This is a genomic window from Lujinxingia litoralis (assembly GCF_003260125.1).
Taxonomy (GTDB): Bacteria; Myxococcota_A; Bradymonadia; order Bradymonadales; family Bradymonadaceae; genus Lujinxingia; species Lujinxingia litoralis.
Window position 1 is genome coordinate 57,672 of sequence record NZ_QHKO01000011.1, and the last position, 93,896, is coordinate 151,567.

A 93,896-nucleotide genomic window follows, 5' to 3' on the forward strand; every position below is an offset into this window, starting at 1 on the left:
TTGCCGACAGCCAGCGCGCCCGCAAAGAGGCCAACATCATCTCGATGGAGGACCTCAAAGAAAACCTTGTCGCCTACGGCTACGATATCGACAAGATCCCCTTTGTGATTCAGTACAACAAGCGCGACCTTCCCACGGCCATGCCGCTGGAAGAACTCCGCGCCGATCTGAACCCCGAGGGTAAGTACCCCGACTTTGAGGCCAGCGCGATCGCGCCCAATGGGCCCGGCGTGTTTGAGACGCTGAAGGCGGTAGTCAAACAGATTCTGGTGGAACTCAAAAAGACCAAATAAGGTCGACGAGGCACCGAGCTTGAGAAGGCGGTCCCCTGCAGAGGGGGCCGCTTTTTTTTGTGCGCGGCGCGCCGAGATTTGTCTGGTTGGCGCGGAATGGTTGTTGAAATGGTGTTGTTTTTCAATCAGTTACGACAAAAACGAAGAGCTGCACGCGGAGGTGTACGATGGGCCTGCTCTCGGAGCTAACCTACACGCATATGGAAGTCTTTACGGCGCTTGATGCCATGGAGCGAGCGCTATCTCGTGCGCGGCGCTCGCGCGAGGACAAGGCTGAAGTTGGCGCGATCTTGCGTGAGGTGGTGCCCCAGGCGCTCCTGTTACGCCAGCGCCTCAAGGCCAGTTTTGAGCGCGAGCGTGAGCATCTCTACCCCCGGGTGCGGCGCATCTTCGGCTCGGAGGTCGAGGAGATCGGCGGGCTCAAGCGCTACGCCGACCAGATTCTCGATCAGCTCGATCATTTCATCGACGAGCTTCCCTCAACGGGCGAGGATCGCCCCCACCCGGTGCGCCTGGCCTACCTGGCGTTGCTCTTTGATGAGCTGGCCGAACTCTACGAGATGCGCACCGAGATCGAGCGACGCTTCTACGAGTGTTACTCCACGATTGTGTTCCCCGGTGGCGCGACCACCGACTGAGCGTGGCCTCGGATGAGGTTGATCTGGCAAGTCCGGCGAGCCTGTCGCATAGTCACAGCCGTCTCGATGGAGGGCTGAACGATGCGCAGATGGAGTGAACAGGCCGCGGGCGGGCATGGCGAGGAGCCGGGAGGGGAGGCGCCTTTTGCCGATCCGGTTACGCTGGAGGTGATCGGGGCCCGGGCCTTTGTGGCGCGCCTTGCCCCCTACAGCGCTTCGGCCAGGGCTGGGTCGAGTCGCGTCCGGAGCTACGCCCCTGAGGAGCTCGAGGCCTGGCGGGCCGAGATCGAGGCGCTGCGCGCGTTGGATCGCTGGTATCACGACTGCCCACAGGCCCAGCGCCCGAGCGCCGATGCCCTGCGAGAGCTCCCCACGTTGGAGCGTGCGCTGCGTCGCCTGGAGCTCCACGAGGTGCTGCGAGACGCCGAACTCTTCGAGATTAAGCGATTTTTCTTTTACGGGCTCGCACTTCTGGAGGCGGTGGAGGGGGCCGATGGTCTGCCCTTGTCCGACGATCCCGATGCGGAGGCCCTGCGCCAGGCCATGGCCGGGATGCACCCGGAGGCCCGGCCCACCGCGCGCTTTCACCTAAGCGATCAGCTCGATCCGGAGCTGGCAGCGGCTCGTAAGGCCCAGCGTCAGGCAGCCCGTGAACTGCGGGGGCGACGCGAGGCGTTGGAGGCGGAGATCTGCGACAGCTACGGCGGTCGTTTCGATCTCCGAGGGCGCTATCGTCCTGAGGCGGGGACCACGCCAGACGATCCGCGTCTGGAGTGGCGGGCGGGCGCCTGGCATCTGATCGCGCCACCGGTGGCGGACGCCGCGCAGGCGCTCGACCGGGCGGAGGTTCTGGTGGCCGAGTGTGAGCAGGCGCTGCGGAAGCGGCTTTCCGAGAGGCTCGCGCCCCTTGCTCCCCGGATTCAGGCGCTGCACCAGGCGCTGGTGCGCTTTGATGAGCGCCTGGCGCGTGTGCGCCTCAAAGCCGAACTCGGGGCGTGCTGGCCCACGCTGGCGCCAGAGTCCGCGGGGGCATCCTCACCGGCGGTGATGCACCTGGCGCACGGGCGCGATCCGGGGCTTGTGGATCGTCTCGCGGATCAGGTGCAGCCCATTGATGTGACCCTCGAAGAGGCGCTGACCGTGGTCCTGGGGCCGAATATGGGGGGGAAATCCGCGCTCTTAAAACTCGTGGGGCTCTGCCACTTCTGTGCTCAGGCGGCGTTGCCGGTGCCGGCCCACTCCTTTGTGTTTTCGCCGTTTCATGCCCTGATTTACGTGGGCAGCGAGGAGCCTGGCGGCGCGTCGGACTCCGAGGGGCTCTCGTCGTTTGGGCGAGAGGTGCGTCGGCTGGTGAAACACTGGGAGGGGAGGAGCCCGCGCCTGTGGTTGCTCGATGAGCTCGGCAGGGGCACCCATCCTCAGGAGGGCGCGAAGTTTGCGCGCGCGGTGATGGAGGCCCGCGCCGCCGCCGGCGATCGCCTCGTGGTGGCGACGCACTTTCCCGAACTTGCCGCGCTCCAGGGGGTGGCCCGGCTGCGGATCCGGGGGTTGGAGGTCAGCGATGAAGCATTGCGCTCGGCGTTGGCCGGGGTCGATGAAGGTGAACTCGATCGGCTCACCGCCGGGTTGCGCGGCCTGATGGACTACCGACCCCGCGCCAGCCAGGCGACCGATGTGCCTCGCGACGCCTGGCGGGTCGCTCGGGCGCTGGGGCTGGAACTCGGCGAATTCAAGTGATTCAGGCTTCGGGAGGAGGTTAAAAACTTCCCTCCGTTCGCCATCCGGGCCACCATGGTCTTCTTGTGGACCTTGGCAACTCAAGCGATTCCCCGAATGGTTCTGTTCGCGGGCCGACCAGGGGAGCTCGGAGTTAAGGGTTGAAGTTTTTCTTTAAGTTTTTTGACCCGACCTCCGTCCTGGTGTTTGATGGGACACGATGTAGGTGCAGGTAGTCAGGCAAGGAAGCGAGCGACACCGGCATCTGGAGGTTCCCCTCGCGGGCCAACGGCGTTTTGGGCATGATTGTGGCGCACTTACGCGTTATGCCTGAAGAGCATCTTGACCGAGGATGCGAACAGGTACTGGCCACGGCCGGGTGCGTGTTCACAGTCAACGCCTCGTCAGGGCCGGCTCGGGTGAGAGGAGCGTCAATCCAAGAATGGGCGCGTTGTGCGTCGAAGATCACCCAATCATCACTCGCGGAAAGGAGTGGGCCCATGTTGACCCTTACCAGGAAGGTCGGGGAGTCGATTCGAATCGGGGAAGAGATCGAGATCGTCGTCAAAGAGATTCGACGAAATCAGGTGCGTATTGGTATTGTCGCACCACGTGATGTGCCGATTTATCGCGAAGAGGTATACGAGGCGATTCTCGAAGAAAGGGCCGACGACGAGGAGCCCTAGACCTATAGCACCGGGAGCGCGATGGGAGCGCAGCAGCAGCCGTACACGACGTATGGGATGTCTCAACGGGGAGAGACGCAGCTGGTGCTGCTCTGGCGCGACCCGGAGGTGGGCTACGTCTACTGGGAGGTGGATCCGGCTCTGAAAGAGGAGCTGTGGATTTGCCTGAGCAAGCGAGAAGGCTCCGAAGCCCGACGTCTGGAGGTTGAGCGCTGGCGGGTGGACGAAGCGCTCTCCGGGCGTTTTGTGCGGATCGAGGAGCCGGGCGCGCGCTACCAGGCCGAGCTCTGGCGGGGAGACGTCGTGGGGAGTGGGGAGCCGATCCTGTGCTCGGAGATGTCCCGAGCGCCCCGGCGTGCGCCGGGGAGTGGGGCAGAGCGTTTTGTGCGGGTCAGCTGGCAGGAGCGGGGGTTGGGATTTGAGCCGACGGAGCACCGGCATCCGGTGCGCGGGCGTTTTGCCGCCGGGACCGGGCCCCGGCTTAGCTCCATGGCTTTTATGCGGAGTGAAGACCTGCGCGGTGAAAAGGGGGATATGTGAAGACTTACCTGAGCGTGGTGCTTCACGCCCATCTGCCTTTTATTCGCCACCCCGAGGACGTCTACCACCTCGAAGAGATGTGGTTTTATGAGGCGATGCACGAGACGTACCTGCCGCTGCTGATGGCGCTGGATCGTCTGGAGCAGGATCAGGTGCCGGGCACGCTCACGCTGAGCCTGAGCGCCCCGCTGCTGGCGATGATGGCCGACGGACTGCTGGCCGAGCGCTTTGTGGCGCAGCTGGAACGCATGATCGCGTTGGCCCGCGCCGATCGCGAGACTCGGGGGGCGGAAGAACCCCGTCTGGCCGTGCTGGCTGATTTTTACGAGGCGCGCTTCGATGAGATGCGCACCTACTATCTGGACGAACTCCAACAGGATGTGCTTGCGCGCTTTGCTCACCACGCTCGCCGCGGGCGTCTGGAGCTGATGACCTGCGTGGGCACGCACCCGATCTTACCCTTTCTGGAGAGCGACGCCGGGCGTCGCGCGCAGATTCGGGCCGGACTCCAGGAGTTTGAGAGTCATTTTGGGTTCAAACCCCGGGGGGTATGGATCGCCGAGTGTGCTTTTGCTCCGGGCGTCGATCGCCTCCTGGCTGACGAGGGCATCGGCTTTGCCTGCCTGGAAGACGTGGGCATCCTCACCGCCGATGCCCCGCCGGTCTACGGCACCTACGCATCGCTGGTCTCGCCAGCGGGGGTCGCGTTTTTCGGGCGCGATCAGCTCGCCAGCGCGCAGGTCTGGAGTGCCAGCGAAGGGTATCCGGGCGACTATGACTATCGCGAGTTTTATCGTGACCTGGGTTACGACCTGCCGCTGGACGTGGTCCTTCCCTATATCCATCCCGATGGTATTCGGCATCATACCGGGCTGAAGTACCACCGGGTCACTGGCGAGGTGGGCCTGGGCGAAAAGGAGTATTATCGCCCGGATGTCGCTCGCAATCGCGCCCTGGATCACGCGCGCCATTTTGTGCACGCGCGCCGAGACCAGGGGAACGAGCTTTTTGACAAACTTGGCGAGCGACCGGCGCATCTGACCTGCTCTTACGACGCGGAACTCTTTGGTCACTGGTGGTTTGAGGGACCGCTTTTTCTGGAAGCGGTCTTTCGCGAGGCGGCCCATCACGACGATCTGGTGCTCTCGTCGCCGGCCTCGTACCTGAGCGAGGAGCCGGTGCAGCAGCAGGCCACGCCGGGGACCTCGACCTGGGGCGAAGACTCGTATTTTGGCGTGTGGCTCGATCCCTCAAATGCCTGGATTTATCGGCATCTGCGCAACGCCGAGCATCGGGTGGTGGAACTCTCGCGGGCGGCGCTCCATGGTGGGTTGCCCTCCGATCCGCTCACCTCCCGTGCGCTGGCGCAGCTCGGTCGTCAGCTCCTGTTGGCTCAGGCCAGTGATTGGGCCTTTATCATGAAGACCGGCACCACCGTGGAGTACGCTCAACGGCGCCAGTCCGGGCATCTGCGTCATATTGAAGAGCTGGCGGCGATGCTGGAGCAGGGGACGCTCGTGGAGGCCGAGTTAGCGGTCCTTGAAGATCGATATCCGATCTTCAAAGACCTGGATCCGAGCTGGTGGGCCGAGTCCGGTTGAGCCTCATCGCGCGGCGGCTCCCCGGGGTGTTTAGCTTCTTCAGTGCTACGCTCGTTCGTTGTCGCGCTGGAGGTGCTATGAGCGACCTGCGCAAGAGCAGCTTCTTGATGGGTCGAATCGTCGCCGGGTTCTTTTACCTGATTATGGGCCTGAACCATTTTGGGCAGTGGGGCTCATTGAGCGCCTATGCCGCCGAGAAGGGCGTGCCCTGGGCGTCGCTGGCGGTGGGCGTCAGCGGCGTGCTCCTGGTGATGGGAGGGATAAGCGTGGCGTTGGGGCTGCGCCCGGTGCTCGGGGTGCTCTGCGTGGTGTTGGCGCTCCTGCCCATCACGCTGATCATGCACAATTTCTGGGCCATTGACGACGCTGCCGCCCGGCAGATCGAGCTGACCAGCTTTCTGAAAAATGGGGGTCTTATCGGCTCGGCGCTCATCTTCACGGCGATTCGCCACCCCTGGCCGATGAGCCTGGATGAGTGGCTGGATACCTGGAGTTTCCGCCAGCGCCTGCGTCAGGCCGAGGAGCCGTGACGCAGGAATAGGCGCAGGTTGCCAAAGTGATCGAGCCGCCGAGACCGGCCGTTATTTGACGGCTTTTCGCACCGCTTCCAGCACGCCGGGCATCGAGGATTCCTGAGCGCGGCGGCGCATCCAGTCGGGGACCGAGCCTTCCGGGGCCGCGTGGACGGAGTATACCGCCAGGGTGCGCTCCCCGTTGTCGCCGTAGGGTTTGAGGCTCCAATAGCCATTATTGAAGCGGTAGTTCCCCTCGATCATCGACCACTGGCGGCGCCACTCGTTGGGACCCTCGGTGTGGGTGGCGGTGGTCGTGGAGCGCAGATCGCTCAGCGGGAAGGGCAGCCCTACCACCGTTTCGCAGACGAAGGTGGAGCCTTCTCGGCGGATTAACCGCGACTCTTCGATCCGTGGCATCGTCTTGCTGTAGTTGGCGCAGTCACTCACAACCGCCCAGACCCTTGATGGCGGTGCGTCGACCACGGCGGTGACCGTGATGCGCGGGATGTCGCTGCCGGACACGTCGGAGGTCTCCACCAGGATCTCCCCGGCGGCGAGTCGGGTGTCGTCGGCGGTGGCGACGCTGGCTCCCAGGGTGAGCGTGATCAGAAGGGCTGCGGCCAGTGTGTGTCGCATCGTGGGAGGTCCTTGGGGTCAGGGGCGTGGCGCTCACCGCCGGGAGTCGATCCCGGGGCCGGGCGGCGCTTGCCTATCGGTCAGAAAGCTCGCAGAGTATAGGCCCTGTCATCGCGCGAGGAAAGCATCCGTCTTTTGGGCCCGTGGTTTAAGGGACGCGGCGAATCCCCGATCATTCAATCGATACCTGGAGTTCGAACGTGAGCCAGAGCCTGACCATCCCCGAGAAGGGGCTCGATAAGAAAATGCTGCTTGAGCAGATGCGCGAGCTTCGCGATCAGGACGGCAACTGGCGCCAGGGGCGTACCTGGAGCCTGGTCTACTACGCCGATGAAGCGCATTACGAGTTTCTGAAGGAGGCCCATAACACGTTCTTTAGTGAGAATGGCCTCAACCCGATGGTCTTTCAGAGCCTCAAGCGCATGGAGTCCGAGGTGGTGCGCATGTCGGCGGCGATGTTGCACGGCGATGCGCAGGTCGTGGGGACGATGACCTCGGGAGGTACCGAGTCGATTCTGATGGCGGTGAAGGCCGCCCGAGAACGTTTTAAAAAGAAGCGTTTTATCTTCAACGGGCAGCCGGAGCTGGTCGCGCCAAAGTCCATCCACGTGGCCTTTGGTAAAGCGGCGCACTACTTCGGGATGAAGGTGCGCTACGTGGAGCTCGGCGAGGATTTTCGGGTCAACGTGGAAGCGCTCAAGCGGGCGGTCAACCGCAACACCGCGCTGATTGCGGCCTCGGCGCCGCAGTACGCTCACGGGGTGATCGATCCGATCGAGGCCATCGGGGCGTTTGCAAAGAAAGAAGACATTCCTTTTCACGTCGACGCCTGCTTCGGCGGTTTCTTTTTGCCCTGGATGGAGAAGCTCGGCTACGACCTGCCGCTCTTTGATTTCCGGGTGCCCGGGGTGACCTCGATCTCGGCCGATGTGCATAAGTACGGGTACGCGGCCAAGGGGGCCTCGGTGGTGCTCTACCGGGACATGAGCTACCTCAAGCACCAGTTCTACGTGTCGACCGATTGGCCCGGCGGGATCTATCCCTCACCGACCGTCGCCGGCACTCGTCCGGGCGGTCCGATCGCGGCGGCCTGGGCGGCGATGAAAGCCATCGGGGAGGAGGGTTATCTGGAGCTTACCCGCAAGACGATGGAGGCGGTGGAGGCTCTGCAGACCGGGGTGCGTCGCATCGAAGGGCTCAAGGTGCTTGGAAGCACCGATGGGCCGGTGGTCTGCGTGGCCTCGAAGAGCCCCGAGATCGATATCTACGCGGTCGTCGATCAGCTCAACGCGAAGGGCTGGAACCTGGATCGTCAGCAGAACCCCAACAGCTTTCACCTCTCGGTCACGGCCAATCACCTGCAGGCGGTGCCGGCCTTTTTGGAGGACCTGGAGGAGGCCGTGGCCCATGTGCGCGCCCACCCCGAGCTGAAGAGCGAGGGGCAGGCGGCGATGTACGGCATGATCGCCAAAATTCCCTTCCGCGGCGCGGTGAAATTCAGCGTACACAAGATCATGGAGGGCATGTACGGCCCCGAGGGCAAGGTCCCGGATCTGGGCGGCGAGGCCGGCGAAGACGATGATTTGATCCTGCAGCTGATGGATAAGTACGGCGACCGGGCCATGGAGGTGCTGGAGAAGTTTGAGTCATCCAAAGAGAAGCTCAAAGAGGCGCTCCCCTGGATGCGCTGAACTTTTGAACGGCAGTCGCCTCACACAAAAAAGCCCGGAATGATCCGGGCTTTTTTGCGTGGGGGGAGGCGGGGAGCAGGCCTCACTCTTCGGAGGGGACCTCCTCACAGAAATCCAGGTCGGGGAAGCCGCCGGGGGGAGTGCACTGGCCGGTAACCGCGCCGCAGATGTCGGTGCACATATCGGGCGTGCCCTCGGGCACCAGCTCCTCGGGCACCAGGCCGCCGGCCAGTGCGGCCTCGCCAGCCGGGATCGCCACCGCGTTGTTGGGGAAGACCACCTCGGAGTCGCCAAAGGTCAGCGTCCCGTCGAAGAAGTCGTTGCCCTCGTCGTCTTTGATGATCTCGGCGTAGAGCACCACGTCTTTGAGCTCGACGGTGGCCACGCCCAGCACCGGCACCGAGACGTTAAAACTCTCGGTGGTCAGAAAGCGGGTTCCCTGGTCATCTTCTACGACCGTGCCGCGGGCAAAGAGCGCCCAGCTCTGGTCGTCATCGGCGATGGTGATGACCTCCGGGTCCAGGCTGGTTTTGTCGGCCCGTTCGGTGTCGACGACTCCCTTAGCGCCGGCCAGGGCGAAGCGTCCGTCGGGTTTCACCCGCAGATCGCTGACCAGGGTGAGCACGGCGTTGAGTCCGCTGACGCTCAGGCTGCCGCCCAGGATGTAGACGCCGTTCTGGAAGGCGATGTTGGCGTCGGGGTTGCCGCCGGAGAGCCCGAACTGCACGTTGAAGAAGGTGCCCACGCCGGTATCAAAGCCCTCGGAGTCGCTTAAGCCTTCCACGACTTCCAGAATCAGCGAGGAGCCCGGCCGGGCAAATTCCGGGGCGATGGCCACCAGGGCCTCGGTGCCTTCCTCGTTGAAGGTCACGCTCATCGACTCGCACTCCCCGGCGGACACCATGCAGGTAGGCGCCAGGGGCTCGACGTCTGGGGAGGTCGGGACCCGGCGCAGTCCGCGCTCTCGCGGCCACAGGCGCAGGCCCACCGTCTCCACATCCACCGCTTTGGTAAAGGTCAGGTTCACCGGTTCGCCGGCGGCGGCGACGCGCTCGCCACCCAGGTCCAGCGCGACCTCGGGCGGGGCCACGTACTCCTGGCAGCCCGCCGTGAGCAGGGTGATCAGCGCCAGCACCGCCGGCGCGCTCCGAGTCATCCACCAGGTTTTTTTAGAAGAGCAGCTCAAAACGGTTCTCCACGAGGAAGGAGCGGACGGCGTCGCCATTGGCGTCCTGGAGCGCCGGCCCCGGGAAGAGCACGGCACTTTCGACGGTCCAGAAGAAGTTATCTCGGAATTTGTAGCCTACTTGAAGGTCGAGCTCGGTGCCATAAAAGCGGGCCGGGACGCCTCCGTGGAAGTTCAGCGCGCTGTCTTCGATGGGGCCGCCCACATCGTTGAGCGCGGTCTGCACCGCGTCGACCACGCCACCTTTGGTGGCCGACCAGGCGGCCAGCACGCCGGCGCGGGCAAAGAGGTTATGCTCGGCGGTCTTGAGCATATCGACGTAGATCTGGGGGAAGACGGCGATCGCGTTGCTGAAGCGTCCGTCGCTCTGGATCTCGGTGAGCGGGAAGCTCTCGGTGTCGGCCTCGGCCAGGTTCTCCAGGCCCACGCCCACCGAGCGCGCCGATTCAAAGGCCAGCACGTGTTCGAAGAGCAGGAGCCCCACGTTGAGATCGCGCGCGAAGCTAAACGAGGTCACCGGGTCGCCGGCGCGCGGGTTGGCGTCGCCGCTGGCGTAGTTGCCTTCCAACGAGAGGGTCACCGGTCCCAGGTGCACATCGATCACCGCCTGGGCGCCGGAGGCCTCCAGCTTCTGCATCTCGACGTTGGTGTTGGTCAGCGCGGCAAAGCCCTCGCTGATCTCGGTGGTCTCCCCGCGCTGGTGCGAGAACTGAAGGCGGAGGTCGACGTTGTTGACCCCGGTCTGAAAGGCCAGGGGGAAGCCGTAGATGCGGCTGTTGAAGCGCTCGTTGCGCAGGTGCACCACGGTGGCCGAGGCCTGGAAGCCTTTCCAGTCCAGGCCGAACCAGTCCGCTTCGGCTGCCAGAAACTGCAGGTTGGCGCCCATCTGACGCAGATCGTCGTCGGTGCGCGCGATGTTGTCCTGCTTATGGAAGTCGTAGAAAAGCCCCAGGATCACGCCGTCGTCCAGCGAGGTGTTGGGGACGTGGTCGGCGCCGTGGCGCAGGGTGTTGACGATCTCGTCGAGCTTGGTGCCAAAGAGGATGCGGTCGGCCGCGTCGGAGTACTGGCTGACCCCCCAGCGGTTGTGGCGTCCGCCGTCGTGGGCGTTGACCGTGGCGCCGTAGTTCAAGGGCTGACGCCCCACGCGCAAGAGGCCGATGGGCAACATGGCGTCGGCGTAGAGGTAGTTCACCTCCAGCAGGGGGGCCGAGGTCAGGACCGGGCCGTAGTCGGTGCGATCAAAGGGGTCGCCGCCGGGCAGCAGGCCGATTTCCCAGCGGGTGAGGTTGGGGCGCTTGGTCGCCAGCGAGACCCCGGAGTTGGAAGAGGGGTTGCCCAGGAAGCGTCCGTTGTCGCCAAAGAGCACCCCGTCGAGCGCATCGAGCTGCACGGTGATCGAGCCCACGCCCTTGAGGCCGGTGGTGGCGTTGAGGCGGAAGCGCTGCTCGGTCCAGCCGATGTCGCGCACCGCGGTGCCGTTGAGTTCCACCGGGGTGACCTGCAGCGAGCGCACCCGGTACTCACTGGTGACCTCGTGGGTGACCCGGTCTTCGTCGGGCTCTTGAGCGCGCGTGTCCACCACCCCCGGCGCGTCGAAGCCATCGGGGGGCAGGGTGGGGGGATCGGGCACATCGCGCTGCACCGGGGTGACCTCACCCGGGGCCTGGTCGGCGGCGACCTCACCCGGGGCCTGGTCGGCGGCGGGCTTCTCGGGCGCTTCGGGCGCCTCGGGCTTGGCCGGCGTCTCGGGCGCTTCGGGCGTCTCGTCTTTGGCGGGCACCGCCGGTGCCGCCGGCGCTTCGGGCTCTCCGGGGCCGGGGGGAAGCTCCCGGGTGTCGGCGGTGTCGGGGGGGGATTCTGGCGAGTCCTGAGCGGTGGCCGGGGCGCTCACCAGAAGCGCGGCGGCGATGAGGCTGATCAGGAGGCAGCGGGGGCGTGAGCGGGACGAAACGGACACAATAAACTCCAGCGAATTTGTTTTCACTTCACATAAGTTCGCAGAGCTTACGCGTTAAAAAGTGCGTATCGCAAGGGTGTTTAGGCAACTACTTCTGACGCGCTGCGCCATACCGCGCGGCGATCCTGACCTGCCGGTCACCCCTTCACCCGCCAAAAAGATCGGGGAACATCGCCAGGGCCACCACCGTGCCGATGGTGCTGCCCAGATTGGCCAGCACAAAGACCAGCGCCACCCGGGCCAGGCGGTTCTCCCACCAGCCTTTGAGACGAGCGATGTCGTCGCCCACCTGCTCCAGCTCCCGGATGCTGGGAGGGGCCACCAGCAGCTGCACCAGCCCGCCGACCATCCCGGCACCCACCGCCGGGTTGAGCGAGACGATCGGGGCGCTTAGCGCGCTGGCCACCACCGTCAGCGGATGCGCCAGCGCCACACAGGTGGCCAGCGCGGTGCAGATGGCGTTGATCACAAACCAGGTCAAGAGCGCGTCGCGCAGGGCCGCGGCGTCGCCCAGGGCAAACCCCAGCACAAAGACGCCGACGATGGCCGCGCTGAGCGCCCAGGGAAAGACCCGGGAGAGGACGCTCTTTGGGGGCACCGCGTCGCGGCAGCCGGCCGGGTCGCTGCCCCGGGCCAGGTGCCGGGCCACGCCGTCGGCGTGCGCGGTGCTGAGCAGGGCCACCACCTGCGGGGCGTCGATGGCCTCAATGGCACAGGCCATATGGGCGTCGCGCTCCTCGACGAAGGCCTGCTTGACCGCGGGCATCGAGCGCTCCAGGCGCCGAAAGCGGCGCTGCAGCCGGGCGCGCTGCGCCTCGGAGGGACGCGCTTTTTTGCGCCGCAGCGAGCCAAAGCTCAGGGCGAAGATCAGCGTCAGACGCATCCAGAAGGGGGTGCGCCGCCAGGCCCGCAGCCCGGTGATGGTCATGTCGCGATCGACCAGCGCCAGCGTGGCCCCCGAGCGCTGGGCCTCCTCCAGAGCGATGCGCATCTCGTCACCGGGCTCGGCGCCCTCAAAGGAGCCAAAGCGTTTTTGAAAGATGCGCAGGCTCAAATAGGCGTTGAGCAGCGTGCCCTTTTTGGCGCGGAGCACGTCGAGGAGGTTGAGCGTTTGCCAGCGCTCCGGGTCCCCGACCCACTCCCGGCGCTGGGCGTCGAGCTCCACGGCCAACGCCCCGGGGCGCTCGGCCTGGAGGGTGGCCCGCAGCGCGTGGAGCGAGGCCTCGTCCACCCGAGGGAGATCGAGAATCACGAAGCGGCGCCCCCCCCGCTCGACCACCTGGCGGTGCACCCCGGGCAGCCCCACGCTCAGCGCCTGACGCTCCTCGGGCGCCGGCGCCACCGCCGGCGCAGCCCCGGGGGAGGGCGTTGTCAACGCCGCGGGCGCTGGTGTAGCGTCGGCGCTCTTTGACGCCGAGAATGCCGCTGATCTGGGGAGCTCTGAGGACATGATGAACCCATTAACCTTTGCTGATATCCATTGCCACCCAACCTTCTACGCCTTTAACCGGCTGCGCAACTCTGCGCAGGAGCACGACCCGGCGCGCTTTCAGCCCTGGGTGGAGCTGGAGAGCCACCTGGAGCATCAGCGGGCCGGGGAGCGGGCCTCGGACTACGTGCAGTCGAACTTTGCACGCATGAAGGCCGGCAATGTCCGCCTGATCTTTGCGAGCTTTACCCCGATTGAGCGGGGCTTCTTTATCGGCAGCGGCTCCGGCGATGAGCGCCCCTTCCCCGAAGAACTCCGGGCCTGGCTACGCCTGGAGCGACCCGCCCAGGCCATCGCCGAGCTGCTCGCCGGCGACGTCGAGGGCGCGGCGAAAAAGGCCCTGGGCTTGCTGCGCAACGATGGCCCCCTGCGCCAGCTCGTGCAGCGGGTGGTCATGGGCTACGACGCGCCGCGCGTGGCCCACATGTCCAGCTCGGCCTACGACTACTGGGAGGAGTTGCTGCGGGAGTACGACTTCTTAATGCGCGGCGCAGGCACGCGCCAGCAGGTGGCCTTTGAAAGCGCCCGGGGCCCCCGTCAGATCGAGGGCTCCTACCGGGTGGTCACCGGCGAAGAGGACCTGCGCGCGGTCCTGGAGCGCGACGAAGACGACATGGCCGTGGTGCTCACCATCGAGGGGGCCCACGTCTTCTCGGTGGGCCGCGATCTGGGGCCGGTGAGCCTGGAGGTGATGCTCGAGCGCATCGAGGCGATGAAGGCCTGGGAGCATCCGGTGCTCTTTTTGACCCTGGCCCATCACTTCGACAACCACCTCTGCGGCCACGCCCACAGCCTGGTCGATGCCGCCGATCTGATCATGGATCAGGAGGCTCGCCTCAACCAGGATTTCGACCCGGAGCGCGGGCTTAAGGTGGTGCGGGAGCTTCTGGACCTCGACGAGGAGCTGCGCGATCGGGGCGGCCGACGCATCCCGCTGGATGTGCGCCACATGAGCGCCCGCGCCCGTCAGACCTACTACCGGGAGGTGGTCGAGCCCTACAACCGCTGGCACCAGGAGCAGCCGGCCGCCTACCGCGCCCGCTACCCCAAGATCCCGGTGGTCATGAGCCACTCGGGCTACGCCGGGGTGCCCTCCCTGGCGCAGATGATCGCCGACGAGGACCACGAGCACGACCGCTGGCATCGCGGGCCTTTTTACGCCTGGAGCATCAACTTAAGCGATGAAGACATGCGGGTGATCTTCGAGTCCGGGGGCCTGGCCGGCATCAACCTGGACCGGCGCATCCTGGGGATGAAGCCCGGCGATAAGCTCGAGGAGGCGCTGGTGCCCGAGGTGGTCCTGCGTCAGATTTTTGCCCTGGTCGACGTCGTCTTTCTCGACGATCGCTACTCCCCGCAGGAAAAACTCCGGGTCTGGGATCATATCTGCCTGGGCACCGACTTCGACGGCTTTATCCACCCGATCCAGACCTGCCCCACCGCCGCCGAACTCCCCGCGCTGGCCGAGGCGTTGCGCGAGCTCCTGGAGCGCCACAAACACACCCGCGGCATCGCCGAGATCGGGGTGGAGCAGATCCTGGAGAAATTTGCCTGGAAGAACGCCTACGCGTTTGCGCTTACTCATCTGCCGGCCGCCGCCGGGGCCGCCCCCGCCGGGGAGGCGCCGACCAACGAGACGGCCCCCGGAGCTGACCAGGCGTCGAAGACGACCCGGGCCCAGACGACCAAAACCACCAAAAAAACTAAAAAGACCAAAAAGACCACGCGCACCGCGAAGGCCGCGGCAAGCCCCTCCACCGGCAGCGTGAAGCCCCCCGAGAAGGAAAAGAGCGATGCTTGAGCAGACCCCCCCACCCCAGAACTGGCTGATCCTGCGCGGCCTGGCCCGTGAGCAACGTCACTGGGGCCCCTTTATCGAGATTTTTGAGGCGAAGGTCCCCGGCTCCCGGGTCCATACCCTGGATCTGCCCGGGGTGGGCACCGAGTGCGACCGCGAGAGTCCGGTGACGGTGGCCGGCATCGTGGGCGATATGCGCGAGCGCCTGGCCGCGCTGCGCGCGCTCCACCCCGGGGGCTGGGGGCTGCTCGGCGTCTCGCTGGGCGGGATGGTCACCATGGAGTGGGGCCGGCTGCATCCCGAGGATTTTGCGCGCCTGGTCGTTATCAACTCCAGTGCCGCTGACGTCAACGGCCCCCTGCGCCGCCTCAACGCCCGGATTCTCCCCGACATGCTCCGCGCCATGGTCGACCCGGACCCGGTGGAACGGGAGCGCCGCATCCTGAACTTCACCTCGGCGCTGATTCAGGAAAAAGAGGTCGTCGCCCGCCAGGCCGCCGAGTTTGCGCGCGACGCCCCGATCCGCCGCCGCAACGCCCTGAAGCAGCTCCTGGCCGCGGCCACCTTCCGGGCCCCCGGCGCGCTCCCGGTCCCCACCCTGGTGCTGGGCGCCGGGGGCGACGCAATGGTCGCCCCGAGCTGCGCCTGGCACCTGGCCAAACGGCTCAACGCCCCGCTGCACATGCACCCGACCGCCGGCCACGAACTAACCCTCGACGATCCGGAGTGGGTGGCCCATCAGGTCGCCAGCTGGTGCCGAACGTCCCAGGACGACGCCAGCGTCGTCGCTGCGTCGTCGCGGTAGCTAAAGCTACAGGCTTCATCCCTGCCTCCTTGCTGGGCGTGCGCCCTGTGGCGCTCGGATCGGGAGCCGTGCGGGGTGGAAAGACCGGCGACCGCGGTACACCTGCGATTCGCGGTCAAGAATCAGGCATGTACGGCGGTACAGGGGCGATTCTTGGGCAAGAAAGGGTGATGTACGGCGGTACAGGGGTGTTTCTTGGGCAAGAATAGGGTGATGTACGGCGGTCAGGGGTGTTTCCCTGGGGATAGTGGCGTTTTCATGAAAAAAACCCGCAGGGTGTTCCCTGCGGGGGGGCTGGTGTTTGGGGGGCAGACCTTGGCGAGTGGGCCGGCGTTTATGGGGCAGGTAGGTGTTGGTGCGGGCTCGGCCGGGGTAGTCGCGGATAGAATAGTGATGAGGAAGGCAAGCGCTCCTCATTCGGAGGGGCACGATGGGGCAGTAAATACTAGGGGGAGGGCGCCATCGGCGTTGTGCCCTCCATCACTCCTCTCGCGTTGCATCCATCCTGATTCGTCAGAATAGCCTTCACGCGAAGGAGGGCTGAAAAATAGTCAATCCGGAGGCTTGCTGGCTAAGGTTTTGTTCATCATCCCACTGGATAATCTTAGTGAGATGACGTTTTTTTGAATAGGTGCAATACCTTGCAGGAGGGTGGTCCTTGTTCTGGGACTCGTTTTAAAACCTATGGACATTTGTGAAAAATTTTAATAATGCTGAAAGGAATAAGAAAATAATCCAACCTCGACCGTCCCGAGGGCTGTATGTCGTACCGAATTCTCTTTTTCCTTGTTTTGCTTACGTCGTTTCTCGCTACGTCGGCAGTCGCGCAGCAAACAACTCCGCCGGCGCCCACCATGCCCGCGGAAAATATTGCCACGATTGGTGTGGAGGAGTCGATTGTAGCCCTTTCGCAGGGGGAGGAAGCGCTGACGCGCACGGTAACCATCATTCCTTTCGAGACCTTCGCGTACCATTTTTTGTTGACGCATTGGTATTTTGATGAAGGAGGGGCGCAACTTCTTGGGGATGCGTTTCCTGTTCGATTCGATGAGGCACCTCTTAATCTTCTCGACGGCGTTGCTGAAACCAATGCGCTTCTTAATGATATCGTCGTAACGGGGATCGAGTTCGACTACTACGGACCGGAACCACCGTATGAATCTGTATGGTTCAGTGGCACAGAGTTCATCGTCACGTTTGATGCCGCATGGGTTCCCGGGTCAAACCAGACGCGCGTGGAATCACAAAACTTCATGTACGTTCACGCCGATCTTGCGGGCATATCGCCATGGGTAGGGCATGGACAGGTAGATGGGGTTACTATGCACACCACTGGCCTTCGGGGAGTGGGGTTGGGGGAGTGTTGTACGCTCAACAGCAACGCACCGGGGATCACAGGGATAGAATGTGGTCTTGTTCCCGTTGGGCCGTCCGGCTGCCCCGACGATCAGCCGGATTGTATGTTCACGCTCCCTATCGAAACGGTCTCGATTCCAAACACCGGAATCGACTTCAACTTTCGAAACGGAACCTACATTGATCGAACTCAAACTCCTCCATCGAGTTTTGGTGGGTGGGGTGCTTCGCATCCCCGACATGGCGGTCGACCAATTCGCCCTGTGCATTCCCTTCCTTCCTACAATGAATTTTCAAATAAGGGCGTGAACCCCATTCCGCTGCCTGTGCCGCAAAAAGAAGTGGCCTGCCAGATATGCACGGTTGTCGACCTCGCTCGGTGCATGGAGACACCGACTCCTCAATCGACTCCATTTATCGGGGAGGATTCGTGTGCGCCCAACAAAAGCGGCATCGATCCGCTCTGTGCGCGTATTGGTGGCGCGATGGGCTCGCTACCCGCGCAATGCGGAGGCCTGGGAATCGGGGAGTTCGTCAATACTGCCGGGTGTTTTGGCCCTACATCGTCAGGGGTCTCCGGTAAGCTCACAACTGGTCTGGGTGGATCCTCGCTCACTGTCGATAAATGCGACGGCTATCCCGTTCCTGAATACTGTAATTATGTTGATGGAGAAGCCCCGGGATGTTTTTCTCCTGAGGTAGAAGATGATGCAAACCAGTTCTGGATCGACCATGTGATGGGATGTGCATACGGAAACCCCGGACCCGATGTCGCCTGTTACGAAAATGGCGCTTGTCACAGGATGGCGCCCGGGGTCGTGCGATGCGTTCATTGTAATGACGATGGCCATTGCCGTGAATCAATACTCAGAGACGCGCTGGCAGCGGATCCGCGAGAGTCAGGTGACGAGTCAAGTGAAGGAGAGGGCGAAGTGAAGGATTTCTCCTACGAGGGGATGGATATCCGTGCCTTCGAGGAGTATGACGAGCCAGACTACAACTCACCGGGGGAGGGTGGAGATGGAGATGATGCAACAGAAATCGCTGGATCAGGTAATGGTAATGGTAATGGTGATGGTGATGGTGACGGAACGGGAGAAGGGCCCGGAAACGAGCGCGCTACGGACGGAGACCCCGTTTTGCTGGGCAGCGGGGGGCTCGAGGATAGAATTGTAGATTTTGTCTTCGATGGCCAGGGGATAGATCTTACTTTTGAGCGTACCTATCGATCCAAATCCGATTACCGAGGAACGATGGGGAGCAACTGGTCGCATAATTATGACGTGAGAATCGTCCCCATTACCGAAGCGAACGCCCCGGATTGGATTGCGCCTTATTGTACGAAAAACCTCATTTCTCCTAATTGCATTTTGTATGAGGAGGGAACGGAGGGGACCCGGATATTCTATCGCGATCGCGGGCAGGCATCCCAGACGATCTATACTCCTCAGGCTGGAGACACCAGCACGGTGATCGCGACTAAAGATGGCTGGAAACACCGGACAAGTGACGGCACCATCCGTACCTTTGGAAAGTACGGTTATCTCGAATCGATTGAAGATCGATTTAAAAACAAGGTGACTCTCGAATATGAGTTCACCCCCCTCGGCGCGCTTTACCATACGTATTGCAACGCGCGGGATCGCGAAGAGATCAATCAACAGGAAAACTACGACCATCGTTTTTGTGATTGGCTCGCGTATTCTCTGGGAGATTTGGCTGAGCTCGACGTAAGTCCGGACGGCGTGCCGGCTACCGTTGTTGTGGGAGGAGAAAATGTACCCGTTATCGATACACCAGAATTGCCTTGTGGATCATTCGGTAACAGAGCAGCCCCTCGTAAGTCTTGTTATCCTATGGTTCATAATCTGGCGCAGGCAGTTGAATACGGTGAGCGTCTCCGTATGATCAGCTTCATCCCGGAATCGGTGCAGGGAACGCATATGATGCGACCCACGCGAGTTCGGGACGATCACGGCCGAGAGTTGACTTTCGAATACGAGGAATCTCTGCCACCAAGCAGTAATACTAATGTTGAGAATCTCTTTCGTTATGGATTGCTGAAGGCGGTTTCCGGGCCGAAGGGAACCAGGCTGGAGTTCGAATACAATCGGCCGGATAGTTCAGAGTATCCGGCGCGACTGGCCGATATGTATTTGACGGGTGCATTCCGTGCCGACACCGAGCTCCCGGGAAATACCGAACGTACCCTGGAGTACAAATATCCCTGGAGTGACCAAAGCACGTTCTGGACTGCGACCGAACTCGAGGACGTTCGCGCCGTATACGGAAATTATTATAGCAGCATACGTGGGTGTACAATGACGCCGACGTACGCTGGTCAGGTGCAAAATGCGGTGTCACAAGATACATGCTCCGTTGGCTCGATTGGTGGTGGCGGAGGAACGTCTTCTACAACCCCCGGAAATCCCTGCTTTTTAAGAGAAAGGTCAGCTCAAAATTATCTGGCTGGCCTTGCTGATAACATCATTCGGGTTGTCGATACGGGGCATGTAGCGATCGAAAACTCTTATGAAACGGATTTTTTTCACAGAAATTTTGATCGCGTTATCGAACAAAAGTTCGGCGGAGTATATGTTTCGGCGCCTCCCAGTAACTGGGTGACGGGTTTTCCCTCATACGGATTTGAATACTATTCGGGACTCGATAATCAGATGTTGTCCCATCCCGCTGTGACGCAGTTCTTTGGGGATATTGTTCAGGAAACCCTGGTTGATCAAACCTTCTGCACCACCAGTACCGATCCTGCATGCATGACGGAACTCCTCATTCATGAAGATCCTGTTCCCTTTACGACATGCAATTCGGAAACATTTGAGCATCAATCACAACGCTGTAGTATCGCCCATTCCTCGCCATTTTGGATGGCGTTGCCCGGCGCCAATCCCTTTAAATACCACGAACGTGATCCTGCCCATGCTGGTGAAATCACGATCACGGCGATCCCGTGCTCGACGATTGCGGCAAAGAACGTGGGAGATCCCACGCATAACGGACTTGTTGCTCATGTTGAAATGAATCCTAGCATCGGCGACGGTTTCCCCTTTGTTCCCTTTCCCGGTTACTCGTCATTTTATACTCAAGGATCTAGAGAGCGAGTGGGGGAGGACGTAAATCGCGTATGCGAATGGGTGAAGACCGTGAACCGCGATGGCATTGAAACAGTGCGGGGGTTGAATTATCGGGGACAGGTTGTTCTCGAAACTACCCCGCGAAATGTGAATCAAGATCAGTCATACGTAGCCATCAGGAATAAGTATAACTCAGACGGTAATCTGATTTACGAATCTGAACTTCATGATGAAACTCTTCAGTATGGGTATACGTTATATCATTATGATAACGACTGGGTGGACGAGGACGTGGTGCCCGGGGTAGTGCAGGGAGAAGATCAAGACGGTAATGTGTTCTATCTTCCGGTGGACTATCATATACCGCCTCATGTCGTAGAGCCGGGATACTGGACGCGAAGAAATAATGTCAAAGAGGTTCAAATAGTGCTTGAATCTCCGGCTGCCTTGGAGATGGGTGGCGGAACTCTGGCGCATGTTAAAGAGCGTCGAGTTCAGTTCGAATATGAGCCGCTTTTTAATCAAGTTAGCTCAATGAATGAATATGCGGTTACGGATACCGATGAGTGGATACTCGCCCACCAAGAGGCCGTAGATTACGACTATCAGGAGGCAGGGCTCGTGGATGGCCAGGGGAACAGTTCTGCGCTGGCCAATTACATGATGGGTCTGATTGCCTGGGGTTGGGACTTCGGACATCAGGCAGTCATCGAAGTGGATCCCACTACGTCGGAAGAGATTGTGGTGGGATATGAATTGAGTTCCGATCTTGAGATCAGAGGCGACTTATCCCAAGCTGATTACTTACGAACAACACAATTTACGGTGTCCTTAGGGGAAGGAGATCTAAACGGAGATAATGTTGAGGGAGGTATAGGGGATACGTTACTCGGACTTCCGGTGCGCAGAACGATATATCCCGTAGCAGGAGTGGTGTCCGGCGAACAGGCCCGTGAAACCAAGTATGCCTGGTCAGAGTTTGGTAAGCTTATCCGTGAAGAGAAAGACTCTGGACAAGTGATACAGCACTACTACTACCCCAAAGGCGAATTTGGTGCGGGCGCTGGCGAGCCGGATATTAGTGTGTTTGACAGCCACGCGCAGAGCCGAGGCCTGAGGGGGCGTACGGAGTACACAAATTGGAGTAACGACGATTATGAAACTACGCTGGATGCAGAGCTGGAGTCCCGTCGGTGTGGAAGTCTTCAGGGCCCCTTCGCATTCATATTGCCGCAGGGGTGTTCGGAAGGAACGGGGTATTCAACGCTCTTAAATCTCGGTGTGAAAAAGAGTGTTTTGCAAAAGGTGCTTAATGGTACCGGGAGAACATCTCATAAAAGCTACAGATATGACCTTAAGGGAGATGTCGTTAAAGAGTATCGTCCTGAAGGTGTGGTGACCATATCATATAATGGTGATCGATATCCCGTAGCTGTGTCGCATCCTTCGAAGGCGATCACCGCGATTGCCTACACGCCTAATGGCTCGGAGGTTCGTCGCGCGGTGATTGAATACGGGCCGAATAGCCCTCTCTCCGATCGACGAAGGGTCGTGGATCTCTATGGAAAGCCTTTGCTGGAAGGCGAGGCGCGGGTAAGTGGTGGATGCGATGTGGTGTTCGATGGCTTGCCAGAAACGGTGGTGGATGAGTCTATGGTGGCAGGCGTAGATTTATATGCCTATGAAGACTGTAGACTTTCCCGTTTTTCGTACACCGGGGAGGGGCGCCTTGCCAGTGAAGAAAGGGGCGGGCTGGTATCGGCCTATCTTTACAACAGTCTGGGATCTGTTGTGTCATTCGAGGAGTACTCTGCAACTTCCTATAATGGTCGAATTTCCGGAAAGGTGTTCACAACTGAGTATGATCTTAACCAGAATCCAGTGTACCAGGGGGTAACGGGATATGACGGTACGTCTGAGTGGGAGCTTTACTCATACGATTCTGCCGGAAACCTCATTACCTATCAGGACCCACGGGGCAGTATCTGGGATATGAAGTATTCCTATAAAGGTGAATTAGTAGAGAGGGCTTTTGCCGGCAATATATACGGGAGCGATAATCTCACGAGTGAATCACGCTTGAGTTACAATGGTTTTGGTGAGCTTGTTCAAGAACTTAAGGATGGTCTCCTAGAGCGTCAGGTTCTTCGTCTTCCTGATGGGCGTCCTTATGGTATTCGCACCACGGGAGAAAGCGATCAATGGTTTACCGGCACGTATGATGGCTCCAACCTCTGGACTGGAGTCGGGGACTCGCATTCGTCGGTAGGAGTCCGAGATGGATATCAAGCGATGAGGTACGCATTTGGTATCGAGTGGCCGACGCCCGGACTGCAGTTGAGCCAAGATCCGGCAGTGATCTCGAAAGAGTCAACATTGGATAGCTATGGAAAGCCCTTGGTGGAGACGGCGACAGGCGCCAGCGGGTCTTTGCGCTCTTCCACGGTACAACGCGACGTTTTGGGAAGGGCGCTAAGAGTAAAAGACTCGCGTGGGCGAGAGAGCTATAGAAGCCTCGATTTTGTCGGTAACGTGCTGGAGTCATGCGCAGTGGACGCGTTGGACGCTTCGACGAACTGTGCGCTATATTCCTACGACGACTATGATCGTCCGTCGGAAATTATTGACCCCGAGGGGGGGGTCACAGATGTGACGTACGATACATTCGGGCGAAAGATCGCATCCATCGCGACGAGCGTTTTGCCGAATGGCGGTGGGGCTCCCTATGAGTGGATGCTCTACGATGACCTGGATCGTATCACCGCCAAGCGCGACCGTATCGACGACGCGGTTTACTTTAGTTATGATGCCCGGGGGGATATCGAGTCGGTCTCTAACGATATCGACATACTGCGTACCTTTGATTTTGATTCCCTGGGACGCATTTCTTCGATGATGTCGACCAGCCCGCTAAGTTCCCATCAGGATGCGGCATACATCGAGAATGTTAACGGGGTGCTCACGGAGAAAGATTTTAGTGTGGTCAGGGGGTACGAGTATGATGTTTTGGGTAACGTCATAAGCGAAAGCTTGGATGTGGGCGGGGAAACGTATGTAGCCGATCACTATTATGGCTACTATCCTACCTCCGTTGAGGTCGCGACTTATGTAAATTCGGACTTTGAGGTATTCCGGGAGTTCGATGGAAGGGGGCGGGAGATTTTTTCGTCGGCGTACCGAACGACATCTAACAGTGATGTTAAGGGGGAATCGTTTTGGTTGGGCCAGGCGCTCGCGGCGCATTACGGAAACAATATGACGGAAACGCGAGGTTATAATGACTTTTATGACCTGACACATAAGGAATACAGTGCGCTCACACTCGTCAACGGTCAGCCGGTCAATTCCGGAAGGGCCGACGAGTACTGCGGTCAACATATCCATGGTTATGGATGGGATCCCGATCTCTGTGGATTGCCGCTCTTGGAGATGGATTTGACCTATTCCAACTCAGGGGCATTGGAAAGCGCGCTTACCACGTACGGTTTCCCGAATGGGATGATACGTGATGGGAGTGACTTCTCATTTCATGAGTATAGCTATGATGGCCGTCATCGTATTGATGCGCATGATTTTTATGTTCAGTCTTCAACCTCGCCGCTTAGCGTGGGCGCTTCTCACTCGTTCCTTCGCGATTCAGCGATGGGAAGTCTTAATAAGCTGGTGCGAAACCCGTCCGGCGATAGTGTGAATTTTAAGCGCTTCGGTCATGGGCAGCTCGTGGATATCAATGCACCGGAGTTTGGCGCGGTCATTGATCGCGATGCTTCGGGAAGAGTCATCGATTTGCCCCATCAGGATGTAGGTCTTATTGCTTATGATAGTTTAGGTCAGCTCATTGGAACGAACGATTTTGAGGAAGTTCATATTTATGACGCTTCTGGAGATCACGTGGCCAATGTGCATCAAGACGGTTCGGTGGTGCATCATATTCGAATGGGAAATGGTGTGTACCTTCAACACCGTGTGCATTTGGATGAATATGACTTCTTTGTGCGTAGTCAGGAGCAGAATGCTTACCTGGGCATGATTCGGTCAGATGGTAAGGCTCTTATTCCTCTTGTCGATGAGCGAAACTCCATTGTCGGTGTGTGGGATTCGGAAGCAATGGAGATGTTGGAGTATCGCCAGTACGATACGTTTGGACGCGTTCTCGTTATCAACGGCGCGGACCAGGTTATCTGTAACGAGATTGATGATTTGAGTGCGAATTGCTCTCTGTCGACGTTTGGCGGGCTTGGGTATACGGGAGCCTGGCGTTCGGATGCTTCCGGGCTCTACCGCTTTGGTGCGCGTTGGTACTCGACATTGCTGGGTGAGTTTATGAGTTCCGATCCCCTGTGGTACGTGGATTCCTTTAATCCGTATGCGTATGCGGCATTTGATCCGGTAAATCGTTGGGATCCGACGGGCCTTAGCTCTGAGCGTCATCTGGAGCAGTCGGAAGGCAAAGGTAAGAAGGATGAGGAGGACGAGTCCAAGCGACCGAAGCCACCAAAGCCACCAAAGCCGCCGAAGAAGAATGGCAATGATGATGATTGGCCCAATGCAGCTGATATACTTGCAGGTCTCTCAGCTGTGGTTGATGTGATCCCTGTGGTGGGGAGTGCTAAGAGTGCTGCTGAGGTGGTTTTGGGATACGACCCGATTACCCAACAGAATGTGAACCGCGGGGAGGCGGCTCTGGGCATCGCGATGGGGCTGATCCCCTTTGGTAAAGTAGCCGGGATAGCCGGGAAGGCCGGGATACGGGCGCTTTCTAGGCTTACCGCTCGGCAGGGGACGAAAGGCGGAAGGCATGGTGCGAAGATGTTGTCTCAATTAGACGATCGCAAGAAACTTTGCTTTGTTGGTGGTACCGGTGTGTTGGCGGCGTCCGGGACGATACCCATTGAAGATGTGGACGTGGGTACCGTTGTTATCGGGGCCAAAGGGGAGGCGCAAGAACATCGTTGGAAAGAGGTAGATCTGCCAGCGGAGGCGTCCACTATAGAACCAACCGTCGAAGAGGAGGTTTATCTGGAGTTTCCATTTCTTCGGGGTGTGTCAATGGCGAGTCATCATTGGTCGCTTATGAGTTGGCCGGATTTGAGAAACGAGTTTCATCAAAGATTCGGTCTGAAGCATCCACAGCCAAACGTTCATTGATGTCAGTATTTGATGTGTCGAAATTGAATGGGGTTGCTGTAGATGGGTGAGGTGAGAGAGATGAACGTTTCGAGTGCTGGTTCTGGTGTGTATAAGTTTCGGCTACTTTTTCTCGCAGTTTTTGTGACGTTTCTGGGAAGTTGCGGTGCCGGCTTTGACCATTCGTCCGCCGAAGTCGGTACCGGCAGTCTCGAATTCGAGGGGGAGTTGTCGAGTCTGGGGGAGGGGATTGCCGAGGGGGAGCTTTCTGGTGATGAAGGCTGGTACTTCGATTCTCGGACGCTCACGTGGAAGGTGGGTTCCGTCGAGTCTGCGGAGGGCCAGTCTTCTGTCCGAGAGTATTTTGTCGGCGGGCAACTTTTTCAGCGGGAGCGCGGTGGGGAAGCATTCACGACGGCGTTTCTGGCCGACAAACAATCGCTGCTAAAGGCCGGGGCCACCTGGGATCCGAAGTCGGCCGCTGGCGAGCCGACCGCGAATGACGTGGTGTATGTTGTCGGGGAAGATGCGCGTCACGAGCTTCTCGCTCAGGTCGGACCGGGGGAAGAGTTCGCCTTTCTGGGGCGGGTCTTTGAAGCTCGTCGTGAGGCCGGACGGCTCGAGATTCGCTTTACGGGCAAGACCATGCATCGCGTGGTGGACACCTTTGAGCGACAAGCCTACGAGGTCGTCGACCTAGACGTCGTTTACGCCGCGGAGGGAGCGGCGGATACCATCTCGGGCACCCCGGAGCATCCCTTCTTCGTGCCGGCTCGGGGGGATTATGTGCCCATGGGCGAGCTCGATGCCGGGACGGTGCTGCGCACCACCGACGGGAGCCTGGCCCGTGTGGTGGGCTCGGAGCGGCGCCAGGGTGGCTTCGAGGTTTTTAATTTTGAGGTCGAGGATGCCCACAACTACTATGTGAGCTCGCCGCGGGGAAGTCCCGGGGTGTTGGTGCATAATGTGTGCGTCGACCGAGTTCGGGAAGTTAACAACTTGCCGAAGAATGCGAGATTGACAGACGACGTTGATGACGTATTCAATCGATTAGAAAAACACAATGGCATTGATCCGAACGTCGCAAGTGATCGGCTTCATAAGATTAAGAACTCTGACGGGTTCAATGGAGATGACAATGTTGTCTTCGATCTAACTGGAAACGTGTTTAACCCATCAACCGGGGAGCTTATGGGCACCCTTACCGCCGGCGGTGCGAGGTAGAACATGCAAGCTGACTGGATTCACGTTTATGTTGTTTTTCGAATAGATAACTACCTAAAGTCAAAATCATTGGAACATAAGGTGACAATAAAAGAGGTTTTGCCAACCGCAGAAAATGCTGAAAAGGAGACGGCCCGGCTTAATGAGTTGGTAGAGCCTGGGGTTTACTACTTTTGGCAAAGCGCCAAATACTATCCGAACGGTCGAGGTGTTGAATAGGTTGTGTACTGTTTTGGTGAGGCTTTTTTACTTCAATAGACCGCTGTTACTCACAGATTTTCCAAACGTCCACAGGCACTCGCAGTCTTTTCACACCAAACGCCAACACTCCTTTCGACCACACGCCTTCTCTACCAAACACTCCCCCACCACACGCCTTCATGCGGCAGGGGAGGGCACCCACCTCAGTTCATCGTCGCGGTGATCTCGAACTGACCGCTGACGCCTGCCGTCGAGGTATCCGTCACCAGGTCGTAGGTAAGCGCCGGCTTCGGTGGCTGTGAACGTCACGCTTTCCGCGCCTTCGCCGGGCAGGTCGGAGCCAGCCTGGCAGCTGGCACGCTCATCGCCACAATCGCCGATGAGGTAGAGGGCAATGTCGTAGCTGTAGTGCCCCCCATAATTCAAGCAACCAACTCACCAAACTGAGCACCATACTCCGCCGGTGATTTATACCCGAACACTTGGTGAGGCCTCTCGGTGTTGTGGAACTCGCCACAGCTCTCAATCGCGTCTCGGGCCTGCGCAAAGGTCTTGAAGTTTGTCATCCAGATGCACTCCTCCTTGAGCGAGCGGAAGAAGCGTTCAATCAGCCCGTTCTGCTGCGGCGTATAGAGTGTGATGAATTCCTGGGTCAGACCGTACTGCTTGCAACTCCCGATGAAAGACTTCGACGTGAACACGTTGCCATTGTCGCTACGCAGCACCGGCCGCGATTCGCCGTCAGGGTAGATAATGGCCGAAACGTTTCAAGCAGGCGCTCTCCAAAGCTCGCTGCGCCTCCATGGCGAGCGACGTCGATGCCAACAATTTCCCGGGCGCAGCAGTCAATCATAGCTATCACGCCAATCCAGCCGTCCTGCTCGCAATACAGGCTCGTTGCGTCCATCCCCCCACGTCGACCAGCTGCACTCGGAGCACGGGTCGGGCACAAAACCCGCCCCTACGACGGGGAAGCCCCACCCCTTGTACCCCCACCCCCCTTCGTGGCAAAACCATCGCATTCGTAAACATAGCGTCTCCCCCGGGGGGGAGACACCGCCGCTGGTAATCCGGCGCGTGGCGAGCGGACGTCTGCAATGGTGCAGCGAGGCTTGCGTGGCGCGCTCGGGGGATGGGCGGAGCTTCTGAACAAGGAGTTATGCGATGTCTGAGACCCATTTTGATCTGACGTTGAAGGCGTGGATGGAGCGGGCTGCGGATCAGGTTCGCGCGATGGCGCCCAAGACCGCGCATACACGCGGGCAGCAGGCGCTGGTGCTGGCCGCGGATCTGCTGGAGGAGGCGCTTTTGCCCTACAGCGCGGCGGTGGGCGAGGCGCTGGCCGAGAGCGAGGAGGCGGCGCGGGCGGCCGAGGCGGTGTCGCAGGCCGATGTGGCGATGGATGGGGCGTACGAGCGTCTCTATGCCACGGCGCAGTCGAACTATTATCTGGCGGTGGCCGACGTGACGGTGAATGCGACGCTCTTGAAGGAGCGGCTCGATCGGGGGATGGCGCTTCCGCCATCGGGCTTTCGGGCCCTGGGGTTGGATCGCTCGCGGGCGGTGATGGAGGGGGCGCTGACCTACGCCAACGACGCCCTGGGCGCAGACCACGCCGTGGTGGTCGATGCGCAGGCGGCCTACGACGGGTTCGTGCAGGCCCGCAAGGCCGCCAACGCCGAGAACTCCGACGCGGTGCTCGCCATGCAGAAGCTCTTCGCGGCCCGCGACGAGGCTCGCCGCGCCTATGTCGCCGCCAGGCAGTTTGTGGAGGGGGCGCTCTCGCTCAATGAGAATGAGAGCCTGCGGCAGCTGATGTTGCCGCTCAACTCCATGTATCGAAGCACGGGCCGCCCCGGTGGTGGTACGGGATCCGATGCCGACGCCCCGGATGCCGGGGAGGTCGTGGTGAATGACGCGCCGCCGGTTCAGCCGACGCCGGTCGTCGAGCCCTCGGGTGAGTAAGGCGACGATGATGTGAGCTTGACTGAAACCCTCCGAGGCGCTCGGAGGGTTTTTTGTGGGCAGTTGTAGAGCTCAAGCGGCTGAGTCGCGCTTCTGTTGCAAACAGAAGAGGAGGTAAGGGGTCTGAGTCGCCGTTCTGTTGCGAACAGAAGGGGAGGTAAGGGGCCTGAGTAGCCGTTCTGTCGTTAACAGAACGATAGGTAAGGGGGCTGAGTAGCCGTTCTGTCGTTAACAGAACGATAGGTAAGGGGTCTGAGTAGCGGTTCTGTTGCAAACAGAAGGGGAGGTAAGGGGGCTGAGTAGCCGTTCTGTTGCCGAGCGCCCCAGGCCGACGCTGGCATCGTCGCTGCGTCGTGGCAGTAGCGTTGCTACAGCTTCAGCCCTGGCTCCTTGCCAGGCGCCGCCCTGAATGCGCTCGGGTGCCGAGCGCCCCAGGCCGCCGCCAGCGGCGTCGTCAGGGATTCGCAGTAGCGTTGCTACAGCTTCAGCCCTGGCTCCTTGCCAGGCGCCGCCCTGGAGGCGCTCGTGTTGGGTGGTACGCCGGGGCTTATCCCCGGTGGCGGCGAGCGTGGAGCGCGCGGACCTGTGCGTCGAGCCCCTCGACGGGGCCTTCGACCCGGGCGTCTTTGATCACCTCGGTGATCGGGAGGGGGTGCAGGGGGCTCTCGGGGGCGCCGAGCTCGTCGAGCCACTGCACGAGCTGGCCGGTGGAGCTGGCGTAGACGATGCGGCCCAGCCCCACCCAGCCGTGGGCGGCGGCGCACATCGGGCAGTGCTCGCCAGAGGTGTAGACCACCGCCTGAGCGCGCTGCTCGGGGGTGAGGTGGGCGGCGGCCCAGCGGGCGATCTCGAACTCGGGGTGTTGGGTGGCGTCGTCGCGGGTGTGGATGCGGTTGCGGGCCTCCCGGAGCACCTTTCCTTCGTGCACGAGCAATGAGCCGAAGGGGGCATCGCCTTCGTTGAGGGCCTCGGTGGCCAGTTCAACGCAGCGGGTGAGGTGGTGGCGGTCCTGGTCGGTGATCATGGGGGGGCTCCGGAGATGGGAGTGGGGAGGGGGCTCTCGGCCGCGTAAGTTACAGCGTTCTGAGGGGTGTTTGCCAGTCGGGCGCCCGGAGGGCTGGTGAGGCGCCCAGCCGAACAAAAAAAGTGGCGAGCCCGAAGGGCTCGCCACTTGTTTGTGCCGGAGTTACCCGGGGAGATCAGCGCGCGACAGACACGTAATCAAAACGCAGCAGGATGTCGTCGATGCCGTTGAAGTTCAGACCGTTGCCGCCCTCGAGGCTGATGACATCGGCGGGGATGAAGAGGGCGTAATCGCCGTAGAGGCCGCGGGCGGCCAGCTCGGCGGTCTGGCCGCTGGCGTATTCAGCGCCCTCAAACTCGCCGCGGTCGACGTTGAAGAAGGCCTGGATGCGGGCGCGGCTATAATCTTCGACGCCGCGGCCGCCGCCCTGGGACTGGCCAAAGTCGGCGCCGACGCCGGGCACGCGGAAGAGGTTGCGGGCGGGCTGGACGGTGGCCATCTGGAAGGAGGGCTGGCCGGCGGCCGGGACCCCACACCACTGGCTGAAGAAGGTGTTGCGCTTGAGCAGGTCCAGGCGCACGTTCTGGGTGTCGGAGCCCTGGTAGATGTTCTGGCCAAGCACCGAGGCGTTGATGGCCCAGAGGCGCTCGGCGCAGTCGTTCTGCGAGAAGATGGGCACGCCGCGGGTTTCAAAGCCCAGCGCGCCGAGCGGGGCCAGGGTAAAGGGGAGGCGCTGGCCCAGGTAGGTGGCGCCCTCGTAGACGGCGAAACGCTCATCGGCCAGCAGGATGCGGAAGCGCTCGGCCGGGGTGAGCGGCCCCAGGCTCTCGGGCCAGAGCGAGGCGTCGCCGAGCTGGAGGATGTCGTCGCGCAGGCTGACCACGGTGTTGAGCTCGGTGGGCATGGAGCCGTTGATGCCGCGGGTGTTGGCGTCGGCCCAGAGCTGCTCGAGCACGTTCTGGCGCAGTTCCATGGGGGTCTGGGCCTCAAACACGGCCTGCCGCACGGCCAGCGAGGCCTGGTACTCGTATTCGACCGCGCGCACCGCCAGGTAGGTGGCGCGTTTGGCGATCTGGAAGTCGTGGGCGTAGGTCGTGATCTTTTCGTTGACCCACACATCGCCGGAGGCGTCGGGGACTTCCATGTTTTCGACCCGCTCTAAGTAGGCGTTGCCCGATTCGTGGACACGGAGTGCGGCGTGGGTGAGCTCGAAGAGCGTGGCGTGGGCGCGCTGCAGATCGAAGACGGCGCGCTCCACCTCGATGGAGGCGGTGCGCAGGCTCACCAGCTCCATGCGGGCGTCGTTGGCGCAGATCTCAAACTCGGCCTCGGCCTCCAGCCCGGCGACCAGGTTGTCGTGTTCGTGCTGGGCGTTTTCCATGCCGGTTTCCAGACCGATGGACACGATGTTGGCCACGGTTTCGACGGCGCCGGCGGCGCAGGCGACCCCGACGGAACCGGCGGAGAAGACGGCGGAGATGGGGTTGCTCGTATCGGAGCCGGCGACGGTGGAGGCGCAGTCTTTGACGCCGGCGGCGGCGGTGGCGACTCCGTCGGCGATGGCCTTGGCCGCGCGCAGGCCCTGCATGTTGGCCAGGTGGTTCTCGCGGGCCGTCTGAAGCTGGGCGTTGGCTGACTCCAGGATCCAGCAGGAGCGCATGGCGATGTCGTAGGCGTCGGTATGCTCGGCGATGGCCTCGCGGGCCTGCTCCAGGTCGCGGGTGGCGGCGACGATCTCCAGGTGGGCCTCGCCAAGGCTTCCGACGAGGCAGTCGGGCTCCTCCAGGGGGTTGTTGGGCAGGGGCACCTCCAGGTTCATGGTGGGGAAATCGGCGCGGCAGCTGCTGATGGCGTGGGCCATCACCGGGCGGACACCGGATGCGTCGGTGCCGTCTTGCCCGTCGCCGATAAAGGCGTCGAGGGAGCGGGGGGTGGTCAGCCCCAGGATACCGCGTTCTAAGGGGAGTTCGGTGACCGAGGTGTCGTGGTCGCAGATCATGCAGACCGTGCCCTGGCCGGAGCAGGCTCCCACCGAGGCGCTTTCGCCCTCGTCGATGCTCTCGCCAAAGCAGCTCTGGGCGAAGGCGCGGGCGTCTTCGTCGGTGAAGCCGGCGTCCTGGGTCAGGGTGCTGGCGTTGTACTCGGTATGAAGGCAGAAGCGTCCCATCACGTCGTCGTCGGTCCAGAAGCGGTACCACTGATCGAAGTCGATGGCACAGGCCGGGTACTCGTCTGCCGGGGCGATAAAGCAGGAGGTCGGGTCGAAGTTCGGGTCGCCCAGGTAATTCTCGCCAAGGGGGCCGCAGTAGTCGCGCAGGGTGGCTTCGTAGCGATTGCGCACGTCCTCGATCCAGCGGGCGAAGTCGCGGTTGTCATGGGCCTGACGCACGCGGCGATCTTGCTGCGCGACAAAGGAGTTGCGGGCCTCGGCCAGGCTGGCCTCGGCCTGGGCGACGGCGACCGGGGCCCAGGCGTCGGTGGCGATGGAGGTGCCCAGGAGAAAGTCGCTGATGGCGCCAAAGCGTCCGGAGGGGCCGGAGGCGCCGTCGGGGTTGAAGTAAAGGGGAAGATCGTTGTCGTCGATGCCCAGGGGGTTATCGCCCTTGAGCAAGACATTGCGGTAACCCAGGAGCTCGCCGGTGGCGCTGCTCGCGCGAGTGGCCGAGGCGAAGTAGGCGTCGCTCCAGCGCAGGTTGGGGTTGGCGGTCAGAGCGCGGCGGTGCAGGTCGGCGGCGACGGCCTGCGCGACAACGAGGCGCGGCAGCAGGTCGGCGACCGGGGCGTTGATGCGCTCGACGGTGTCGCCATAGCGATCTTCAAGAAGGATGCGGCCGACTTTGGCCTGGCGCGCCAGGGCATCGAGGATGGCGCTGGCCACCGGCTCACTCTGGTCGCTGCCGACGCCAAACTCGGTGCCATAGCGGTGCACGCGGTAGTCGGGCTGCTGGAGCGCGGCGCCGCTCGTTTCCATCAACGCCGCAATCACATGCGGGCTGAAGAGAAGATCCCAGCCTTGAAGCGAGGCTTCGTAAAGAGCTTCGGTCGAGGGTGTGTTCACCGGGTTTGTGCCCCCGCTGAGCGCGGCGGCCATGCCCGACTGCTGGTCGGCTTCGTTGGCGAAGTAGGCATGAAGCTGAATCCAGCGCGTCATCAGACGGCTCGTCACGGCGGTGGCGTGCGCCAGGCCTTCGGGGCCCATGGCGAAGTCCTCAACATCGGCATCCAGGCGCAGTGCGCGGGATTGCAGCGCGAGCGCCATGAGCACGCGCGGCACGTTGACACACGCGCTCTCCGGGCCGACCACCGCGTGAAAAAGCTCCCCGTCAGCAAGTCCATTCAGAGAGGTCGGGGCTCCCGCCAGGGCAAGCGTCTCTTCGAGGCAGGCATCAAGGAGCTCGGCGCCGGTGGCGCTTTCGTTGAGGTCGAGGGGGAAGGCCATGCCCAACTCCGAGCCGCGGCACTTGAGGTCACCGACGATCGGATCGAGGCTGTTTTCGAGGCCGAAGGTCTGCCAGTCAGCCTGGTCGTAGGTCTGGGGCGGGGTGGCGCAGAGGGGTGTCTCGGCCGCCGAGGGGAGCGTGTAGGCGAAGCGGCAGGTGCGCGAGACCGAGCCCGACATGCGGTAGGAGTGGGCGTTTGAAGTACCTTCGGAGAAGGTCACCTGGCCGGTGTCGAAGTCGACGGCCACATCTTCGAGCCGGCAGCCCAGGACTCGGGTCAGGGTGTCACAGAAGTCATCGTCGTAGGTGGGGCTGGTGCGGGTGACGCCGTTTTCTATGAACGTCAGCTCCATGTTGGAGAGCTCGCAGGGGATGCCGCCGCCGAGACTCTCATCTAACTCGGTGGTTTCAATGAGATCCGACCGATTCTCGTCTGCATCAACTTCGGGGTGGGTATCCAGAAGCGCGTTCCAGCGGTTCTGGGTGATACTGAGATCCTGGGTGGAGGGATAACCGATGTTGCGATTAGGTCCGACAAACAGGGACGTGAAGTAGTACTGTAGGGCGAGCGAGTTGAAGCCCTGATCGATGAAAGCGCCAGGAAGTACGCCTTCGCCAGGAAAGCCCGCCTCGTCTCGAATAATGGGGGCCAGGTTGTTGGGTTTAAAGTTAACCAGATCATCGGATGCGGGGATGCGCTCTAAGATCTCGCGTAGCGTCGCTTCATAAGGAGTGTCCTGGAGCAGGCGCGCCGCCGGGTTGTAGCCCAGGCTGGCGTCGGCCTGAGGAGAGGGTGCGGGGTCGGTGACATCGCTGACGCGCACCATGTCCAGGGCCCAGGAGACGGTGGGGGCGGTCGCGCCGCTGCCGATGTACTGCTGGTCGATGGCCAGGCTGATGGTGCGGGGGGCGTCGGAGGTGAGGAACTCGGCGGAGGTGGTCTCTACGTTGATGACCGAGGTCTGTCCGGCGACCGTCGATTCGAGCAGGCGCGTGATGGGAAGCGCGGCGGAGCCGCGACCCGTAGCGGTGTCGTAGGTCAGCGAGCCGATGACACCGGCCTCGGCGCTGAGCACGTTGAGGGGGTCATCGATCTGAATGATCGCCTGGCCCGGGGTGCTCTCCCAGAGGGTGGCGTTGACTTCGAGCATCAGGGGGATGGCGGCCGTCTTGCGCAGGTTGTCGCCCTGGCGAGCGCCGGCGTCGACCAGGCGCAGGGTGCCGCGGTAGCGGCCTTGCAGGGGGGCCGCCATCGCGGCGATGTCGTCCTGGGAGAGGTGCCCGGGGAGCTGTGTGAGCGTGGGCAAGGAGACGCTGTAGCGGGAGTTGTCGGCGATCACCACGAGCTCGGCGACCGCGTCGTCGGGGGTGGCGTCGGGGTGGGTCACGCGCACCGCCACCCGGAGCTCGTCCCCGGCTTGGAGGCCCAGCTCCGAGAGGGTGCACGCGTCGACAAACTCATCCTCGCCGGGGCAGCGCACCTGCGCGCCGCCGCGGGTGCTCAGACGGGCGCGGTCCAGCGAGGTCTCGGCGATCAGCGGGACCTCGACGATGGCGTCAGGGCCCGGTACCTGGGAGGCCTGGCGAGGCTTGAGCTTGCCGATGGGCGCGGAGGCCACCGGCAGGATGGCGTTGGCCTCGGCCGGGGTGCGGCAGGTGCCGAAGCGCCCGCAGACCTGACCCTCGGCGCAGTCGGCGTCAGCGGTGCACTCGTAGGTGCACAGGCCCAACGAGCAGAAGGAGCCGCAGGGGCACATGTCGTCGCTCAGGCATTCGGTGGGCTCGTTGAGCCGCTGGAGATCGGGCGTACAGACCGTGATCCCCTCCTCAGCGTCGGGCCCCACATCGGGAGATTGAGGTGTCTGACCGTCATCACCACCACAGGCCGCGAGCATCCACAGCATCGCGCTCGCACACCACCACTTCTTCATAAGGTTCATCTCGTCCTCATCGATTGCATGGACCCACCGCAGCGCACCCAGAGTTTCACGACATTTCGGCACGCAGGTTAGCGCCGGGCGGCGTGCGGGGTCTTTGCCGCAGGCGCAGACTTTTTGTCTCGGTGCGCCAAAGGCGCGCGGCGGGCGCCGGGAGGTTCAAGGAGGTAAGAAGGGCGTGAACTTCAGAGCCATTGGTCGTACACTCCCGGCCCACAGACATGGCAAAAAACGGGAGCATTGCAGTGAGAGCACACTTAAGTGATCAGCAGTGGCGGCGAGTGGCGGAGCTCTGGCGAGAAATTCACGCGCTGAGCAGCGTGAGCCTGGAGCGGGCCTGGGAGCACGTGAACATGCGCCTGGTGGAGCTGGTCGACGGCGTGAGCATGGCGGGTTATGCGCAGCGTCGGTCGGCGGATGGCGAGGCGGTCGAGCCGGTGTTTTTTAGCTCGGCGGGCTACGATATGGAGCGGCGCTTGCAGATCCTCCGCGCCTGGCAGGAGGCGGAGCCCGATGTGGAGGGCTGCCCGGTAAATCGGCAGATGGTCCCGGCCGGGTCTCGCTGTCTGGCTGTGCCGCATTCGGCCTGCGTGACCCCGCAGCAGTGGGAGCACTCGGCGTCGAAGCGTCTGGCCGACGCGCTGGGTATCGCCGATGCGATCACCGTGATCATGCCGGCCTACCAGAGCGCGGAGCTCTTTTTGTGCATCGATCGCAAGCGGGGAGGGCGCCCCTTTGATTATGGCGATGCGGCGTTGTTGGTGGCCGCGGTCGAGGGCGTGCGCCCCTTGATGATGCGTTACCTGCGCTCTCTGGGGATGCTGCCCGGCCAGCAGGCGTTGACTCGGGAGGAGCGCCAGTTGGTGCGCCTGCTGGCCGGCGAGCGCGACGAGGACGCGATCGCCCAGGAGCTCGGAGCCAGCCTGGAGACGCTGGCGGCCCAAAGCGCGCAGGTCTACCGCAAGCTGGCTGTGGCCAACCGCTACGCGCTGATTCGGCTGTGGTTCGGGGTGGGGGAGTCGCCGATTTCGATGGATCTGGCAGCGCTCGGGGCGCAGGAGCCGGCGGCGGTGGGGCTGGAGCGCGAGGCCTATGTGGCCGCCCGCGTGCGTCGGATGCTCCGGGAGGCCCCGGGAGCTCCGCAGCTGCAGCTCGAGGAGGTGGCGCGTCGCCTGAGCATGAGCGAGCGCAACCTGCAGCGTCACCTGCGTCAGGCCAACACCTCCTTTCGTGCGTTGGTCGATGAGGTCCGGCAGGTTCGCGCCCACCAGATGCTCGCCAGCCCGCAGCTGGAGTTTACCGACATCGCGCTGCGCCTGGGCTACGAGCAGGTCTCCAGCTTTAATCGCGCCATCAAACGCTGGACCGGCAAGACTCCGGGGGTAGTCCGTTCAGAACTCCTGAGTGCCGAGCGCCCCCAGGACGACGCTGGCTGCGTCGTCAGGGATTCGCAGTAGCGTTGCTACAGCTTCATCCCTGGCTCCTTGCTAAGTCGCCGCCCTGAATGCGCTCGGGTGCCGAGCGCCCCAGGACGACGCTGGCGGCGTCGTCAGGGATTCGCAGTAGCGTTGCTACAGCTTCATCCCTGCCTCCTTGCTAAGTCGCCGCCCTGGGACACTCGGGTGCCGAGCGGCCCAGAACGACGCTGGCGGCGTCGTCAGGGATTCGCAGTAGCGTTGCTACAGCTTCATCCCTGCCTCCTTGCCAGGCGCCGCCCTGGGACACTCGGAGCTGGGGTAATGCGGGGGGAAAGGCTGCGGACGGCGGTACAGGTGCGATTCCTGGGTAAGAAAGGGTGATGTACGGCGGTCGGGGGTGTTTCTTGAGTTCGTGAGGGTTTGGGGTGGGGTGCGGGTGAGGGTGGCGTATGCTTTTCCTCGCGGGCGCGGGCCGCTATAAGGCGCGACGAGTCCGGGTGACGCAACCAAGACGAGGTGAGCGATGGGAATTCCCTTTGAAAAACTGACGCCGAAGCGGTGGGGCGGTGAGGTGCCGGGGCCGGTGGAGCGCCCTCCGCTGGATCTGGGGCATGGGGTGGTGCTCGATCCGCCGGTGGTGCTCTCGCCGATGGCGGCGGTGACCAGCTCGCCATTTCGCCGGGTGTGTCGGGATATGGGGGCGGGGATGGTGGCCACCGAGATGGTGAGCGCGGTGGGGTTGATTCACCGGGCGCCGATGGCGGTGTCGATGGTGGATCTGGTGGAGGGGGAGTCGCCGGTGTGTGTGCAGATCTACGGGAAGCGTCCCGAGGAGCTGGCGCGGGCGGCGCAGATCGCGGTGGAGCTGGGGGCGGACGTGGTCGATCTGAACATGGGCTGCCCGATGAAGAAGGTGGTCTCCAGCGGGCACGGGGCGGCGCTCTTGCGGGATGTGGGGCGAGTGCAGGAGATCTTTAGCGCGATGAGCGAAGCGGTGGATGTGCCGGTGACCGGTAAGATGCGGGCCGGGTGGGAGGACACCAGCGCGGTGGAGGTGGCCCGGGCGATGGAGGCCGGCGGGGCGGCGGCTCTGACGATTCACGGGCGTACCCGCAGCGCGATGTACGACGGGCATGCCGACTTAAGTGTGATCGCCGCGGTGAAAGAGGCGGTGGGGATTCCGGTGATCGGCAATGGCGATGTTTGCGACTGGGTGAGCGCGCGGCGCATGTTTTCGGCCACCGGCTGCGATGCGGTGATGGTGGCCCGCGGGGCGTTGGGCAACCCCTGGGTGTTTCGGGAGATCGCCGCCGATTTGCGTGGGGAGGCCATTCCCGAGCCGCCTTCGCCCGAGCTGAAGCGGGAGACGCTCTTGCGCCATGTGGAGCTCTATCTGGAGCGCTTTGGGGAGGCGCGCACCTGCAAGGAGATTCGCAAGCACCTGCTCTGGTACTACCGCGGCACCCCCGGGGAGCTGGTGCTGCGCCGGCGATTGAGCGGGCTGGAGAGCGCCGAGGACATTCGCCAGGCGATCGATGCGGCGCTTGAGGCCAATCAGGGGCAGGCGGAGCTGCGGGCCAAGAGTCACCCGCGGGCGGCCGAGATCGAGGCCGAGGCAGCCGGGAAGGCGCCGGCGGAGTGAGCCGGGGCGCCGAGCGGCCTTTGTCAGGGCCGGTCTGCGGGCGAATCCCGCGCGTTCAAAAAAAAGTGGGGAGATAGGCTCGCCGGTGTGTGCGGCGAGCCTACGCTTGTGTTCAGTGAACGGGCGTTGCGCTGCTCGGGTGTGCGGGAGCGCGAGGTGTGCGCGCTCAACACCGGTGCCTGACGAGGAGGGGAGATGGGGTGGGGGTTCAGGGGGATTTTAAGATCGTGCGGATCGTGCGCGTCAGCGTATCCATCCCGAAGGGTTTTTGGAGGAGGCGAGGGGGATCGGGGCCCTCGGTGGCCTCCAGGGCGTCGGCGGTGTAGCCGCTCATCAGCAGCACGGCGGTTTCGGGGCGAGTGGTGGTGATATGGCGCGAGAGGGCGACGCCGTCGATGCCGGGCATGATGACGTCGCTCAAGAGAAGGTCGATGGGGCCGTCGTAGGTGCGGCTCAGCTCCAGGGCTTCTTCGGCGTGGGAGGCTTCGAGCACGTGGTAGCCCTTGCGCTCCAGGAGCATGCGCACCGGCTGGCGGAGCTGGTCGTCATCTTCGACCAGAAGGATGGTCTCATCGCCGGGGATGGGGGTGGCGCGGCGGGCGCGGCGGAGGCGCGCCGGGGTGGAGGCTTCCTGGCGGGCCGCGGGCATGTAGATGGTGAAGGTGGTGCCCTGGTCGGGGGAGCTCTCCACGCTGATGTGGCCGCCATCCTGGGTGATGACGCCGTAGACGGTGGAGAGCCCCAGGCCGGTGCCCTGGCCGACGGCTTTGGTGGTGAAGAAGGGCTCAAAGATCTGGCGCTGGACCTCGGGGGGCATGCCCTGGCCGGTGTCGCGGACTTCGAGCACGGCGTAGGGCCCGGAGGTGAGCTCGCGGGGGTAGGCCGAGGATGGCGAGTCGATGCTCAGGTTGTAGGTGCGCAGGCTGAAGCGTCCGCCTTCGGGCATGGCGTCACGGGCGTTGATGGCCAGGTTCATGATGACCTGTTCCAGCTGGCTGCGATCGGCGAAGAGCTCGTGCAGGGAGCGGTCGAGCTCGATGTTGAGGCGCACGCTGGTGCCGAAGAGGCTCTCCAGGACCACGCGCATCTCGTCGAGGAGGGTGTTGAGGTCGAGGACTTTGGACTCGCGGACGTGGCGGCGGCCAAAGGTCAGGAGCTGGCGGGTGAGTTTACCGCCGCGCTCGCTGGCGCTGAGGATGGCGTCGACGCTATCGCTCAGGCGCTGCGGGTCGCCGGAGAGGTCGCGCATGATGTAGCAGTGGCTGCCGATGATGGTGAGCAGGTTGTTGAAGTCGTGGGCCACCCCGCCGGCCAGGCGCCCCATGGCCTGCATTTTGTCGGCGTGCTGGAGGTTTTCCTGGATGCGTTTTTGGTCTGTGAGGTCGGTGATCATGGCCAGCACGTGTTCGGGCTGACCGCCGGGATCGCGCAGCAGGGTGAGGGTGAATTTGGCGTAGCGGATGTCGCCATTGCTGCGGGCCAGGCGGAGCTCCAGCGAGTAGAGGTCGCGTTGGCCCAGGCGCAGTTCTGCCAGGAGGGACTCCCAGATCTGAACGTCGTCGTCGACCAGGAGTTCGCTCAGGGGGAAGCGTCGCAGCTCGTCGAGGGAGTAGCCCAGGAGTTCTTGAAGGGTGTGGTTGGCGTGTTCGCACTGACCGCGCAGTCCCAGAAGCTGCAGGCCAATGGGAGCGGCTTCGAAGAGGCTCCAGAAGCGTCGCTCGCTGTCGTGGAGGCGCTGTCGAATATGGCAGGTGTTGAGCGCTCGGCGGACTTTGTGGGCGGTCAGGATGCGGTTGGTGTCCGGGTTGTCGGTGCGCACCAGCACATCGCCAAGGCCCAGATCCAGGGCGGCGCGGATCAGGGCGTGGTCGTCGGGCTCGGCCAGCAGGAGCGTGGCGCAGCCCGGGGCGAGGGTGCGCAGCGTCGTGATATGGTGTAGGGCATCAGGCAGCGCGCCGTCGATGATGGCCAGGCGATGATGCCGCAGGTTCACCGAGAGCGAGTCGCGGGCGTCGACCTGATCGGGGCGTACACAGTCGACGCTCAAGTCGTTGGCGTCGATCTCCGGGCAGGGGCCGTAGACCAGGAGGCTGGGAAAACGGTTCATACGGAGAACTCCAGAATTATCCCGCAGATGGGGTAAGTCGCCAGGGCGCGACGGAGTCTAGCAGTCGAATTGAGGGCTGTCAGCCCGAAGAGTGACGCCGGAGTGGACCGGGGCAATACGGAGGGAAGCACCATGGTAGAAACACCCGAAAACGCGCGTTATCTGGCGAGTCCCCAGAAGATGGAGTGGTTGATGCGCGATCGGCGCTTTCGCCAGATCGGCGAGGAGCGACGCGAGCGCCTGTTGCGAGCGGTGGCGCGCCTGCCCGGGGCGCGGGAGCTGGTGGGGCAGGAGGTCTTTGAGCAGGCGCTCGACGAGGCGGTGGCCATGGAGGGGCAGGCGCCTTTGAGCGAGGAAGAGCGCGGGTTGATCTGTGACTATCTGCGAGTGAGGTGAGCCTTTGAAGGATCGAGGCGTAGGGGTCGGGGCCGGGATGAGCCTCTGGCGAGCGGTGATGGTGGGGGCGGTGGTGGCGATGGCCGCCGGCTGTGCGGTGAGCAGTGGTCCGCGCTTTAGCCCGGAGGTGCAGCAGTCGTTTGCGCACGAGGAGATGCGGCGCATGGAGACCGCGCATCTGCGCCTCTACTACCCGGAGCATCGCCGCGAGGAGACGGCGCGCATCGCCGCGCAGCTGGAGCATTGCCTGGTTGAGTTGAACACCAAGACCGAGCGCCCCGGGCCCTGGACGAAGGTCCCGATTTTTTTGCCGGAGGTGGAGTTCAACAACGCCTACGTGAGTTTTGGCCCGGGCAACGGGCCGCATATGGTGTTGCCCACCTCGTTGACCAGCGGGGCGTTTGCGGGGTTCGGGTTTACGCCGAGCATGCCGGCGGTGGGCTGCCACGAGATGGTGCACTGGGTGCATATGGCGCAGGTGCACGGGGTGTTTGGCGTGCTCAATCGCCTCTTTGGCCCCTACGTGACGCCGCATAGCGGGCTGGACTCGTGGGTGTTTGAGGGGCTGGCGACCTATTACGAGAGCAAGCTGGTGGACGACGTGGGGCGTCACGGTTCGCCGCTGTGGGAGAACGCCTTTGTGGCGGGGATTCACCAGGGGCATCTCGATGGGGGGCGTCTCAGCGTGTTTGATCGCGAGGTCTCCTACGGGGGGCAGTACCTGGTGGGCTCGCATTTTGTGGGGTTTTTGATCGAGCGCTATGGCGAAGAAAAGATCTGGGAGCTGATCGATCTGCAGGGGAGCGCGTTGGTGTTTCCGATCGGGGTGACCACGCGTTTTTGGTGGGTGTACGGCAAGAGTCTGGGCGGGCTCCTCGATGAGTTTGAAGTGGCGATGCGCCAGAAGTATCCGCCGCGCCAGCGGGCGTTGGGGCAGGAGCGGGAGCGCTGGCTGGGGCGTAACGCGCAGTTGGAGGTGAGCCCCGCGGGGCGGTGGGCGACCTATGTGAGCGGGGTGGATGAGCGGGCGGCCCTGGAGGTCTTTGAGGCCGACGGGGGGCGGATCTTGCGTCGCGAACTCCCGGATGTGTTGCCCGGGCGCGAGGTGGTGGCGGGCAGTAGCGTGGACGCGCTGCGGCTGAGCGATGACGGCCAAACGCTCTACTTTTTGGTGCGCGACCTGGGGGTGAGCGCGCCCCGGAGCGCGTTGATGCGCCTGGATGTGGCGAGCAACCGCCTGGAGCGCGTGCGCGACGAGGTGATGGGCATCAGCGGGGATGTGATGCCGGATGGCCGGGGCTACGTGCTGGCCCGGGCCGACGGGGACGAAGTGGTGGTGGAGCGCATCGATCTGGCGGATGCCGCCGGCGATCGGGAGCTCTTCCGGCTGGCGCCCGGGGCGTTTGTGGCCCATCTGCGGGTGTCGCCCTCGGGCCGACGGGTGTCGCTGACCTTGATGGAGGATGAGCGCTGGCGGGTGGCGGTGCTGGATCTGGCCAGCGGCCGGGTGTTGCGCACGCTGAGCACGGGGGAGGCGCACGCGCCGGTGTACGATGCGTACTGGGTGGCCGAGGACCGGCTCTGGGTCTCGGCGGCCTATGGCGAGCGGGTGGATGTGTTTGAGGTGGGTCCGACGCGGGCCTCGGTGCGGCTGACTCAGGCGCCTTACATCGCGCAGAGTCCGCGGCCGGGGGCCGATGGGGCGCTGCGTTTCTTGAACCGCGAGGGGTGGGGTTGGGCGTTGGATCGGGTGTCGGAGTCGGCGGTGGAGGCCGCGCGTGGGAGGGGGGCAGCCGGGCTCGGTGATGCGCTGGCCTGGAGCGATGCAGGCGGAGCGGAGGAGGTGCGGGGCTACCGCGCGCTCGACGCCGTCGAGGTGCGCTCGGACCGGGCGTATCGGGCCTGGGAGGGGCTCTTCATCCCCCGGCTGCGCCTGCCGATCGTGCAGCTGGGCGCGGTGACCGGGCTTTTGCCTGAGGCGGAGCGGCAGGACCTGGGGCCGATCAACGGCCGGCTCGGTCTGGCGATGAGCGGTCGGGATGAGCTGGGCTTTCATAACTGGGCACTCAGCGGCGCGTACGACGTGGTCAACGGCTGGTTTGTGGGCAGCGCCGCGTATGTGAACACGCAGCTCGCGCCGCTCTACTGGTCGGTCTCGGCCAGCTCCGATCGTCAGGTCTACGGGGAACAGGCGTCGGTGGGCAGTGTGGAGCTGACGCGGGTGGAGCAATGGAATCGGCAGGCGTCGGTGCAGGCGCAACGCAGCTTTTACGACCTGCCGCTGGCGCTGAGTTTTACGGCGCTGGAGCATCGCCTGGATCGTGAGGGAGAGGCTCGCGACCAGCGCCGTCTGGTGGGGCCTCGGCTGGCGACGGCCTATCGTGCCGGGCGCGGCACGGCGTATGGCGGTACGCAGTGGCTCTTCGGGTTGAGCGGGGCCGGGGCGTATTACGGAGAGGCGCTGGGCTCGGATCTCGATCTGGGGGATCTGCGCGCCGAGCTGGAGCTCCACTCGCCATTGCCGCTATCGAAGCGCCATCGGTTGCGTTTTTCGGCGCGCCACCGTCAGCTTTTGGGAGTGGACCCGGCCGAAGGCGTGTTGCGGGTGGGCGGTTTTGGCAACCTCGCGCCGCTTTACTCCTCGCAGCCGGTGGAGGATTCGGTCCCGGCCGATGCGCGTCTGCCCCCGCAGGTGGCGTTTGTGGAGCCGCTGCGGGGCTTTGAGGGCGTGGCGTTTACCGGGGCTCGGGCGACGCTGGGCGACCTGAACTACCGCTACCCCATCATCGTGGACCGGGGGCCGGCGGCGATGCTGGGCTTTTTGCCCTCGGCATTTTTCTCGCAGTTGAATCTGGAGGCCTTTGCCAGCGTGGCGATCTTAGACGATGGTCAGCCACACGCGGCGAGCGGGGCCAGCGTGGACGCGAAGTTTTATGTCTGGGTGCTGCCGATGTCGTTGCGCTATCAGTATGCGAAGTGGCTCACCGATGATCGTCGCCAGACGCATCTTGTTGGCTTAAGTTTTGGCAACGACTTCTAAATCTTGAAATGACCGAAAGGCGGGGCGCCGCGCTTAAGAGCGCGCGCTGTCGCCCCCCGAAATGAACGCTACCTGGAGACACCATGATCGATCTGAGCTTCCCGACCTATTTTGACGATGACGTTGAAGGCGCGCGCCCCCGGACCCGCGATCGCGCGCAGATCGATGCGCGCTACAAGTGGGATCTCAACGATATTTACGGCGACTGGTCGGCCTGGGAGGCCGATATGCGAACGATCCGGGAAGAGATGGATCGCTTTGTGGAGCTGCGCGGTCAGCTGGCCCAGGGCGCCGAGAAGGTGCTTCAGGCCTACCGCTTGCAGGACACCATCGGGATGATCTCCTACAAGCTCTACCGTTATCCGCAGCTGCAGTACGATTTGGATCAGCGCGATAACGAGGTGCAGGCTCGTCTCCAAGAGGTACAGCAGCTCTTTGCCGAGTACGGTTCGCGCGCGGCGTGGTTTACGCCGGAGCTCCTGGAGATTGAGCAGTCCACCATGGAGCAGTGGCTGGAGGAGGAAGCGGAGCTTTCGCCCTATCGCTTCCCGATTCTGGAAGCCTACCGGGCTCAGGAGCATGTGCTGGACGAGGGAGGGGAGAAGATCCTGGCGCTGGGCAGCCGTTTTCGCTCGGCGCCGGCGGAGATCTACCGCTCGTTGACCACGGCCGATGTGAGCTTCAACACCGTGACGCTCTCCGATGGCGACGAGGTGGTGGTGAGCTACGGGGAGTACTCCAACCTGTTGCACACCCGTCGCGATCAGGACGATCGCCGCAAGGCGTTTGAGGCGATGTACTCGATCTTTGAGGCCAAGCGAAACACCTTTGCCTCGCTCTACAACAGCATCTGCCAGCGGGACTGGGCCCAGGCGCAGTCGCGCAACTACAGCAGCACGGCTGAGGCGGCGCTGGATGATGATAACGTGCCGGTGTCGGTGTTGGAGACGTTGATCGAGGCCGCCCGCGAGGGCGCGGAGCCGCTGCGTCGGTACCACCGTCTGCGCAAGGAGGTGCTGGGGCTTAAGGAGTACCACCTCTACGACGGCTCGATTCCGCTGCTGGAATCCGACGAGGTCTACACCTACGACGGGGCGCGCGAGGTGCTCATTGAGTCGGTGGCCCCTCTTGGCGAGCGTTATCAGGAGCTGCTCGGCGAGGCGTTGGGAGGCGGTTGGATCGACGTTTATGAGACGGAGGGCAAGCGCAGCGGCGCCTACTCTGCGGGGGTCTACGGGGTGCACCCCTACATGCTGCTGAACTACACCGACACGCTCGACGACGTGTTCACGCTGACCCATGAGCTCGGGCATACGCTGCATACCGTGCTCTCGTGTGAGGCCCAGCCTTTTGCAACGTCGAGCTACACGATCTTTGTGGCGGAGGTGGCCTCAACGACCAATGAGGCGCTTTTGCTCGATCACCTGCTCAAGCAGACCGAGGACCCGGCCCGGCGAGCCTTTTTGCTCCAGCAGGCGATCAGCGGAATTGCGGGCACCTTCTACTCTCAGGCGCTTTTTGCGGACTACGAGCTGGAGGCGCATCGCATGGCCGAGCGTGGCGAGCCGATGACCGCGGAGCGTCTGGACGCCCTCTACATGGAGAAGATGAAGGCGTATTACGGCGACGCGCTGACCATTGACGAGCTCTACAAGGTGACCTGGGCGCGCATTCCACATTTCTTTAACTCTCCGTACTACGTCTATCAGTACGCCACCTGTTACGCTTCGTCGGCGAAGATCGTGGCCGGGTTGCTCAGCGAAGATCAGGCGGAGCGTCAGGCCACGCAGGCCCGTTATCTGGAACTCTTGTCGAGTGGTGGAAATGACCACCCGATGAATCAATTGCAGAAGGCCGGCGTCGACCTTCGCGATGCCGATACCGTGCGCGCGGTCACTCGCCGCATGGATGAGTTGGTGGGTATGTTGGAGGCGGAGCTTCAGCGACTGAGCTGAGCTTCGGCTCAGACCTCAGACGTAGGGAGCGACGATGAAACACGCGTTGATGGGACTGGTGGTGATGGGGGCGCTGAGCTTGAGCGCCTGCATGACGATTGTGCTTGAAGAGGACACGGGCCGTCGTAGCCAGCGGTTGGAATCGCCGAAGGTGTGTAAAGATCGCTGTCAGGCACGTTTTCATGAGTGCCGTGAGAGCCGGACCGGCCGTGTCGGGCGGGGACGTGGTCGAGGTCGAGGCAAAGGCAAGGGCGCCAGCGTCTGTGCCCACGAGAAAAACCGTTGCAAGGCGCGTTGCTGAGCCGGGGTTGTCGGCCGCGGCTGCCGCGTCCGGAATGAGGGTGAACCAGGGTTGAGTGAGCAGGACGCGTTGAACGAAGTGAACGAAGGTGAGGGGAGCCCGCAGGAGCCAGTCGGCGCGTCAGCGCCGGCGGGCCCCCTGGGAGTTGTGCGCCAGACTTTGCAGAGCGATGCGGTGCAGCGTTGGGCGCCGATGAGCCTCTTTGTCGGCGGCTTTGGCCTGGATGCCTGGACGCTCGGGCGCGATGTCGACTTGAAAGCGTTGGCGCTGGTCTGCATCTACGTGCTGTTGATTCCGGTATGTTTCGGAGTGCTCACACATGTTACGCACGAGAAGGTGAAGCGTGGCGCGAGCCTGGCGCTGCACTTCGCGCTCGGGGCGCTCTTCAGCGCGCTGGTCGTGCTCTACTTCCGCAGCGCCGGGCAGCTGATCACCATGCTGATTGTGCTGGTGCTTTTTGCGGCCATGGTCTGGAACGAGTTCTCCAGTCGGGCGCGTCAGCAGTTTGAGTTACTGTGGGGGATTTACGGGGCAAGCGCGGTGATGCTGCTCAACTTCCTCCTGCCCTACGCGCTGGGGAGTGTGCGAGCGCTGTGGTTTTACCTGAGCCTGGTGCTGGGGATGGGCTGGGTGCTGGGAGCGCGCCGGCTTCTGGGGGCGCGGGGCTGGCGCACGCTGGCGCCCACAGCGAGTTTTGCGCTGGTGCTGGGGGTGCTCTATCCGCTGGGGGTGATTCCGCCGGTGCCGCTGGTGACCGAGGGCGCCGTGGTGGGCGTGGACTTTGAGAAGAGTCAGGGGCTCTATCAGGTGATGGCAGAGCGGCCCGGGTTGTTGGAGAAGGTCGGGGTCACCTCGCCAGAGGTGCTGCGGGGGCCTGGCGAGCCGGTGACGGTGGTGGTGGCGGTCTCGGCGCCGCCGCAGGCCACGGCTCAGCTGGAGCATCGCTGGCGGCGACGGACGGATGAGGGCTGGGAGACCACCGACGTCATTCCGATCGCGATTCGCGGCGGTCGTAAGGAAGGCTGGCGCTTTTATTCGCGCAAAAAGAACCTTCCTGACGGGCAGTGGCGTGTGGAAACGGCCCTGAAAGGCGGGGCGGTGCTCGGCTATGAGACCTTTGGCGTCCGCGAGATCTCTCAGGATGAGCGCGACGCACTCCGGATGGAGCCCCGTTCGCTCTGAGGTTCAAACGCGTTGCGCCGCGTAAGGCTACGCGGCGCAACGATGAGACGTGAAACTCAGTAGATTTTTTTGGGGATCGCGGTCACCAACCCCCGGGGCACGTCGGGGATGCGGTAGCCGCCGAGCTCCAGGATGGGGATGATTCTGCGCAGATCCATAATCGTGCCGATGCGCAGGAGCTCGGTGGGGGAGACCCACCGGTAGTCGATGCACTCTCGGGCGCGCAGGTTAAGTTGGTCGCGGGAGCCGTTGAGCCGACATACGAAGTAGTGCGCCGACTCAAAGACGGCGATGGGGCGTTCTACGGTGACGCGAAGACCGGTTTCCTCAAAGGCTTCGCGCACGCAGGCCACCTCGGGCCACTCGTTACGCCAGATCGTGCCCCCGGGAGGGCACCATTGGCCGCCACGACCAACCTTGAAGGCGCGGCGGATGAAAAGAAGCTCTCCGCGATCCTCGATTAGAGCCCAGGCTGAACTCATGAGAATCCTCGAATTCAAATGTACCGCCACGCCGAGGTGGTTGACTCAGGCGCGGGGACTACGGAACCATCTCGAAACGGTACAGCAACAATGCTGCCGTTACGAAGGGTAAACATGGTACCACGATGCGATCTTCCAGCGAGGGGGGAAATTTATTTCTCCCCGCACGTCGAACATGACCTCGGAGGTGCGCTTTGAGAAGCGACTCCGAAGGGCTGGAGCGGCTGCGCGGCGAGCTCAAACGGGTGCGCTTTGCCAGCGACGACGGTCAGTTTGCCGTATGCGATTTGCTGGTGCCCGATCGCGTGGTGCCGGTCACGCTGGTGGGCAACATTTTGGCCACACGCCCCGGGGAGTCGGTAGAGGTCTGGGGGCGCTGGCGCGAGGATGTCCGTTACGGCCGGCAGTTTGCCATTGAGCGTATTGAGGCCGTGCTGCCCGCGACCCGTGAGGGGGTGGAGCGCTACCTGGCCAGCGATCTGATCGAGGGGATTGGTCCCACCCTGGCCCGGCGCATCGTGGCCCATTTTGGCGCCTCGACGCTGGAGATCCTGGACGCGGCGCCGGAGCGGGTGCAAGAGGTTGAGGGGATCGGGAAAAAACGCGCCGCACGCATCACGGCGTCGTGGGAAGAGGGGCGCCTGGTTCATAAGATCATGGTGTTCTTGCGATCCCACGGGGTCTCCAACGCCAACGCCGTGCGGATCTACCGCACGTTTGGCGCGCAGGCTGTGGAGGTGATTCAGCAGAATCCTTACGCGCTCTCGGAGGCGATCTTCGGCATCGGCTTTAAGAGCGCCGATCGCATCGCGATGCAGGCCGGGGTGCTGCCAGGCGACCTGTCGCGCCTGCGCGCCGGACTTCTGCATACCCTGGGCGAAGCTTCGGGGGAGGGGCATATGTACCTGCCCTGGGAACTTCTGCGCCCGCGTGCCGCCGAACTTCTGGGAGTTGGGGAGCACCTGCTGGCCGATGCGCTGGAGTCGCTTCGCCAGGAGGAGCGTGTGAGTGTGGAGGCCAGCCCCGGGGGAGAGACCCGGGTGTACGCCGCCGGGGCGTTGCGGGTGGAGGAGCGCGCCGCGCGCCGGCTTCGCCGGCTGGCTCAGTCTCCCGGGCTGACGGGACGCCCGGAGGACGCGGCGCTGGCCCAGGTGGAGCGCGAGCTGGGAGTGGCGCTGGCCGAAGCCCAGCGCCGCGCGGTGCGTTCGGTTTTTGAGCATAAACTCGCCGTGATCACCGGGGGGCCGGGCACGGGGAAGACCACCATCGTCCGGGCGATCTGCGAGCTGGCCGAACGCCAGGGCTGGCGGGTGACTCTGGCCGCGCCCACCGGCCGCGCCGCCCGGCGCCTGGGTGAAACCACCGCCCGAGGGGCCACCACCGTGCACCGGCTGCTGGAGTACAGCTTTCAGGCCGGTGGGTTTCAGCGCGATGAGGAGCGCCCGCTGGAGACGGACCTGCTCATCGTGGATGAGGCCTCGATGGTCGATACCTGGCTGCTGGCGGCGCTGGCCGCAGCGCTGCCCGCGACGGCCTGTCTGGCGCTGGTGGGGGATATCGATCAGCTCCCCAGTGTGGGGCCCGGCCAGGTCTTGCGCGACGTGATCGACAGCGGTATCGCCGGGGTCACGCGTCTCACCGAGATCTTCCGTCAGGCGGAGGCGTCGACGATTGTGGTCAACGCGCACCGCATCAACGCCGGGAAGATGCCGGTGGTGCCGGCGCGAAAGCCCGGTGAGTTGGTTGATTTTTATACGATCAACGCCGAAGACCCGAAGCAGGCCCACGCGCGAATCGTGGAGCTGGTCACCGAGCGCATGCCCCGGGCCTTTGGGCTCGACCCCCTTCAGGACGTGCAGATTCTGGCGCCGATGCACCGCGGTGAGGTGGGCTGCTCAAAACTCAACGAAGCGCTGCAGCGGGCCTTTCATCAAGGAAAGCCCGAACTGGTGCGGGGGCATCGCCGCTTCTGTGAGGGCGACCGAGTGATGCAGACCCGCAACAACTATGAGGCCGAGGTCTTCAACGGAGATGTCGGGCAGGTGGTGGCGCTTCATGCCGAGGAGAACACGCTCACGGTGCGTTTTGATGAGCGCGAGGTCAGCTACGATCGCGCAAACCTCGATGAGCTGGTGCTCGCCTACGCTATCACGGTGCACAAGAGTCAGGGCTCGGAGTACCGGGCGGTCGTGCTGCCCATGTCGACTCAGCACTACGTGATGTTGCAGCGCAACCTGCTCTACACCGCGGTGACGCGCGCGCGGGAGCTGGTGGTGGTGGTCGGCAGCGAGGAGGCCGTGCGGCTGGCGCTTAAAAACGACCGGGCCTCGGAGCGCTACACGCAGCTGGCGCGGCGCCTCCGAGGCGAATCGGTCTAAGGCATCAGCTCGAGCGGAGCTTAGAAGAAGAGCCCCCGCTCGATAAGCAGGGCTTGAGCGCCCCGGCGTTGGGTGTCCATGGCCTGGACTGCGTCGCGGCTGGCCTCAAAGAAGCTCAAAAGCGCGTCGGTCTGCTCCTCCACAGGGGTGTCTTTATTGAACCTCTTGGATGCCATCTCAACTTGATTCACTTGCGGCAGCGTCTCGGGAAAAGTGTTCTGCTGGATGCCGGAAAAGAGGTTGACGCTCTTCTCCAGCCCCATGTTCAGGGTGCTGGTAAAGGCCTCCTGGTCCTGGCGATCCTCCTCGAGCTTGTCGATGCTGTCGGTCAAGTCCACGCGCATATCCTCAATGTCCTGCTGGCCCGATTCGATGAAGCTGGAGAGCGCGCCGTCGAGCAGGCGCATCCCTTCCACGGCCACCCGGTCGGGCTGCAGGCTCATGTCGATCTCGCCAGTCATGGCGACAAAGTCGACGTAGGCCTGGACCTCGGGAGTAAGTGCCGGGCCGCCGCCGATGTTCTCCTCCATCTCCCCGGTGCGCGGCCGCTGGGCCTCGGCGCCCATCTCCATCTTGTCGATGTCTTCAGAGGCCATCTCATCCTCAATGGCCTGCTCCTCCATCATACGATCTTCCATGGCCATGTCCTCGTCCATCCGACCGAGCTCCTCGTCGTAGGCCATCTCATCTTCCATCATCATCGGCTCCTCGAAGGAGTCGTTGACCGGGGGCGCGCCCTCGTACTCTTCGGCCGAGGCCCGGGCGTCCTGCATGGAGTCGGCCATCGAAGAGATGGTGTCCGAAGCCGTGGAGAAATAGGCGTTGAGCGCGGCGTCCTGCGAGGCCAGCCCCTCATTGATATTGAGCATTTCGGCGGCCTGGCGCAGGGCCTGGACGCTGGCCTGATGCTCGGGGAACTCGGCCTGCTGGATGGCAGTCAGGAGCATGGCGCGGTCGTAGAACGCGGTGCGCACCATCTCGACGTAGTTGTCTTTTTCGGTATCGTCGAGCTCCCGGCGCTGGTCGCTCAGGCGCTTATGCTCGTCGTTGAGCACCTGATTATCATCGGGGATGAGCTCGGAGATGGCCTTGTCCATCTTATCGACGCCCTCGCGGACGTACTCCCCGTGGTTGGAGATGCCCTCGTTTTCGGTCTTCTGAATGAAGGTGCTGAACTTATCGGCCGAGGCCTTGGGCTCATCTTCTCCGACCCCGGGCACCCAGTCGAACATGGAGTCTTCGCCCTGGTTTTCTTGCTGCTCGGTGGTGTCCTGTGCGAGCAGGGGGTAGGAGGCCGGCACCAGCTGCGGGGTCAAGGCGCTGGTCTCCCCGCTGCGGGAGAGGGCCATCTCTTCGACCACCATGGAGGCCTGGCGGAGGTAGTTCTGGAAGCCTTCCTGCTGGTCGGCGATGTTGGCCTGGGGATCGATGTTCTGGGCGATCTCCATGAGTCGATTGGCGCCTTGAGCCTGACCGGGATAGGCATCGAGTTGCACGGCGGTCAGCAGCTGGGCGCTTTCCATCAGGATATCGTGGGCCTGCTGGGAGTAGTCATCTTTTTTGTAGTCGCCGAGCTTGCCCAGGCGCCGCTTCCAGGAGTCGTGGCGATCTTTGAGGACCTTGTTCTCCTCGGGGATCAGGGTGGCCAGGGCATCACTGAAGTGCTTGGAGCCATCTTCGATGTATTTGGCGATGCCCTTATCCATGTCCTTCTGGGTCAACTCCTCGTCGGGGTTGTAGGGGGCTTCGCTGTCAACGAATTCGGTAAAGGCCCGCACATCTTCATCGACGCTGGGCGCGGCCTGGGCCTGCTCCTCGCCCTGAGAGGGCGTGGTGGGCTGGGCCTGATCCGGCGCGGTGCCGGTGGAGTCAGAACCCGAGGGCTGATCGGCCGGCGGGTACTGAGCGTAGTGATTGGGCGAGTCGGTATCGGGGCGTTCCTGGGCGCTCAGCGGAGCGCTCAGCGTCAACCCGAGCGCGGCGGCCAGGTAGGCCGCGGTGCGCAGCAGCTTTTGTTGCCGGATAGCGTTCATACCTGCACTCCTCACTTCATAACGTCGCGGATGAACGCGCAGGTCTCTTTGATCCCATCCATCCCAAACCTGCGCGCTGCGGATGACTGCCGGGTCCGGGTCTAAGTGCTCCCGAACATTAAGAAAACGTAAGCGCCCGGAGTCCCCCTCCAAACGCCCCGGTAGAAGATGGCGGCCCGGAATCGGGCGCGTCTTTTCGCCGCGGAGGTGGTGATTACGCTTCTGCCCGATGCCGACAGTAAAGAAGCGAATCGGGGGCGCCGCCGGCCGGGGATAAGGGGGAGGGCACGTGTCGATCTGGGAGGCAATCTATGTTCATCCGGCTCACCATCCGGGGGCGGCCTGGTTCTCGGTGCTCCTGGTGCTGGGGGTGGTGCTGCGTCGGCTGGGCTTTTTTTATGCGTTTGTGATCGCCGCGCTGGCGATCACCGCGACCGATGCGATGGTCACCGGCGGATGGAGTCAGCTCGGCGGGGCCGAGCACCCGGTGTACCCCGGGCTGGCCTGGCTCTTTGTGATGCTGGGGGATTTTCGGGTGTTTCTGCTGCTGGAGCACTACCGGCGGCCCGCTGATCCGCGGCGCCTGGGGCCGCCCCGGGTCTGGATCGGGGCGCTGGGATGGACGCTGATCGCCTCGCTGGTCGTCGGGGTGATCAGCATCAGTGGCGACTTCTTTGCCGCGTCGATGCGTCGGCTCTACCTGAGTTATGAGCTGGTGGCTGCGGCGGTGGTGGGGGCGGTGTGGCGCTGGCGGGTGGTGCGGGCGCCGGGGATAAGCGAGCCGGTTCGCCGCTGGCTGTGGCGAGTCAGCGCGTTTGTGGTGGTGCAATACGGGCTGTGGGCGGCGGCCGACGGGGTGATTCTCTGGGGGATGGAGTTCGGCCACCTGCTCCGAGTGATTCCCAACCTGATGTATTACGCGCTCTTTGTTCCTTTTGTCGTCTGGAGCGCGCCCTCGATGGAGGAGCTTCAATGAGGCGACTGTGGCAGCGCGTGGCGTGGGTCGTGGCCTTCGGGGCTGGCCTGATGGTGTTAAGCTGTGAGTCTCCCGCCGAGCGGGCCGCAGAGGGCGCCGAGGGGGCGGAGCTGATCTTTGCGCGCGACGAGCAGGAGGTTGCCCGCATGCCTATCCCCCGCGGACCGGCCGAGCAGGTCACTGTGGAGGACCCGTACTTCGAGGCCACCAAGACCTTTCGGGCCGTGCCGCTCTTGCCGCTCTTGATGGAGGCCTACTCCATGAGCTCGGCAGAGCTGGCGCGCTACGACTTTACGCTGGAGTCCATCGACGGCTACGCCGCACCCATTCCCGGGGCCCGCCTCACCGAGCCCGGGGCCTACGTGGCCTTTGAGGACGTGGAGTACGCGCCGAACTGGGAGCCTATTGGACCGGCCGATGCCGATCCGGCGCCGCTCTATCTGATCTGGATTCATGATCATCAGGACAACACCAGTATCTATCCCCGGCCCTGGCAGCTGCGTCGGGTGACGATCGTCTCGCAGGAAGCTTCGCGAAAGGTCACCGCCCCGCTGGGCCTGGCCGAGGATCATGAGGCCTGGGCCGGCTACGAACTCTTTCAGACGCGCTGCGTGATGTGTCATGCCATCAACCGCAGCGGCGGGCGAGTGGGGCCGGAGCTGAATCTGCCCATGAACATCACCGAGTATCGGGAGCGCGAGCAGACCCTGCGTTTTATTCGCAACGCCCAGGCGTTTCGCTACAGCCAGATGCCGGCGTTTGAAGATCTGAGCCCGGCCGAGCTCGCCAGCCTCTGGAGCTATCTGGAGGCGATGCGCGAGCGAAAAATCCACCCGGAAGAGGCGGCGAAGTCGGATCGTGACGCCGCGCAGGAGTCGCCATGAGCGTGCATCCCGAACCCCTGATCGCGTCGGTGGAGCTGGTCGCGGAGCGCTGTCGCCAGATCCCGCAACTTCTGCGTGAGCAGGCCCGTCGGCCGCCGGGCTGGCCCCTGAACTCGGTGCCGGCCTCCGAGGTGCTCACCACCGGGGTGGGGCTCTCGGAGGGGCCGGCCCGGGTGCTGGCGCACCTGGTACGCGCGCGGGTGGGCATCGCCTCGCGCTTTGTGCCTTTGTCGCGCTTTGCGCTGGGGCCGCCGGCGGTCGAAGCGAGCACGGTGGTGGTGTTCAGCCAGGGGCTCTGCCCCAACGCGCGCCTGGGCATGGAGGTGGCCGCGCGCGCCGAAGAGGCGCTGATCATCACCGGGCTGGAGGCCGACGAGCTGGTGGAGCGGTGCCCCGGGCTGGCGAAACCCTGCCGCGAGGGAAGAGTGCGGGTGCTGACCATCGGGCCGGTGCGCGAAGACCGCCTCTTGCTCCGGGTGCAGGCTCCCGCGGTGGCCACGTTCACCGCGTTTCAGCTCGCCGACGCGCTGGCTGAGAAGGTGGGCGCGCCGCGCTTTGGTGTGGGGCTTCGCGAGGTTCCCGAGACGGTCGCCGCGGTGATGGAGCGCGAACTTTCGCCCTCGCCACTCTCTCCCGGGCACTGGCTGGGACAACCCATCGCGCTGGTCGGCGCCGATGAGATGGTATCCCTTCTGCAAGGAGGCAGCTGGAAGTTAATGGAGGGGTTGTGGCGAGCGCTGCCGCCGGTTTTTGAGGCGCTGCAGTACGCGCACGGGCCCTTTCAGGCGTATTTTGGCAAGCCCCTGCATCTGGTGGCGTTGTTTGCCGGAACGAGCCCGGCGCTGCGCGAGCTGGGGGGCCGCCTCTCCGAGGTTGCCCGGCGTGCCGGGCATACCCTGGAGGTGGTGTGGGCGGTGCATGCCGATGAGCGGTCGCTCTTTGAGTTTGACGCGGTGCTCAACCGTCGCCTGATCGAAGCCTTGCATACCGTGGATCGCGACTTAAGCCGTTGGCCCGGCCATGGTCAGGACGGCCCGCTCTACACGTTTGAGCAGAGCTGGCCGCCCCGATGATCGCCGGCGCGCGTTACTTCGTGTTGTCGCGCGGCGGCAGCGTGGTCGGTGCCCGAAGATCGGGGTAGGGCTCGAAATTCGGCAGTTGGACCGGGGCAGCTTCGAGCATGTGCAGCGCGGTTTCGATGGCTTTTTGGAGCTGCGGATCGTCGCCTTTGAGATCGGCCTGCGGGGGCAGTTCGACCTCGACATCGGGCTCGGTTCCCCAGTTTTCGACGGCAAAGCCCACATCTTCGAACCAGAACGAAAACTCCGGCTGGGTGGTCACGCTGCCATCGACCAGGGCGTGACGTGGCCAGATGCCCACCACCCCGCCCCAGGTGCGTTTCCCCAGGAGAGGGCCGAGCTTCATCAGCTTGAAGGTGTGGCTGAAGATGTCGCCATCGCTGCCTGCATGTTCGTTGGTCAGTGCGACCAGGGGGCCGGCCACCGATTCGGCCGGGTAGGCCATGGGCTTGCCCCAGCGCTGCAGGTCGAAGCCCACCTGCCGGCGCGCTAACTTCTCCAGGATGAGCTGGCTGACGTGGCCGCCGCCGTTGTGGCGCACGTCGACGATGAGGCCTTTGCGGCCATTTTCGCTGAGGTAATGGCGGTGGAATTCGGCGTAGCCGGCCGGTCCCATGTCGGGGATATGCACGTAGCCTATCTGCCCGCCGGTGGCCTCATGCACCCGGGTGCGGTTGAGGTTGACCCACTCGCGGTAGCGCAGCTCGGCTTCGCTGCGCAGCGCCCGGGTGGTCACCCGACGCGGAGCGCTCTGACCGTCGCCCGCCGCTACCACCAGCTCAATGTACTGACCGGCCTGATTGACCAGGCGCTCTTCCACGCTCTGCTGCGCATGGACCGGGCGGGCGTTGATCGCCAGCACCACATCGCCCTCACTGATGTTGAGCCCCGGGCGAGCCAGCGGCGAGGAGTGCGCCGCATCCCAGGTATCGCCGCGCAGGATGCGTTCGATGCGGTAGGCGCCCTCAAATCGCTCCGGCTCCTCGCTCAGGCGCCAGTCCGGATCCCAGCGCAGCGACGCGCCCAGAAAGCCCGGCGAGTACTGAGGCTGTCGCGGATAGTCACCGCCGATCTCGTAGGCGTGGCTCGTGCCCAGCTCGCCCTGCATCGTCCAGACCAGGTCGGAGAACTCGCTGCGGCTGGAGACCCGGGGGAGCAGTCCGCTGTAGCGCTGCCAGATCTCATCCCAGGAAACCCCGCCCATATCTTCGCGCCAGAAGTGGTCGCGCATCAGCCGCCAGGCCTCGCGCAGCATCTGGTGCCATTCCTGCAGCGGGTCGACCTGAACCGAGAGCCGGCCCAGGTCAATGTAGCCCGACTCCCGGGAGGGCTCGTCGTCATCTTCGTCGCCGGCGCTCTCCGCCGATGCGCTGACGACTTGAAGACCTTCTTCACCCCACAGGGCGATCGTCTTGTGGTCCGGGCCGATCTCAAAGGTGCTGACGCCACGGGCGAAGGTCTTTTGCTTCTGGGACTTCAGGCCGAAGTAGCGAAGCACCCCGGGAGCCTCATCCTGGTCGCCGCCGGAGAGGGCGCCCAGCACCGGGTACACCGTCCAGAAGACGCGTTCTTCGGTGGCTGCCAGGTCGCCGTAGTTACCATCGCGCACCGGGAAGACTTCCACGCGCTTGGCGATGCCCTCCAGATCGATGCGGATGGGCTCGGGACCCTCGTCATCGCTGGCGTTGGGAGCATCATCGTCGGTGGTCGATGCTTCCGACGCCGCTGTCTCACTGCTCGCCGAGGCATCCTCGCCATCGCCTTGTGCGGTGCCGGTTTCCGGGGTCTCGTCGCCGGTCGCATCCTCGGAGGCGCTCTCCTCATCGTCGTCGCCGTCGTCGCCGCTCAAGGGGCGAGGTTTTTGCAAAAAGAGCGAGTCGGCGTCGGCCTGCAGGGTGACCACGCAGGGTTTCATGCCGCGCGGAAAACTCAGCTCAAAGAAGAGCTGATCGTAGACCGGATCGAAGTGGCGGTAGCTCAAAAAATAGAGGTAGCGCCCGGCCGGGTCGAAGGCCGGCTGCACATCCTGAAACTCGCCAGGGGTGATTTCGTGCAGAGCGCCCGATTCCAGCTCGGCCAGCTTGATCTGAGCGGTGCTGAAATGGGTGAAGAAGCCGTAGGCCGCGAAACGACCATCGGGGCTGAAGCTGATGCCCTGGATGCGCGCGTATTCGCTGCGATCGATCACGCGGCAGGCGCCGGTGCCCAGGTCTAAGTGCACGAGTTGATGGCGGTGGTTGGCAAAGAGCGCCACATCGGCCACCGGAGAGATGACCAGATCGACGGGGCGCCCGATGGCGAAGTCGCCGGTGTCCACCGGTTGCGCCGGGCGCGAGCCGTCGGCGGTGTGAATCTCAAAGCGCTCTTCGCCGCCCTCGTCGCTGACCATCAGCAGGCGTTCGCCGTCGTTGAGGTAGCGCGCCAGGCGGTAGCGCACGCCCTGCTCGCGGCCGGTCTGGCGCACGGCCCCTTCCCAGGCGCCCATGTTGAAGGCTTTGCCCCGGGTGGTCAGCGCCAGGGAGTGGCCGCGCGGGTGCAACGAGAAGTCGTCGAGAAACTCTTCGGCGTCGACAAAGCGGCGATTGAGGTGGGTGCGTGGCGAGGCGTAGTCGACCTCGATCCGATGCTCCTCACCGGTGGCCAGGTCAAAGCGGTAGAGCTCCCCGGCCACCGTGTACACGATGGTCTGGAGATCGGCCGAGGCGAAGCGCACGTAATGGCCCAGGTGATCGGTATGACGCTGGAGATCGTCTCCCGAGGGCAGGCAGGAGTAGAGGTTGCCGTGGCCCTGGTAGTCGCTGATGAAGTAGATGCGGCCCGCGCGCCACAGGGGGCGGCAGAGGCCGGCTGTGATCTCGGGCAGGAGACGTTCCCACTGGTCGTCGCCCTGGCGATCGATCCAGAGCACACCGGCGGTGCCGCCGCGGTAGCGTTTCCAGCGGGCCAGGTCGTCGGCGTGGCGAGCCAGCACGCGACCGGGGCCCGAGGGCTCAAAGCTCAGTCCCTGGGCTCCTCCCAGGGGCAGGCGCAGGGTGGCACCGCCCTGACGAGGCACCTCGTAGAGGCCGAGCTGCCGGGTGAAGGATTCGCGCAGGTTGGAGCTGAAGAGGACCCGCTCGCTGTCCGGACTCCAGCCTACCACCGAGGCCCGCGACGCCCCGTTGAAGGTGAGCTTGCGGGCCGGACCACCGCGGGCGCGCATCACGTACACCTCGGGACGTCCTTCGTCGGTGGCGGTGTAGGCTAACCACTGCCCGCAGGGGGAGAAGGCCGGGTTGCTGACCTGACCTCGTGAGCCGCTCAGGCGGCGGGCAAATCCGCCACTTAAGGGCACTTCCCAGAGGTCGTCTTCACTGACAAAGACCACCCGATCGCCGGAGACGGTCGGGTGGCGGTAGTAGCCCTGTTCGTGGGGCTGAAGATCAAGGGGGGCCAGAAACACATCATTCATGCGCAGCACGCTCGTCGCGAAGTCATCCGTCTATCGTAAAACCAGGGGCCAAGAGGCCAGACAGCTCTATTGCATGCGGGGGGCAATTTCAATCGCGTCCGGAGAGTTTTGACGCGCTGCGGCAAGAGATACGCGCACTTAGCCCGGTTGAATAGGGCTTGTGGCGCTGGCGTATCACGTTAGTATCGAGCGATCCTGTAGCGTGTTCTACGTCGCCGAGGCGGTCTGTTTAGCGTGAACGCCGCGCGGCCCTCATCTCTGTGCCCGACCCGACTAAGGAGGTTTTCATGCGTCATTGCCGAACCCTGGTGTTGCTGATCCTGATGCTTGCGTTCAGCGCACCGGCTTTTGCCCAGCAGAATGGCCGGTGGGAACCGATGGGCGAGTCGGACGGTGTGGCGATTTCGCGCATGCAGGTGGAGGGCTCGTCGGTCTTTGCGTTTCGCGGGGAGATTGTGGCCGACGTGCATATCGGGAAGCTCCTGACGGTGTTTGCCGACGGCAACCAGCGTCGCCACTGGGTCGATCGCTACGATGAGCACGGCACGCTGGAGCGCGGGGAGTTGAGCGAGCGCTACTGGATCCGCTTCGGGTTACCCTTTCCGATCAAGGATCGCGACTATGTGCTGCAGACCGAGGGGCGCCTGGACCAGGCCAATCAGGTCTTTGTGGCCTCGATCGAATCGGTGGATGATGCGCGCCGCCCGGAGAATGACTGCTGCGTGAGGGCGATGACCTACTCGACCTACTATCGGTTTGAGGCGTTGGAGGGGGAACGTACGCGCATGATCGTGGAGGTCCACACCGACCCGAAAGGGCTCTTGCCCGACTGGCTGGTCAACCGCATTCAGCGCGACTGGCCCTCGAAGACGCTCGGCGGGCTGATCCGTCAGGCCAAGAAAGGAGACCAGCCGCTCTACGGTCCGGTGGCCGACTGGCATCGCCCTTGAGGGAGTGCCGCGGTTACGTGCTGGCCGGGGGGCTCGCCCGACGCCTGGGACAGGATAAGGCGCGGGCGGAGATCGCCCCCGGGGTGGCGCTGATAAACTGGGTCTGTGGGCGGCTGAGCCCACCGATCACGAGCTGGACGGCGGTGGGCGCGCGGGCGGGGCAGTTTGAGGACCTGGGGGTGCCCACCCTGGGGGATCGCTGGCCCGGGCAGGGACCGCTGGGGGGCATCGCCACCGCGGCGAATGAGGCGCAGGCCGGCTGGTTTTTTGTGACGAGCTGTGACGCGGCCTGGGCCCGGGGCCGGTGGGTAGAGCTCTTGTGGGAGCAGCGGCAGGGGCCGGCGGTGGTCTTTGAGCACGAGGGGATCGTGGAGCCGCTTTTTGGCTGGTATCGCGGCGAGCTGGCCGAGCCCCTGGCGCAGGCGCTGGAGGCCGGTCATCGTTCGGTCTGGCGCTTTTTAAACGAGGTGGGGGCCACCCGGGTGGCTGCGCCCCGGGGGTGGGTGAGCGGGCAGGGGATCAACGATCCTCAAGACCTGACGCGGGCGCAAACCTTCGCGCAAAAGATTCTCCGGGCGGATCGTTGACTGAGCAAAAACGTGTTTAAAGTTGCTGGCATCGCGACACCGACGAAGTCCAGGCAGGGGGTGTCACGGCGCTGTACGCAGGCCTGTGCCTCGGAGTGAGGCGAGGACCTTCTGCGCCGCGATGGACCGCGCTGTACCTTGAGCCCATGTCATCCGCCGAGCGAGGAGACTTCTGACTATGCAGCCTTCCACCGAAGAGCATCGCAGCCCCGATGCGATCACTATTCTGGGCGATGTGGCCCCCGGTTATGAACGCATCTTAAGCGCGGAGGCGCTCGCGTTTGTGGCCGGGTTGCATCGGGAGTTTGAGCCGCGTCGGCGCCAGCTTCTGGCCGAGCGACAGCGCCGTCAGGAGGCGATCGACGCCGGCGCCAACCCGGCGGCGCCGGCCGACACCCGTGCCATTCGCCAGGGCGACTGGCAGGTGGCCCGGGTGCCTCAGGACATGCAGCGGCGCGTGGTCGAGATCACCGGACCGGTGGAGCGCAAGATGATCATCAACGCTCTCAATTCCGGCGCCGACAGCTTCATGGCCGACTTTGAAGACGCCACCTCCCCGACCTGGGCCAACGTGGTGGAGGGGCAGAACAACCTCTTTGATGCGGTGCGCCGCCAGATCGACTTTCGCGACGAGGCGCGGGGCAAGGAGTACAAACTTCGTGAGAATCCGGCCACGTTGATGGTGCGTCCGCGTGGATGGCATCTCAATGAGAAGCATATCCAGGTCGGCGGCATGCCCATTTCGGCGAGCCTCTTCGACTTCGGGATGTACTTCTTCCACAACGCGCAGGAGTTGGTGCGACGGGGCAGCGGGCCTTATTTCTACCTGCCCAAGCTGGAGAGCCATCGGGAAGCGGCGTTGTGGAACGATGTCTTTGCCCTGGCTCAACAGCGCCTGGGGCTGGAGCAGGGCACGATCAAGGCCACGGTGCTCGTCGAGACGATTCACGCGGCCTTTGAGATGGAAGAGATTCTCTATGCGCTACGTGAGCATAGCGCGGGGCTGAATGCCGGCCGCTGGGATTATATCTTCAGCGTGATCAAGACCTTCCGGGCGCGCCAGACCGTGGTACTTCCGGACCGGGCGCAGATCACGATGACGGTGCCCTTTATGAAGGCCTACGCCGAGCGTCTGGTGCACATCTGCCATAAGCGAGGCGCTCACGCCATCGGTGGGATGGCCGCGTTCATTCCCTCGCGCCGTGATCCCGAGGCGAACGAGCGAGCGCTGGCCGCGGTACGTCGTGATAAGGATCGCGAGGCCTCAGACGGCTTCGACGGCACCTGGGTGGCGCATCCGGACCTGGTGGAGGTGGCCCGTGAGCCCTTTGAAGCGGTGATGAAAGGCAAGCCGCATCAAAAGGAACGCCGCCGGGAGGTCAGCGCGGTCGCCGAACAGGAGCTGCTTAACTTTCGGGTGCCCGAGGGCAAAGTCACCGAGGCAGGGCTGCGCACCAACATCAACGTGGGGCTTCAATACATTGCCTGGTGGCTCCAGGGCCTGGGCGCGGTGGCGATCTACAACCTGATGGAAGACGCCGCCACCGCCGAGATCAGTCGTTCGCAGATCTGGCAATGGCTCCACCGACCCGATGTGGTCCTTGAAGATGGTCGCTCCGTCGACCGCGAACTCTACGATCGCCTGGTTGATGAGGAGCTCCTGGCGATTCGTGAGGTCATGGGAGCCGAACGTTTTGATGCACTTCCCTTTGAGCGCGCCCGTCAGATCTTTGACGAAGTGGCGACGTCCGAAGATTTCGTGGAGTTTTTCACGTTGGTGGCCTATGAGGCGATTTAAGCCTTGAGGTCGTTGAGCTCGCAGAGCTCTCTTTTTCCAGGGCCGCGACGTCGTGGCGCGGCTGTGCTTGATGCGCAGCCGCCTTCGGCGGCCTGTTCTCCCCCGATTCCGGATTTGAACAGGAGCAGCATATGAATCCCCCTCAGAATTCGACCGAGATGGAAGCGCAATGGGAGCACGACCCTCGCTGGCGTGGTGTGCAGCGCCCCTACACAGCTTCGCAGGTCTTTAAACTTCGGGGCAGTGTGCCCATCGCCTACACCCTGGCCGAGCGCGGCGCTACCAGGCTGTGGGAACTCTTTCATGAGCGCCCCTTTGTGCGCTGTCTGAGCGCGGTCACCGGCAATCAGGCCATCCAGCAGGTGCAGGCCGGGCTGGAGGCCATTTACATCAGCGGGTGGCAGGTTGCTGGTGATGCCAACAGCGCGGGCTGCGTCTATCCGGACCAGAGCCTTTATCCAGTGGACTCGGTGCCTGCGTTGGTCGAACGGGTGAACCGCGCACTGCAACGCGCCGATCAGGTCTCGCATATTGAGGGGCAAACGCCGCGGGACTGGTTTGCGCCGATCGTGGCCGATGCCGAGGCGGGCTTCGGGGGCAATCTCAACGCTTTTGAGCTGATGAAGGCCATGATCGAGGCCGGGGCGGCCGGAGTGCACTTCGAAGATCAACTCTCGTCGGCCAAGAAGTGCGGTCATATGGGGGGTAAGGTCCTGGTCCCCACCAGCGAGTTTGTGCACAAACTCATCGCCGCTCGCCTGGCCTCGGATGTGATGGGGGTGCCGACGGTGCTGGTAGCTCGTACCGATGCGCATTCGGCCAATCTGCTCACCAGTGATATCGATCCTCAGGATCGCTCCTTTATTCAGAGCGAGAAGGGACGCAGCTCCGAGGGGTTCTTTACCATTCGGGGCGGGTTGGAGTTTGCGATCGCACGTGCGCTGGCCTACGCGCCCTACGCAGACATGCTCTGGTGTGAGACCTCCACGCCGGATCTGGGGGAGGCCCGAGAGTTCGCCCAAGAGGTGCACAGGAAGTTCCCCGATAAGCTGCTGGCCTACAACTGTTCGCCCTCTTTTAACTGGCGGCAAAATCTGGATGAGCCCACCATCGCCAGTTTCCAGGAGCAGCTTGGAGAGATGGGGTATGCGCTTCAATTTGTGACGCTTTCGGGATGGCATTCTCTGAACGCCGCGATGTTCGAGCTGGCCCGCGACTATCGTGAGCGCGGCATGGAGGCCTACTCACAGCTTCAGGAGCACGAGTTTGAGTTGGCCCGTCTGCAGAATTACAGCGCGGTACGCCATCAGGCTTTTGTCGGGGCCGGCTATTTTGATGAGGTGCAACTCACCATCACCAGCGGCGAGTCGCAAACGGTGGCCATGCGCGGCTCCACCGAAGAAGATCAGTTTTGATGGCGACGAAGGGTGTCGCCCCGGAGTGAGGGGGCGGGGGTGGTGGCCAGTGGCCACTGCCGGTGTTGCCCGCGTGAAGAGAGACACGCGTGAGGAGCCGGGAGTGGGGTTCTCCCGGCTCCCGGCAACACCGAGATGAAGTGCCGTCGTGTGATGCATCGGTCGCCTGAAGTCCCGGTTCGGCAAGGTATAGCAGGAGAGCTGGCGCTTGTGAGGAGCGGCCAGGATGGCCGCGGGAGGCTGGGACCAGGTCCTCCTGGTTGGTTAAGTCAGGCAGAACTCCATTCACACCGAGCAGGCTCGGCACTCAGGCCTTGATATGGGCCAGGTGCCCAACAGATTGTCGTATAAGTTGCCGTACAGATGGCCTGGGGGGAGCCGGGGCCCCTCTCAGGATGCGTTCCACGAGCACCTTTGGAGGGGCCCTTATCCATTGGCAAACTGCCTTCGCGTGGTTTGACACGCATTTTTGCGAAGACTACCTTCGGCGCGCCTTTCCCCCCTCCGCCGGAGCATACCCCGATGGCCGCACAACTCCCCCCCCATTCGCCAGAAGAGGCGATTTTGCTGGTCGCCGGGACCGGCAGCCGCCTCCGTCCATTGACCGCCGATCGCCCCAAATGCCTGCTCGAGGTGGGTGGGCAGGCGCTGCTTAAACGTCTGCTCGATCAGCTGGCAGAGGTCGGGATCAAGCGTGCGGTGCTGGTGACCGGCTACCTGCATGAGCGCATGGTAGAGACGGTCGCATCCTGGTCGCTCGGCCTTGATGTGGCGTTCGCCCCCAATCCCACGTTTGACACCGAGAATAACGCGATCTCGACCCTGGTGGGGATGCGCGAACTCAAAGGGCGCTCCTTCTTGCTCTGCGACGGTGACATTCTTTTGCGCCAGACCACCTGGGTGGCCGATCTCTTGCGGGATGAACGCGAAAACGTGTTGACGATGATTCGTTTCGACACGCTGGGGCACGAGGAGATGAAGATCCGACTGGGGCATCGCGAAGCGATTGAAGGCCTGAGTAAGGGGCTCGACCCTGCCAGCGCGCATGGTGAGTCGCTGGGGGTGCAGAAAGTCGGCCCCTCGGCCTTCAGCACATTGATCGAGCGGCTCTCAAGTCTCAATGACGAGGAGCGGGTGCGACTCTACTACGAAGACGTCTTTGCCGAGCTGATTCCAGAGGGCATTAAGTTCTTTGCGCGCGAGGTCCAGCCGGGAAGTTGGACGGAGATCGACACCGCCGAAGATCTTCAGATGGCGCGCGAACTCTACCAGAGCTGGAGCGAGGTATGAGCGTGACGACGTACCGCGAGCGTTTAAGTCAGGCGCTCGCCTTTAAGTCGCTGGATGTGGAAGAGCCGATCGATCGCTATTTTCATCGGCCGCTGGCCGCGGCGCTGGCCGCGGCGCTCATTCCCACCGGGCTCGGTCCGAATCACGTGACGCTGATGAGCCTGCTCTGCGGATGGACCGGTTCGGTGGCGCTGTACCTGGCGTTTTTCAAGGGCTGGGCCGGGGGGCTGGGCTGGGTTGCGGCGGCATTCTTTTTGTTTGGTGCGGTGATCCTGGACTGCGCTGATGGACAGCTGGCTCGGGCGCGTGGTGGTGGGACGCGTGTTGGCAGAATTCTCGACGGATTTGTCGATGTGCTGGTGCTCCTGCCGGCCTACGTGGTGATGGGCTTTGGCATACGGCATCTCTTCGGAAACACCTGGTTTGGTGTGGCCGCGGTGGCCGGGATCTCGACCTGGATTCACTGCATTATTTACGACAAGCTTAAGAACCTTTACCTGGCCCATACCATGCCGCAGGCCGGTGGTGGTGAGGGGACCGAGACGGTGGGGGCGGTACGGGCGGAGTTGGCCGAGGCCCGGGAGCGTGGCCAGCTTCTGGAGCGTTTTCTGCTCTGGGTCTACCTGGGCTATCTCCAGGTGCAAGAGCGTCTGGCCAGTGGCAGCACCGAGAAGCGTGGCGAACTCCAGGACCCGGCTGCGATCGAGCGCTACCGCGCCCGGCACCGTCCGGTGATGCGCCTGGCCAGTTGGATGGGGCTGGGCACGCATATGTTTGTGATCTACAGCGGCATCGCGCTGATGGCGCTGAATTCTGGAGCGGTGCTGGCGATGCAGGTGCTCCTGGCCACTGTCTTTAATCTGGTGATGGTCGTGGTGATGTGGCGCTCGCGCGGCTTTGATACGCCTGTTGCGACGCATCTCTAAGAGCAAGCCCGCGGTGAAGCGATGAGTTCAAAGCCCTCCGAAGATCGTCCGCTGGCGCCGCCTCCCCGTGAAGGCGCGACGAGCACGCCGATCTGTGTGTATTACCCGGAGCGCGCCGGGGGACTGGGGCGAGTGACCACGCCGCTGGGGGATGTGCATGTGGCCAATCTTTCGGGGCCATTGGCAGCGGCCGCTCGCCAGCTGGGCCGGCGGCTGGCGCCGGAACTTCGCGAGGGGGCCTACCGCTCCTTCGACGATTATCTGCAACGCATCAGCTCTGAGAGCGGCTCCCGGCTTCTGGCGACGGCCGGAAGGTATTTGGGCCAGGGGTTGGTGGCCCGTCAGCTACGAGAGCGACTTCCGGCAGATTACCTGCAGCTGCTCACGGCTTTTGCCGAGGGGGCCGGGCTTGACGTGGAAGCGGCACTGGCCAGCCAGCAGATCTGGGATCAATGGGCCTGGGCGCGCTCGGGTCAGATGGGGCGTCTGGTGGAGGCTCGTCTGCGGGCCCGTCTGCGTTCGCCACTTCTGGGGTCCAGTGCGCTGGCGGTAACCACCGATACGCATGGTCCGCTTCACGCCTGGAGTTTTGAGAACGCCGCGGTGGAGCGCTGGGACCGCGCCGCCCGGGTGGTGGTGACGCATCCAGAGCGCGGTTTTGGCTACGCGCTGGTCAGCTCGCTGGGTTTTTTGGTGGGGTTGCCCGTGGGGATGAACGCCGCCGGGTTGACGTTGAGCACACATCCGGGGCCTTCGAGTCGAAGCGACCGGAAGGGGGTTCCGCTGGGACCGGCTGCGTTACAGGTGCTCAATGAGGCGCGTACGATCGAGGAGGCCGTCGCCATCTTCCGGCAGCATCCCCCGGTGCATAGCTGGACGTATGTGCTCACCGAGGCTGCCGGCGGGCGCGTGGCGCGGGTGGAGGTCAGTCCGCTGCGGGTGGGCGTGGAGTTCGGTGAATCCGGGGCGCTTTTTGAGTACGGCGGCGCTTCATCGGCGGAGCTACAGCGCCTGCCGGCGTTGATGGCCGCCGACGAGAAAAGGCGTGCCCACCTTGGCAGCTTTGCGGCGGGCTGGCGCTCCGAGACACCGCAACCCCGGCTGGCACTGGCCCGTGCCCTGGGAGGCTCGCTCCACCGCGCGCCGAACGCCGACGAGGTGCGCATCTCCGAGGTGATGTCGGTGATCTTTGAGCCTGCCGCCGGCCGCCTCTGGGTGGCGGCGGGCCGGGCCCCCACCTCGCTGCGCTGGTTTGTGCCCTTGCGACTGCGCGGCGAACACGGTGAGCCGGCGGCAGGCTTTGATGCTCGTATCGCGCCCTTTGAGGCCTGGCCTCACTGGCAGGAGAGCGCCTCGGGGCGGGCTTCGGACTATTATCGCAACGCTTACCGCCTCTATTTGGAGGGCGAAGACCCCGAGCGCCTGCTGATCACGCTGGAGTACGCGGTGGCGCTGGAGCCCACGGCGCCGCGCTACCACATGATGACCGGGCTGGTGGCGTTGAGCGCCGGGCGCGCCCGACGCGCCGAGGGGGCATTCCGGCGAGCGATCGACGCGCTGCAGAGCCCGGCTCGCCGCGCGGAGGTCGGGCTTTATCTGGCCTGGGCGCTGGACCTTCAGGGCCGTCGTCGCGCTGCCCGCCAGCTCTACGCCCGGGTGGCCGACGACGCGCAGGCCGCCGGCCGCACCCGGCAGCGCGCCCAGGCCGGGCGCCGCACGCGCTTTCGCGCCAGAGATCTCCGGGAGATGCAGCTCGACTTCGGGCTGGCCTGCGCGCTCTAGACTCGTCAAACCTCGGCGTACGCGTTAGCCTGAGGGTACGCGCCTGTCTGAGATTTCAGGTAGCATTTCCTCACCTATGATGCCCGCAGGTGCCCTGATGAGCGATCCCGGAGACGGTGGAGCTGGCTCCCCAGAACTCTTTGACTACCCGCAGCGCGCCCTGAGTCCGGATCGCCGCGAACACGAGCGTCTGCCCGTAAATCGGGAGTTTGCGGTCATCGACGATTACATCGCCGAGTATGTCACCAGCATCTCGCACGGCGGGGTGTTCATCCGCTCCAAGAAACCGCTGGAGCTGGGGACGCGCGTGACGCTGAAGTTCTCGGTGATCCTGGACGATCTGGAGACCGTCGAGGGGGAGGGCGAGGTGGTGCGGGTGGAACGCAGCGGCCCGGAGATGGGGATGGGCGTGGCGTTTACCAGGCTCAGTGGCGAGAGCAAGAGGCTGATCGACGAGCTCTTTGCGCGCCACGAGTTGGCGCAGGGCAAGCGCTAACGCGGTCCTGGCCAGGCGTATGGCGAGGACCTGACGAGCGGGGGGTTAGTAGCGGCCCGTCCGCAGGTAACTTTCGATCGCCTGGTAGGCCACCGCCAGCTCCTGGGAGAGGTCGGTCGCGACGGACTCCATCTCGGGATCGTTGGCGAAGTTATCCGGGTGATAGCGTCGCATCATGCTGCGGTAGGCCGCGCGGGTCGTGGCCAGATCGCTGCCGTAGGGGATCTCAAGGTTGGCGTAGTAGTCGCGCAGGGTTTTCGGGCCGTCGGTGCGTGCCGGGGGCTGAGGCTGCGGGCGCTCACCGGGATTCTGGCCGATGTTCTCCCACGCCTCGGGGGCCGGCTCCGGGTGGAGCAGCGAGCGAAAGCCCCCGCGCTCCTCAAACTGCTGCACGTTATCGAGCAGGTGGTTGAGGTTGGCGCGCATCGTGCGCATCAGGCGGTCTTTAAGGTCACTCATGGTCGTGCGACTCCGGGCTTCCGAGACGAATCAAAGAAAAGAGGGGGGCTCAGGAGAGCGAGTTTTCAAAGCTCTCACGCTTGTTTTCGCGCCAGAAGAGGACGAAGGCTCCGGCCACGATGGCCAGTCCGACTACCGCCCACAACACCGCCCAGACGCTGGCCGGGATGCCGGTGAGGTTGGCCATGTTCACCGCGTCGGAGTGTCCGCGCGCGGCCATCGTATGATCGATCAGAGTTCGGATGGAGTGCAGCCCGTCAAAGGTCAGCTGCACGCCCAGGGTGATGACCAGCGCGTGGCGCAGCCAGGGCGCGCCGTACACGGCCACGGCCACCAGTCCGGCCGCCGAGAGCAGACCCACCGACCAGGTCAACAACGCGCCGGAGAACCCCAGGTAGACCAGCGCGGCCACGGTGACCACCGCGCCGCCAGCGTACCAGATGCCGGCTGATTTCTGGGCGCGGGCCATCTTACGCCCCAGCGCCCACAGTCCCATGCCGGCAGCGAACCCGCCCACCGCGAGGAGCGAACTTCCGTAGCCGCCAAAGAGTGCGGTGGCCACCAGGGTGCTTACGCCCAGCACGATGAGGGTCTTGCGGGCCCAGCCCTGGCGCTTGCCGGCGATCAGCAGTGCGGCGCCGGCGGCCACCGTGCCCAGATAGCCCGCCGAGCTGATCAAGAAACGCGAGCCACCCCGGCTCAACGTCACTCCGCTGGTGTCCAGATTTACATGCATTCCGCTGACCGAGCCGCCGGTGAGCACGGTGGCCAGGGCGTGCGCGCTCTCGTGCACAAAGGTTCCGAAGAGGCGCAGCGGATAAGCCACCACGTAGCCGTAGGGCACCAACATGGTCACCACCACCAGGGCTACCGCGAAGATCAGCAACGCGCGTGCCGAGGGGGTGAAGTTGGATGTGCTCATGGAGGCTCCTTGAGATGAGATCGTGACCCTCGCGCCGCTGGCGAGTTGGCCGTTCAGGTCGTTCTAAACATACCAACCGCCGCGCCGCTTGCCAGCACCACTGGCCGAGCATCACCGCCGGCGTACCCGGCGTCGGTGACAGAACGTTGGACTTTGGGGGGCACATTCCCGGCCCGAGAGGGGCCGGGGCAGGCATAGCGCCGGGGCTCGGCGGGTTCTGGGGAGAGCGCGCGTGACGTGGCGGGCCGGCCGGACTACGTTGAGCGGCGGTGAGCGGCCCGGGCCGCGCGCATATCGACTTTTGCATCAGGAGCTTACCTTGGCCCAGATCCCCCCTCCGAGCTCAACCTGCGGTGCCGACCAGGGATGCTCGACTCCCTCGCCAGCGCCCGAGTCCTGCTGTGGCTCGCCGGCGGAGCCGGCGGCCGGCGATAAGGTGCATCGGCACGCTCCGGGGCACGTGCACCACGATCATGACCACGACCTCCACGGTTGTCGTACGTCAAAGGCGGCGCCCTCTTCCGAGGAGCGTCCTGAGCCGGATGCCGCCGCGCGCACCATTTTCGACGTGCAGGGGCTCTGCTGCCAGAGTGAGGCGCGTCTGATCGAAGACGCGCTCGCCAGTGCGCCCGGCGTCGCCGAGCTGCGCATCAATGTGCCCGCCGGCACGCTCACGGTCTACCACGACGGGCAAAGTTCGCGCGACGAAGCCACCGTGGCGGCGCTGAGTCGGGTGGGGCTTCAGGCCGCGCCGCGCCCCGAGTTCGGTCGCCGCGCCCAGGTCTCGCATTCAGCCTTTGATCAGCGCTTCTGGACGGTGCTCAGCGGCGCGCTGCTCACCCTGGCCGGGGCGGTGGTGCGCTTTGGGTTCGGCATCACCTCGGTGCTGGTGCCGATCCTGCTGAGCGTGGCGATCGTGGTGGGCGGCGTGTTTGTGTATCGTCAGGCCTTCCGTGCCCTGCGCCAGCGTCGCATCGACATCAACCTCCTGGTGACCATCGCCGTGGTGGGGGCGGCCGCGGTTGGCGAGTGGTTTGAGGCGTCCACCGTGATCCTGCTCTTCGGGTTTGCCGAGTGGCTGGAGGCGCGCTCCATGGCCCGGGCTCGCCAGGCCATCGGCTCACTCATGGCGCTGGCACCGCCCACCGCCCGGGTGCGCCGTGGCGAGGCTTTTGTCGAGGTCGAACTTGCCGAGGTTGTGCTCGGCGATGAGATCGAGCTTTTGCCCGGGGCCCGGGTGCCGGTCGATGGGGAACTCTTAAGCGGCGTGACCGAAGTCGACGAATCGACCATCACCGGGGAGGCGCGCCACGTGCGAAAGATCGCCGGGGATACGCTCTTCGCGGGCACCGTTAACCAGGCCGGGCGAGTGCGGATGCGCTGCACCGAGCCCGCCGCCACCAGCACGCTGGCCCGCATCATCGACGCGGTCGAAGAGGCTCGCGCCCAGGCCTCGCCGGCCGAGCAGTTCATCGACACCTTTGCGCGCATCTACACGCCGGCGGTCGTGGCGCTGGCGGCCGCCGTGGCGCTGCTGGGGCCGCTGCTCACCGGAGGGGCGTTTGAACTCTGGTTCTACCGCGCGCTGGTCTTTCTGGTGATCGCCTGCCCCTGCGCGTTGGTCATCTCCACGCCGATTGCCAACGTCGCCGGCCTGGCGCGTGCGGCGCGTCGGGGCATCCTGGTCAAGGGAGGCAAGTGGCTGGAGATGCTCGGTCAACTCCGGGCGCTGGCGCTCGATAAAACCGGGACATTGACCGAGGGGCGGCTCGTCGTCGAGGGGCTCCATCCCCTGGCGGACGTGAGCGCCGACGCGCTGCTGCTGGCCGCGGCCCGCGCCGAATCTGCCAGCGAACATCCCATCGGTCGCGCGATCGTGGCCGAGGCCATGGGGCGTTTCGAACTCGCGGAGATCGTCGACGCGGTCAGCGATGCCCGCGCGGTGGTCGGGGCCGGCATCGAAGCCACGTTGGTCGCTGAGTCCGCCGGCCTCCCCGGCGCCGGTCCGGCGCCGGTGTTGCGCGTGGGGCAGCTGGCCTGGCTCTCGGAGCTGGGAATGAGCGTGCCGGCGGCGCTGGTCGCCGAACACGATCGCCTGGCCTCGGTGGGACACACGCTGATCGCCGTGGCCGAAGATCAACGCGTGCTGGGGCTGGTCGCCCTGGGAGATCGCCTGCGCGCCGGCGCCCCGGCTGCACTTCAGGCCTTAAAACGCGCCGGCGTCACCCATCTGGCCATGGTCACCGGCGATGGTCCTGAGGCCGCCGCACACTTCGCCGGGCGCCTGGGGCTCGACCCCGGGCTGGTCTTCTCCCGACAGACGCCACACGACAAGATCGCCCGGGTCGACGAACTCAAAGCGCAGGTGGGCGACCACGTGGCGATGGTCGGCGACGGGGTTAACGACGCGCCGGCGCTGGCGGCGGCCTCGGTGGGCGTGGCCATGGGCGCGGCCGGCACCGACGTGGCGCTGGAGAGCGCTGATGTCGCGTTGATGGGCGATGATTTGAGTCGTCTGGCCGAGGCCATGATCATCGGACAGAAGACCCGGCGCATCATCCTGCAGAACATCACCGTGGCGCTGGGGCTGAAGGTGATCTTTTTGGTGCTGGCGCTCGGCGGCTGGGCCACGCTCTGGATGGCGATCGTGGCCGATATGGGCGGTAGCCTGATCGTGATCTTCAACGCGCTGCGCCTGCTGCGGGCCTCCGAGGAGGAGCGAAACGCAGCGGCCAGCGCCGCCACCGAGCCGGCGCTGGCACACTGAGCGCTCAGTGCCCCTGGCCGGGGCTCTTTAGGCCTTAAACTGCAACGCGCGGTGGTGCACGTTAAAGGTCGCCGGCAGTTTCCCGGGCTGCTCCCCGTCCAGGTCCACCAGCGCCAGCGCCGAGGGTTCCACCAGACGCACGGCCACCTGGCGGGCGCGATGACGGCTGACCTTGCGGTGGCCCAGGTGGCTGCCCTTGTAGATGTCGGTGAACATACGCAGGGCCTGCGGACGGCTGAGATCGCCCATCATGATCAGTTGCAGGCGTCCATCGTCGAGTTCGGCGCCCGGCGCGACCCACATCCCCCCGCCAAAGTACTCGCCATTGGCCACCGAGAGGTTGAGCACCCGGTCGCGAAGCTCCGAGGTGTCGTCCAGGCGCACCTCCACCTCAATATTCTTCCATTTCGCAAAGGCCCGCATCGTCGCGACCGCGAAGCTCGCTCTGCCGCCCAGCCCCTTCCAGGTGCTGTTGGCCATGGCATCGACCACCCCGCTGATGCCGCCGCTGGCGATGTTCACAAAGTAGCGGGTGGCCAGGTTGCCCCGGGCATCGAGAAAGCCCACCTGGCCCAGATCCAGCGCGCGGGTTTCCCGGCCGCGCAGGCGCTCAATGGCCTCGGCGGCGCCGGCCATCAGCCCGACCGAGCGCCGAAAGTCGCCACCGGTGCCGATGGGGACCAGCCCCAGCACCGCATCGGGGTTGATGGGCTGCAGGCTCAGGTCGCGGCGCAGCACCCAGCCCTCGTCATCGAGCGCGTAGCAGGTGGTGGGTTCCGGGCGCTCGTAGAACCCGTTGACGACCTCGTTGAGCGTGCCGTCGCCGCCCACCGCCACCACCATCTCCCAGCCGGTGCGCAGCGCCTCTCGGGCCAGCAGGGTGGCGTGAGCCGGACCTTCGGTAAACGCGAAGTCGACCTCGGGAAGGTTGGCCCTAAGCAGGCGCTCTAAGAGCGGCCAGTCCTCTTTGACCTGGCCGGCCCCGGCCACGGGATTGGCGATCACAAAGGTGCGAAGATGGGTGGAGGTCTCGGTCATGGCACTCTCAGCAGCAGCAGGGGGGGCGCCCCTTATAGTCACACAGCGCATCGGGGAAAGGGGAGGTCTCAGAGCCGGTAGGCCTGGCAGACGAGATCCAGCAGGGTGCAGATGTCGAGCTCCGGGCGGGCCTGGCTCATGGCGCACTGGCAGGTGGCCGCCGTGCTCACCAGGCGAGTGGCTTCGGGGTGGGTGTGGAGGCGTTCGGCCACCCGGGCGGCCTGACGCTCGGCGGCCTCGGCCTCCAGGGCGCGGTAGGTGGCCTGCCCGCCGCAGCACTCGGCCTCCTCCTGATCGAAGATCATCGCCACCGGCTCGCCATGGCCCGCGGCCCGCAAGACCCGCAGCACATCGGCATGGAGCCGGGCCTGACGTGTCATCATGCAGCTCGGGTGTACCATGAGCTGGCTCAGATCCAGCGGCTCCTCCGGCGGCAGCTCGGGGAGGCGTCGGGCCAAAAGCTCGATCACGTGGTGAGGGCGCAGGCGTTCGGGCTCGTCGTGCGCGAGCTCGGGCCAGCTGCTGGTGGGTTCGGCCCAGGCGGACAGCGCCGGGCAGTCGGTGTAGAGCGTGTCCAACCCCTCCAGATCGGGCCAGCGCCTGGCGAGGTGACGATCCAGCCCCGGGCGATCGCCGGTGGCCCCCAGTGGAAATCCGCAGCAGACCGGTAGCGCGTCGGGGCCGGCGGCCACCAGGCGGACCTTCTGGCCGAGCACCCGCTCCAGGAGTCGACCGACGCGATCGATGAGCTCGGGGTGATGGGCCAGCGTGTCGCAGTCGGGCCAGAAGCCCACGGGGGAGTCCGCGTCAAACACCCCGGGAGCCGGGCGCCAGGTGATGGCGGCGGCCCGGGGGCGCCCCTGAGTCTCAAAGGCTTCGCGCAAGGGGCGGTAGGCCGCCGGGATCAGATCGGCGGCCGCGGCGCGCTCTCGGGCCTGCCACAGCGCGCGGGGCACGTCGTTGGTGTGGCGGCAGAAGGTCTGGCAGCGCCGGCATCCGGTGCAGTGATGAAAGGCCTCGGCGACCTCCGGGGTCAGCGCCACGCTGCGATCGGCGGTCAACTCCAGCAGGCGCATCATCGCCCAGGGGGTGACCGTCTCCCGCGACTCGGCGGCGGCCGTCGGGCAGCTGAACCGGCAGAGCTTGGGGCAGTAGGTGCAGTAGGCGCTCATCTTCGCCACGTCTGGCGAGTAGGGATCATCGGCGTGCATCAGCGGCCTCCGGGGCGAATGGAACGCGGGAGCGAGGGGGGAGCGTCTGGCACAGCGGCCAGCGCGCGATCACGCCGGGCATCGGCACATCGAGCGGCGCGCCATGCTCGACCACCAGCTCCACGCGATCGGGGGCAAAGGAGGTCAGCGTAAGTTCGTCGATGTCCGGCGTGCTCAGGTCCAGCGGCGGCGTCTGTAGCGCCGCCGCGGTGCACCAGATGGCGCTGGCTTGCCGGGCCCGGGCGTGGGTGCGACGAGCAGGGTGGCGGTCTTCGAGCCAGCGGCGGCGAGCGCGCAGCGCGTCGAGATCGAGGTGGGCGTCGGGGGCTCTCAGGTGAGCCTCGATCCAGCGTACCTGTGTGCGCAAAAGCTGGCCCGGAGCTCCCAGGGCCAGCTGCAGGCGTTTTGCCCCGGCGCTGTAGTAGACCCACTGCCAGCGGATCTGAGCGCGGTAGATCGCATCCAGCAGCGTCAGGGCCTCGGAGAGGGGGAGCCCCTCAAAGATCAGCAGCTCGGCGTCGAGCTGGCGGCGCGCCACCAGGGTAGCCTCGGTAATTACTCCGTGGTGGCCCTCGCCGCCGATAAAAAGGTAGCGCAGATCGGGGCCGGAGGCTTTGCGCGGGGCCACCAGGTAGTCGTAGCTTCGCCCGGGGGCTCCGCGGGCAGCGAGCGCCACGCAGCCATCGCGTATCGCGCCCTGACCCAGGGTCTTGGGCCCGGGGCGAAAGCGAGCCAGCAGGCCCCCCAGGGTGGCGGTGGAGGGCATCAGTGCGTAGTGGCTCAGGGTCAGGCCCTCGGCCTCGACCGCATCCTGAAGATCGCGCCAACGGATGCCCGCCTGGGCCGACACCAGACCGTTTTCGCGCGAGAGGTTCAGAAGTTGATCCAGACGCTCGGTGCGCAGCGCGACCGCCCCGCCGAGATCGTGGCGCAGGTGCTGCCCGTCGCCCACCACCAGGGCCGGGCGGCCGCGGGCGTGCAGCTCATCAACCATCGCGGCCAGCTCACCGCGGGTGGCCGGGATGCGTTCTTCGAGCGGCTCGGTCAGCGCGCGCGCCTGATAGAAGTGCTGGCGAGGGGCCGAAAGCGGGCTCTCGTGCTCTCTGCCGGAGGGCTCCATCATCGGTAGACCTTGGAGGGGTTGAGAATGCCATCGGGATCAAAGCGCGCTTTTAGGTCGGCAAAGAGCGCCGGGCCGCCCGGGTGGTCGTGCCTGGTGAACGCGGCCTTGGAGTAGCCCACCCCGTGGTGGTGGGCGATCGAGCCTCCCTGGGCGGCCACTGCCTCCAGCCCCTGCTCCCAGGTGCGCTCGTAGGTGGCCAGGGTGTCGTCGAGATCGGCGCCGAAGCCCGCAAAGGTAAAGTAGATCGAGCAGCCCTCGGCGTAGACGTGGCTGAAATGCGCCATGATAAAGACCTCGTGCTCCACGGCCCGGCGTACCGCCTGGTAGAGGGGGAGCACGTTCTCCCAGGTGGTGGAGACTTCCATGGTGTCGACAAAGGTGCCGGCGTCGAACATCGGGGACTGTTTGTAGCTCACCGAAAAACGGTTCTGCAGCCAGTGGCGCCCCGGTGCCTCGCCCAGGTCCACTCCGTAGCGCTCCAGCAGGCTCCGGGCGTAGGCGGCCTCCTCGTCGATGAGGGCGTTCTGGCCCTCGAAGCCCACGATCAGCAGGCAGCCGGCCGGCAGGCTCTCGGCGACCCGGTTGATGAGCAGGGGTTGGCCTACCGCCCGTCCCAGGAGCTCGCGCTGGGCCCGGTCGACCAGGCGTTCCACCGGGGCGGCCAGGCCCAGCTCCCGGGCCTTCTTGCTGGCGAGCTTCCCCAGGCCCCGCAGCAGGGCGCCCGGGGAGGGCGCGTGCGCGTCGCCCCGTGGCGAGAGGCCGGAGCTGCGGCCCCGGCGCCGGCGGCTGCCTGAGATCAGGCTGTCGAACTCGTCGTAGACTCGCACCACCGCCGGCCTCAACCCCTGCTGCATCATCTCGCGTACCGCATCGAGTGCGAGCTTGAGCGAGGGGAACTCAAACCCCCGGTAGAGCTGACGAGTGGGGCGAGGCTGCAGGCGCAGGGTGGCCTCGGTGATCAGCCCCAGGGTTCCCTCGCTGCCGACCATCAGTTCGGTGATCTGGGCCGGGTGGTCCTGGGCGGCCAGGCCCTCTTCCAGCCAGGGATGCGTGGGGCTGGCCGCGGTGTCGATGAGTCGGGCGCGGCCATCGACCACGCGCATCGACACGACCATATCTTCGATCTTGCCATAGAGGCTGGAGCACTGTCCGGCGGAGCGCGCCGCCAGATACCCGCCCACGCTGGAGCAGTAGAGCGAGGAGGGGAAGTGACCCAGGGTCAGGCCCCGGGCGTTGAGTTCCCGCTCCATATTCATGCCGATAAGCCCGGGTTGCGCCCGCATCAGCAGGGTCTGCGGATCGGCTTCCAGGAGCGCGTCCAGGCGTTTGAGATCGACCACGATCGCGTGCTCATCCAGCGCCACCGTGCCCCCGCACACCCCGCTGCCCGCGCCAAAGGGGATGATCGGGGTGCCGGTGGCGCGGGCCCAGGCCACCAGCTCCACGATTTCGGCCTCGTCTTTCGGCTGCACCACCGCCGAGGGCTGGTGCACCCCCAGCCGGCGCCCCCGGGTTAAAATGATACCCCGGGGCCAGCAGTCGTTGTCGTAGGCCAGGCGGTCCGGCAGGGCGGTGCGCACCCAGGGGCGGCCCACAATGGCCTCCAGATCGCGCCGCAGGGCCGGGGGGAGAGGAGACGCGGGGTGGACGCTCATGGTTCCTCGTCGGTGGGCTCGGTCGGAGGATGCTCCCGGGGAGTGGCGGCCTGGGGTCGGTCAGCGCTCCCCTGTGCCGCGGTGGCGGCGCGCTCGCTGGCGCCGCGAATGCTCGCGGTGATCAGGTGGTCGGCGGCGCGCTCCAGCTCCTGAAAGATGTCGGTGAGGCGGGCAATGAACGCTTCGCTGCGGGGTTTGTCGGTGGCGAAGAAGGCCAGGTCCACCAGGCTGGCAAGTGCGCGGGTGGTGAGCGCCTCCAGGCGTTCCAGCGCCTCCTGGCCCAGGGCCCGCGCCCGCGGATCGGCGGCCAGTTCGGTGGTCAGCTCGCTGAGTTCCTCCATCGTCGGCAGCGCCTCGCGGGCCGAGGGCAGCGCCTCGATCACCTCGCCGAGCGCACCGATCAGCTCGGCCAGGGGGGCATCGGGCCAGCGCCACTCCTCTTCGTGCATCGCCTGGGTGCTGAGCTGACGCAGCGCCCGCAGGCTCTGACGCCCGGCGCGCTGACCGGCCAGGATCGCCGGCAACCACACCAGCGCGCGCTGGCCGACCCGGGGCGCGCGCTCCACCAGGCTCATCAGTCCGTCGAGCCAGTCGCCCCCGGCGCTGGTCTCCCGGCCGGGCGCTTCGTCTTTGATCGAGTCGTCTGACACCTCACTCCTCCTGCGCGTGCCCCGGAGAAACGGGGCGCTGCGTCTGGCGGGCTCGCCATGATTTGAATGGGCTTAAGCATGGGGCAGCTTGCCACCGCTGACAAGGCTCCGCGCGGCGCTCTGTGGGCCGGGCAAACCTTTAATCGCGGCAGAGCGTGCCCAACGTGAACTGAAGGTAGTCGCCTTCGGGAAAGGCCGGCAACGTGGGGTGATCCACATCGGCGCCCCAGGTGCCCAGGACCACCAGTTCGGCCCGGGCGCGCTCGCTGGCCCGGGTGACGATCTCCAGAAAGCGCGCCCGATCGATGTGGCTGCTGCACGAGGCCAGCGCCAGGGTGGAGCCGGTGGGCATCACCTCGATGAGTTTCTGGAAGATGCGCGTGTAGGCCTCGGTGGCCCGGGGCACGTCGCTGTGGCGGTGGGCGAAGCTGGGCGGGTCGCAGACCGCCACCTCAAAGGGGGCCCGCTCCGGTTCAAACTGCTCCAGATATTCAAAGGCATCGCAGGCCTCAAAGCCGTGGGCCGAGGCCGGGATGTGGTTGCGCTCAAAGTTGCGGCGAGCGTCGGCGATGGCCGGCGCCGCCAGATCGACGGTGGTGGTGCGGGCGGCGCCGCGGGCGGCCGCTGCCAGCGAGAAGGCCCCGGTGTAGCCAAAGAGGTTCAGCAGTCGGCGCCCCACGCAGACCTCGGCCAGACGGGCGCGGTTGGCGCGTTGATCCAGAAAAAAGCCGGTCTTCTGACCCTGGAGGGGGTCGACCACGTAGGTGAGTCCCCCCTCGGCAAAGGTCGTCTCGGCGGGGGGCTCCTCGCTCTCCCACCACTCGGCGGCCGGCAGGGTGCCGCGGTGGAGGTTGGAGCGTTTGATGGCCCAGTGCTTGATCGGCAGGAGGCGGCTGATGGTCTGGCGCGCCGGTTTCAGCCAGCGCTCGGCGGCCAGCCCGTCGGGGCGCAACACCGCCACATCACCGTAGACATCGCAGACCAGCCCGGGCACCCGATCGCCCTCGCCATTGAGCAGGCGAAACCCCGTGGTGTCATGAGTCGGGAAGGGGCGGCGCTTAAATGCCTGGCGGATGCGACGGTCGAGCAGGCGGTGATCGAGTTCCACCTCGGGGTTGCGGGTCCACAGACGCACGCGGATCGGGGAGGTGGGGTCGAGGATGCCACGCCCCAGCCACTCTCCGTGGCGATCGTAGACATCGACCGCATCGCCCGGCTCGCCAGCCTGATGGCGCACGGCGTCCTCGAAGATCCAGGGGTGGCCGGCGCGGAGCACGTTCTCGATGGCCTGGGTCAGATCAACGCGGGGGTAGTAGCGCATGGTTCACTCGGGGGGCTGGAAGGGGCTCTCAAAAGAGGGGATGGCCGCGGCGGCTGCCCGGGCAGGCCCCGGGGGGGAGGCCGGCTTCAGGCGCTGCGGAGGATGCCCCAGGATGGCCCCGAGCGCCACCACCGAACCCGCAGGATCGCCGGCGTTGCCGGGAGCGGCGCTGCCCGAGGGCCCCGCCTCAAAGAACAGGGGCGCTCCCCCGCAGAGAGTGGTGCCCCCTGGTGGTCCGGCCCCTGGGCACCGCCGGGCCGAACTCAGTGCAGCGCTGGAGTCGGCAGGAAGGCCACGATCGCGTGTTGATCGGTGGTCACGTCCACAAAAAACTCTCCGATCACGTCGGGCACCCGGCACACGCGCCCCTGGTGCTCCACGCTCCCCAGCAGCATCGGCCAGAAGGGGCCCTCGTAGGCGGCGTTGGGGTCATCGGGCCCGCAGATGCGCAGCTCCACGCCGGGATGTTCCGCGCGCGCGCGGCGCGCGCTGATCTCCAGGCGGCTGGCCTGGGGCCAGCGCAGCAGGGCATTGGCTACCAGGTCGACCACCAGCTGCCCGACCCGTGAGGGATGGGCGCGCAGCACCGGCAGATCCTCCTCCAGATCCAGGTGCACCCGTGGGCCCGGGGCCAGCGCCTGGTTGAGCGTGCGCTTCTGACCTTCGATCAGTTCGGTGAGTTCGGTCTCGGTGGCCGGCAGCCCCTCCAGCGAGGTCAACAGCTGGAGGTTATCCACCAGCGCGATGCCCCGTCGGCAGGCCTTGAGCGCCCGCTCCAGATGCTGTTCCTGCTGCTCATCCTCAACCTGATGACGCACCAGATCCACGTAGCTCGCCGCCACCGTGAACACGTTGTTGAAGTCGTGCGCGATCGCCCCGGCCAGCCGGCTCTGCAGTGCCGCTCGGGTCAGAGGCTGAGGGGGGCTGAGCTCGCTGAGCATGGCCACAAAGCGCCGGGGCTCGTCCTCGCTTTCGGGCAGCTGGACCAGGCGCAGCCGGGTGGCCTTGAGCGGGACGCCCGAGGCATGCAGGTAGGTCAGCTGGCAATCGATAAAGTCCCGCTGCTCGCTGGTGGGGACGCCGGTGGCCTTCTCCAGGCTGCGGGCGCTCTCCGGGGTGAAGAGCTCCTCGGCCTTGGGCGATTCGCTCTTCAGTCCGAGCAGCTGCACCAGGGCCGGGTTACAGAGCCCGGGGCGCCCCGAGGCGTCGACCAGATGCATGGGCCAGGGGGCCCATTCAAAGAAGGCCTCAAAGGCCTCCGAGGAGCGGGGCAGAGTCGCTAGGTGGGGCTGACGCATGAGAGCCTCGCTTGAGCTCGCCATCGATGAAGCCACGCAGACCGGGCCAGAGAGCGGACCCGGTTAAACCTAATCACTCCGCCGGCGCCGGCGACGGGACGGCGGGCTCCGAGGCAGGGGCGAGCGTGTGACGGCGGCCCCGGTCGTCTTCGACCACCTCCAGGCGTACCTGGCCCTCGGGGCTCACCTCCCAGGTGGAGCTATGGAAGGTGCGCCCGCGCTCTACCTTGCCTTCGAGCTCGTGGTAGTCGTAGGCCTCCTGATGCATGCGGTACTTGTCGGCCCGCAGTTCCACGCGCACTGCCTCGTCCTGCGCCGGCCAGCTCAGGGCCATCTCATGTGATTGGCCGGGCATCAGGCGGTTGTCGCTCTTGATCTTGATCTCGGGCCACCACTCGAAGATGGCGCCGATGCGCATCTCTTGGCGCGCCAGCTCCTGGCCCCGGGCATCGAAGACCCGGGCGACCACATCGGCGTGACGCTCCGGATCGCCGGTGGGAAAGCGGTGGCCGGCCTGGCTGTTGGTGATCACCACCCGGGCCCGGGGGCAGGGACCCTCGGAGCAGGCCGGCGCCTGGGCCGGGAGCAGCTCCAGGGTGGCGCCGGAGCCAAAGATCTGGCGCAGCGGCGCGATCTCTTCCTCGTAGTCGGGCTTCTTGGGGATGAGCGAGCCCCCGAACCAGTGATGGCGCGTGGTGCGCTTGGGCACGTCGTAGCCGCGCACGATCTGGCGCTCGGTCTGGGGCATGTGGCAGTCCTGGCAGTGCTGCCCCTGGTCGGCGAACGCGCTGCCCTCCCACTCCTGGCCGGTGGTGAAGAAGCAGCCCAGGGTCTGCTCTGGGAAGAGCGCTTCGGCCTGGTGGCAGCGCACGCAGTTCTCTTCGCTCATCAGGTGATCGCCTTTGGCCACCGGGTGCGGCGCGGCCGGGGAGTCGCCGCGGGGCCCCAGCACCACCCCGTCGCGCACGTGGCAGGTGGCGCAGGTGATCGCGTCGAGCTGGAGTTCGGGATCAAAGACCGGGTTTTCCACGTAGATCGGCTTGGAGATGTCGTCGTTCTCCAGTCCCACCACCAGCTTCTCGAGCTGATTGACCAGGGGCGTATGGCAGTTGACGCAGAGCCAGCTCACATCGTGGGGCTCGGCATCCGGAGGATTATGCTCGCCACGTGACTTGGAGAGCTCCTCCATGAACTGGACATCATCAAGCCAGGCTCGCCGGTGGGTGGAGACCTGCCACTCCCGGTAGATCTCGGCGTGGCAGGCTCCGCAGGTCTCGGCGCGCAGATCCGGCAGGCCCTCCGGAATCGGGGTGTAAGGGTGGGGGCGCTCGTAGATGGGGCGGCTCTTGTAAAAGGCGTCCGCGGCGGCCAGGGCTTCCTCGGCCGAGAGCGTGTCGGGGACCTCGGGGGCCGGGGCACGCTCCGGCCCGAAGTAGAGCATCAGGGCCAGCGTGGCGAGCGCCAGAAGCAGGAGCAGGGCGCGCAGACCGGCTTTTCCTGAGAACATGTCGGACTCGGTGGGTTCGGTGGGGGAGGGAGGCCGGAAAGTCGGGCCCGGACGGGCGGCCTCTCAGCGCGACTTGCGCTCTAAATCTCGATGGCGCGTGGAAACATTCCAGCCCCGGTGGGTCAGACGCCGGGCGATCGTCTCGGCGATGGCCACCGAGCGGTGCTGGCCGCCGGTGCACCCGATGCCGATCGTCAGGTAACTCTTACCCTCACGCTCGTACATCGGCAGGGTGAACTCGGCCATCTGCTGAAAGAGGCCCAGAAAGGTCGAGGCCTCGCTCAACCCCAGCACGTAATGCTGCACGTCGGCATCCAGGCCGGTCTTCGGGCGCAGCTCTTCGACGAAGTAGGGATTGGGCAGAAAGCGCAGATCAAAGACCAGATCGCACTCGATGGGCAGCCCGTACTTAAACCCAAAGCTCAGCACCGAGATCGTAAAGGGCGGCGGGGCATCGGAGCTAAAACGCTTCTGAATCAGCGCCTTAAGGGTGTGTACGGTATGGCTGGAGGTGTCGATGACCACATCGGCGCGTGCGCGCAGATCGTCGAGAAAGCGCCGCTCCAGCGCGATGCCCTCGGGCACGCTGCGGGCCTCGGCCACCGGATGGCGCCGCCGGGTCTCGCTGAAGCGGCGCACGAGCACCTCGTCGGCGGCCTCCAGAAAGGCCACCTGCACGTCGATGCCCTCATCGCGCAGCTGCTTGATGGTGGCATTGGCCTGGTCCAGATGCACGTGATCGCGGGTGTCGACCACAAAGGCCAGCCGGCGCCACTCCTGGCGAGAGGGGCCGGACTGCGCCAGCTCCAGCACCTTGGGGAGCAGCGGAACCGGCAGGTTGTCGATGCAGAAATACCCCAGATCTTCGAGCGCGCGGATGGCCGTGGACTTACCCGAACCGCTCAGTCCGGTCACGATCACCACCCGTGGGGCGCCGAAGCTCGGGTCACTGCGCTCCTCGAGATCCTCAGTCATGGCCTGGCCCGGGTTCAAAAGGGGTTATTCTTTAAAAATTTCGACCATCACGCAGGTGGTGTTGTCGGTGCCGCCGTTGTTGTTGGCCGCTTCGATGAGCTTATCGATGCAGACCTCCAGGTTGTCGCGATTCTCCAGCATGATCGCGCGGATAGTCGCGTCGTTGATCATGCCGTTGAGACCATCGCTGCACAAAAGGTAGAGGTCTTTATGCCGGGGCTCTTCGCGGGCCACGTCGACCTGCACGGTCTCTTTCATGCCCAGCGCCCGCACGATGACGTTTTTATGCGGGAAGTTTTCGATCTCTTCTTCGGTGAGATCTTTCATCTTGATGTAATCGTTGAGCAGCGAGTGGTCTTCGGTGACCTGATGCAGCTCTTCGCCGCGCAACCGGTAGACCCGGCTGTCGCCAACATGGCCCACATAGATGGAGTCGCCGCAGATGCACAGCGCCACCACCGTAGTGCCCATGCCGTGGTGTTTGCTCGGGTCATTTTTGGCCGTCTCGAAGATGCGCAGGTTGGCCAGCTTGATGCTCGCGCCCAGGCGGTTTTCTTCGTAGCTGCGCCCCTTTTCCATTTTGTAGGGCCAGGTCAGATCTTCGTCTTTGCTGGTCTCAATGAAAAATTCGGCGATGGTGTCGACGGCCAGCTGCGAGGCGACCTCGCCACTGGCGTGACCGCCCATGCCGTCGGCAACGATGTAGAGATTTTCTTCGGGGACCAGACGCAGGTTGTCCTCGTTATGGCCCCGTTTCATCCCGACGTGGGTGTTTCCAGCGTATCGCAGTTTGATCGGCACGGTGTGTGACCCCGGTTGACGGCAGCGCGCTTATCAGGGGGCCCCGGGCGGGCCCTGGCGCGTGGCGCGGTAATAACGTCTTGTATCTTTCGGCAGGTGCCACTCCAGGAGCGAGCGGCCGATGAGCAGCGGGGGGAGGCGCACATAACGCGTCAGCCGTGTAAGCCGGGCCAGGGCGAAAGGGTGGGCGCCACCGAGCGCCGCCACATCATCGCTTAACCCCGACACAATACTGTTCAGAGGCCTATCGAGCAAGGCGTGTGCGGGCTCTCCCGCCGCGCAAGTAAGGCGCCCTTGACACCCCCTGTGCGGTGGCGCGTTGGCTTGTCGTGCGGGCCCAGGCGCAGGTACAACCGGCGAGCAGCCAGTCGCAGTGATTCCGGCCCCGGAGTGGTGATGAAGATTTTGTATGGTGTGGTGGGCGAAGGCATGGGACATGCCATTCGCAGCGCGGTGGTGCTCAAGTGGCTGTTGGACCAGGGGCACCAGGTGCAGGTGGTGGCCTCGGGGCGCGCCCATGCGTATCTGAAGTCTCGGGTGCCCCGGGTCGATCAGATCTGGGGGCTGACCATGGCGATGGAGCATAACCAGGTGCGTCGGCTGGCCACGGCCACCGATAACCTGCGGGGTGCGCTGGAGGGGTGGCCCTCCAATGTACGGCGCTACTTCGAGATGGTCGGCAGGTTTTCGCCCGATGTGGTCATCAGCGATTTCGAAACCTGGAGCTGGCTCTTTGCTAAGGTCCACCGCATCCCGCTGATCTGCATCGATAATATTCAGCTCATCAACCGCTGCTGGCATGACGATGCCATCATCGGCCAGGAGATGGATGAATTCCTGCTGGCAAAGTCCATCGTCAAAGCCAAATGCCCTCGGGCGGCGCATTACGTGATCACGAGTTTCTGTGAGCCGCCGGTGCGCAAGAAGCGCACCTCGCTGGTGCCGCCGATCCTGCGCCCCGAGATCCTCAACGCCACCCCCACCCACGGGGAGCACCTGCTGGTTTACCAGACCTCGCCGACTTTTTCGGACTTGCCCCGGCTGCTCGCCGGGTTGCAGCGTCCGGTCTACATCTACGGGTTGCGGCGAGAGATTCAGGAGGATCAGCGCCAGGGGAACCTGGTATTTCGGCCCTTCAGCGAGACGCAATTTGTCGAGGACCTGGCGAGCGCCGCCGGGGTGATCGCGTCGGCGGGCTTTACGCTGATGGGCGAGGCGCTGCATCTGCGAAAACCCTTTCTAGCCACGCCGGTGGGCGGGCAGTTCGAGCAGCTGCTCAACGCGCGCTATCTTCATGAGCTGGGCTACGGCACCTACAGCCGAAGCCTGGGGCCCAACGACCTGGTTGATTTCGTCGACGAGCTGCCGCGCTATCGCCAGGCGCTTCAGAGCTATGAGCCCCGTGATAACAGCGCGCTCTTTGCGCGCCTGGAGGAGCTCTTTGATCTGGCCGAGAGCGGCATCCTGCGCTCCCGGCGCGTACGCTGGCTGGGGTGGGGTGATGCTGCGAAGTGAGTGAGGCCTTGGGGAGCGTGCGGATCAGCGCTACGCGCGCGCCGCGGCGCTGACCTGCTCAAAGCTCAGGCTCTCCACACACTGATCTACGGCGCAGATGGCCGTGGGCGTGCTGCCGTTGGCGAAGAGCAGGGCCAGCACGTCAAGGTGACGCGTGGGAAGGCTCATGACTCGATGCCCGGTCGGGATCTGGAAAAGCGCCAGGGTGTGGTTGGCCAGCGCGGCGGCCAGCAGGTAGTTATCCGGGGAGAGCGCCATGGTGAGCACCGGCGCCTCGGTCTGCAGTCGGGCGATGGGGCTGCGCGGGGAGCTCAGCATGATGACTTCGACGCTGTGATCACGCCGGCTGATGGCGGCGCTCCCGCCGTGGGCGCCCATCGTGACGCTGCTCACGGCCTCACCGTTGCCGATGCGCGTCCACTCGCTGGCGCTGGCACGCCCGGGCTGGTGGAGGTACACCCGCCCGGAGGTCGACCCGGCGATCACGCTCTTTTCTTCGGGATGCACGGCCAGCGCGGAGATCGACGCGCGGCGCACGTCTTGAAAAAGCGTACGCGTGCGCCCCGTCTCCAGCGAGGTGCGGGTGATCGAGCCATCACGGTGGCCGGCAAACACCGCCTCACGGCTCAGCGCCAGTGCGCCGACCGATGAGGTTGTGGCCACGGTCAGGGGGCGAGCCTCGCGGTGGTCTTCCCCGACGTAGAGCACGTCGTAGGGCCCCTCCTCCAAGAGCACAAAGGCACCGGAGCTGGTCGCGCCGGCGATGACTTCGGTGGGCCCAACCCGTAGCCGGTGCAGGGCGCCGGCGGGCAACCCCGGCTCCGCGCTCTCCTTTTGGGGCTCGCGGGCGTAGCGCACCTGGGCCGGGATCGCCTGGAGGGCGTCGGAGTGGTGCGGAGTGGCCGTACGGGAGAACACCGGCGTCTGGACGGGCTCTCGCCGGGCGAAGGCCTGAATGGTCGTGGCGCTGGTGTGATCCTGGCGTCCGAAGCCCTGCAGATGGGCCTGGGAGGCATCAGAGGTTGCCGCGGCCTCGGAGCTTGTGGGCGCCGATGGCGCCGGGGCGCTCAGGCCTCCGTAGAGAGGCGTCGCGTGGCGGGAGGCCGGTTGCAGCGCGGAGGACGTAACCTCGGAGGAGAGCTGCGCGTTGGCGAAGGTGTCGAGCTCGGCGATCACCTCCGAGAGATCTTCCGGTCGCTCGGAGGGCTCCTTGGCCAGCATACGTGCCACCAGGCGTTCCAGCTCCTCGGGGAAGAGGCGCTCGGGGAGCGCCTCGTTCAAGCGCGGGGGCTTCTGGCGCACGTGCATCCGAAGCACGCTGTAGACGTTGTTGGACACAAAGGGCGGTTGGCCCGTGAGCATAAAGAAGAGGATCGCGCCCAGGCTGTAGATATCGCTGCGCTGATCGACGGCCTTGGCCATGGCCTGCTCGGGGCTGGCGTAGAGGGGCGTACCGATGAACCCGTGCGTCATGCTGACCCCGGAGTCGTCGGTCAGACGCACGATGCCGAAATCCAGAATATGCATGAAGTCGTCGCCGGCCGGCAGGCGTTCGACCATCATGTTTTCGGGTTTGAGGTCGCGGTGGATCATCCCGGCCTGGTGAGCCTCGTAGAGGCCATTGGCGATCTGGCGCAGCAGCGCGCAGGAGCGCTGCACGCTGAGCGGTCCCTGGCGATGGACCAGCTCTTCCAGGGTTAGCCCCGAGATCAGATCCATGATCGCGGCCACGTAGGAGCCTTTCAGATCGAGGATCTCGTAGAAGGAGACGATGTGGGGATTGCGCAGCCGGCTCAGCGCTTCGACCTCGCGGTTGAGGCGCTCCATGATCTGGTCGGCCTGCCCCTTGTCGGTGGCGATGATCTTGATGGCAAAATGCCGGGAGATCGACAGGGATTCGGCCCGATAAACCGACGCCGAGGAGCCGCGACCCAGGGGCTTGGCCACCAGGTAGCGCCGATCGATCACGCGCCCGAGCCAGGGGTCATTGGCATCGTTTAAGGGAGGCCAGCCCGGCTGGGGGGCGCGCCGATCGCACTCCAGGCACAGCGGCTCGTCGGCAAAAACCACCGACAGACAGCCGGGGCAGTGATGCTGCGGACTCTTCTCCCGCAGTTTCTGCCTCCGCGCCTCGCGAAGTACGCGGATCTGCTGGCCGGTCCCGGCAGGCGGGTCCAGGTTCGTCATAATGCGCTCCCTGACAGCATCGGCAACATAGATACCGGGCGTTCAACACACATCCCCCTTTTACCTATGCCAAGCGTCGAAACCCTAGTGCGTTCTTTAAGAGATCGCAAAGGCTCTTTTTGTCAAAGCTTGTCAATCGGGGGGCGCGGGGCTGGCCACAAAAGAAGCCGCGCGACTCCCGGGAAGGGGGCCGCGCGGCTTCTTGAGCTGAGCTTGCGCCAAAAGATGTGGGCTGGCTTAGTTGCCGGTCATCTGGGCGTAGCGGGCCTCAACTTGAAGGCCGGCCAGGATGTTGAACCACTGCTCATCGTTCCAATCCACGAACACGCCGGAGGAGGCGCCGGGGCAGCCCGTCAGCACGTAGTGGGCGGGATCAACGATGCAACCGTCTGGGAGCGTCGGCATGCCCAGGGTGCCTTCCAGGCAGTACTGAGTGCTTTCCAGACGAGCCAGGTTGGCGCTGTCGTCGGCCGGCAGGCGCAGACGTACCTGCAGCCCGGTATCGCAGAAGTAGCCGACCCGGGGCTCGGTGTCAGCGGGATGCGGCGGATACGCCATGCAGGTGCCGGCCGCGCCGGTGTTGGGGTTCGACGGGCAGGCTGCCCCCGGTCCATCACAGGTGTAGATATCGTCGATGCACTTGCTTGCCGAGGGCTTAAAGAGCTCGGCAATATCTTCGAGCGCGCCGGTGAAGTCTCCGCAGATCAGGCCGGAGACCGGCGCATCGTCGGCGCCAGACTTGGGATAGGACTCTTTAAAGACCCTCATGAACTGGTCGTAGCGGTGTCCGGAGAAGGCTTCGCCGTTGACGCTGGCGCAGCTCCTCTCAATGAACTGTTCGGGATTTTCTGCAGGAGAGGTGCAGTTGTCTGCGGGGCGAGGGGAATCAAAGCGCTTGTAGTTGCCGTGAATCGAGGCGACGATCACGTCGAATTCCGGATCCACGCTGCTGAGCCCGCGGCTGGCGGCGATGTTGGCGAGCATCTCGTCGCGAAGCGTGTCGATGTTGAGCAGGGCACCATCTTCACCCAGGTTCTCCTGGTAGGTGCACTCACTGACCATGCACTGGGACCCGTAGTCCAGGCTACCATTGTGGCTGCAGTCGTTTTCATCCGAGATAAAAATCACACCGGTGCGGGCGTCGGGGCGCAGAAAGCCCGCGTTGGGAAACTCGGCCGGGTCGCCCTCAGGGCCCCCGGTTAGCTCGGGCGAAAGAGCCCGCGTCACCGCGGCAAGCCCTTGCTCAAAGCCATAGCCACGCACCCCTACAAGGCTCATGCAGCCGAAGTCGGCAGCCAGCCGTGCGGTTTCGATTTGCCCCTGGGCATCCCGATAGTCATCGGCTCGCAGCACTTTAGGGATCGCGCGGTAGGCCGAAGTCGGCGGGAAGAAATCAACATCAACAGGCGCATCGTCGCCACTAGAACAGCTCTCTTCCCACCGCTCATAGTCCACCGCGCAGCGAAGATCGGCGATGTTGGGGTTGAGCAGGTGCTCCCACTCCGAGGGGTTGGTGGTGCAGCTCACCGCTGTGGCAATGGAGTTCAGGATCGGCTGCATGTCGTTGTAGTCCGGAATCCCGTCTTCATCGAGTGCGTAGAAGCAGGAGTCGTCGTAGCCAGGCAGAGGCTGCGGTGTCGACTGCAGGTGTCCGGGGCGGGCGACCGGCTCTGTGCCGAAGTCAACCGAGCTGTCGACCATGTGTGTGGTCGTGACACCGATATGGAAGTCTGCGTTGGTGCTTTTCAGGATCTCGATGAAGTTGGCAAAGCCGTTGCGCAGCAGAGTCTGCTCCTGGCACATCGAGCCGGAGTTATCGATCATCCAGAGAATGTCGAACTTCTCATTTTCTCCAACCGTCTGTGGTTGGATGAACTCGATCGCGCTGGAGGATTGGGTCAACTGCACGGGGTATTCGTTGCAGGCAACAAGCCCGACGGCCGTGCACACGCCTAAAGTCGCGGTCAACAGGCGTCGGGCGCCTGGCACTTTCCTTCCCATGTCTCGCCTCATCTAAGTCGAAGAGCGCAAAGTGTCGCGCAGCTGTTTGAGGGGGGGCTGCTGGTTGAGCGCAAGGCTAGCGGACTCGCCCGGTGGTGTCTACAGGGCTGCGGCCCTCCTTCAGGGGAGCGTCGTCGGGTCTCGAGCGTTTTGCCCCGCCAGCGTGCCGGGTTTGCGGCGTTGTAATAATGCGTAACCGCCCTGCAGATGGCGCGACGAGCCACCTTAAAACACCGCCAAGAAACGAACGTGGCGGCCGGCCTCACCCCGCCTTCGTTGGAGAAGGGCGAGGGGAGGGGAGCCGCCACGAAGAGCGTGGAGCGCGTCCTTCCGGGGGAAGGGGGCGCTCAAGACCCTTACGACTTGTGGGTCGTGTAGGGCAGCAGCGCGATCTGGCGAGCGCGCAGGATGGCGCGGCGCAGGCGACGCTGGTTGCGCGCGTTCACGCCGGTGATGCGACGGGGAAGGATCTTGCCGGTCGTCGTCACAAAGAGCTTGAGCAGCTCCGGGTTCTTGTAGTCAAGACGCCAGGAGGGGTTCTGATCGAAGGGATCGATTTTGCGACGGCGGCGCCAGTTGATTTTTCCGTACTTGGACATAAGAGCTTCCTCATGAAGTCAGCCGGGAGCCCGGCCGAACATTACTTAATCTTGGCTTCCACGAACTCGACGTACTTGCGGACCTTCGGGTCAAACTTCTTGATGCGAAGTTTGTCCGGGGTGTTCCGCTTGTTTTTGGTCGTGGTGTAGAAGTAGCCGGTGCCGGCGGACGAAACGAGTCGGATCTTCTCTCGCATGACAAACTCTCCAGAAATATCGGGGCCCACACATCACGCCAGCGCGCAAAGGGGCCGGAAGTCGGCGTCTTAAAAATTTTGGCCCAGCGCGTGGGCGGAGGACTACATATCGGGCCTTCACCAAAAAGGCAAGCCTGTGGGCATAATTGCCCGCCGCCGCGATCGCGACCCGGCGCCACACACACTTTTGTGGCTCGCGCTGTGGCGATCGCGGCGCTGGCGCCCACCGCCGGCGCGCTTGCGCAGGGAGGCGGCCAGGTGCTAATCCCGCAGGGGCCCGGCGAGCGGGCAAAAGATCTATGGATACAGGGCGATCTGGATACCTATGAATGACCCAATGAAGATGCGGCTCTTCAGCGCGCTCACCGGTTGCGCGCTTCTGGTGACTGGCTGCGGGCAGCGCTACCAGGAGCCCTTGCCTCCGCGCGACGGACTCTATTACCCGGTGGGCCTGGAGTTGCACCCCGGGGGGCGCTTTCTCTACGTGGCCAATAGCAACTTCGATCTGAAGTACAGTGAAGAGCTCGGGGGCACGATCTCGGTGATCGACACGAGCACCTCCACGCTCCTTCCCGACGCGTCGCCTTACGTGCCTTCCTTCGCCGGGCATATTGAGCTCAACGAAGACGGTACCCGCGCCTACGTGACCAGCCGCCAGCAGAGCGAGGTGACGGTGCTGGATGTGGCTGCGCAGGGCCAGGCGCTCTTCTGCGAGGTGGGGGGAGAGGCACGCTCCAACAGCAGCGCGTGCGTGGTGCGCCGGGTGCCCGATGTACGCTCCGGGGCACCGGTCCCGCTGGATCCCTTCGGTCTGGCGGTGGGGCGAGTGAGTCGGGAGATCGGTGGAGAGACGGTGAGCTTTGATCTGGTACATCTCTCGCACCTGCGTGGTGATCAGGTCTCCTCGCTGAGCTTCCCCGAGGGCGAGCTCGAGGGGGCCTCCATGCGCAGCGCGGCGCTGCTCAACGGGGGCAACCAGACTCGCCTGCGCCCGGGCACCGAGGATGTGTATGTGGCCGGTCGCGGCACCAATGTGGTGGCGCTCTACCGCCCCTACGTCAGTGAGGAGGGCAAGGTCGAGGCCATCGTGCGCCGCGGCGACGTGGTGCTCTCACCGGCGGTGCAGAATGTTGACGCGCGCGGGCTCGACTTTAACGCTGCTGGCGATCGCCTCTACGTGGCTGCCCGACGTCCGAGCGCGCTTTACGTGATCGGCATCGACGAGAGCGACGGGCTGCGTCACGAGGTGATCGACACCATTCCGCTGGAGCGTCAGGCCTCCGGGGTGCGAGTCCATCAGGGCGCCGACGGGGTGGAGCGGGTGTATGTCCCCTCGTACCGCAACGGCGTGATTCAGGTCATCGACCCGCAGATCGGTGCGGTGGTTGACACCATCGAGGTGGGGCGAAGCCCGTACGACATGGTCGCCGAGCGCTGCGAGGCGCCCGGGCAACCCTGCCGCGCCTACGTCTCGCTCTTTGATCAGCGTGGCGAGCGCCCGGAGCGTTGCACCGAGAGCGATCGGAGCTGTGGCGCGGTGGCCGTGCTCGATCTCGATCCGGCCAGCCCGACCTTCCATCAGGTCATCGAACATATCTATTGAGCCGATCTCCCCGGGATCGCTCCGCGCCCCAGTATGGCGCGGGCCGAGTCAGCGGAGCAGCACAACATGTTGGTGCGTATGAAGAACGCGAAAAAGATCGCCATGTGGGCCGGGCTGGGGCTGTGTGCCCTGGCCAGCGCGGGGTGTGAGGAGCAGGTTCGCTCCTCACCACAGGGGCTCAACGGTCCGGTGGCCCTGGCCGTCGTCGACGGCCAGGTCTGTCTGCCGAGCGTCGATGGGGAGGACTTCTCGATCGCGTCGCGGCCGCTGCCCCGGTGCGAGGATATGGCCAACCCCCGGGGGTTCGGGCTGGTCGTCAATGAGATCAGCGGCAAGCTCGGGGTGGTGGCGCTGGCCAGCGATCCGCCACGTCTGGTCAACCTCGATACCCGGGTGCCCGGAGTGACCCAGATCGAGGTGGGCACCCGGCCGGTCGATGTGACGGTGAGTGGGCAGGGCACCGCAGCGCTGGTGGCCAACCAGGGCGATCGGAGCCTGACCGGCGTCGATCTCTGGACGCTGCGCCCGCTCTCGGAGCCCATCGCGCTGCCCGGCACCCCGCTGGCGCTGGAGAGTTTTGAAGACGCCGGCGCTCCGACTGTGGCGGCGCTCCTGGCCCAGCCCAACCTGCTGTGGGTGGCCCCCGGGCTCAGCTGCGAGCGCCCCGCCGACGCCGTGGATCGCCGCGATCACGAGCCGGTGGACTGCACCCGGGCCTCCGGTGAGGCGGTGGAGGTGGCGCTCCCGGGGCAGCCGGCCGATCTGAACATCGATCAGGAGGCCGGAATGGCCGCGGTGGTCTACCGCGACCGGGCCGATCTCTCCCTGATCGCGCTCACCGACGAGGCCCTGGGCGATCAGAGCTGCCTGGAGGGCGACGCCGCCCCCTGCGAGGTTGCCCGCATCGACTGGGGCGGGGAAGAGGGCTCGATCTGGGGGGCGAATCAGGTGGCCTTCGATCCCACCGGCGCCTTTATCTACGTGCTCGAGTCGGCGGAGCGGCAGGTGCTGGTCATCGATCGCCCCAATCGCACGCTCATCGACGCCCGTCAGGCCAGCGAGCCCGCCACGGTGGGCGCCACCGAGATCGGGGGCATCGCCCTGGTGCGTCAGCCCCTGGCCATGGTCCCGGTGCTGGAGCGTCGCGTACTTAACGAGGGGCCCACGGCCCTGGTGGCTCACCGCTACGGGCTGCAGGTCGCCTCGGATAACGGGAGCCTGTACCGGGTCGACGTGCTCGATGTGGAGTGCGCCTTTGAGGCGCCCCAGGGCCTCTTGAGCGACGCCGAGTTCCGGGGGGACCCCGAGCTCCGAGACGCCCACCCGGAGGCGCGCTGTCTGGAGCTGCCGGCCCTGCCGCTGGCCAGCGCCGAGGAAGCCGCCGATCTCAGCGATTCGGCGCTTCTGGCGCGTCGGGTGATCACCGCCGAGACGCACACCCTGGCGATCACCCCGATCTTTGCCCTGCGCGACGCCAACAGCGCCCAGGGCCGCCTGGTCGGGCGCGCGAGCTGTGAGCAGCCCGAGGCCCTGCGCGAGGCGATGAGCCAGGCCGCTGCCGGCTCCCAGATCACCCTGGGCTGTGGCTCTCCGCTCATCGATCAGCCGGTGGCTCTGGAGGTGCCCGACGACCTGCGCAACTACATCGATGCGCCCCGCGCCGATCTGCTGGAGCTGGCCCGCGCGCAGCTTAGCGTGGAGGAGGGGCAGGTGAACGCCGAGATCCAGCGCCAGGTCTTTGATGTGCGCCTGCGCAACGAGCGCTGGACCCTGACCTACGAAGGGGCGCTCCCGGCGGTGGGGTCTGCGGAGCGCGGGCTGATCGCGCGCGAGACCCCGGGACACTTCCTCTCCGGCGGCATCGACTACTGCGGCGCCGGGGTCGAGGTGGGGGATCGCCTCCGCATCCTCTCCTCGCCGGGCGACGGCGCGGGCTGCGCGGGATTTGCCGGTGATGAGGGCTTTTTGACCTACGAGATCACCGCGGTGGGGGCGACCTCGTTGACGATCGCCCCGCTGGCCGGTGCCGACACCGCGCAGTCTCTCCCCACCCGGGAGTGCTTCGATCAGGGCCTGCGCTACGAGGTACGCCCCGACGCGCAGTGGATCGCCGTGGGTGAGCAGAGCGGCTTTGCCTCGGTGTGGGAGCGCGATGGGGAGTCCTGCGTGCGCAAGGACGAGGCTGATCTGGGCCGGCTGCAAGGGCGGGTGGCCTCGGGCCAGGTCTGGGAGGGGCCTTATCTGACCTTGCGCATCCGCGAGGGTGAGGTGGGCGCGCGGGAGGGGCTGAGCTACACCTTCCGCGTCGACCGGGCGTTTAGCGTGGCGGGCCTCTCGCTGGGCACGGCGCTGCCGGCCGAGCTGGTGCTCATCGACGATGTCGGCGTCGGCTCCCAGCTGGCCCTGGTCGATACCGGCACCAGCACCGTGTACGTGGTGCCCCTGGATCGCGTGGGCGTGGGCAGCGCCGGAACCTTCGTGCGCTGAGCGCCACACGGAGCACCGCATGAGCACGCCCAGGCCGGCGTGGAGGAAGGGGGCATGATGCCCCCTTCTTTTTTGATCCGCTGTTACGGGAA

The 93,896-nt window shown here is 64.5% G+C and carries 64 protein-coding genes (1 of these 64 only partly in view); 36 read left to right on the forward strand and 28 right to left on the reverse strand.

Annotated elements, in window-relative coordinates:
- The 7 genes from DL240_RS17340 to DL240_RS17370 all read left to right on the forward strand — a co-directional run.
- A protein-coding gene (locus tag DL240_RS17340) for a GTP-binding protein (protein ID WP_111731164.1) crosses the window boundary here: on the forward strand, positions 1-293 show its 3' end. 304 nt of this gene lie to the left of the window's left edge; the window shows 293 of its 597 coding nt (coding positions 305-597); its start codon lies off the left edge, out of view; its stop codon occupies positions 291-293.
- 167 nt (positions 294-460) lie between these two features.
- On the forward strand, positions 461-931 hold the full coding sequence (locus tag DL240_RS17345) for a hypothetical protein (protein WP_111731165.1): 471 nt from the start codon (positions 461-463) through the stop codon (positions 929-931).
- 81 nt (positions 932-1,012) lie between these two features.
- Positions 1,013-2,668, forward strand: coding sequence for a MutS-related protein (locus tag DL240_RS17350; RefSeq protein ID WP_111731166.1), 1,656 nt, complete (start codon positions 1,013-1,015; stop codon positions 2,666-2,668).
- Positions 2,669-3,147: 479 nt separating this feature from the next.
- A complete protein-coding gene (gene csrA / locus DL240_RS17355) occupies positions 3,148-3,333 on the forward strand; it encodes a carbon storage regulator CsrA (RefSeq protein WP_111731167.1) in 186 nt (61 codons plus the stop codon).
- A 57-nt stretch (positions 3,334-3,390) separates the two neighbouring features.
- Positions 3,391-3,873, forward strand: coding sequence for a DUF4912 domain-containing protein (locus DL240_RS17360; protein WP_158542707.1), 483 nt, complete (start codon positions 3,391-3,393; stop codon positions 3,871-3,873).
- Entirely contained in the window at positions 3,870-5,474 is a 1,605-nt protein-coding gene (locus DL240_RS17365) for a glycoside hydrolase family 57 protein (protein WP_111731169.1), read from the forward strand. The genes DL240_RS17360 and DL240_RS17365 overlap by 4 nt, the downstream gene beginning before the upstream one ends.
- Positions 5,475-5,551: 77 nt before the next feature.
- On the forward strand, positions 5,552-6,004 hold the full coding sequence (locus DL240_RS17370) for a DoxX family protein (protein WP_111731170.1): 453 nt from the start codon (positions 5,552-5,554) through the stop codon (positions 6,002-6,004).
- A 51-nt stretch (positions 6,005-6,055) separates the two neighbouring features.
- Here the strand turns inward: DL240_RS17370 and DL240_RS17375 are convergent, their stop codons facing one another.
- Positions 6,056-6,625 carry an SRPBCC family protein gene (locus DL240_RS17375; protein ID WP_111731171.1) on the reverse strand — a complete coding sequence of 190 codons (570 nt, stop codon included), beginning with the start codon at positions 6,623-6,625 and terminating at the stop codon, positions 6,056-6,058.
- A gap of 200 nt (positions 6,626-6,825) precedes the next feature.
- Between DL240_RS17375 and DL240_RS17380 the strand changes: the two genes are divergently transcribed.
- Positions 6,826-8,316, forward strand: a complete 1,491-nt coding sequence (locus DL240_RS17380; protein WP_199589855.1) for a pyridoxal phosphate-dependent decarboxylase family protein — start codon at positions 6,826-6,828, stop codon at positions 8,314-8,316.
- 82 nt (positions 8,317-8,398) lie between these two features.
- On the opposite strand, the gene DL240_RS17385 is transcribed toward DL240_RS17380, so the two are convergent.
- The 3 genes from DL240_RS17385 to DL240_RS17395 all read right to left on the reverse strand — a co-directional run bounded on the left by DL240_RS17385 (position 8,399) and on the right by DL240_RS17395 (position 12,912).
- Positions 8,399-9,502 (reverse strand): hypothetical protein, encoded by a 1,104-nt coding sequence (locus tag DL240_RS17385; RefSeq protein WP_146618383.1) that lies wholly within the window; start codon positions 9,500-9,502, stop codon positions 8,399-8,401.
- Positions 9,486-11,462: a YML083C domain-containing protein gene (locus tag DL240_RS17390; protein ID WP_111731173.1), complete on the reverse strand. Its 1,977-nt coding sequence runs from the start codon at positions 11,460-11,462 to the stop codon at positions 9,486-9,488. The genes DL240_RS17385 and DL240_RS17390 overlap by 17 nt, the downstream gene beginning before the upstream one ends.
- A gap of 145 nt (positions 11,463-11,607) precedes the next feature.
- Positions 11,608-12,912: a TraB family protein gene (locus tag DL240_RS17395; RefSeq protein WP_146618384.1), complete on the reverse strand. Its 1,305-nt coding sequence runs from the start codon at positions 12,910-12,912 to the stop codon at positions 11,608-11,610.
- Between DL240_RS17395 and DL240_RS17400 the strand changes: the two genes are divergently transcribed.
- From DL240_RS17400 to DL240_RS20110, 5 genes are all read left to right on the forward strand, one after another.
- On the forward strand, positions 12,911-14,752 hold the full coding sequence (locus DL240_RS17400; protein WP_111731175.1) for an amidohydrolase family protein: 1,842 nt from the start codon (positions 12,911-12,913) through the stop codon (positions 14,750-14,752). The genes DL240_RS17395 and DL240_RS17400 overlap by 2 nt on opposite strands.
- Positions 14,745-15,554: an alpha/beta fold hydrolase gene (locus DL240_RS17405; RefSeq protein ID WP_111731176.1), complete on the forward strand. Its 810-nt coding sequence runs from the start codon at positions 14,745-14,747 to the stop codon at positions 15,552-15,554. The genes DL240_RS17400 and DL240_RS17405 overlap by 8 nt, the downstream gene beginning before the upstream one ends.
- A gap of 761 nt (positions 15,555-16,315) precedes the next feature.
- The gene (locus tag DL240_RS17415; RefSeq protein ID WP_146618385.1) at positions 16,316-25,150 is read left to right on the forward strand and encodes an RHS repeat-associated core domain-containing protein; all 8,835 of its coding nucleotides are present in this window, start codon (positions 16,316-16,318) and stop codon (positions 25,148-25,150) included.
- Between the two features lie 42 nt (positions 25,151-25,192).
- On the forward strand, positions 25,193-26,353 hold the full coding sequence (locus DL240_RS17420) for a polymorphic toxin-type HINT domain-containing protein (protein WP_111731179.1): 1,161 nt from the start codon (positions 25,193-25,195) through the stop codon (positions 26,351-26,353).
- Between the two features lie 3 nt (positions 26,354-26,356).
- A complete protein-coding gene (locus DL240_RS20110; protein ID WP_158542709.1) occupies positions 26,357-26,572 on the forward strand; it encodes a hypothetical protein in 216 nt (71 codons plus the stop codon).
- A gap of 159 nt (positions 26,573-26,731) precedes the next feature.
- On the opposite strand, the gene DL240_RS19775 is transcribed toward DL240_RS20110, so the two are convergent.
- Entirely contained in the window at positions 26,732-26,980 is a 249-nt protein-coding gene (locus tag DL240_RS19775; protein WP_146618386.1) for a hypothetical protein, read from the reverse strand.
- Positions 26,977-27,279 carry an integrase core domain-containing protein gene (locus tag DL240_RS17425; RefSeq protein ID WP_158542711.1) on the reverse strand — a complete coding sequence of 101 codons (303 nt, stop codon included), beginning with the start codon at positions 27,277-27,279 and terminating at the stop codon, positions 26,977-26,979. The genes DL240_RS19775 and DL240_RS17425 overlap by 4 nt, the downstream gene beginning before the upstream one ends.
- A gap of 439 nt (positions 27,280-27,718) precedes the next feature.
- On the opposite strand from DL240_RS17425, the gene DL240_RS17430 reads away from it, so the two are divergent.
- Entirely contained in the window at positions 27,719-28,519 is an 801-nt protein-coding gene (locus DL240_RS17430) for a hypothetical protein (protein ID WP_111731181.1), read from the forward strand.
- A 547-nt stretch (positions 28,520-29,066) separates the two neighbouring features.
- Here the strand turns inward: DL240_RS17430 and DL240_RS17435 are convergent.
- Together DL240_RS17435 and DL240_RS17440 are read right to left on the reverse strand one after the other, a co-directional pair.
- Entirely contained in the window at positions 29,067-29,543 is a 477-nt protein-coding gene (locus DL240_RS17435; RefSeq protein WP_111731182.1) for a nucleoside deaminase, read from the reverse strand.
- A 175-nt stretch (positions 29,544-29,718) separates the two neighbouring features.
- Positions 29,719-34,923 carry a dickkopf-related protein gene (locus DL240_RS17440; protein ID WP_111731183.1) on the reverse strand — a complete coding sequence of 1,735 codons (5,205 nt, stop codon included), beginning with the start codon at positions 34,921-34,923 and terminating at the stop codon, positions 29,719-29,721.
- A gap of 242 nt (positions 34,924-35,165) precedes the next feature.
- On the opposite strand from DL240_RS17440, the gene DL240_RS17445 reads away from it, so the two are divergent.
- Together DL240_RS17445 and dusB are read left to right on the forward strand one after the other, a co-directional pair.
- Positions 35,166-36,377, forward strand: a complete 1,212-nt coding sequence (locus DL240_RS17445) for a helix-turn-helix domain-containing protein (protein WP_146618387.1) — start codon at positions 35,166-35,168, stop codon at positions 36,375-36,377.
- A 484-nt stretch (positions 36,378-36,861) separates the two neighbouring features.
- Entirely contained in the window at positions 36,862-37,980 is a 1,119-nt protein-coding gene (dusB, locus tag DL240_RS17450) for a tRNA dihydrouridine synthase DusB (RefSeq protein ID WP_111731185.1), read from the forward strand.
- Between the two features lie 208 nt (positions 37,981-38,188).
- Here dusB and DL240_RS17455 read toward each other — a convergent pair whose 3' ends face one another.
- A complete protein-coding gene (locus tag DL240_RS17455) occupies positions 38,189-40,087 on the reverse strand; it encodes a hybrid sensor histidine kinase/response regulator (protein WP_111731186.1) in 1,899 nt (632 codons plus the stop codon).
- 132 nt (positions 40,088-40,219) lie between these two features.
- On the opposite strand from DL240_RS17455, the gene DL240_RS17460 reads away from it, so the two are divergent.
- The 4 genes from DL240_RS17460 to DL240_RS17480 all read left to right on the forward strand — a co-directional run bounded on the left by DL240_RS17460 (position 40,220) and on the right by DL240_RS17480 (position 46,961).
- Positions 40,220-40,483, forward strand: coding sequence for a hypothetical protein (locus tag DL240_RS17460; protein ID WP_111731187.1), 264 nt, complete (start codon positions 40,220-40,222; stop codon positions 40,481-40,483).
- Between the two features lie 37 nt (positions 40,484-40,520).
- Positions 40,521-43,523: a YncE family protein gene (locus DL240_RS17465; protein ID WP_111731188.1), complete on the forward strand. Its 3,003-nt coding sequence runs from the start codon at positions 40,521-40,523 to the stop codon at positions 43,521-43,523.
- A gap of 83 nt (positions 43,524-43,606) precedes the next feature.
- On the forward strand, positions 43,607-45,478 hold the full coding sequence (pepF, locus tag DL240_RS17470) for an oligoendopeptidase F (RefSeq protein ID WP_111731189.1): 1,872 nt from the start codon (positions 43,607-43,609) through the stop codon (positions 45,476-45,478).
- A gap of 379 nt (positions 45,479-45,857) precedes the next feature.
- Positions 45,858-46,961, forward strand: a complete 1,104-nt coding sequence (locus tag DL240_RS17480; protein WP_233497086.1) for a DUF2914 domain-containing protein — start codon at positions 45,858-45,860, stop codon at positions 46,959-46,961.
- A gap of 56 nt (positions 46,962-47,017) precedes the next feature.
- On the opposite strand, the gene DL240_RS17485 is transcribed toward DL240_RS17480, so the two are convergent.
- Positions 47,018-47,443, reverse strand: coding sequence for an NUDIX hydrolase (locus tag DL240_RS17485; RefSeq protein WP_111731192.1), 426 nt, complete (start codon positions 47,441-47,443; stop codon positions 47,018-47,020).
- Between the two features lie 194 nt (positions 47,444-47,637).
- On the opposite strand from DL240_RS17485, the gene recD2 reads away from it, so the two are divergent.
- Complete coding sequence (gene recD2, locus DL240_RS17490; protein ID WP_199589856.1) at positions 47,638-49,821, forward strand: SF1B family DNA helicase RecD2; 2,184 nt, start codon at positions 47,638-47,640, stop codon at positions 49,819-49,821.
- Positions 49,822-49,841: 20 nt separating this feature from the next.
- Here the strand turns inward: recD2 and DL240_RS17495 are convergent, their stop codons facing one another.
- The gene (locus DL240_RS17495) at positions 49,842-51,854 is read right to left on the reverse strand and encodes a hypothetical protein (protein WP_111731193.1); all 2,013 of its coding nucleotides are present in this window, start codon (positions 51,852-51,854) and stop codon (positions 49,842-49,844) included.
- Between the two features lie 289 nt (positions 51,855-52,143).
- On the opposite strand from DL240_RS17495, the gene DL240_RS17500 reads away from it, so the two are divergent.
- From DL240_RS17500 to DL240_RS17510, 3 genes are read left to right on the forward strand one after another with little or no spacing between them, the layout of a single operon-like run.
- Positions 52,144-52,830: a hypothetical protein gene (locus tag DL240_RS17500; RefSeq protein WP_111731194.1), complete on the forward strand. Its 687-nt coding sequence runs from the start codon at positions 52,144-52,146 to the stop codon at positions 52,828-52,830.
- Positions 52,827-53,714: a c-type cytochrome gene (locus DL240_RS17505; RefSeq protein WP_111731195.1), complete on the forward strand. Its 888-nt coding sequence runs from the start codon at positions 52,827-52,829 to the stop codon at positions 53,712-53,714. Before DL240_RS17500 ends, DL240_RS17505 begins: the two co-directional genes overlap by 4 nt.
- On the forward strand, positions 53,711-54,787 hold the full coding sequence (locus DL240_RS17510) for a hypothetical protein (RefSeq protein ID WP_111731196.1): 1,077 nt from the start codon (positions 53,711-53,713) through the stop codon (positions 54,785-54,787). The genes DL240_RS17505 and DL240_RS17510 overlap by 4 nt, the downstream gene beginning before the upstream one ends.
- Before the next feature lie 13 nt (positions 54,788-54,800).
- Here DL240_RS17510 and DL240_RS17515 read toward each other — a convergent pair whose 3' ends face one another.
- Positions 54,801-58,244: a S41 family peptidase gene (locus DL240_RS17515; RefSeq protein WP_111731197.1), complete on the reverse strand. Its 3,444-nt coding sequence runs from the start codon at positions 58,242-58,244 to the stop codon at positions 54,801-54,803.
- Positions 58,245-58,531: 287 nt separating this feature from the next.
- On the opposite strand from DL240_RS17515, the gene DL240_RS17520 reads away from it, so the two are divergent.
- The 8 genes from DL240_RS17520 (at position 58,532) to DL240_RS17555 (ending at position 67,488) form a co-directional block, all read left to right on the forward strand.
- Positions 58,532-59,194, forward strand: a complete 663-nt coding sequence (locus tag DL240_RS17520; protein WP_111731198.1) for an START domain-containing protein — start codon at positions 58,532-58,534, stop codon at positions 59,192-59,194.
- On the forward strand, positions 59,191-59,781 hold the full coding sequence (gene mobA, locus DL240_RS17525; RefSeq protein WP_158542713.1) for a molybdenum cofactor guanylyltransferase: 591 nt from the start codon (positions 59,191-59,193) through the stop codon (positions 59,779-59,781). The genes DL240_RS17520 and mobA overlap by 4 nt, the downstream gene beginning before the upstream one ends.
- A 178-nt stretch (positions 59,782-59,959) precedes the next feature.
- Positions 59,960-61,579: a malate synthase A gene (aceB, locus tag DL240_RS17530; protein WP_111731200.1), complete on the forward strand. Its 1,620-nt coding sequence runs from the start codon at positions 59,960-59,962 to the stop codon at positions 61,577-61,579.
- Between the two features lie 131 nt (positions 61,580-61,710).
- Positions 61,711-62,994, forward strand: a complete 1,284-nt coding sequence (gene aceA / locus DL240_RS17535; protein ID WP_111731201.1) for an isocitrate lyase — start codon at positions 61,711-61,713, stop codon at positions 62,992-62,994.
- A 522-nt stretch (positions 62,995-63,516) separates the two neighbouring features.
- On the forward strand, positions 63,517-64,284 hold the full coding sequence (locus DL240_RS17540; protein WP_158542715.1) for a phosphocholine cytidylyltransferase family protein: 768 nt from the start codon (positions 63,517-63,519) through the stop codon (positions 64,282-64,284).
- Positions 64,281-65,210, forward strand: a complete 930-nt coding sequence (locus DL240_RS17545; protein ID WP_111731203.1) for a CDP-alcohol phosphatidyltransferase family protein — start codon at positions 64,281-64,283, stop codon at positions 65,208-65,210. The genes DL240_RS17540 and DL240_RS17545 overlap by 4 nt, the downstream gene beginning before the upstream one ends.
- Before the next feature lie 21 nt (positions 65,211-65,231).
- Positions 65,232-66,992 carry a carcinine hydrolase/isopenicillin-N N-acyltransferase family protein gene (locus DL240_RS17550; RefSeq protein WP_111731204.1) on the forward strand — a complete coding sequence of 587 codons (1,761 nt, stop codon included), beginning with the start codon at positions 65,232-65,234 and terminating at the stop codon, positions 66,990-66,992.
- Positions 66,993-67,089: 97 nt separating this feature from the next.
- Positions 67,090-67,488: a PilZ domain-containing protein gene (locus DL240_RS17555; protein ID WP_111731226.1), complete on the forward strand. Its 399-nt coding sequence runs from the start codon at positions 67,090-67,092 to the stop codon at positions 67,486-67,488.
- A 45-nt stretch (positions 67,489-67,533) separates the two neighbouring features.
- Here DL240_RS17555 and DL240_RS17560 read toward each other — a convergent pair whose 3' ends face one another.
- Positions 67,534-67,947, reverse strand: coding sequence for a J domain-containing protein (locus DL240_RS17560; protein WP_111731205.1), 414 nt, complete (start codon positions 67,945-67,947; stop codon positions 67,534-67,536).
- Between the two features lie 49 nt (positions 67,948-67,996).
- Entirely contained in the window at positions 67,997-68,869 is an 873-nt protein-coding gene (locus DL240_RS17565; RefSeq protein WP_111731206.1) for a M50 family metallopeptidase, read from the reverse strand.
- Positions 68,870-69,188: 319 nt separating this feature from the next.
- Here DL240_RS17565 and DL240_RS17570 point away from each other — a divergent pair, with 319 nt between their 5' ends.
- A complete protein-coding gene (locus DL240_RS17570; RefSeq protein WP_158542717.1) occupies positions 69,189-71,636 on the forward strand; it encodes a heavy metal translocating P-type ATPase in 2,448 nt (815 codons plus the stop codon).
- A 27-nt stretch (positions 71,637-71,663) separates the two neighbouring features.
- On the opposite strand, the gene DL240_RS17575 is transcribed toward DL240_RS17570, so the two are convergent.
- The 10 genes from DL240_RS17575 to DL240_RS17620 all read right to left on the reverse strand — a co-directional run bounded on the left by DL240_RS17575 (position 71,664) and on the right by DL240_RS17620 (position 83,209).
- Complete coding sequence (locus tag DL240_RS17575) at positions 71,664-72,674, reverse strand: diacylglycerol/lipid kinase family protein (protein ID WP_158542719.1); 1,011 nt, start codon at positions 72,672-72,674, stop codon at positions 71,664-71,666.
- Positions 72,675-72,742: 68 nt separating this feature from the next.
- A complete protein-coding gene (locus DL240_RS17580; RefSeq protein ID WP_111731209.1) occupies positions 72,743-73,885 on the reverse strand; it encodes a heterodisulfide reductase-related iron-sulfur binding cluster in 1,143 nt (380 codons plus the stop codon).
- The gene (locus tag DL240_RS17585) at positions 73,872-75,008 is read right to left on the reverse strand and encodes an FAD-binding oxidoreductase (protein ID WP_111731210.1); all 1,137 of its coding nucleotides are present in this window, start codon (positions 75,006-75,008) and stop codon (positions 73,872-73,874) included. The genes DL240_RS17580 and DL240_RS17585 overlap by 14 nt, the downstream gene beginning before the upstream one ends.
- Positions 75,005-76,663 (reverse strand): FAD-binding oxidoreductase, encoded by a 1,659-nt coding sequence (locus DL240_RS20815; RefSeq protein ID WP_111731211.1) that lies wholly within the window; start codon positions 76,661-76,663, stop codon positions 75,005-75,007. Before DL240_RS20815 ends, DL240_RS17585 begins: the two co-directional genes overlap by 4 nt.
- Complete coding sequence (locus tag DL240_RS17595) at positions 76,660-77,313, reverse strand: hypothetical protein (protein WP_111731212.1); 654 nt, start codon at positions 77,311-77,313, stop codon at positions 76,660-76,662. The genes DL240_RS20815 and DL240_RS17595 overlap by 4 nt, the downstream gene beginning before the upstream one ends.
- 139 nt (positions 77,314-77,452) lie before the next feature.
- The gene (locus DL240_RS17600; RefSeq protein WP_111731213.1) at positions 77,453-78,634 is read right to left on the reverse strand and encodes a class I SAM-dependent rRNA methyltransferase; all 1,182 of its coding nucleotides are present in this window, start codon (positions 78,632-78,634) and stop codon (positions 77,453-77,455) included.
- A gap of 263 nt (positions 78,635-78,897) precedes the next feature.
- Positions 78,898-79,932, reverse strand: a complete 1,035-nt coding sequence (locus tag DL240_RS17605) for a nitrogen regulation protein NR(II) (protein WP_111731214.1) — start codon at positions 79,930-79,932, stop codon at positions 78,898-78,900.
- A 73-nt stretch (positions 79,933-80,005) separates the two neighbouring features.
- Entirely contained in the window at positions 80,006-81,439 is a 1,434-nt protein-coding gene (locus DL240_RS17610; RefSeq protein WP_111731215.1) for a multiheme c-type cytochrome, read from the reverse strand.
- A 63-nt stretch (positions 81,440-81,502) separates the two neighbouring features.
- On the reverse strand, positions 81,503-82,414 hold the full coding sequence (gene rapZ / locus DL240_RS17615; RefSeq protein ID WP_111731227.1) for an RNase adapter RapZ: 912 nt from the start codon (positions 82,412-82,414) through the stop codon (positions 81,503-81,505).
- A 24-nt stretch (positions 82,415-82,438) separates the two neighbouring features.
- The gene (locus DL240_RS17620; RefSeq protein ID WP_111731228.1) at positions 82,439-83,209 is read right to left on the reverse strand and encodes a Stp1/IreP family PP2C-type Ser/Thr phosphatase; all 771 of its coding nucleotides are present in this window, start codon (positions 83,207-83,209) and stop codon (positions 82,439-82,441) included.
- A 402-nt stretch (positions 83,210-83,611) separates the two neighbouring features.
- On the opposite strand from DL240_RS17620, the gene DL240_RS17625 reads away from it, so the two are divergent.
- Complete coding sequence (locus DL240_RS17625; protein ID WP_111731216.1) at positions 83,612-84,730, forward strand: MJ1255/VC2487 family glycosyltransferase; 1,119 nt, start codon at positions 83,612-83,614, stop codon at positions 84,728-84,730.
- Positions 84,731-84,760: 30 nt separating this feature from the next.
- On the opposite strand, the gene DL240_RS17630 is transcribed toward DL240_RS17625, so the two are convergent.
- The 4 genes from DL240_RS17630 to rpmG all read right to left on the reverse strand — a co-directional run bounded on the left by DL240_RS17630 (position 84,761) and on the right by rpmG (position 89,714).
- Positions 84,761-86,917 (reverse strand): WD40 repeat domain-containing serine/threonine protein kinase, encoded by a 2,157-nt coding sequence (locus DL240_RS17630; RefSeq protein WP_111731217.1) that lies wholly within the window; start codon positions 86,915-86,917, stop codon positions 84,761-84,763.
- A 237-nt stretch (positions 86,918-87,154) separates the two neighbouring features.
- Positions 87,155-88,825, reverse strand: a complete 1,671-nt coding sequence (locus DL240_RS17635; protein ID WP_111731218.1) for a hypothetical protein — start codon at positions 88,823-88,825, stop codon at positions 87,155-87,157.
- Between the two features lie 449 nt (positions 88,826-89,274).
- Positions 89,275-89,517 (reverse strand): 30S ribosomal protein S18, encoded by a 243-nt coding sequence (gene rpsR, locus DL240_RS17640; RefSeq protein WP_111731219.1) that lies wholly within the window; start codon positions 89,515-89,517, stop codon positions 89,275-89,277.
- A 41-nt stretch (positions 89,518-89,558) separates the two neighbouring features.
- Positions 89,559-89,714, reverse strand: a complete 156-nt coding sequence (gene rpmG, locus DL240_RS17645) for a 50S ribosomal protein L33 (protein ID WP_111731220.1) — start codon at positions 89,712-89,714, stop codon at positions 89,559-89,561.
- Positions 89,715-90,039: 325 nt separating this feature from the next.
- On the opposite strand from rpmG, the gene DL240_RS17650 reads away from it, so the two are divergent.
- Both DL240_RS17650 and DL240_RS17655 read left to right on the forward strand, forming a co-directional pair.
- Positions 90,040-91,317: a YncE family protein gene (locus DL240_RS17650; protein WP_146618389.1), complete on the forward strand. Its 1,278-nt coding sequence runs from the start codon at positions 90,040-90,042 to the stop codon at positions 91,315-91,317.
- Between the two features lie 78 nt (positions 91,318-91,395).
- Positions 91,396-93,804 (forward strand): hypothetical protein, encoded by a 2,409-nt coding sequence (locus tag DL240_RS17655; protein WP_146618390.1) that lies wholly within the window; start codon positions 91,396-91,398, stop codon positions 93,802-93,804.
- Positions 93,805-93,896 lie beyond the last annotated feature (92 nt).

Coding starts and splice junctions, on each gene's coding strand:
- DL240_RS17345 (WP_111731165.1), top strand. CDS start 461: ATGGGCCTGCTCTCGGAGCTAACCTACACGCATATGGAAGTCTTTACG.
- DL240_RS17350 (WP_111731166.1), top strand. CDS start 1,013: ATGCGCAGATGGAGTGAACAGGCCGCGGGCGGGCATGGCGAGGAGCCG.
- csrA (WP_111731167.1), top strand. CDS start 3,148: ATGTTGACCCTTACCAGGAAGGTCGGGGAGTCGATTCGAATCGGGGAA.
- DL240_RS17360 (WP_158542707.1), top strand. CDS start 3,391: ATGTCTCAACGGGGAGAGACGCAGCTGGTGCTGCTCTGGCGCGACCCG.
- DL240_RS17370 (WP_111731170.1), top strand. CDS start 5,552: ATGAGCGACCTGCGCAAGAGCAGCTTCTTGATGGGTCGAATCGTCGCC.
- DL240_RS17375 (WP_111731171.1), bottom strand. CDS start 6,625: ATGCGACACACACTGGCCGCAGCCCTTCTGATCACGCTCACCCTGGGA.
- DL240_RS17400 (WP_111731175.1), top strand. CDS start 12,911: ATGATGAACCCATTAACCTTTGCTGATATCCATTGCCACCCAACCTTC.
- DL240_RS17395 (WP_146618384.1), bottom strand. CDS start 12,912: ATGTCCTCAGAGCTCCCCAGATCAGCGGCATTCTCGGCGTCAAAGAGC.
- DL240_RS17405 (WP_111731176.1), top strand. CDS start 14,745: ATGCTTGAGCAGACCCCCCCACCCCAGAACTGGCTGATCCTGCGCGGC.
- DL240_RS17415 (WP_146618385.1), top strand. CDS start 16,316: ATGTCGTACCGAATTCTCTTTTTCCTTGTTTTGCTTACGTCGTTTCTC.
- DL240_RS17420 (WP_111731179.1), top strand. CDS start 25,193: ATGGGTGAGGTGAGAGAGATGAACGTTTCGAGTGCTGGTTCTGGTGTG.
- DL240_RS20110 (WP_158542709.1), top strand. CDS start 26,357: ATGCAAGCTGACTGGATTCACGTTTATGTTGTTTTTCGAATAGATAAC.
- DL240_RS17430 (WP_111731181.1), top strand. CDS start 27,719: ATGTCTGAGACCCATTTTGATCTGACGTTGAAGGCGTGGATGGAGCGG.
- DL240_RS17435 (WP_111731182.1), bottom strand. CDS start 29,543: ATGATCACCGACCAGGACCGCCACCACCTCACCCGCTGCGTTGAACTG.
- DL240_RS17440 (WP_111731183.1), bottom strand. CDS start 34,923: ATGAACCTTATGAAGAAGTGGTGGTGTGCGAGCGCGATGCTGTGGATG.
- dusB (WP_111731185.1), top strand. CDS start 36,862: ATGGGAATTCCCTTTGAAAAACTGACGCCGAAGCGGTGGGGCGGTGAG.
- DL240_RS17455 (WP_111731186.1), bottom strand. CDS start 40,087: ATGAACCGTTTTCCCAGCCTCCTGGTCTACGGCCCCTGCCCGGAGATC.
- DL240_RS17460 (WP_111731187.1), top strand. CDS start 40,220: ATGGTAGAAACACCCGAAAACGCGCGTTATCTGGCGAGTCCCCAGAAG.
- DL240_RS17465 (WP_111731188.1), top strand. CDS start 40,521: ATGAGCCTCTGGCGAGCGGTGATGGTGGGGGCGGTGGTGGCGATGGCC.
- pepF (WP_111731189.1), top strand. CDS start 43,607: ATGATCGATCTGAGCTTCCCGACCTATTTTGACGATGACGTTGAAGGC.
- DL240_RS17485 (WP_111731192.1), bottom strand. CDS start 47,443: ATGAGTTCAGCCTGGGCTCTAATCGAGGATCGCGGAGAGCTTCTTTTC.
- DL240_RS17495 (WP_111731193.1), bottom strand. CDS start 51,854: ATGAACGCTATCCGGCAACAAAAGCTGCTGCGCACCGCGGCCTACCTG.
- DL240_RS17505 (WP_111731195.1), top strand. CDS start 52,827: ATGAGGCGACTGTGGCAGCGCGTGGCGTGGGTCGTGGCCTTCGGGGCT.
- DL240_RS17510 (WP_111731196.1), top strand. CDS start 53,711: ATGAGCGTGCATCCCGAACCCCTGATCGCGTCGGTGGAGCTGGTCGCG.
- DL240_RS17515 (WP_111731197.1), bottom strand. CDS start 58,244: ATGAATGATGTGTTTCTGGCCCCCCTTGATCTTCAGCCCCACGAACAG.
- DL240_RS17520 (WP_111731198.1), top strand. CDS start 58,532: ATGCGTCATTGCCGAACCCTGGTGTTGCTGATCCTGATGCTTGCGTTC.
- aceB (WP_111731200.1), top strand. CDS start 59,960: ATGCAGCCTTCCACCGAAGAGCATCGCAGCCCCGATGCGATCACTATT.
- aceA (WP_111731201.1), top strand. CDS start 61,711: ATGAATCCCCCTCAGAATTCGACCGAGATGGAAGCGCAATGGGAGCAC.
- DL240_RS17540 (WP_158542715.1), top strand. CDS start 63,517: ATGGCCGCACAACTCCCCCCCCATTCGCCAGAAGAGGCGATTTTGCTG.
- DL240_RS17545 (WP_111731203.1), top strand. CDS start 64,281: ATGAGCGTGACGACGTACCGCGAGCGTTTAAGTCAGGCGCTCGCCTTT.
- DL240_RS17550 (WP_111731204.1), top strand. CDS start 65,232: ATGAGTTCAAAGCCCTCCGAAGATCGTCCGCTGGCGCCGCCTCCCCGT.
- DL240_RS17555 (WP_111731226.1), top strand. CDS start 67,090: ATGAGCGATCCCGGAGACGGTGGAGCTGGCTCCCCAGAACTCTTTGAC.
- DL240_RS17560 (WP_111731205.1), bottom strand. CDS start 67,947: ATGAGTGACCTTAAAGACCGCCTGATGCGCACGATGCGCGCCAACCTC.
- DL240_RS17565 (WP_111731206.1), bottom strand. CDS start 68,869: ATGAGCACATCCAACTTCACCCCCTCGGCACGCGCGTTGCTGATCTTC.
- DL240_RS17575 (WP_158542719.1), bottom strand. CDS start 72,674: ATGACCGAGACCTCCACCCATCTTCGCACCTTTGTGATCGCCAATCCC.
- DL240_RS17580 (WP_111731209.1), bottom strand. CDS start 73,885: ATGCACGCCGATGATCCCTACTCGCCAGACGTGGCGAAGATGAGCGCC.
- DL240_RS17585 (WP_111731210.1), bottom strand. CDS start 75,008: ATGATGGAGCCCTCCGGCAGAGAGCACGAGAGCCCGCTTTCGGCCCCT.
- DL240_RS20815 (WP_111731211.1), bottom strand. CDS start 76,663: ATGAGCGTCCACCCCGCGTCTCCTCTCCCCCCGGCCCTGCGGCGCGAT.
- DL240_RS17600 (WP_111731213.1), bottom strand. CDS start 78,634: ATGCGCTACTACCCCCGCGTTGATCTGACCCAGGCCATCGAGAACGTG.
- DL240_RS17605 (WP_111731214.1), bottom strand. CDS start 79,932: ATGCGTCAGCCCCACCTAGCGACTCTGCCCCGCTCCTCGGAGGCCTTT.
- DL240_RS17610 (WP_111731215.1), bottom strand. CDS start 81,439: ATGTTCTCAGGAAAAGCCGGTCTGCGCGCCCTGCTCCTGCTTCTGGCG.
- rapZ (WP_111731227.1), bottom strand. CDS start 82,414: ATGACTGAGGATCTCGAGGAGCGCAGTGACCCGAGCTTCGGCGCCCCA.
- DL240_RS17625 (WP_111731216.1), top strand. CDS start 83,612: ATGAAGATTTTGTATGGTGTGGTGGGCGAAGGCATGGGACATGCCATT.
- DL240_RS17630 (WP_111731217.1), bottom strand. CDS start 86,917: ATGACGAACCTGGACCCGCCTGCCGGGACCGGCCAGCAGATCCGCGTA.
- rpsR (WP_111731219.1), bottom strand. CDS start 89,517: ATGTCCAAGTACGGAAAAATCAACTGGCGCCGCCGTCGCAAAATCGAT.
- rpmG (WP_111731220.1), bottom strand. CDS start 89,714: ATGCGAGAGAAGATCCGACTCGTTTCGTCCGCCGGCACCGGCTACTTC.
- DL240_RS17650 (WP_146618389.1), top strand. CDS start 90,040: ATGAATGACCCAATGAAGATGCGGCTCTTCAGCGCGCTCACCGGTTGC.
- DL240_RS17655 (WP_146618390.1), top strand. CDS start 91,396: ATGAAGAACGCGAAAAAGATCGCCATGTGGGCCGGGCTGGGGCTGTGT.